The sequence below is a fragment of the Variovorax atrisoli 110B genome (assembly GCF_000382045.1).
GTDB lineage: Bacteria > Pseudomonadota > Gammaproteobacteria > Burkholderiales > Burkholderiaceae_C > Variovorax > Variovorax atrisoli.
Window position 1 is genome coordinate 792,907 of sequence record NZ_KB907450.1, and the last position, 115,343, is coordinate 908,249.

The window sequence follows — 115,343 nt, forward strand, 5'->3', positions numbered from 1 at the left end:
CGCCCCGCGATTCCAGGCAGCCAGATGATCTTGCGCAGGCCCAGCAGCAGCTTCAGCTCGGCTTCGCAGGCTTCCTTGCCCAGGCCGGGATTGCGGTTGGCATTGAGCACGCAGCTCTCGGTGATGATGGCCGTGCCTTGACCGTCGACCTCGATGCCGCCGCCCTCCAGCACGAGCCGGGTACTCAGCCGCCGTACGCCGGCTGCACTGGTCACGTAACCGGCGACTTCCGCGTCGTGTTCATGCTCCTGCTTGCGGCCCCAGCCGTTGAAATTGAAATCCACCCCGGCCCATTGGCCAGAGGCGCTGTCGCGCACGAACACGGGGCCGGTGTCGCGCATCCAGAGATCGTCGACCGGCTGCACCTCGAGCTGTACCCGGTTGCCGCACAGGCGGGCCGCGAGATCGTGCTCTTCCTCGTTCACCAGCATGCGCACCGGCTCGAAGGCCGCGATCGTCCGCGCGACGCTGGCCAGGTGCTCGCGCACCGGCTTCAGCAGCCGCCGGCCCCAGACGTCCTCGTTAGCGCCGAAGGACATCCAGGTGGCACGATGCGGATCGCCTTCGTCAGGCATGTGCCAGGACTCGGGCGCCGCCGCCATCGACGGCACGGCCAGTCCCAGGGGCGCGAGGCTCAGGCCGCCGAGCAGACGGCGACGGGTCAGTAGAGGAGGGGGCATGCGCATGTCGGTGTCCTGCTACACGGGTTCCTGTTGCGTCGTGCAGTGGATGCCGCCGCCGCCGGCGGCAACGGCGTCGATGTTCAGCTGGACGATCTGGTGACTGGGCAATTGGGCCGCGAGCGCATTGCGGGCAGCCTGGTCGGCCGCAGCATCGCCGAATTCGGGCAGGAAAAGAGCCTTGTCGGTGATCAGGAAATTCACGTACCCGGCCGCGAAGTCCTTGCGTGAGAACTCCGGCCGCACCTTGCCCGGCGTTTCCAACACGACGATCCGCAGCGCGCGGCCGCGTGCATCGGTCGCCGCGCGCAGCAACTCCAGATGAAGCCGCGTCACCCTGTGATCGAACGAGGTCTCGTCGTTCTCCAGCGCTGCGACGACCACTCCCGGCTTGATGAAGCGGGCGTAGAAGTCGGTGTGGCCATCGGTGATGTCGCGGTTGGCGATGCCGGGCAGCCAGATGATCTTTTCCAGGCCCAGCAGTCGCTTGAGTTCGACCTCGGCGTCGGCCTTGGTGACGCCCGGATTGCGGTTGGCGTTGAGCACGCAGCTCTCGGTGATGATGGCCGTGCCTTCCCCGTCGACTTCGATGCCGCCGCCTTCCATCACGAGCCGGCTGCGCAGCAGCGGTACCCCGGTCAGTTCCGCCATTCGGGCGGCCACGGTCGCGTCGCGGGTGTGCGGCTGCTTGTTGCCCCAGCCGTTGAAGTTGAAGCTCACCGCTGCGCGCTCGCCGCGGGTATTGCGCACGAAGACGCAGCCGGTGTCGCGCATCCAGAGATCGTCGATCTCGTGCTGGATCAGTTCCACGTTGGAGCCGCAGAGCTGGCGCGCGGTGGCGAAATCGTCCGCACCCACCAGCATCTTCACCGGCTCGTAGACGCTGATGGCGTTGGCGATGCGCGCCAGCGCCTGCTGTACCGGCTGGCGCATGGGCGCGGTCCAGACCGATTCGCGGGCCGCGAACGCCATCCATACGGCGCGATGCGGAGCGCTCTCATCGGGCATCCGCCAGGTTTCGGCCGGTTGCGGGGAGGGCTGGAGCGCCATCGGGGAGGGCGCGGGAGCAGGGGCCGGCACCGGAACAAGTGCCTGCGGGCCGTTGCCGCCACCGCCTCCCCCACATGCACTCAGGATTCCGCTCATCAATCCGAGGCTGCCAAAGCCCATCAGGGCACGTCGAGTTGTCATGAAAATCAAGGGTTACTACTGAGCCCCGGATTCTGTTGACGTTTATCTATTTGGAAAATTGATCTTTTCTGGACTGATCGGCCAATTTGGCTCATGACTCGGTTTTCAGGGCTTGGCGTAGCGCACCAGGCTCTCGAACACTTCGCGGACCATCGGCATGCGCGGCTCGCCCTCGGTGCGCGAGATCCACAGCGTGCCAAGCGACAGGCTCTGGTACTCGAGGAGGCGCTGAAGCTGGCCCGTGTGCAGGGCTTCGTCGGCCAACAGGCGCGACACGAGTGCCACGCCGTGGCCGCGCAAGGCCGCGTCGAGCAGGAGGCGCGGATCGTCGTAGATGGCGCGCTTGCGCAGCTTGCCGAAGTGCTCGCGGATGAACGGACCGATGCGGTCACTCGTGAGGTCGGATTCGAGGCAAAGCAACCCGGCGGCAGCCTTGTCGGCGGAGTCTGCATGCACGACTGCGACGAGTTCGTCTTCGAGCAGCTGGACCTCGAACACGCCGCGCTGCCTGAGCGGCTCGCGGGTGATGGCGATATCCACGTCCATCTCGTCGATGTAGCGCGCGGTCTCGTCGATCGAGATGATCGGACAGAGCGCTGGATGCTCGCGCAGCAGCATCTCGAGGCGCGGCTGCAGCCAGCCTTCGGCGATCGGCGCCGGACAGACCAGCGTGACCAGGCTGTCATCCAGGTAGGTTTCGATGCGGTCGAGCCCGTTGCGGATCTGATCGAGCGACTTGCCGACGCTGTCGAGCAGCAAGCGCCCGGAGACCGTCAATTCGACGCCGCGTCCTTTGCGCCGGAACAGCGGCTGGCCGACTTGCTCTTCGAGCTGGGCGATCTGGTGGCTGACGGCGGATTGGGAGATGCTCAGTTCGTCCGCAGCCCGCGAATAGCTCCCCAGGCGGGCAGCGGCTTCGAAGCCGATCAGGAATCTGAAGGAAGGCAGTCTGGTGTTGGACATGGGAACAGTCCGCGGAGGTAGATTTGCTTTCTGGATTTTCGGGGGGGATAGCCTCCCTGGAATCCATCCATATCGCACACAATGTGCATTATGTTAAATAACAGATGGCAAATAGAACCCCTCTTCGTCCGGAGCAAGGTGGTAGTTAGATGCAAGCACTGATCGAGAACATATACGCCGCAGGCATGGGCGAGCAGCCGTGGCGATGCGCCCTCGACCGGATTCGTGCACTGACGGGCACTCGACTGGTCGCCATCGTGACATTGGATGGCGCCGGCCAGACCCTTGCCAGCGATGTCGCGGCCGACGACGACGAGTTGGCCGGCAAGATCCAGCAGGGCTACAACGACGAATTTCATCGATATGACCCGTCCCGGGCCGTGGCCGCGAAATGGGACGTGGGCCGCTGGTACGACGACCGGCAATGGAATCGGGACAGACAGCGCTCGCACAGCATCTATCACCAGGAATTCCTGCGTCCCCTGGACCTGGGGTATTGGGAAGGCGCATTCGTCTCCAGGACAACCAGGTTGTCGCACTTCTTGAGCTTGCATGGCGGGACGGACGACATGGGGTCGACCTCCTCCCGAGGCAGCTTCCAGAGCATTGGCACGCATCTGGGACGAGCGTTGCGCCTGCAAGCCCAGCTTGAGAGTTCGCAACAGCAGGTGAACCACGTCGAATCGGTGTTCGATGCCCTGGGCTGCGCGATCTTCGTGCTGGACGATTCGCGGCGCTTGCTGCGCGCGAATTCGGCGGCCAGCAGGCTCATGGCGCGCGAGAAGGCGCTGCGCTTCGTGAACGGCCGTTTCGAGCCATCGCCGCCATCGCCATCGACGGCACGGGAATGGCACGAGGCGTGCCGTCAAGGCGCGATCGCCCTTCGACGACCGGCGCCCCACAGCCCTTTGGTGCTGCGCTTGACTCCGTTGTCAGCCAGCTCTGCGGTGGCCAAGGACTGGCAGAGGCCCTTGACGCTGATGGTCGCTTCCGGTGATCGATCCATGGCGGAACAACAAAGCAGCCTGCGCATCGTTTTCGGCCTCACTCAGGCCGAAAGCGAAGTCTGCACCTCGATCTGCGTTGAAGGCCTCACGCCCCAGGCCTGCGCCGAGTCCCGCGGGGTGTCGATCGGCACCATTCGCTCGCAGATCAAATCCATCCACCTGAAGACCGGCGTGACCCGGCTCGCTGAACTGGTGCGGCTGGTCACCGGGATGTAAGGCGCCGCTCCCCCTCCCCGGCTCGCGCCGCCTTCCTTATTTGTACGCTTCATTCGTGGCGTTAGTCCTGAGGGCTCTTTCCTTGTCGGCCATCAAGGCCTGCAAGTGCAGCGGATACGGCGAAGGCATGGTCCCGATGGGGGCATCCAATCCCTGGCGTCGCACTTGCGCGATCGCGTTGTTCAGGAGCTCGGCGTCCTTCGCCAATCTTTGCGGGGTGTAGGGCTGTGACTGCAGCGCGAAGCGAGCGGGCTTCAGCTTGCGGTGGATCACCGTGATGTACTGCTGACTCTTCTGGGCCGCATCCTCTCCGTAGTACGCCCGCGTCCGCATCACAAACTCGTCTTCGAGCGCGGTCGGACTGGCGCCGTAGTCGACGTCCAGGCGGCAAAGATAGGACTTGTACATGAAGTCCTTCGCCCGTGCGTCGCCGGCTTTCTCCATGGTGTCGAAGTACGCCACGAAAAGCGGTGCGCTGCGCATCTGAGGGTCACGGACACCGTACCAGCTCATGCTTTCGCATAGCATGCTATTGAGGGGCGGTGTGGTCCCCGGCACTCTCGATGCCTTGTCGAGCAGCGCCTGCGACATGTAGGGAACCGCTTCTCGGAAGTGCCCGGATTGATACAGCACCATCGCGAGCTGCGCGCTGTAGAGGGCACAAGCCCGGTGATTGCCGCTTTCGCCGTTGTAGCCTTTCATCTGCCAGAAGGACATCTTTCCCAGACCTTCGATGGGCGCGCACTCCTCGTTCAGGCGCTTTTGCAGCAGCGCGACGGCCTGTTGGGGCTGCGACTTTTGAATGGGAACAACCGAGCTCTCGATCCATTTCTCGGCTGCTCGCTCATGCTCCCACGGATGAGTCGCGCATCCTGCCAAGGAGATAAGCGCTGCGGCGAGCGCAACTGCAAGAACATGCTTGCGAACCCGCGTCATTTCTCGACCCCCCATGGATTGACGTCTGCACCATTTCCGACAGCCTGCCTGGCATCGTTCTCGATCTGCGCCGCTCGATCTTGCCGATAGAGCTTTTCCTGCTCTTCACGCTCGGATGCACGGCTCATTGCGTCCAAACCCGCTCCCACTGCGCCGATCAACTGCGTCGCGCGGCTGGCGCGCGTCACGGAAGGGTCGGGCGGCGGCTGGTAGATCGGCGAAGAAGGGGCGGCGGCCTGCGCGGGACGCACCAAGGCCGGAGCAGCACGCGCGGTAGCCTGCGGCGCCGCTGCTGCGTGCGGGGTCACGGAAGCGCCGCTTTGCTGCCCGACGCCGGTGCTGCCGGCCTTCGCTGCTCCAGCCGGCGCCCCGAAAAGCTGCTGCCGCGCCCGCTGCTCCTCTTGCTGGCTCCTGCGCAGGGCATCTGCACGCTGGGCATCGGCTTCCCGGCGCCGCCGCTCCTCCTGGGCTCGCTGTTCCTGCGGATCGACCCATGGATGACAACGAGCCTCCTCGTTGACCGCCACCACGCCCGTCTCGATGCTCTCCGTGGCGCCCGGCTTGACGATCACCGTATGCCCGTTGCCGAAGGCACGATTGGCGTCGGCCCAGGACACGGCGCACTGCTGCGCTTGTGTGCCCGTGTTCTGAACATAAAGCACGGCGTTGAACCCACCCGGCGCGCCGCTCTTCCATAGGCGGATTTCAGCGAGTGAGCTGGAATGGAAGCCTGACAGCAATGAGGCTGTGACAACCAGCGCAGCAAGCCGGCGAGGCGGTTCCGGATTCGGACTTGGAAAAGAGACATTCCTCCCGAAGGGCAGGATGAAGCGTTCGATCATCTCGAAGTCGAGTGGGCTTGATGGCGCCGAATTGTCGAACGCCTCCCCTGCTGCGGCATCTCCAATATTCAGGATGCGGACTCCGCCAGCACATGCTATCGAGACCAAAGGTCGGACCAGATCGAGCGTCCGGTCGTCCCATGTCGAATCAAGCCGCGGCTTGTCGAAGCAATCGCTTCACAGGATTCCAGGCAATTGCTTCGACGTTTGCACGCATCGGCCTGTCCGCAGCGGGGCGCTGGGGCCGGCGCGTGTCAAACCGACCGACTCATTCATCTCAGCGCGTGCCAGCCACGGCCAACGCAGCCCAGGGCATCGCGACGAATGCTTCGCTGAGGCGAAGGCGCGCCGCATCCCCTGAGGCAGATACGGCCTCCCCGGTCAGCAGGTTTCGGAACGAAGCGCCAGCGAGCCAACCCGGCAGGCGGATGGTCGTGCCGTCCCAGCTCCTCGCCTCCGGCAGTCTCGGCGCAGCGGCTTCTCCAGAAATCGACGCGAACAGGCGGCCGGCCAGAACCAGCACGGCCTGGTCGCCATGCCGCCGCGCGAACGCCACGACGTGGCGCGCCAGCGGGCCCTCGACCGCCAGCGGTTCATAGCTTCCTTCGGAAAACAGCAGCGGCTGCGACCGGCGCAAGCTCAGCAGGCGCCAGATGAACCAGAGCTTCGCGCGACCATCGTGAGGGGCCGCGGCCATCGCCGTGATCCGTGACGAAAGATCGTTCCTGCCGACCGTCTGGTCCAGCTCATCGAGCAGCTGCTGGCGCAGCGCGTAGTCCACGGGGCGACGGTTGTCCGGGTCCACGAGGCTCAGCGCGATCAGCTCGCTTCCCTGGTACAGGTCGGGCACGCCGGGCGAGGCGTATTTCAGCAAGGTGAGGGTCAGGCTGTTCCAGGCGCCCAGCGTCGCCAGCCGGTCCGACAGCTGCCGGATGTCGCGCAGGCAGGCGCCCTCCTCCCCGCTTTCGGCGGGAGCCAGGATCTCGCGCACGAAGTGCTCCAGAGCCGATTCGTACGGCTCGTCCGGCTGTGTCCAGCGCGTGCGCAGCTTGGCTTCGCGCGCGGCCTTGCGCATGTATTGGCAGATGCGATCGGCGTAGTCCGGAAGCTCTGCAGCAGCGAGCCCGCCCGGCGGCAGGGTGCCCAGCAGGGTCTGGTAGAGCAGGTATTCGTCGGCCGGGGATGGCATCTCGCCGCCGCCCGGCAGCTGCACGCGCGATCCGCGGCACTTGCCGTGCCAGCGCGCCAGGGCGTGCATCCATTCGTCCGGAATCTCCGAAAGCACGTCGATGCGGTTGCGCACGTCTTCCGAGCGCTTGTTGTCATGCGTCGAGGTTGCAAGCATGGTGTGCGGCCAGCGCAGCGCGCGGTCGGCCGAGAGCTCGTGGAACTGCTCGACCTCGATGCCGAAAAGATCGGGCTCCCCGCCCACCTCGTTGAGCGAGCTCAGAGGAAAGTAGCGGTAGAAGGCCGTGTCTTCCACGCCCTTGGCCGCCACCGGCGCGCTGAACTGCTGGAAGCGCATCGCGAAGCGTTTTACCCGCTCAGCCAGCGCGGCCGGCGCCCCATCAGCCACCTCTCCACGCAGCGCACCGCGCAGGAACTCGAACACCGACAAGTCGGCGTCACCGCTGCGCCGCGCAGCCTCGGCCACGGCTTCGTCGATGAAGTGCGCGTCCTGCGGGGACGGCCCCTCGACGATGTAGGTTCGGTAGACGCTCATGCATGCGCACACGCCCGCCAGCGCCCGCCGCAGCGCGTTGAGCGTGTAGTCGCGCGTTCCCCGGTCGGCACGGGCGATGCGGAGCAACTCGCCGGAGAGCACGTTGAGCTCCGAGGACAGCGCGTTGCGCATCACCTCGCGCCGGCCTTCGCGGCAGATCGAGGCGAAGTCTTCCGTCACGCCGCTGAAGCGCTGCCAGGCGTGCAGCACGCTGTCCTCGCCTGCGGTATCGACCAGCACGCCGTTGGCCACGTTGGCGAAACGGTAGCCGGTGGTGCCGTGCACGTGCCAGCTGTCGGGCACCTCCTCGTGCGCGGCCGCGATCTTCTCCGCCACCACATAGAGCGGCCGCGCGGGCCGGCCACCGGCGTCATGGGTCGGCAGCGCCAGGCCGGCGCGTCGTGCATAGCCTTCCTGCAGCTTGCGGAAATAGCCCGCGGGGTCGTACAGCCCGTCGGGGTGATCGATGCGCAGCCCGTCGACCGCGCCCGAAGCGGCGAGGTCCAGCGCGAAGGACTGCGTGGCCTCGAACACCTCGTCGCGCTCCATGCGCACGCCCGCGAGATCGTTGATGTCGAAGAAGCGGCGGTAGTTGATCTCGTCGGCCGCCACGCGCCAGTGCGCGAGCCGGTAGGCCTGCGTCTCGATCAGCCCGTGCAGCGCGTCGCGACCCTCAATCGAGGCCAGGTTGAACTCGGCCACCGCGGCGGCGACCGCACGGGCCACCTCGGGCTGGCCAAGGGCCAGATCCGCGAGCCGCGCCTTGAGCAGCTCCTTGTCGCGCACGCGCTCGGCCTGCTCGTGCGGCGACGTGGCATTGCGCCCCGGCAGTCGCCCGAAGGCAGTCGAAAGACTCGCGAGCCGGTCTGCATCGACGCCGCCGAGCCGCGAGAGCGCGGGCTCCAGCACTGCCGGGTAGGTTTCGGGGGCCACCGGAAAGCGGTGCTCGAAATAGCGCATGGCGAAGCTGCCGGCCGCTTCCTCGAAGCACAGCACCAGTTCGCCGCGCTCCAGCACCTCGCCGTAGTGCCCGCCCAGCACCGGCAGCAGCACCTTGCCGGCCAGCTCGGGGTTCAGCGGCTGCCAGTCGATGTCGAAGTGCTGCGCGAAGAGCGAGGCCGGGCCGTTCTCCAGCACGTCCATCCACCAGGCGTTGTCGGCGCCGAACACGCCCATGTGGTTGGGCACCATGTCCAGCAGCTGGCCCAGGCCGTTCGCCTTCAGCGCATCGACGAAGCGCGCGAAGCCCTCCGCGCCGCCGAGCTCGGGGTTGATCTCGGCATGGGCGACCACGTCGTAGCCGTGCATGCTGCCGGGCCGGGCGCGCTGTATCGGCGAACAGTAGACATGGCTCACGCCCAGCTTCGCGAGGTAGGGCAGCACGCGGATGGCGTCGTCGAAGCCGAAGTCCTTGTGGAACTGCAGCCTGTAGGTGGCGCGCGGAATGCGCGTCTGCAGGCCGGCCAGCGCTTCGTGATTCGACTGCCGCGGCCGCGCTTCGCCCAGCACCCGCGCCAGCCCGCGCATGCGATCGCCCTGCGCCAGCGCCGCCACGGGCTGCGCCAGCTTGCGGCGCCAGTTGGGGTGTTCGTCGACCGTCCCCGGCATGTTGGCCTGCTCGACGGTGCCGGCCACGTCCTCCATCTGCACCGCCATCAGCGCCGATGGCGTCCTGGCGAGGAAGGCATGCGCCGCCTCCACCAGCCGCTGCGAAGGCATCGAAAGGCCGGCAGCCTCGGCGGCCTCGTCGCGGGACAGCAGGCCTTCCTGCAGCAGCGACTGGATGAGCTCGACGCGCTCGCGCATGCGGTCCGCCAGCTGCTTGTCGAAGACGGCCGGATCGGGAAACAGGTTCAGCGCCAGCCGCTCGCGAAGATCGGCCGCCGTCCACCAGCCCGCGAAGGTCGCGAGGTCGTGCGTGCTGATCGCGACCAGCGCGGCCGGCGGATATTCGGCCGGCGCCTTGAAGCCGCCGCCGTGGCGGCGCTCGAAGTAGAGCAGGCGGTAGGAGAGCACGTCGGCTCGAGAGAGGCCCTCGCGCACCGCGTCCTCGACCGTGCCGAGATCCTCGCCCACCACCATGCAGCGCTGGCGATGGCTTTCGATCGCGACGATGGCGAGCATCTCCTCCAGCGGGTAGTAGACGTATGCGCCCTCGCCCGCCCCGCGTCCGGGTGGAATCCAGAAGAGCCGCATCAGGCCCATCGCGTGGTCGATGCGCAATGCGCCCGCTGCGCGCATGCTGGCGCGCAGCGTCTCGATGAAGAAGCGGTAGCCGTCGGCGCGCAGGCTGCCCGGCTTCAGCGGCGGCAGGCCCCAGCGCTGGCCGGCCGGGTTGAACTCGTCGGGCGGCGCGCCGATGCTGGCGCCTTCGGCAAAGCCCTGCTGGAAAGACCACGCGTCGGAGCCGCCGCGGTCGACCGACACCGCCAGGTCCGCATAGAGGCCCACGCCCATGCCCAGCGCGCGGCAGCGCGCCGCGACGTGCGAGAGCTGCCGGTCGGCCACCCACTGAAGGTACTGGTGAAAGTGCACGCGGTCCGCATGCACGCGCGCGAACGCGGCGACCTCGGCGGAATCGGGATTGCGCCATGCGTCGGGCCATGAGTGCCAGTCGCCAGAGCCTTCTTCGGTGGAGAGGACGTGCGCCCGCAGGGCCTCGAACACCGCGTGACGCCGAAGGGCCTCGCCGCGGCGATCGACGAAATCGAGGAACGCCCTGCCCGCTTCGTCAGGTACGCCCTCCGGCGGGAGGTGGCGCTCGCGGAAATGGGCGAAGAGCAGCTCCAGCACCTCGAACTTCGCCACCGCAACGCCGGCGTAGTCGACGAGCGGCGAAACGCGCAGCGTGGCCAGGCGCTGCTGGAAGTCCGGCGAGCCCACCTTTTCTTGCGCGGCAGCGCAGCTGGAAAAGCCATCGACCGCCTCGACGTCGATGTAGAGCACGTTGAGCTGCTGCCGCGACGAGGGGCTGTACGGGCTTGCATGCTCCGGCGTGCCTGCGTACAGCGCGTGCAGCGGGTTGAGCCCGATGAGGTCGGCGCCCTGCCCGGCCGTCCGCACCGCCAGTTCTTCCAGATCGCCGAAATCGCCGATGCCCCAGTTGCGCGGCGAGCGCAGCCCGTAGAGCTGCACGGCCACGCCCCACACGCGTCCGCCGTCCTGCACGGCGGACGGGCGGTAGCAGCGCCCGGGAGTGGCCAGCACCAGCGTCTCGCCGGGCAGGCCCTCCACGCGCAGCCGGTGGTAGCCGGCTTCGAGCTCGACAGGGACGTGCAGGGTGCGTTCGCCCTGCGCTGTTTGGTCCGGGGAGACGTCGCTCTCGCCTTCGAGCACGGTCCCGTACTCGTCCTGCAGCTGCCAGCGGATTCGCCCGGTCGATGGCGCCAGCCGCAGCCGCACCTGCCATCCGGCCGCAGGCGTTCGAACGACGAGCACCGGCGGCAGCGCCTGGGCCTGGCTTGCGTGTCGCGCCGCTTCCAGCGCGGGCCCGGCATCCCCCACGCGGCCGAGCCGGACGCCGAACTCGGCCAGCAGCGCCATCAGGGAGCCTGCGCTGGCCTCCCTGCGAATCCCGAAGGCATCGAAATAGCTGGTGGCGATGCCGTGGTGTTCGCACAGCCGAACCAGTTCGTCAGTGACCGCGTCATGCGGCTCGCTCATTTCATCCGACACCCGGTGGATCCTCCAGCGTCACGTACACCGCGCCGCGTTCGAGCTGCAGCGCACCTTCTTGAATGGCGGCGCCTTCACCATGAACCAGCGCGCCGGGCGGAACAGCCCGGCTCGCCGCGGGCTTTTCGCCGAGGTGCGCCAGCATGTGCAGCCGGCCGGAAGTCCCGAGGTCCCAGCTCACCTGCAGCGTGCCGTTATCGCTGCGGTAGACGCCTGCGGCCGTCATGCCGGCGAGCCGGGGCACGATCAGGCGATGCCGCACTTCGAGCAGCTGCCGCACCTCGCACAACCGCTCGAAGTGCGCGCGCGTGCCGCGCTCGCGCCAGCGCAGCTTCGAGGCGACAAAGGTGGACTCGGCGTTCGGATCGGGAATGCGTGCACGCGCGGCCTCGTCGGCGAATGCCGCGAACCCGCCGAACTCGGAGCGCCGTCCCTCGGAAACTGCGGTGGCCAGCTCGGGGCCGAAGTCGCAGAAATACAGGAACGGCGTCGAAGCCGCGAACTCGTCGCCCATGAAGAACATCGGCACGTGCGGCGACAGCAGCAGGCAGGCCATCGCAGCGCGCACCAGCACCGGGTCGCCGAGCGCGTGGATGCGCTCGCCGAAGGCGCGGTTGCCGACCTGGTCGTGCGTCTGCAGGAAAGAGACGAAAGCCTGCGGCGGCAGCCGGGTGCTCGGCTCGCCCCGTCGCTCGCCATGGCGGAAGGCCGACGGCTGCCCCTGGTAGATGAAGCCCTCCGCCAACGCGCAGGCGAAGCTGGCGACCGGGTCGGCCGCATAGTCGGTGTAGTAGCCATCGCGCTCGCCGGTGGCGAACACGTGCACCGCGTGGTGCAGGTCGTCGTTCCATTGCGCAGTGCCGGCGACGGGGATGCCGCGGCCGTCGCGCATCAGCATCGAGGCCTCGTTGGCGTCGTTCTCCAGCACCAGGTGCACGTGGCGTTCGCGGGCCGGACCCTCGTCGAGCGCCTGGCGGATCTCCTGCACGATGTGCGGCCGCGTCTCGTCGTGGATGGCGTGGATCGCGTCCATGCGCAGGCCGTCGAAGCGGAACTCCTCGATCCAGTAGCAGGCGTTGTGGATGAAGAAGTCGCGCACCGTGCGCGAGCCCGGCCCGTCGAAGTTGATGGCCGGGCCCCACGGGGTCTGGTGCTCGCCGTTGAAGAACTCGGGGCAGTAGGCGTGCAGGTAGTTGCCCTCCGGTCCGAAGTGGTTGTAGACCACATCGACCAGCACCATCAGCCCGAGCGAATGCGCCGTGTCCACCAGCGCCTTGAGCTCGTCCGGCGTGCCGTACGAGGCATCGGGCGCAAAGGGCAGCACGCCGTCGTAGCCCCAGTTGCGGCGGCCCGGAAAGTCCGCCAGCGGCATCAGCTCGACCGCGGTGATGCCGAGCTCGGCCAGCTCTTCCAGCCGCTGCCGCGCGGCCTCGAAGGTGCCTTCCTCGGTGAAGGTGCCAAGGTGCAGCTCGTAGACAACCGCCTCTTCCCAGGGGCGGCCGCGCCATGCGTCGTCAGTCCACGCGAAGCTGTGGGGATCGACCACCCGGCTCGGGCCGTGCACGTCCTCGGGGTTGTAGCGCGAGGCCGGATCGGGCACGCGGGTGCCGTCGGGCAGGCGAAAGGCATAGCTGTCGCCCTGCCCTGCCTGCGGTACCGTGAGCCGGTGCCAGCCGTGGGCATCGCGCTCCATCGGCTGCGATCCGGCGGCGCCGTGCTCCAGCAGCACGGTCTCCACCGACGGGGCCCAGAGCGCGAAATCGACCCCCTGCGCCTGCACGGTGGCGCCGAAGGGCATGGGGTGCGCGTGCGTGGTCATGGCCGTACGTCCGGCCGGCTCATCACCACGAGCGAGCGGCATTGCAGCGGATAGCTGGGCTCGCTCCACGCGGGCGCATGCGCGGCGGCGTCCTCGGTGGTCAGCGGCGGCGCGGTGCTGGCGGTGTCGACCAGCAGCCGCCATGCGCCGTGTGAAGTCGCGGGCAGCGTGAAGGCGATCTCGTCGTGGTGGGCGTTGAACAGCACGATGAAGTCGTCGTCGTGCTGCGCCTCGCCGCGCGGTCCCCGGTCGACGATGCCGCCGCCGGGCAGGTACATCGCGATGCAGCGGGCGTTGCCGTCGTTCCAGTCCTCCGGGCGCATCTCGGCGCCGTCGGGCCTGAGCCAGTGCACGTCGGTCACGGTCTCCACCTCGGCCGGCTGGCCCGCGAAGAACGACCGCCGGCGGAACGACGGATGCGCGCGCCGCAGCGCCACCATCCGCTCGACGAAGCTCACCAGCGCGAGCCGCTCGGGCGTGGGCGTCCAGTCGAGCCAGCCGAGTTCGTTGTCCTGGCAGTAGACGTTGTTGTTGCCCTGCTGGGTGTGGCCGCGCTCGTCGCCCGCCAGCAGCATGGGCACGCCCTGCGACAGCAGCAGCGTGGCCAGCAGGTTGCGCTTCTGCCGCTCGCGCAGCGCCAGCACCTCGGGGTCTTCGGTGGCGCCTTCGGCCCCGCAGTTCCAGGAGATGTTGTTGTTGCTGCCGTCGCGGTTGTCCTCGCCGTTGGCCTCGTTGTGCTTGTCGTTGTACGAGACCAGGTCATGCAGCGTGAAGCCGTCGTGCGCGGTGACGAAATTGATGCTGGAGGTGGGCCGCTTGCCCGACCAGCCGTAGAGGTCCTCCGAACCGGTGATGCGCCGGGCCAGCTCGCCCAGCAGGCCGCCGTCGCCCTTCCAGAAGCCGCGCAGCCCGTCGCGGTAGCGGTCGTTCCATTCGGCCCAGCCCAGCGGGAAGTTGCCGACCTGGTAGCCGCCGTGACCCAGGTCCCACGGCTCGGCGATGAGCTTCACTCGGTTGAGCGTCGGATCCTGGCCGATGGCGTCGAAGAAGCCGCCCAGGTTCTCCACCTTGCCCGACTCGCGCGCCAGCGCCGAGGCCAGGTCGAAGCGGAAGCCGTCGACGTGCATCTCCTCGGCCCAGTAGCGCAGCGAATCCAGCACCAGCTGCAGCGCCTGCGGATGCTCCAGGTTGACGGTGTTGCCGCAGCCGGTGAAGTCGTCGTAGTAGCGGCGGTTGTCGCCGTTGACGATGTAGTAGGAGGCGTTGTCCACGCCGCGCATCGACAGCGTCGGCCCGAGCTGGTTGCCCTCGCAGGTGTGGTTGTAGACCACGTCGAGGATCACCTCGATGCCCGCGGAGTGCAGCGTCTTCACCATGGTCTTGAACTCCTTCACCTTGCCCGAGGCGCTGTAGCGCATCTCGGGGGCGAAGAAGGCCAGCGTGTTGTAGCCCCAGTAGTTGCGAAGGCCGCGCTCCGACAGGTGACGGTCGTTGAGGAAGCCGTGCACCGGCAGCAACTCGACGGTGGTGACGCCCAGGCGCTTGAGGTAGTCGACCACGGGCGCGCAGCCCAGCGCCGCGTAGGTGCCGCGCAGTTCGGGCGGCACGTCGGGGTGGGTCATGGTGAAGCCGCGCACGTGCATCTCGCAGATCACCATGTCCTGCCACGGGATCATCGGGCGGCGGTCGTCGCCCCAGGTGAAGGCGGTTTCGAGCACCCGGCCCTTGGGCATGAGCGGTGCGCTGTCGCGGCGGTCGAAGGAAAGGTCCTCGCGCTTGCTGCCGACCGTGTAGCCGTAGAGCGCATCGCCCCAGCGCAGGTCGCCCACCAAGTCTTTCGCGTAGGGGTCGAGCAGCAGCTTGTTGGGGTTGAAGCGGTGGCCCTCCTCGGGCTTGTAGGGGCCGTGCACCCGGTAGCCGTAGGCCTGGCCCGGCCGCGCCTCGGGCAGGTAGCAGTGCCACACGCCATCGGTGCGGTCGCGCATGGGAATGCGCTGGAGTTCGTGACGGCCGCGGTCGTCGAAGAGGCACAGCTCGACCTTCTCGGCATGCTGGGAGAAGAGCGCGAAGTTGACGCCCTCCCCGTCCCAGGTGGCGCCGCGAGGGTAAGGCCGGCCGGGCCAGACGGCCGTGATCGCGGGATTGCCAGTGTTTTTTGATGTCATCCGGAAGCTGCAGGTTGGAGGAAGGGATTGGAGAGCGAGGTGCCGCGTTCAGCGCGGCGGGCGGTCGTTGTCTTGCCGGCCGTAGGGACCGACGCCGGTGACGGAAGTTGGAGGCGCGGGCTTCGGCGGTGCGGCAGGCATCGGCGGCTGGACCCTGACATCCCGGGCCTCCTTCGGCCACCAGCGTTCGATGCAGGACTTGGCCCAGTCCTTCCCGGCCAGCCCGAAGGCCAGTGCCAGCGCGAAGACGGCGCCCGCGAGGATCACCAGGAAGCTCTCGCGCACGATGTCGCCGCCCACCTTCACCTGGTCGAGCGCGATCAGGATCACGAAGGCCATCACCGCGTACTGCGCGGCCTTGGCGAAGAGTGCCGCGTCCTGCATCTTCACGCCGCGGAAATAGCTGGCCACCGCGTCACCCACGAAGCGCGCGAAATACGAACCGAAGGCCAGCACCAGCAGCGCCACGAACACGTTCGGCACGAACCAGACGATGCGCCCCAGCAGGTCGGCGATGTAGCTCAGCCCCATGCCGTTGAATGCGATGAGCAGCGACGCCAGGATCACCAGCCAGTACGCGAGCACGCCGAACAGGCTGCTCGTGTCGCCCGCCAGGCCGCCCTGGCGCAGGAAGTTGTCGAGACCCGCGCGTTCGGTCAGCACGTTGAAGTTGATGGCGCGCAGGGCCTTGGTCACCGCGAAGCGCGCCGCCTTGGCCACGAGCCAGCCGACGAGCACGACCACCAGCGCGACCAGCAGCCGGGGAATGAATGCGCCGATCTGATAGAGGATGGCGCGCAACGGCTCCAGGTGAATGCCGAAGTTTTCCATGGTGGTTCTTCCCTTGTTTCGCTAGGTTGGCTTGGGGTTCGCGGCAGTTGCCGACAGCGGTGGGGTCGGGGGCGGCATCAGCCGCGCCCCGGCCGCACCAGCGCGAGCACGCCGTGCAGCGGGACCTGGGCCCAGTCGAGGCGGTTGCCGAGTTCGTAGCGAAGCTCGTAGAGCGCCTTCTCCAGTTCGAAGAGAGCAAGAAGCTCGCCATCGAGCGCCCGGCCGTAGCCGGCCAGGAACGCATCGCGCGTGGCCTGCTCCCAGGCGATCGCGGGTCCGGCAAGGCGCTCGGCCTCCTGCGTGCTCTGTGCCACGCGGCGCAGTGCGGACCAGCGCGCGTAGTTGAAGGAGCGCAGCATGCCCGCCACGTCGCGCAGCGGCGAACCCTTCATGCGGCGCTCGTCGAAGCTGCGCGCCGGCTCGCCCTCGAAGTCGATGATGACGAAGTCGTTGTCCTTCACGAGCACCTGGCCGAGGTGGTAGTCGCCGTGGTAGCGGCTCATGACGCCGCCGCCTTCGGCCGGCTGCTTCGCCTCGATGCTCGCGCGCAGCGCCTCGCCGGCGTCCAGCAGCATGCGCGCATCGGTCTGGGCGGCGGGCGGCAGCTGCTCGAAGCGCTCGCGCAGCATTTCGAGCGTGGCTGTGGCGTCGGTGGCCGCGCGCGCCTTGAAACCGGCGACATGGGTCGCGGAGAGCGGCTCGGGGTCGAAGGCCGCGGCGCCGGTGCGCGAGGCCAGCGCCTCGTGCAGCTCGGCCGTTCGCCGGCCCAGCTTGGCCATCAGCGCGAGGAAGCCGCCGTGCACCGCGGCCACCTCCGGCGCATCGCTGTCCGACGTGGCCACGTCGCGCAGGAAGCGCTCCAGGTAGCCCAGCGTGTAGTCCCAGCCGTCGCCCTGGTTCGCCACGTAGCGCTGCACCATCGCGAGCGTCATCGTGCGGCCGTCGGCCGTCATGTATTCGAGCGCGCCGAGCACCGGCACGCAATGCGGATAGCGCGCCACCTCGGTGAGGAAGCGGCCCATCTCCAGCTCGGGGTTGATGCCCTCGCGCACGTGGCGGTAGCCCTTGAGGAAGAGCGTCTCGCCCAGCGTCACCACCGTGTTGCTGCTCACGCCGCTGGGCCGGCCGACGGGAAGCGCGTCGATGTCGGCCGCGGTTTCCGCGAAGGCGGCCGTGGGCCTGAAGACCAGCTTGCCGTTCGCGGTCGCGAGCTCGGCGCCGCTGCCGATGGTGCGCACCAGTTCACGGCAGAAGGCCTCGTCGTAGAAGGCGTCGCCCATCAGCCCGACCTGCGCCTGCTGCCGCACCTTGGCGAGCGCGGCCTGAGCAACGCCGGCCATGCGCTCCTCGTCGCGCTCTTCCCAGGCGAGCGCCAGCGGCATGAAGTAGGTGGCGCCGCCGGGCGGGCCGTCGAGCTCGAGCAGCGGCAGCAGCCAGCTCAGGCCGTTCGCCTCCCACACCGCATGGTCGGCCAGCCGCGCGCGCTGGATCGTCGTGCCCTTGGAGGCGTACCAGCGCTGGATCTCGATGTGGCGCGGCAAGGTTTCGAGCTCGAACTGGTTGCGCATGCGCTCCGACATGCCGATGCGCCAGGGCATCACGCGGTCGCGGAAGAAGCTGGTCCAGCCGTCGAACAGCACCAGGGTGGGCCATTCCTGCAGCGCCACGCCTTCCTGGTGCCAGCTCGGGGCGTCGGCCTCGGCCGTGAGCTTGAACCAGTAGAAGCCGTACGAAGCCAGCGTGAGCAGGTACGGCAGCTCGCCGATGGGCGGGAACGGCGCGCGCCCGAGCATCTCGATGGGCACGAAGCCCTTGAACTCCGACAGGTCCAGCTCCACCGGCTGCGCGGCACGCGAGAGATTGAACACCGACAGGATCACGTCGCCGTCGTACTCGCTCAGGTAGGCCAGGATCTTGCGGTTGCCCGGCTTGAGGAAGCGCCGCTTGCCGCGGCCGAAGGCGTGGCTGGTCTTGCGCACGGCCAGCATGCGCTTGGTCCAGTTCAGCAGCGAGCTGCTGTCGCGCGCCTGCGTCTCCACGTTGAGCGCCTCGTAGCCGTACAGCGGGTCCATGATCGGCTGCAGGTACAGGCGCTGCGGGTCGGCGCGCGAGAAGCCGGCGTTGCGGTCGGGGTTCCATTGCATCGGCGTGCGCACGCCGTTGCGGTCGCCCACGAACACGTTGTCGCCCATGCCGATCTCGTCGCCGTAGTAGATGATGGGCGAGCCCGGCATCGACAGCAGCATGCCGTTCATGAGCTTGACGCGGTCGAGGTCGTTCTCCATCAGCGGCGCCAGGCGCCGGCGGATGCCCAGGTTGATGCGCGCGCGCATGTCGGCCGCGTACATGGTGTACATGTAGTCGCGCTCCTTGCTGGTCACCATCTCCAGCGTGAGCTCGTCGTGGTTGCGCAGGAAGATGGCCCACTGGCAGCCCTCGGGAATGTCGGGCGTCTGGGCCATGATCTCGACGATCGGGTGGCGGTCTTCCTGCGCGATGGCCATGTACATGCGCGGCATCAGCGGGAAGTGGTAGGCCATGTGGCACTCGTCGCCGTCGCCGAAGTACTCCCGCACGTCCTCGGGCCACATGTTGGCCTCGGCCAGCAGGAAGCGGTTCTTGTACTGAGCGTCGATGGCCGCGCGCAGCCGCTTGATCACCGCGTGCGTCTCGGGCAGGTTCTCGTTGCTGGTGCCGTCGCGCTCCACCAGGTACGGAATGGCGTCGAGCCGGAAGCCGTCCACGCCCATGTCGAGCCAGAAACGCATCGTCTTGAAGATGGCCTCCAGCACCGCGGGGTTGTCGAAGTTCAGGTCGGGCTGGTGGCTGAAGAAGCGGTGCCAGTAGTACTGCTTGGCGACCGGGTCCCAGGTCCAGTTGGAGGTCTCGGTGTCGGTGAAGATGATCCGCGTGCCCTGGTAGATCTGGTCGGTGTCGCTCCACACGTAGAAGTTGCGCTCGGGCGATCCGGGCGGCGCGAGCCGCGCGGCCTTGAACCACGGGTGCTCGCTGGAGGTGTGGTTGATGACCAGCTCCGTGATCACCCGCAGGCCGCGCTTGTGGGCTTCGGCCAGCATCTCGCGGAAGTCGTCGAGCGTGCCGTACTGCGGGTGCACGTCCTCGTACTCGGAGATGTCGTAGCCGTCGTCGCGCAGCGGCGAGGGATAGAAGGGCATCAGCCAGATGGTGTTGACGCCCAGCTCCTTCACGTAGTCGAGCTTGGCTGTGACGCCCTTGAAGTCGCCCATGCCGTCGTTGTTGGAGTCGAAGAAGGCCTTGACGTTGAGCTGGTAGATCACCGCATCGCGGTACCACAGCGGATCGTCGCTGTTGTCGATCTCGACGGTCTCGAGCGCGATGTGGGAGACGGGTGCATTCATGGGCGGGCGACCTCAGAGGAAGTAGTCGAAGTCGCGCTCGTCGCCATGGCGCCTGCGGACCACGAAGATGTGGGCGGGCACGCTGCGCGGATCCAGCCGCACGTAGTGCCAGTCGCCCTGCCAGAGAAAGCGCTGCCCGCTGAGCAGGTCATGCATCTGGAAGGCGCGCGAAGGCGGGTTCACGCCCACGCTGGCGGGCTCCAGGCCCACCCAGCCTTCCTGCACGTTGTGGGGATCGAGGTTGACCACCGTCACCACCACGTTGGCGCCGTCGACCGAGCTCTTCGCATAGGCCATGAGCTGCGGGTTGTCGATGTGCAGGAAGCGCAGCGTGCGGTCCGACTGCAGGGCCGGGTTCTCGCGGCGGATGCGGTTCACCCGCGCGATGAAGGGCGCCAGGCTCGCCGGGTCGTCGTGGTTCCAGTGGCGCAGCTGGTACTTCTCGGAATCGAGGTACTCCTCGCTGCCCGGGCTGCGCGGCAGGTGCTCGCGCAGCTCGTAGGCCGGCCCGTAGATGCCGTAGTTGGCCGCGAGCGTGGCGGCCAGCACCAGCCTCGACATGAACACGGCAGTCTCCCCGCTCTGCAGCTGCTCGTGCAGGATGTCGGGCGTGTTGGGCCACACGTTGGGCCGGAAGTAGTCGATGCCCGGCTCGGTCGAGAGCTCGGTGAAGTACTCCTGCAGTTCCTCCTTCGTGTTGCGCCAGGTGAAGTAGGTGTACGACTGCGAGAAACCCAGCTTCGCGAGCCGGTGCATCACCTTCGGCCGCGTGAACGCCTCCGCCAGGAAGATCGCGTCGGGGTGCTTGCGCTTGACCTCGCCGATCACCCACTCCCAGAACGGGAAGGCCTTGGTGTGCGGGTTGTCCACGCGGAAGATGCGAACGCCCTGCCCTATCCAGTGGTCGATCACGCTCTTGAGCTCGGCCCACAGCGCGCGCCACCCCTCGCACTCGAAGTTGAAGGGGTAGATGTCCTGGTACTTCTTCGGCGGGTTCTCGGCGTACTGCACGGTGCCGTCGGGGCGCCAGCGGAACCAGTCGGGATGCGCCTTCACGTAGGGGTGGTCGGGCGCGCACTGGAAGGCGATGTCCATCGCGATCTCCAGGCCGTGCTCCGCCGCGCGCGCGAGCAGGCGGCGGAAGTCTTCCTCAGTGCCCAGCTCCGGCAGGATCGACTTGTGCCCGCCCTCCTCCGCACCGATGGCCCACGGGCTGCCCACGTCGCCGGGGCCGGCCTCCAGAGAGTTGTTGGGCCCCTTGCGCTGGATGCGGCCGATGGGGTGGATCGGCGGGAAGTACAGCACGTCGAAACCCATCTCGGCGATGGCCGGCAGCCGCGCCTCGACGTCCTTGAAGGTGCCGTGCACGCCGGGCTGGGTGCCGGCCGATCGCGGGAAGAGCTCGTACCAGGTGCTGAAGCGGGCGCGCTCGCGATCCGCCACCAGCGGAAGCTCCACCGTGTGGCGCACCGCATGGCGGCGATCGGGGTGGCGCCGCGCGAGCACGGCGTATTCGTCGTCGAGCGCCAGTGCCTTCAGGGCGGCGACGTCCGTGCCCGGGTTGGCGGCCGTGGCGTCCAGCTCGGTGGCCCAGCGCTGGAGCGTGACGCGGTCGTCGCCCTCGGCGCGAGCGCCCGCCGCGGCGATCTCCAGCGCGCCGACCTGGGCGGCGACGCGAACGTCGGCCAGGTCCACGCGGCGGCTCATCTCATGGCGCCATGACTCGAAAGGATCAACCCAGGCCACCACCGTGTACACGTAGCGGCCCGCCGAGGGCGGCGAGAAGCCGGCCTCCCACACGTCGTTGCCCAGCGGCTTCATCGGCACCTCGCGGAACTCCGACTGCTCCTGGGCGCGCCAGCACAGCTGCACGCGCAGCACGTCGTGGCCGTCGGTGAAGCAATGGGCGCGCACCGTCACGCGCTCGCCGGCCACGCATTTGACGGCGAAGCGGCCGTTGTCGATGCTGGGTAGCACCGCGTCGACGACGGCGCGGGCATCGCCCTGCCATGCCCCGAGGTCGCTTTCCGCGCCGGCGCTCGCGGCTGCGGCGGGCCTGGTCGAGAAAATGTTCTTCATGAAGGCTGGTGCTCCAGGATCAGCGTGGACAGCGGCGGCAAGGTGAGGCACACCGATTGCCTGCGTCCGTGGGAACCCACGGGCGCCGCCTCGACGCCCCCGAAATTGCCCCAGCCCGAGCCGCCGAACTCGGTCGCGTCGGTGTTGATCACCTCGCGCCAGCGGCCGCCCAGCGGCACGCCCAGCATGTAGTTGGTGCGCGGCACCGGGGTCATGTTGCTCACGGTCAGCAGCGGCGGGCTGCCGTCGTCGGCCTTGCGCAGGAAGGCGAAGACGCTCAGGTCGGCTTCGTCGGCCGCAACCCACTCGAAGCCTGCAGGAGAGAAGTCGAGCCGGTACAGCGCGGGCGATGCGCGATAGACGCGGTTGAGCTGCGTCACCAGCCGCTGCAGCCCCGCGTGGCCTTCGAGGCCGCTCACCCACCATTCGAGCTCGCCGTCGTGCGTCCATTCGCGGCGCTGGCCGAACTCGCTGCCCATGAACAGCAGCTTCTTGCCCGGGTGCGACCACATGAAGCCGTACAGCGCCCGCAGGTTGGCGAACTGCTGCCAGCTGTCGCCGGGCATCTTGCCCAGCAGCGAACGCTTGCCGTGCACCACCTCGTCGTGCGAGAACGGCAGCACGAAGTTCTCGTGGAAGGCATAGACCAGCGAGAAGGTCAGCTTGTGGTGGTGGTACTTGCGGTATACCGGCTCTTCCTTCATGTAGGCGAGCGTGTCGTGCATCCAGCCCATGTTCCACTTCTCGCCGAAGCCCAGGCCGTCCATCTCGGTGGGGCGCGAGACGCGCGGCCAGGCGGTGGATTCCTCGGCCACGGTGAGCGTGTCGGGGTGTTCGCGGTAGACGGCGCGGTTGAGCGTCTGCAGGAACTCGATGGCCTCCAGGTTCTCGCGCCCGCCATGGCGGTTGGGCACCCAGCCGCCGGGGCCGCGTGCGTAGTCGAGGTAGAGCATCGAGGCCACCGCGTCCACCCGCAGGCCGTCGATGTGGTACAGGTCGAGCCAGAAAAGGCCGGACGACACGAGGAAGCTGCGCACCTCGGGCCGGCCGTAGTTGAAGATGCTCGAGTTCCACTCGGGGTGGAAGCCCTGGCGAGGATCGGCGTGCTCGTACAGGTGCGTGCCGTCGAAGTACGCGAGGCCGTGCTCGTCGGTCGGGAAGTGCGAGGGCACCCAGTCGAGCAGCACGCCGATGCCCTGCTGGTGCAGGTGGTCGACCAGGTACATGAAGTCCTGCGGCGAACCGAAGCGCGACGTCGGCGCGAAGTAGCCGGTGGTCTGGTAGCCCCAGGAGCCGTAGAACGGGTGCTCGGTCACGGGCATCAGCTCCACGTGCGTGAAGCCCATCTCGATCGCGTAGGCGGCGAGCTGGTGCGCGATCTCGCGGTAGCCCAGGAAGCGGCCGTCCTCGCGGCGCCAGGAGCCCAGGTGCACCTCGTAGACCGACATCGGCGCATCGAGCGCGTTGCGACGGCCGCGATCGGCCATCCATTCGCCATCGCCCCACTGGTACGAAAGCTCGCAGATGCGCGAGGCGGTGGCTGGCGGCAGCTCTGCGGCGAAGGCCACCGGGTCGGCCTTGTCGACCGTGTAGCCGGCGTGGCGCGAGCGGACGCGGTACTTGTAGGTCTGGCCGACCGCGGCATTCGCGACATGGCCGCTCCAGATGCCGGTCCCGCCGGGGTCGGGCTGCAGCGGATCGGCGTCGCCCGACCAGTAGTTCCAGTCGCCGACCACCGAGACCGACTCCGCGTTGGGCGCCCACACCGCGAAATCGGCGCCGCCGCCTGCAGCGGGATGGCAGCCGAGCAGGTCGTAGAGGCGGGAATGTGTGCCCTCCCTGAAAAGGTAGGCGTCTCGCTCGCTCTGAATCGGTTGGTTGGAGGGCACCTGCGTTCCTTGGTTGATGACCGGCAGAACGGCGCATCGGGCCCAACCCCGCCTGCTTGCCCGCTCTCGCCTGACCTCATCGAATTTGCGAGCGCGCGCCTGTCCGTGGTTACGGTCTGCGCCCATTCGCCTTGTCGGAGAGCTGCCCGTATGTCCGGCACGTGCACCGGAAGCGGGCGCACATCACATGGCTTTACATCCGCCGTGGCCCACGGTTGTTAAAAAGGAGGGCCTCAAGCCAACATGGAATCCATGACCGACCTCGACGCTTCCGCACGCGCACTGATCGAAGACTGCTCAAAAGCCTCGCTCGAACTTCTGGAACGCAATCTCACTTCTCACGGCATCCTGGCGGCCGCGCGGACGGAGGCCGCCGAGGCACGGCGCTACACGCGCATCTTCGGGCGCGACGCCGCGATATGCGTGATGGCCATGTGCGGCAGCGGCGTGCCCGCACTGGAGCAAGGCGCGGTGGCCAGCCTCGAGGCACTGGTGGCGCAGCAGGCGGCCAACGGGCAGATCCCGAAGTACGTCGATCCGGAAGGCCGCGACGCGGATTTCTGGTATCTCGGCTGCATCGACGCCACGCTGTGGTGGCTGATCGCGGTGGACCACGTGCGCCGCCATGGGCAGGTCGGCCCTTCGCGTTGGCAGGAGGAAGCGGGCCGCGCCATAGGCTGGCTGCTGGCTCAGGAGCATCAGCACTTCCGCCTGCTGCAGCAGAACGAGGCCAGCGACTGGGCCGACATCATGCCGCGCTCGGGCTACGTGCTCTATACGAATGCGCTGTGGTACAAGGTCAAGCGCCGCTTCGCGCTCGACCACGCTGAGGCGACGCACTACCACTTCAATCACCTGTTCAATCCCTTCCAGCGCGATCTTCCCGAATACCACCGCGCGCGGCTGCTGCAGCACTACGCGCGCCGCGGCCGGCGCGACCCGGGGCTGTACCTGAGCTTCGTAAACCTGGCCGTGGTGGGCGACGAAGGCGATGTGTTCGGCAACGTGCTCGCCATTCAGGGCGGGCTTGCCGACACGGACATGGCGCGCCGCATCGTCGACACCATCGACCGGGCACATGCGAGCGACCCCTATCCGGTGCGCGTGGTGCTGCACCCGCTGCCGCGCCATCACGCGCTGTGGCGGGCCTACATGAGCCGCCACAGGCAGAACATCGTGCACCAGTACCACAACGGCGGCATCTGGCCCTTCGTCGGAGGCTTCTGGGTGATGGCGCTCGCCAGGCTCGGCGAGCAGGCCAAGGCCTGGAGCGAACTCGCGCGGCTGGCGCAGTCCAATGCGCTGGACGACTGGCGCTTCACCGAGTGGTTCCACGGCCGCACGCTCGCGCCCATGGGCATGGCCGGCCAGAGCTGGAACGCGGCGACCTTCCTGCTCGCGCTGCGGGCGCTCCAAGGCGGCGAGGCCGCGTGGTAGCCGCCGGCCAGCCGCGAACGACGCATATTCCTACAGCCCGACCCGCGCATCGCCGATGAAAGGCGCCGCGCATCCGCGAGAGACCCGCGTCCTGGGCTTTGAAGCGAGCGTCGGCGTTCCCCAGATGCGCCGGCAAGGAGAACAGCCATGGCCATCACGGCAAACGTCATCTCGTCGGACCGTGTCGAAGGAACGTCCGTCTACAACTCCGCCGGCGACAAGCTCGGCACCATCGATGACCTCATGATCGACAAGCTGTCGGGGCAGGTGCGCTACGCCGTGCTGGAGTTCGGCGGCTTCCTCGGCATGGGCAAGGACCGCTACCCTATTCCCTGGAACATGCTGAAGTACGACACCGCGCAGGAAGGCTACGTGGTTCCGCTGCAGAAGGAGACGCTGGAAGGCGCCCCGAAGTACGCCGACACCAGCATCCCCGACTACGACGAGAGCTACACGGCCAGCATCAACAGGTACTACGGGCTCTGAGCCCGCAGGCGCCAGCCCCGTCGTTCACCCCGCCGGCGCCTCGGCCGGCGGCATTGCCCCGTCGGCCTGCGCCGGCAGGCTGCGTTCCAGCAGCAGATAGAGCGCCAGCCCGCCCGCCAGCGGCACCAGGTAATACAGCGCCCGGTATGCCAGCACCGCCCCCATCAGTGCGCCCTGCCTCACCGTGCCCGACAGCAGGGCGAGATACACGGCTTCGAGCACACCCAGCCCGGCCGGGATCGGCGTGATCACGCCGACGATGGAGGCTGCCATCAGCACCGCCAGCGTCGTGGCATAGGGCACCTTCTGGCCCAGCAGCAGGTACATGGCGGCGCCCATCAGCGCCCAGTTGGCGCTCGACAGCACCAACTGCATCGCGGCGATGCGCCCGCCAGGCAGACGCACGTGCCGACCCCTGTTCACCCATTCGCGCCTGCGCGAGACGGCGCAGGCCACCACGTAGCCGATGGCCAGCAGGATCATCGCCACGCCGAGCGCGCGCAAGGCGCCGTCACCGATGTGCGCCTGCCGCGGCGGATGGATGGCACCCGCTGCGAAGAGCCCGCCGGCCAGCAGCCCGTAGCCAAGCCAGTTGGTCGCCAGGCTCAGCCCCACGATCTGCGCGACGGTGGCTTCGTCGAGACCCGCGCGTGCATAGAGCCGCGCGCGCATCCCGATGCCGCCGACCAGCGAGCCGAGGTTGAGGTTGAACGCATAGCTGGTGACGGCGATGGCCCAGGTACGCGGCGCCGACAGCTTGTGCCGCAGGTGCCGCCTGCCGATCAGGTCGAAGCAGCCGTAGAGCGCGTGGCTCGCGGTGGCGAGCCCGAGCACGGCCAGCAGCAGCCAGGGCGAATACTTCTGCAGCGCATGCCAGGCGCCGGCCCAGTCGATCTTGTGGATGTGCGACAGCAACAGGCCCAGGACGACGACACCCAGCGCGGGAAGGGCCCACCGCCGCCAGCGTTGCCACCGCGTGGTGGCCGCGGCTGCGCCGGGGGCTGCCGGGGAGCTCAGGACGGCGGCCATCTCAGTCGGGATCGCGCTTGCCGCCGTGCGTCGCGGCTTTCTCGGGCGTCTTGTGCTCGGCTTCGCCCTTCTCGTGCAGCTTCTTGTTGGTCACGCCCTTCATGAGCTCTTCGCCCTCGACGTCGCGGCCGTCGATGGGGACGGACTCTTCCTGCGTCACTTCCGGCTCCTCGCGCGGCGTCTGCTTGGGGTTCTGCGTCATGCTGATGGCTCCTCGGGCTGTGTGTGATCGATCTGCGGATGAGCCGAGTCTTGGCCGCGCGCGGCCTGCACGCCGCCATCCGCAGGCGACGACAGGTGCAGGACATTTGCCATAGGCCTCCACCTTGGCCTCTACCTTGCGAACGGCGGTGTCGGCATAGGCCGACATGGCTGCGCGCCGTCTGTCCTCAAGGCACGGCTGCCGCGCGATCTAGGCTCATGTGCAGACGAAGAACCGGCGCGTCGCTCTTTCTCCTCATCGCGCGCGCCACGCCGCAGGAATCCCGCCACAGTGACGACCGCCACCCTTCCCTCCAAGACAATTCCCGCCGGCGTCCCCGGCACCAGCACGCCGGTTCCCGCGACCACGCCGCACCGGTGGAGCTTCATCCGCGCAGGCGGCCTCGACCAGGTGGTGTTCCGCAGCGGCGCGGACATCGCCCACATTGCCGAACTCGACCAGAAGCTGTGGGTCGCGCTAGCCTGCCCCACCCGCGGCATCGACTTCGATCCCCGCACGCTCGACCTGATCGACACCGACGGCGACGGCCGCGTGCGCCCGCCCGAGGTCATCGCGGCCTGCCGCTGGGCCTGCGAGCGGCTGCGCAGCCCCGACGCATTGCTCGCCGGCGGCGGCACCCTGTCGCTGGACGACCTCGATGACAAGGGCGCCGCGGGTGCGGATCTCGCGAAGGAAGGCAGGCGCATCCTCGACCTGCTCGGCAAGAACGACTCGAACACGCTCACGCTCGCCGACATCTCCAACCGCAGCGAGTGGCTCGCCGCCATGCGCTTCAACGGCGACGGCGTGGTCACCCCCGACACCGCCTCCGACGACGCGCTGCGCGCCACCATCGAGGAGGCGATGCGCACCCACGGCAGCACGCCCGACCGCCACGACAGGAAACCCGGCCTCGACCGCGCCCGCGCCGAGGCCTTCATGGCAGACGCCAAGGCCATGCGCGACTGGTACGCGCGCGCCGAAGGCAGCGACAAGGCGCTGCTGCCGCTGGGAGACCGCACGATCGCGGCGACCGAGGCGCTGCGCGCGGTCGCTGCCAAGATCGACGACTTCTTCGCGCGCTGCCGCGTCGCGGCCTACGACGTGCAGGCGGTGGTGGCGCTCAATCCGTCGCCGCAGGCATACGACGCGCTGTCGGGCCACACCCTCGACGTGGGCGCGCAGCCCATTGCCGAGCTGCCGCTCGCGCCTGTCACGCCCAGCCGCTCGCTGCCCTTGCGCGGCACCAGCCTGAACCCCGCGTGGGCCGAGGCGATGGCCGTCTTCGCACGCAACGCCGTGGCGCCGCTCCTGGGCGAGCGCGATGCGCTGGAGGAGGAACAGTGGCAACAGCTGCGCCGCCGGCTCGCGCCCTGCGAGGCCTGGATCGCGTCGCGCCCGGCCAATGCGCTCGCAGGCCTGCCGCGCGAACGCATCGATGCCTTGCTCGCGACGCGCGACGCCCTCCTCGCACTCATCGCCGAGGACGAGGCCGCCGAGCAGCACAACCGGCTGCTGGTCGACCTCGAAAAGCTGCTGCGGCTGCAGCGCGACCTGCTGGTGCTGCTGCACAACTTCGTGTCGTTCAAGGCCTTCTACCAGCGCGAGGGCGCCATCTTCCAGGCCGGCACGCTCTACCTCGACGGACGCAGCTGCGAGCTCACCGTGCAGGTGCAGGACACCGCCCGGCATGCGGCGCTGGCAGGCCTTGCAAAGACCTGCCTGGCCTACTGCGACTGCACGCGGCAGGGGCAGAAGATGAGCATCGTCGCCGCCTTCACCGCGGGCGACGTCGACTTTCTCTTCGTCGGCCGCAACGGTGTCTTCTACGACCGCCAGGGCCGCGACTGGGACGCCACCATCACCAAGCTGATCGAGAACCCCACCAGCGTGGGCCAAGCCTTCTTCGCGCCCTACAAGAAGTTCGTGCGCATGATCGAGGAACAGGTGGCCAAGCGCGCCGCCGCGAGCGAGGCGGGTTCGCAGAACGCGCTCCAGTCGCTGGCCGGCCGGGTGGCCACGGCCGACCAGGCGGCGGGTGCGAATGCCGCCGCGAAACCGGCTGCCAAGCCGGGCGTGCCATCGGCCGGCAGCCGCATCGACGTGGGTACCGTCGCGGCCATCGGGGTGGCGCTGGGCAGCATCAGCGCGGTGCTGGTGGGCATCTTCGGCAAGTTCATCGACCTGGGGCAGTGGATACCGGTGGCGCTCGCCGGCATCGTGATCGCCATCTCGGGGCCGAGCATGCTGATCGCATGGCTGAAGCTGCGGCAGCGCAGCCTGGGGCCGATCCTCGATGCGAGCGGGTGGGCCATCAATGGCCGCATGAAGGTGAGCGTGCGGCTCGGCGGCATGCTCTCTCAGACCGCGCGCGTGCCGCCGGGGGCGAAGCGCATCGCGCCCGATCCGTACCGCGAACGGCATGGCCTCGCGGGTGCGGTGGCTGCCGCCTGCATCGTCGGCGCCGTCGCGCTGCTGGCCTGGCGCATGGACTGGCTGGACGACCGGCTGCCGCCACGCCTGCAGCACGATCCGGCGACCACGAGTGCCCCGGGCGCCCCGGGCGCCTGAACCGCCATGAACGCCGATGCCCGCTTCGCGAGCCTCGGCGGACGCTGTGGGCGCTGTTGGTTTAGTGCACCTGGCCTACACCTTCGCAGTAGTCCAAAGCATTCACATTCATACTGTTGCGCAAGACAATTGCAAGCAGATCGCAATTGGCGACCTGCGCCGCATCCTCTTTGAACCGCAGTTTCGGGAACACATCGCGACTCCATGGAACACCGGCTGGACTGGACCCTCGCTGCCTGCGCCCGGCTTCTTCGGCCGGTGGTCAGGCTCGCGCTCGCCATGGGGGTCAAGCATCCGCACATCGAGGAGCTGTTGCGTGACCTGCTGATCGAGGAAGCCCAGCGCAGCTGGCGCAAGCAGGGCGTTCCCAACCCGAACCTGAGCCAGCTTTCGGTCACCACCGGCCTGAACCGCAAGGCGGTGACGGCCAAGGTCAGGGCAACCACCGATCCCCTGCCCCATACGGAACTGTCGGCTGCGGCCAAGACCTTCACGTTGTGGCTGCAGATGCTTACTAAAGATGACACCTACCGCCGGCTGCCCATCACGGCCGGCCAGGACGCGCCCTCGTTCGAGGCCGTCGCGCGCCTGAGCAGCCGCGGCAACGTGCATCACCGCACCATCCTCGACGAGCTGGTGCGCCTGAACATGGTGAGCGAGGACGAGGACAAGGGCGTGGTCGAGCTCACGACCGACGGCTTCGTGCCGGTCGAAGACCTGCAATCGATGCTGGCCTTCCTGGGCGACAACGGCCGCGACCACCTGCTGGCCGCCGTCGCCAACACCCTGGGCGAACAGCCGCGGATGCTGGAACGCGCGGTGTACGCGCGCGGCCTCTCGCTGGAAGACTGCGAACGAATCCAGCGCCTGGTGCGCGAGCGCTGGACGGCGCTGCACCATGAGCTGGCCCAGGACATGTCGAAGGCGGTCGACGAGGCCCCCGCCGGCGCGAAGGCGCGCATCCGCGTGGGCATCTACACCTACTTCGAAGACGAGCCAGCCGATCGGGCGCCGGCACGGCCGCCCTCATCAGAAAGCGAGCCCAGGCCATGAGCACGATCAAGACACCTCGCAGGATCATCTTCGGCCTGCTGTCGGCCGGGATCATGGCGTTGCTGCTTTCGTGCGGCGGAGGCGGCGGGAGCGGAGGCGGCTCGATCGCAGGCCTTGGCGTGGGCACAGGCAGCACGTCGCCGCCGGCGGCCACGGGGGCCGGGGGAACTACGGGAACCGCGGGGGCAGACCCCACCGGAACCGGAACCGGAACCGGAACCGGGACGGGGACGGGGACCGGCACAGCTTCGGCGGGGTCCGGAACCGGCGGTACGGGCTCGACCGGCGCCGCAGGCGGCTCGAGCGGCACAGGTGCTACGGGAGGCACCGGCAGCGACGCCGGCGCGGGCAGCAGCACTGCAGGCAACAGCAACACCGACGGCTCCGGCGTGGGCTCAGGCGGCACCGGCGTGACGGCGGACGCAGCCGGCATCGGCGCGGCGGACGGCCTGGGCAGCGTCATCCTCAACGGGCTGCGCTACGACACCGACAGCGCCACCTTCATCATCGAGGATGCGACCGAACTGCAGATCGGCATGAGCGCGCGCATCGCGGGCAAGGTCGACGCCAACTTCACCAGCGGCATCGCCAACCAGGTGGTCTCGGCGGCCGAGTTGCGCGGTGCGGTTTCGAACATTGACCTCGCCGGCGGCACCTTCGTGGTGATGGGCATCGGTGTCAGCGTCGACTCGGCCACGGTCTGGGCCGACGCCAACGGGCTGTCCGACGTCAGGGCGGGCAACATCATCCAGGTGTGGGGCCTGCCCGGCGCGCCGGGCATGCTGAGGGCCACGCGCATCCAGGTGGCCCCTGCCCTCACCGATCCGCTGGCCACAGGCGCGGTGCAGAACCTCGACAAGGCGCACAAGACCTTCATGCTCGGCCAGCTGACCGTCGACTACGGCACGGCCGCGTTCACGGGCCTGGACGAATCGTCGCTCGCCAACGGCGTGGTCGTGCGGGCCCGCGGCACGGCGGCCCCTGTCGGCGGCGTGCTCTCGGCCACCAGGGTGCAGGGCTGGTACGCCATTCCGACGAGCAACGGCGTGGCGGTGCAGCTCGCGGGCGTCATCAACGACTTCGCTTCGCGCGGCTCCTTCAGGGTGCTTGGAACGCCGGTCGATGCGACCAATGCGCAGATCGCAGGCGGCAATGCGAACTCGCTCGGCAACGGCGTGAAGGTCGAGGTCGACGGGTTCATGTCAGGCGGGGTGCTGGTGGTGAAGAAGCTGCGCATCCGCAACGTGCCGGGCACTGGCGGACCGGCCTCCTTCACGGTGATCGGCGCGATCGGCGGGTTCACGCCGCCCGCCAGCTTCAGGGTCCGCGGCCAGCCGGTGGATGCCAGTACGGCCGTTTTCGAGAACGGCACCCAGTCCGACCTCCAGAACGGCCGCAAGGTCACGGTCGTGGGCGACCGGGTGGTCGACGGCGTACTGATCGCGCAGCACGTCACGTTCTCGCCCTGAGCGAGCAATCCTTCACGAAACAAACTCTCGACAAGGCCGGGCGGCGGGAGTACAACTAAATAACTAAAGTGAAAAAATCACATTTAAAGCGCTCACGCCAATGCTGCCCCTCGACGACCGGAGATCGTGCATCCGCGGCGTTCCGCCCGCGGTAGCGCTGCTGCGCGTCTCGAAGCGGTATCTGCGATCGGCGCTGCGATGCGGGCATCCGCCCGCAGTTCCTGCCCATTGCTCGATGTGCACCAGCCACGGTGCAGACGGGAGCATGTATGCCGCTCACCCTCCTCCTCCGGCTTCTGCACGAGAAGCTTCCGGTCACGCTCACTGCTGACCCCGACATCAGGCACGCCTCCGTACTGATGGCCACCGGCCTGGTGGAAGCCGAGTTCCATCTCGACCACTTCGGCTACCAGCGGTACGAGAGCGCGGTGGTGTTCGACATCACCGAGGAAGGCCATGCCGAGATCGCCAACCTGAACGCCGGCGCGGCCGCGGCAGCGCTCGGAGACCCGGGGTGGCCGGTGATGCCGCTGGACTACCTTCGCAAGATCGGCAACTCGGTCTTCCCGCTGCGCATCGACGACCCGGCGGAAATCAACTCCGTCGCTGTGCTGAACGCCGCGGGCATGGTCGAAGCCACGCTGCCACCGCCCTGCCGGACCCGGCAGAGCCCGCAGAAATCCAGGCAGGCGGTCGTTCTCCGCGTCACGCCGCTGGGCCGCACCGCACTGATCGAACGGCGCGCCTGAAGCCGGCCCCGCAAGCCGGACAAGGCCGCGTCGTTGCGCTGAACAGGTACCCGCAAATATCCCGCCAGCCACGAGGTGCCAGGACCGCATCCCCTCGACAGCCTCCCGAAAATCACGGCGCAACGGCATCTTTGCAACCAAATGCAACAAACGTCACAAACCGACGATCGACCTCTGGCGCCATTGTTTTTGACTACCAAAGTAGTAATGTGAAACCTTCACATACATCCCTTTCAGGTGCGAGGCATGAATTCCAGACTGACACCGTCCGGCTCCGCCTGCAGCCATGGCCCCGCGCCCTGCATCGCGTGATCCGACTCATGCCGGGAACCCCAAGCCATGCTGGCCCATACCACCGCCGCCCCCGAAGCCGATACGGGTGTCGCCGCGGATGCGCTCATGGTCGCGCGTATGCGGCTGGTGCTTTCGGTTTCGGCGCTGCTGGCGGTGGTGGTTGATGCCGGGGACCATCGCGAGCACATCCACGGCACCGTGTGGCTGGCCTTCTGCGGCTATGTGCTGCACAGCCTGCTGGTTTACGCATGCACCCGCATGGGCCGCCCGTACTTCCAGGGCAAGGTCATCCACTGGTCCGACGTGCTGTGGTTCACGCTCATCATCTTCGTGACCGACGGCGTACAGAGCCTCTTCTTCCTCTTCTATTTCTTCGCGATCCTCACCTCCGCCTTCCGCTGGGGCTTCGAGGAAGGCGCCCGCGTGACGGTGGCTTCGGTCGCGTCCTTCGCGGCCTGCGGGCTGGCCACCAGCACCGGCAACGACGCGCCCCAGCTCCTGATGCGCAGCACCTTCCTGCTGGCGCTCGGTCACATGATCGTGCACTGGGGCGGCTCCAAGCTTGGGCTGCAGCGCCGGCTCGCGCTGCTGGGCGACGTCAGCCAGCTTTCCAACCCGCGCTTCGGCGCCGGCCGCACCATCGCCCGCACGATGGAAAAGACCCTGGCCTTCTTCAGGGCCAGCCACTGCATCCTGCTGACGCGCGACACCGCCTCGGGCAACTGGGTCCTGCGCACGCTGCGCAAGAACGACGCCTGCGAGCACGTCAGCGTCGAGACCATCGGCCGCATCGCCGAGTCGCCGCTCATGGCGTTGATGGCTTTGCCGACCGGCCAGACCGTGCTCAGCAACCGCCTGCCCTGGCCGCTGAGCCGGCTGTGCGCACAGAGCCATGTCTTCGAGCCGGCTGCCGCAGCCGGCTGGCGCGCCGAGGACGAGGAAGGCGCGCAACGCTGCGAGGCGGTGGCGGCGATGCTGGAGGCGCGTGCCTTCATCAGCGCGCCGCTGCCGATGCGGCTGGGCGAAGGCCGCGTCTTCGTGTCATCGCGCGACGGCCTCTTCAACAAGCCCGATGCGCTCTTTCTCACGCACCTGATGGAGCAGATCTTCCCGATCATCGAGACCATCGAGGTGCTCGACCGCATGGCCTCCGAAGCCGCCACGGCGGAGCGCCTGAAGTTCGCGCTCGACCTGCACGACACCGCCGTGCAGCCCTACATCGGCCTGCGCATGGGCCTGTGCGCGCTGCGCAGGAAGGCGGCCGCAGACAACCCGCTGAGCGAAGACCTGGAAAAGCTCACGGACGTGGCCGACGGCGTCATCGCCGACCTGCGCCGCTATGCGGGCGAAGTCCGGCAAGGCGCCAATGGCTGCGGCGGCCTGGTGCTGCCGCAGCTGCACCGCCAGGCCGCGCGGATCAAGGGCCTCTACGGCATCGACATCGCGGTGGCCGTCGACGGCCCGCTGCACCTCGACGACCGGGTGAGCGCCGAGGTGCTGCAGCTGGTCGGCGAGGGCCTCAACAACATCTGCAAGCACACCCAGGCCCGCCGCGGCAGCGTGCGCCTGGCCTGCAGCAATGGCCGGCTGCACGTTCGCATCGAGAACGAAGCCGGCCAGGAGAGCTTCACCAGGTTCAGGCCCCACTCCATCACCGAACGCGCAGCGGCCCTCGGCGGCCGCGCACAGGTCCGCCAGTGCGAAAGCGGCGGCACCGCCGTGCTGGTGGAAATACCGATCTGAGAACCGACGAACACCGCATGCCAGCCAGCACGCGCTGCACCGACACGAGACAAGCCAAAGCCAAGTTCAAGGAGCCCACCATGCAGCCAGCCACCCACCCCATCAGCGTCCTGCTCGTGGACGACCACCAGACCATGCTCTGGGGCCTGTCGAGGTTGATAGACGGCGAGCATCCGCGCATGAAGGTGGTGGGCACGGCCTGCTGCTGCGAGGACGCGGTCGCAACCTCGCAGAGCCTCGCGCCCGACGTCATCGTGCTCGACCTGGACCTCGACGGCCACAGCGCGCTGGACATCCTGCCCCGGCTGGTGTCCAACGAGGTGTCGCGCGTCATGGTGCTCACCGGCGAGCGCGAACAGCGCACGCTCGACCTCGCGGTGCTGCAGGGCGCGCGCGGCGTGATGCGCAAGGACGCGCCGGCGCAGCAGGTGATCGACGCCATCGAGCGCGTCCACAACGGCGAGCTCTGCGTCGACGCGCAGTCCATCGGCCGCGTCTTCTACGAGCTGACCGCTGTGAAGAAGCAGCAGCCCAAGGCCGATCCGGAAGCTGCCAAACAGGCCAGCCTGACGAGCAAGGAGCGCGAGATCATCCACACGGTCGTCGAAGGCAGCGGCGCCTCGAACAAGGCCCTGGCCGCCAGGCTCTTCGTCACCGAACACACGCTGCGCAACCACCTCACCTCGATCTACCAGAAGCTCGGCGTGGGCAACCGCCTGGAGCTGTACATCTACGCGATGAAGCACCAGCTCCACGCCCCCGCGCACTGAATCCAGCAGCACGACACGCGAAGGCCAAAGCCCGAAGCCCTGCGCGCCGCAACCGGCGCGCAGGGCTTTTTTCCATCCAGGAGATGTCGGTTCGAATGAAGGGCTCAGGTCCCGTTGAGCATCGGCATGATCATCCGCACGATGCGGATCGCCGCCGGCGTCAGGATCACCAGCGAGATGCACGGGAAGATGCACAGCACCAGCGGCACCAGCATCTTGGTCGGCACCTTGGCCGCGAGCTCCTCTGCACGCACGTGGCGCTTGTGGCGCAGGTCCTCGGAGAACACCCGCAGCGATTCGCCGATGCTGGTGCCGAAGCGGTCCGCCTGGGTCAGCATGGTCGCGAAGGTGCCGATCTCGTCCACGCCGGTGCGCAGCGCCAGGTTGCGCAGCGACTTCTCGCGGGTGGAGCCGGCGCGCATCTCGAGGTTGGTCCAGTGCAGCTCCTGCGCCAGCGCCGCGCTCTTCACCTGGATTTCCTCCGTGACCTTGGCCAGCCCGGCATCGAGGCCCAGCCCGGCCTCTACGCACACGAGCATCAGGTCGGCGGCGTCTGGAAAGTTCTCGAATATCTCGCGGCGGCGCGAGCGGATCATCAGGCGCAGCACCAGGTTGGGCAGGTAGCAGCCGGCCAGCGCCACCACTGCCAGCCACAGCAGCATCACCGTGCTGTCGTCCGCCGCACCCGTCGCCCGCAGGCCGACGTAGGCCAGCGCGGCGAAGCCCAGCGGCAGCAGCGTCTTCATGCCGAAGTACATGATGTAGGCGTCCGGGTGGCGGATGCCCGCGTTCAGGAAGCGCACCCGCAGCGGCGAGAGCTCGGCATCGCTGGTGGGCGAAGAGAGCTGCGCGAACGGCCCGACGATCTTGACGGCCTTCTCGGTCCACGCCGACTTGCCTGCCGGCATGGCCACCGCCTGCAGCCGCTGCTCGGTGCGCGTCGGCGACAGCCAGGCGGCCACTCCGACGATCGCCATCGACACGGCCAGGAAGACGAGAACGGGAAACAGCATGGTCATGGTTCTTCTCCTTCAGACGCGGATCTTCACGATCTTGCGCAGCAGCACGACGCCAACGAGCATCACCAACAGCATGTACTTGATCACCGTCTGCCCGATCGGATCGGTCCACAGCGGCGACATGAATTCGGGGTTGAACACGTTCATGAGCGCCGCCAGCGCGAATGGCATCAGCCCGAGGATCCAGGCCGACAGCCGCCCTTCCGACGACAGCACCCGCACCCGCGCGAGCAGCTTGAGCCGCTCGCGGATCAACCGGCTGAGGTTGCCCAGCACCTCCGTCAGGTTGCCGCCCGAATCGCGCTGGATCAGCACCGACACCACGAAGTAGCGCAGGTCGGTCAGCGGCACACGCTCGCTGAGGTTGGTCAGGGCCTGCTGCAGCGACACGCCGAAGTTCACCTCGTCGGCGACCATGCGGAACTCGCCGGCGATGGGCTCGGCCATCTCCTCGCCGATCATCTGGATGCCGCTGGCGAACGAGTGCCCCGCGCGCAGCGCCCGCGTGACGAGGTCCAGCGCCTCGGGAAGCTGCTTTTCCAGCCGCGTCAGCCGGCGGCTGCGCTGGTTCTGCAGGTAGAGCAGCGGCAGTATCGCCAGGCAGCCTCCCACCACCAGCCCGACCAGGAGCGACTGGTGCACGATCACCATCGATGCGAAGAAGCCGAGCACGCCCAGCACGCACGACACCAGCAGGAAGCTGGAAACAGTCCATTCCAGCCCCGCCTGCAGGATGAAGCGGTCCAGCATGTGCGCGCGCGGCAGCGTCAGCAGCAGGCGCTGCATCCACGGCACCTCGCTGAGCATGCGCTCCTTGGCCAGGTGGGCCTGCGGCGTGCGGTCGACCGCGGCGGAGAACGCCTGCAGCCGCTTCTCGATCTTGCGCGCTTCGGGCCCCTTGTAGGAGCGCCACAGCATGTAGAGCCCCTCCAGCATGAGCAGCACGGTCACGAACACCAGCACGGTGACGGTGATGAGGGTGTTGCCCCCCAGGTTGTTGAGCATGATGGCCTCCTGTTGCTTGCCTGGTCAGGTCATTCGTAGTGCTTGGTCGGGTCGAACATCGCATCCGGCAGGTCCACGCCGTACGCATGCAGCCGCTCCGCGAACTTCGGCCGCACGCCGGAGGCCTGGAAATGCCCGCGCACCTGTCCGTCGGGGCCCATGCCGGTCTGGCGGAAGCTGAAGATCTCCTGCATGGTGACCACCTCCCCTTCCATGCCGGTGATCTCCTGGATGCTCGTGACCTTGCGGCGCCCGTCCACCAGGCGCAGCACCTGCACGATCACCGTGATGGCCGACGCAATCTGCTGGCGCACCGTGCGGTGCGGCAGGTTCAGGTTGGCCATGCCGATCATGTTCTCCAGCCGCGCCAGCGCGTCGCGCGGCGTGTTCGCGTGGATGGTGGTGAGCGAGCCCTCGTGGCCGGTGTTCATGGCCTGCAGCATGTCGACCGCCTCGGCGCCGCGCACCTCGCCGATCACGATGCGGTCAGGCCGCATGCGCAGCGCGTTGCGCACCAGCGCGCGCTGCGTGATCTCGCCCTTGCCCTCGATGTTCATCGGCCGCGTCTCCATGCGCGCCACGTGCGGCTGCTGCAGCTGGAGCTCGGCCGCGTCCTCGATGGTGATGATGCGTTCGCTCGGCGGAATGAAGCCCGAGAGAATGTTCAGCAGCGTCGTCTTGCCGGCACCCGTGCCGCCCGAGATCAGCATGTTGACCTTCGCCTGGGCCAGGCCCTCGAGCATCTGCGCCATCTGCGGCGTCAGCGTCTTGAGCTCGTTCACCAGGTTCTCCATGCGCAGCGGGATCTTCGCGAAACGCCGGATCGACATCATCGGCCCGTCGAGCGCCACCGGCGCGATGACCGCGTTCACGCGCGAGCCGTCGGGCAGCCGCGCGTCGACCATCGGGCTCGACTCGTCGATGCGCCGCCCCACCAGCGAGACGATCTTGTCGATGATGCGCAGCAGGTGCTTCTCGTCGGTGAAGCTGACGTTGGTCAGCTCCAGCTTGCCTCTGCGCTCCACATAGATCTTCTCGTGCGAGTTGACCAGGATGTCGGAGACCGAGGGGTCGGCCATCAGCAGCTCGATCGGCCCGAAGCCGAGCATCTCGTGCTGGATGTCGCGGATCAGCGTACGCCGCTCGATATCGTTGAGCGCCTCGGGCTCCTCCTGCAGCAGTCGCGTGGTCATGGTCGAGATTTCCTGGCGCAGCACTTCGGGCTTGAGTGTCTCGAGCGCGGAGAGGTCGAAGCGCTCCAGCAGCTTCAGGTGCATGCGCTCCTTCAGCGACTTGTAGGCGTCCGAGGCATAGGGCGAGACGGACTGCTCCACGGCACTCCCGCCTTGCCGCATCGCGCTGTCGGTATCGATGGCATTGAGCTGTTCTCTGAATGACATGGGGACCTGCCTTGCTATTGAATGGGTTGGGCGATGCGCGCTCAGGCGCGGCGGAACAGCCGCCCGATGAAGCCGGGCGCCGCCTCCTGGCGCGGGCTGAGCGAGTGGGCGATGTCGGCGAGCTTCCTGGCCAGAGCGCTGCCGCGCGACAACTCGGCCAGCGGCACGCCGCGATTGATGGACGCATCCACGTCCTTGCCGCCGTCGGGCACGATCGTGAGCGTCGCGCCCACCAGCGAGCGCCGCATGTCCGACAGGCCGATCTCGCCTCCGCCCGCGCTGCGGTTCACCAGCAGTTCGACCTTGCCGGGCTGGTAGCCCAGCGACTTGAAGACGTGCATCAGCCGCGTCACGTTGCGGATGTGCGGCAGGCTGGGCTGCAGCACCGGGAAGATGCGGTCGGCCCGGTCCAGCACGCGGATCGAGAGCGTGTCGATGCGCGGGCCCAGGTCGAAGATCACGAAGTCGTACACGCCCAGCGCGATGTGCAGGATCGCGTCGATGTGCTCGGCCTTCACGTCCATCGCGCGCGAGATGTCCTCTGGCGCCGCGAGCACGGCGAAGGTCGGCGACACGCGCACCACGCTCGCGGCCAGCAGCGAGGCGTCGAGCCGGCCGATGTCGCGGGCCACGTCCGCCATCGTCGAGGTCGGACGCAGGTCGCTCACGTACGACAGCGCATCGCCGAACTGCAGGTTCAGGTCCACCAGCAGCACCGAGCGCTCCTTCGAGAGCTGGTGCGCGATGTTGGTCGCCAGGAAGGTCGAGCCGCTGCCGCCCTTGCACGGCATGAAGGCCACCACCTGCCCTGGCACGCGTGCCTGTGCACCGGCCATCTTGTGCGCGATGCGCTCCACGGCCGCCTCCAGCGCGGCCGTGTCGGCGGGCGACGGCAGCACCTCGCGCACGCCCGCGCGCATCGCGTGGATCAGGAATTCGGGCGTCTGCATCGCGCACAGCAGCACCACCGCGATCGACGGATGCTGCAGCGTGAGCTTCTCGACCAGGTTGAGCTCCTGCGGGTCGCAGCACATGCCGTCGACCAGCAGGAGATCGGGCGAGGCCTTGTCGACGACCCACTGCATCCGGCTCTTGCCGCCTTCGAACAGCGACACGGTGTGCGAGCGCGCCTCCAGCACCTTGCGCATGTCCTGCAGGTGGTTGGCGTTGGGGGAGATGATGGCGATCTTCATGGTCTTGTCCGTTGCGTTGATGGCTAGGAACAGATGGCCGCGCTGTTCGGGTCCTTGCGCATGACCTCGCGCGGCAGGTAGGTCGAGAAGCCCGGCATCGGGATCAGAGGCGCCGTGGCGCCCGAGATGGGCGAGATCCACTGGTAGTTGAGCCCCGTGATGCTCACGGTCACGCCCTGGCATGTCGCGGCCGTGCAGCCCGAGGGCGACCACGCCACCGACACCGTGCTGATCTGCGGCAGCAGCGCCTTCATGCGCGCGAGCACCAGCGCCTGCTGGGTGGTGTCGTCGCACACCACCGCGTACCGGGCCCCTGCCCGCGTCGCTTCCTGCGCCGCGCTCCAGGTGAAGAGCATGCGCGCGAAGTCCACGATGCCCAGCGTGAACATGAGGAAGACGATCAGGCCCAGCGCGAACTCGACCGTGGTCGCGCCGCCGAGCCGGCGGTTCTGGCTGCGTCTCATGATGCGGCCCTCATGCTGGCGGTGATGTCGCTGAAGGAGATGTTGCCGCTCGCATTGGCGAAGACCACGCCGAACACCGAGGGGAACATCGAATGGAAGGTGTAGCCGGTCACTCGGATCGTGACCGTGGTGATGATCGGCGCGGCGCCTGCCGACTGCCAGGTGCAGCAGGTGCCCGCCGGCACGTTCGCCAGGCTCAGCCCGCGCGCCAGCGGCGAGCCGGTGCCTGCGGTGTTGCCGTAGACCACCAGGTTGCGCGCTTCGGTGATCTTCGTGCCCGGCGTCTGCACCGACAGGTAGCGCACCGCGTCGCGCGTCGACTTGACCACCGCGTTGTACTCGTACATCGCGCGGCCGAACTCGGTGGTGATGAAGGTCAGCAACAGCAGCATCGGAATGATCAGCGCGAGCTCGACCAGCGCAACGCCTTGCTGAGTGCGACGGGATGGCTGCTTCATGGCATGCGCCCCTTTCTTGCGTTCTCTTCGCTTCTCATCTCATCTCACCAGCACCGGCACCAGCGGCCCCGCCGTTCCGCCCGCCAGCCCGCTGGTCGTGCAGGGGCTGCCGGCGGCACCGGCGTTGCCAAGGAATTCCAGCTGCACGTCAGTCATCGGAATGCTCAACGGCTGCAGCATCAGCATGCAGAGGTAGTCGATCACGTGGTTGCCGCCGTCGATGACCGGCACCGTGACGATGCGCCGGTCCATGCCGTACTGCATGTGGCCTCCGGCGACGTTGCCCGGCGCGGCCAGCGACTGGAAGCTGTTGAGCGAGAGCCCGGTGATCGACTCGCAGCTGTTCGCGCCCTTCACCTTGGTGCCCGTGTCGGCGCACGAAGCGAAGGCAGCGCGCTTGGTCACGAAATTCTGGGCAGTCGGGCCCGCGCCGGCACCTGGGGCGCCGTTGTACGCGTTGAACTGCGCGGGCCAGTTGAGCGAGGTGTAGGCGTAGCCGGTGTAGTCGGGCCGCGCCGTGCTCGGGTCGCTCGTGTTCTTGTAGATGCCGAAGCGCTGGTTCCACACGTCGGCCACCGAGGTCTGCACACCCGGGGTGCCGACCGTGTCGCCCACCTTTGCGCCGCAGCGGCCATTGAGTTCGGCGGAGGTTTCGGAGGCGCTGTTGCTGCCGTCCAGGTTGGCCCAGCCGATCTGCCCGCCGGTGGCGGCGTTCTGCGCCATGATGAGCGTCACCCATTCGCCCACGGCGAAGCCGTAGTTGGGTGCCGTGCCGCCGGTCTTGGGCTTCGCGGCCACCGGGATGGGGCATGCGGACTGCGCGCTCGCACGGGTGGCGACCGCGCTTGCGATGACGCTGCGGGTGGCAGGGTTGCCGGCCGCGTTGCCCGTGAAGGCGCCCATGGCCTTCATGAGCCAGATGTTGATGCCGGGTTGCGTGTGCGCGCACTGGGCATAGCGCGCCAATGCCGGCGTGGTCGTCACTGCATAGGAGGCGTCGCGGAAGGTGATGTCGCTCGCAACGATCTGGCCCTTCCCGCTCCAGTTGCTCGATTGCATGTTCACGCCGTTCGCGTTGCCGGCGACCTGGCCCGCACTCGTCGCCCGGGTGATCGCCGTGCCCTGCCCGTCGAGCTCGCGCGCGGCGGACAGGGCGCAGCTGTCTACAGCTGTCTGCAGCTCGGTCTTGACCACGAACAGGTGCCCGAAGTCCAGGGCGATGCCCATGAACCCCATCAGGAACAGCAGGATCAGCGCGGCTGTGACGATCATCGCGCCGCGCTGGCGGCGAAGAGAACGGCGGACATGCATGATCGGCTCCTGTGCAACAGAGGTGGTCCGGCAGACACGGGCTCAGGTGCAGCCCGTGCCATCGAGACAGTTGGCGACGCGGGTAATGAACGAGCTGAAGCTGTTGCCCGTCGTCAGAACCTGCAGCGCGACAACCAGCGCGATGGAGACGACAGCAATGATCAGCGCGTACTCGACTATCTGCGCGCCGCTCTCGTCTTTCAGAAATGACTTCAACATGGGACTACTCCTTTTCCATGCGGGAAAGAATGCGAACGCAGCAGCTGGCGTACAGCGAGCCGGGCCTGGCCCGGCTCGCTCGCCCTGCGGCTTACGAGCAGGTGGCCGTGGTGAGGCAGTTCGTCACGCGGGTGATGAACGACGTGAAGCCGCCGTTGTTCGCCGTGAGGCCCTTCAGCGCGACGACCAGGGCGATCGAGACGACCGCGATGATCAGCGCGTATTCGACGACCTGGGCGCCCTCTTCTTCGCGCAGGAAGTTCTGGGTCGATTGGCCGATGGCCTTGAAAAGGTTTTGCATGATTCGTTCCTTTCGATGTTTGAACGGTTGGGGATCAGGTTCGAGAAAACATGGATAGGGAAGAAAGTTCGTTTCGATTCGTGTCACTCTCCTTTCCGCGTGAGTCCCGAGGAAGCGGGCCTGGCCGATGCAACATGTGCGTGCATCACTTCGAGCTCCCTGCTCCTTGTCCGCCGATCTGGCCGCCGATGTTGATGACGTTCACCGCAGGCGGCGGCGTCTTGTACGACTCGTGGTACTGGTTCATCGCCTCGCGCGCGGCGCGGCCGTCCATGCCCACGGCGGGGTCGTTGCTCTTGCCGGCGTCGGGGTTGATGGTCATCTTCCGTTTCGCGTCGCGCACCGCGTCGCCGAAGCGGGCGTCGTAGTTGGGCGTGACGTGCGAGCAGCCGGCGCCCAGGAGGCACACGAGCGCAACGGTGGTCGTTCTGGCGATGGTGAACATGACGGTGCTCCTCACTTGGGTTCGCTGTCGGGGGCGGCCGGGGCCGGGGTGGAGCTTTCGAGTGCTCCGTTGAGATAGACCTCGGCGCGGCTGGGCACCACGTGGTTGTCCGTCGGCACCCGCGGCGCTTCGGCCAGCGGTTTCACCATGCGCGGCGTGATGACGAACATCAGCTCGGTCTGCTCGTTCTGGAACTCGGTGCTGCGGAACAGCGCGCCCATCACGGGCACCTCGCCCAGTCCGGGAAAGCGCTTGATCGACTCCGTCACGTTGGCCTTGATGAGCCCGGCGATGACGAAGCTCTGCCCGTCGTTGAGCTGCACGGTGGTGTCTGCGCGCCGCACCGTGAGCGAAGGCAGCACCGCCGTGACGCCGCCGACCGTGGTGAAGGGAGACCCGGTCTGCGACAGGTCCGACACCTCGGACACCATCTTCAGGTTGACCCGGTTGCCATTGAGCACCGTGGGCGTGAACTTGACCCCGATGCCGAACTCCTTCTCCTCCAGCGTGATGTTGGTGCCACCGCCGCCGGCCGCGTTCTGCGCCACCGGAATGAAGATCTTGCCGCCCGACAGGAAGCTCGCCTGCTGGCCGCTGATGGCCATGATGTTGGGCTCCGCGAGGATGCGCACCAGGCCGTCGTCCTTCTGGCCGTCGATGGTCACCGTACCGCGGCCGATGCGCAGCGCCTGCACCAGGCCGCCGCCGCCGCTCAGGAAGTTCGAGACCAGCGAGTAGCTGTTCAATCCGCCGCCGCTGGTGCGCGAGAGATTGATGCCGCCGCCCAGCCTGTCGAGCAGCGACTTGCTCACCTCGGCGATCTTCACCTCGAGCATCACCTGCTGCGGCGTCGCCACGCGCAGCAGGTTCACCACCTTCTTGCCGTCCGCGCCGTAGGCGGAGGCCAGGCTCATCACGTCGTCGAGCTTGAGCGCGTCGCTGATCTCGCCGGTGAGCACGATCGACTTCTCCGCGCTGCGCACCTGGATGCGCCGCTCCTCGGGCATCAGCTCGGCCAGCTTGGCCTGCAGCGCCATCGGGTCGATGGTGACGACCACGTCCTTGATGTAGCAGGTGCCGTCGGCGCTTTGCAGCACCACGTTCATCGAGCCCGCCTGGCGGCCGCGAAAGAACAGGTCCGTCGGGCTCAGCAGCGTGACGTCGACGTCGGCGATGCCGTCGCCGTTGCTCGCGTTCGCTGGCGGCGCCGCGACGGGCTGCATGCCCGCGGGCACGGCCGCCATCGCCGCGGCCGGCACCGGTGCGCGGCTCGGCGGCTGCCCGCTGACCACGATGCGCACCACGCGCGTCTTCAGTGGAATGACGACCGACTTGCCCAGCACGGCCTGCGTGGGCTGGTCGTCGGGAATGATCGCGGTGCAGCGGCGGGTGCCGTTGGCGGTGCTGCCGGCGACCGCCGGTGGCACCGCGACGATGGCGGTCGCCGGCACGGCGGCCACGGTGGAAGCGGTTGCGGCGGCGGCCTCTGCAGCCGTGGCGGGAGCCGACACGGTCGCGAGGGTCGCCAGGACGCTGGCGAGTGTTGTGGAGATATGGCGCACTTGGTGTTCCTCCTGTCGGTTCGTGTCGGTCGTTTCGGAGTTGGTCGGGTGCGAGGCGATCAGAAGCAGGTCAGCGAGCGGGCTGCGTTCTGGATCACTTCGACGCAATCTGAAGCGGGTGCCGCGGGCCCTGCACGCTGGACTCGCGGACGGGCCGAAGCCGGCGCGGGTGCGGTGGCGGCGACCTGCACGATTTCCTTCGCGCCGAAGAGCTGGCCCTTGGTGATGCCGTCGGTGGCCACCGTGGTCTTGTCCATCTGGTTGCGAAGCACCAGGGACAGCGTGCCCACGCTGCGCGCCAGGTCGAGCTTCTCGGAGTCCTCGAGCGAGAGCTCCAGCGTGACGGCGCTCACCACCTTCGGCTTGGTGTCGTCGCGGTTGGCCTCCTGCGCCACTGCGAGCACCAGCACCTTCTCGAGCACGGTCTTGCTGATCTGCAGGGCCTCTTCGCCGCGGCCTTTCTCCTGCTGGGCGTTGACCATCACGTCGACGTAGTTGCCCGGCAGCGCGAAGCCCGCCACGCCCACCACATCGTTGACGCGCACCGTCATGGCCCGCTTGCCGGTGGCGATCACCGCCGAGAGCCCGCCCTGGGTACCTACCGGCGCCAGCTTGCCCTCGACGATCGCCTCGCCGCGCAGCACGCCGACCTTCACCACGCGCTCGTCGAGCGCCTTGATGTCGCTGAACGCGCCGTTGGGCACCGAGCCGCGGGGCCAGTCGACCGTGGTGAGCATCTGCGGGTTGACGCGGCTGCCCAGTTCGATGTCGACAGCCGCAACGACGACCTTGTTCGACGCGATGCCGCCCTGCTTCGAGATCCATCCCGCCGCATAGACGGCGGCCGCCAGCCCGGTCAGCAGGGCCAGAAGGATCAGCCCGATCGCCTTGATGTTCTTCATGTGAACCTCCGTCGCAGATGAATGAAGAGAGGGTGTAAAGAGAAGAAGGAGCGGCTAGACGTAGCCCAGCTGGTGCGCGAGCACCTCGATGGCCGTGCCCGCCGCGATGCAGATGCCGTAGGGCAGCTTGCCGATGGACAGGCTCGCGTCGATGCGTCCCGAAGGTCGGATGCCGGCGATGCCCGAGAACATCACGCCCTGGGCGGCGTCCTTGACGTTGGCCAGCATGTGGCCCACGCGGCGCCGGTGGATCGCGAAGGCCATGGCCGCCACGCCGCCAGCGATGAAGGTGAAGAGCACCGCCATCAGCGTCTGCTCCGGCCCGATGAAGGCCCCGGCCATGGCCATCAGCTTCACGTCGCCGGCGCCCATGATCCCGATCACGTAGAACGGCACCATCGCCGCGAAGCCGATGCCCAGACCGCCGAAGGCGCTGGCGGCTCCCACGGCCGGCGTGCGTGCGGCCAGCGTGCCGTACACCAGCGCGAAGAGCGCGCCGCCGAAGGTCAGCCAGTTGGGAATGCGGTAGGAGCGCCAGTCGCTGACCGCAGCCACGGCCAGCAGTGCGGACAGCGCGAGCATGCGAAGGTCGGAGACCAGCATCGCCAGCAGTTCGAGGACGGCGTCGAATTCATGCATGTCGGTCTCCTCGTTTTCAGGCGCCGCGCCGGATGGCCAGCAGAAGCAGCAGGAGCACGACCATCACCAACGACCCGATGAGCGCGAACTCCATGAACGACATGCCGGCGTCTTCGCGCAGCAGGTTCATGAAGGTCGTCGGCAGCAGTGCGAGCAGTTCCATTCGTGTTCCCCGGTTGTGCGGTTCCGACTGCCTGCCGCCCCGCTTGGGCTTGGGCGTCGGACCATGGGGATGACTGTAGGAATCGGCCTGCATCCGCACATGAGCGCTGCGCCCTTTTGTGGGGGAGACAAATCCCCCGTACGCGCAACCGCGCAGGCAGGACAAAGCGCCCGGGCTCGGCGTGACAACGGACAGATGGCCGAATGGCCGGGTCGACGGGCTTGCGTCAGCTTTTTCCGTGGTTCGTTCAGCCTTCGAGGTAGCGTGCGATGCAGGCGTATTTCAGACGGCCGATCCCGGAGATACCCGCAGAGCGCCCGCAGATTCGATTACCTCGGTTGCATCTGGTTGCCATGGTCCTTCATTGCCATGCCGCAGCCTTCGTCGCGATGGCGGCCATCGTGTGGCGAGCGCGTTTTTCCGCAGCGCCGCAAACGCCTTCGACCACATCTTTCGCAATAGCCTCGCAGTACCCAGCACAAGGCATTTTTCGTTGCTTCCCCGACGCAGAAACTGCACCCCGGTCGTCACGCAAGCCACTCCACACAGCGTCACGGACCGCAGCTGATGGCCGGGTGGTCCGGCAATCGGGGTTTGTTCCACATCACTCGAGGAAGCATCATGAAGAAGACTCTCATCGCCATTGCAGTCGTCCTGGTCGGCAGCGTCGCCTCGGCAACTGTCGGCAGCACCGCGGTCGCCGCGACATCCACCTCCACCGGCTCTTCCAGCGCCGCCGGATCGACGGCCGCGAGCTCCGGCACGGGCAGCGCACTGAGCTACAACTCGGCGATGTCGGGCTCTTCGGCCAACGCGAACGCCTCGGGCAGTGCGTTCGCCGTTCCGGGCTTCGCCATCGGCGGCGCGACCGCGGGCGGCTCTGCCACCACCACCGGCCGCGTGACCAGCATGGCCGTGACGACAGGCAACGGCCTGGCCGCGGGCGGCGCCAATGCGTCCGCCAATGCAACCTCGGCAGGCAACGCCAACTATTCCGCCGGCGGTGCTACGCACGTGAGCGGCAGCGCGGGCGGCTCCGCAGCCTCGGTCACCAACAACACGGCGGCGACCGCGGCCGGCCCCGGCGGCGGCATCGCACTGGTGACCCGCACCTCGACCACCACCTCCGGCTACAGCGCTTCCTCCGGCGCGATCAACGGGCCCATCAACGGCACGACCACATCGGCCAACGCAGGCTCCACCGGCGGCTCCTTCGGCGTCACCAACTTCGCATGGGGCAATGCCGGCGGCTTCACCAACGGTGGCGGCACCGGCGGCACGGCCGGCGCCAGCTCGACCGCATCGGCTCCCTGAATCGGTTCCCTGAACCTCGCACAGACCGGTTGCCGAAACTGGAAATGGGGAGAGCGGCGAGCGCCCTCTCCCCGATCCTCAAAGGAGTCGAAAAAATGAAGAAGCTGATCTTTCTCGCGCTGCTGGGCGTTTCCGCAGTGGCCTTCGCTCAACAGACCAACACCAACACCGGCGCGAACAACGGCTCGTCGAGCTCGGCCACCACGTCGGCACAGGGCAACAGCCAGTCGGTGACGTTTTCGAGTCCGGCGACCGTGAACACGACGATGACCAGCAACCAGAACGTCAACAACACCGGTGCGACGACCAACACCGTCGACTACCGCGGCAGCTACACGATCAAGAACGTGCCGTCGGTCAACGGACCCAACCTGACGACGAGCAACGACACCTGCATGGGCAGCACCAGCGCCAGCGCCAACGGTGCGGGCGTGGGCCTGAGCTTCGGCACCACCTGGACCGACGAGCACTGCAAGCGCCTGAAGATGAGCCGCGAGCTGTGGAACAAGGGCATGAAGGCCGCCTCGCTCGCGATGGACTGCATGGACCCGGCCGCGATGGCCGCGCTGGAGATGACCGGCACCAAGTGCCCGCAGTCGATGACGGCCGAGGAGCGCGTAACGGCCTACGGTCCGCAGGCCTCTGCCAGCGGCGCGCCCGCCTCGCCGGTGCGTCCGGTGGCTGCGGCGGCACCTGCACCCGCCCCTGCCCCAGCGGCTCCGCAGCCTGTGGCCGTCGTGGCTCCGCCGGCGCCTGCCCCGGTTCCGCAGCAGCAGCAGCAACAACAGCAGGCCGCTGCCGCCTCCGAAGATGCGGGCGTGGTCACCATGCCAGTCATCAGCGCCACGGTGACGCCGATCGACCCGGCCGAAGCGGCCTCCATCCGCGCCGCGTCGCGCATGCTCGACCAGCGCTCCGACGACGTCGCGGCCGCACCGCGCGCGGCGCAGGCCGCGCAATGACCGCACCGGAGCGCCACATGACCCGGTCCGTACTCATCCTCTGGCTGGCCGCGTGCTGCGCGGCCACCACGGCGGCGGCCGCGGCGGTCCAGCAGCAGCCGCTGCGCGTCGAGCGCGTGAACATGGGCAGCGGCCTGCAGAACGCGCGCGGCACCGAAAACGCGCTGCCCGTCGGCTCCCTCGGCGTGTGGCACGTGCCGCAGTACCTGCCTGGCTATCCCACGGCCGCGACCATCTGGCCGCGCGTGATCTTCCTCCAGTGCACGGGGGACCTGTGCGCGGGCTACACGATCACGCCCGAGGTGGGGCGCGGCGAATACCTTTTCTTCGTGCCGGCCGACAAGTAGCAGCGAGCACGTCGCCGGACACGTTCAGGGCGTGCCGCTCTTTCCCAGGCCATGGCGCAGCGATTGCGCCGTGGCCTCGGCCGTGTCGATGCGCCGCTGCAGCTCATCGTTGACCACACCGACCAGCGCAGCGAGCTCGGCCCTGCTGGGATAGAGCTCCTGAGCGTCATTCACCTCCTGCTGGACGATGAGCTTTTCGAGGCACGCGTAGGCGCGCTGCATGGGCCTGAGACTTTCTATGTCGTCACAAACCTCCAGCGCGAGCGATTCGATATCGCGTGGCACGGATGCGGTTGGAGCGGAAGAGATGCGCGCGGACGTGCGTGCAGAAGCAGCCATGGTTGGCCTCCAAGTGATTGCGGTTTTTGAAGTCGCAGCGATTTGCACGGGAGTCCAAGCCCGATCGCGCCGTTGTTCGACGCGACCGGCGCAGTATAGCCACGCAGACTACTTCCCCCGACAGCTCAAGGGTTGCTTTGCGCCATCGCGCCCGAATCAAACGGGCGGCGGCTCGACGGGTTGGCCTACCGGGAAACCACTTGCGTGAAACCGGCCGGGCTTGCGCCCGCCCATCGAGCCGCCAAAAACTTGAACCCCTTCAGGGAATGCTCCGCGCCACCACGCCCAGGTCGCGCCACGCCTCGGGGTGGCAGCTGAACACCAGGATCTGGTGCCGCTGCGCCGCGTCGTACAGCACCCGCTTCATCTGCCGCAGGCGCTCCTCGTCGGTGTGGACCAGCGCGTCGTCGAGGATGAGCAGCGTCGGCTTGTTCGCCTCGCGCAGCAGGTCGGCGTAGGCCAGCCGGGCGACCACGCCCATCTGCTCGCGCGCGCCCACGCTGAGTTCCTCGAACTCGCCGCTCTGGGCGCCGCGCAGGCCCTGGCGCGTGATGCGGCCGGGCGAGAGATCGTCGCCGACCTCGATCTGCGCGCCGGCAAAAAGGATCTGCAGGTAGTGGTCGAGGTGCTTCTGCAGCGGCGCGCGCAGGCGCCGCGCCAGTGCCGAGCGCTTCTCGCGCAGCAGCTTGAGCAGGTGGTCGAGCGCCCTCGCCCGCCGTTCGAGCTCGGCGCATCGGCGCGTGGCGTGTTCCAGCTCGCGCTGCTTCTCCGAAGCGGCTTCTTCCTGGCCCAGCGCGCCCTTGGTCTCCAGTTCGACTTCGAGCCGCGTGATCTCGTTGGCGCGCTGGCTGTGCGCGGCCTCGGCCTGCCTTGCGCTGCGTTCGAGCCGCTCGACGTCCTGCGCGAGCACGGGCAGGTTGACGGTCTGCAGGCGCTGCGCGAGTTCCGAGAGGCGGTCCTGCATGGACGACTGCTGCGCCAGCGCATCGGTCAGCGCGCCGCCGGCCTCGGCCTTTCTGCCGGCACGTGCGGGATCGTTCAATGTCGCCTGGACGGCGGCGAGCTCGTCTTCGGCCGCCTTCACCTGTTCGCGTGCGTTGCCGGCCGCGACCTTCGCATCGTTGAGCGCGGCCGACGCATCGGCCAGTGCTGCGCGTGCAGCGGCTTCGGCAGACTCGGCCGAAGGCACGGCGATGTCTGCTTCCGATGCGGGCGGCATGCCCTGCAGGACCTGCCGGGCTTCGGCCAAGCGCGCTTCACGCGTCGCGACGTCGGCGGCAAGGGCGCCGAGTCCTTTGGGGGCCAGTGCCGCCAGCACGGCTTCGGCGGCGCCGGCTTCGCTCTTGCGAAGCGCGTGCAGGCGCGTGCGCTCCTCGACGGCGGCCACGCTCTCCGCGCGCAGGCCCCGCAGCAGCGCGGCAAGCTCGTCGCGCGCACGGTCGCGCTCGATGGCGAGGCTTTCGAGGTCGGCACCGCCCGGCAGCACGCTGATGCGGCCCACGCCTTCGATCTCGATGTCGGTTCGGGCGATGACGGTCCGGCGCTGCGAGCCCGCCAGTTCAACGCCCGCCACGCGGACGCCGGCGCCAGGCTGCAGCTCGAACTCCAGGGCCGTGGCCACGGCGTCGAGCCTCGCCTGCGCGTTGCGAAGCGTGTCGGCGCACTGGCGCAACCGCTTGAGTTCACTGTCAGGCACCGCGAGCGACTGCGCCTCGGACTGCAGGCGGGTCACCTTTTCCTGCTCGGCCTTCGCCTTCTCGTGGTTCTGGGAGAGCGCGGAAAGTTGTTCGGCCAGGCTCTGGACGGCGTTCTCCTGCGCGATGCGCGACGCGGCCTGGCGCGCCACTCGAAGTTTCTCGCGCGCTTCGGCATCGGCCTTCGTGGCGGCGGCATGGCGTGGCTCCCACGCCTGCAGTTCGCCGAGCGCCTTGGCCAGGGCTTGCTGTGTTTTCTGCAGGTTCGCCTCGCGCTGGGCGAGCGAGCCTTCCTCGCGCTCCATCGACTGCAGCTGGGTGCGCCATGAATTCACCTGCGCGGCGATCTGCCTGAGCGCGGCCTCCTGCGCGGTCTTCTTCTCGTCCAGGCCCCGGGCTTCGTCGAGCCGCTGCTGGGCAACGGCAAGCTGTTCGCGCAATGCAGCCCAGGGCCGGGCGGCTTCGTCGCGCTGGTGATCTCGCCGCAGGTTCGTCAGGCGGTCGACACCCGACTGGTACGACTCGATGTCGGCATGCAGCCGCTGCAGATCGGCTTCGAGCTCGGCACGCAGCTTGATCGCATCGGCGTAGGCGCCGCGCGGCGTTCCGGCAGCGGGCGTCAGCAGCTCGTTGCGCTCGGCTTCCACCGCCTTGAGCACTGCGTCGCCGTTGCTCGAAGCCAGCTCGCCCAGCGATTCGCCGAGCGCGTTGCGCAGATGGTCGCTCGCAAAGCCGACCGCACTGGCGATGTCGTGCGAAGTACCCTGCCTGATCCACAGCAGCCCCGGAATGCCCATGTGCTCGGGCGTGCTGGCGCCCTTGCCCGGAAAGCGGAAACCCAGCAGCGCCGCGAGGTGGTCTTCGGCCACGGCGCCGTCCATGGCGCGGCCATCGATCACCAGCTCGCAGCGCTTCTTGCCGAGGAAGGCCTTGGTGAGCCGGTAGCGCTTGCCGTCGAGTTCGAAATCGACCTCGACCATCGGCGTGGCCGAGCTCTCGCCCCAGGGCCGCAGGTGCTCGACCGCGCTGGAGCGATGCCGCTCGAAGAACGCGGCACGGATGGCCTCGGCGACGGTCGACTTGCCCGACTCGTTGGGTGCGGCGAAGAGATTGAGCCCGTCAGTCAGGCCGTCGATTTCGAGCGGCGCGCGGAAGAGCTTGAAGTTCTCGATGCGAAGACGCTGCAGCTTCATGCGGCGGCTCCCGCCTGCGTACCGAGGATGCGCGCGAGCGTGAGCAGCGCGTCGCGCGCCAGCTCGGCATCGGCGCCGCCCTGCTGCTCGCGCAATGCCTGCAGCGCCTCGCCGACGAAGCCGTCGGCGTGCAGCGCCTGGATGTCGTCCTCGGTCGGCTCCAGTCGCAGCGCCTCGCCGTCCCACACCAGGGCGCGGGCACGGGCGCGGGCGGCATCGAGGGCGGCGTTCAGCCGGTTGTGGCCCGCAAGGTCGCAGGTGCCTTGCGCGCGCAGCTGCACCACGTCGCCGCTGCCGATCTGCTCGAGCCTGCGCACCAGCTCGTCGATGTCCGAAGACACGGCGAGGCGCGGCTCCCACTGCTGCCAGTCGAACTGGCCGGTGCGCACGGGCTCGACCGCCGGCAGCGCGCCGCGGCCGTCGATGCGCACCAGCAGCGCCTGGCCGGAGTCGTTGGCGCGGAAGCGGTCGGTCTCGGGCGTGCCGGCGTACCAGGTGCGCTCGTCGATCTGCCGCGTGCCGTGCCAGTCGCCGAGCGCGAGGTAGTCGAGCCCGGCCTGCGCGGCACGGCCGGCGGCGATGGGGTTGGTGGAGTCGATGTCTTCCGAGAGGATGCCCTGCACGCTGCCGTGCGCGAGGCCGATGCGGGGCAGGCTCCCATCCTCCGGCTCGGCAGTGAAGAACCACTCGGTGAGGTCGCCATAGGTGTGGCGCTGCGTGAGCGGCGCGGGCAGCAGCGTGAACTTGCCCGCCACGGTGTGCGGCCTGGGCTCCAGGCAGCAGAGCACGTTCGGCGCGATGGCGCCCAGCCGCTGCGCCCGGCTCCAGACCGATTCGCTCAGCGCCGAATCGTGGTTGCCCGGGATCAGCAGCCACGGCCCGGTGAAGCCCTGCATGGCGTTGAACATGCGGCGAATGGTCTTGTCCGACACGGTCTGCAGGTCGAACACGTCGCCCGCGACAAGCACCGCGTCGACCCGGCGTTCGGTGGCGATGGCGGCCAGCCGCTCGACCGCCTTGAAGCGCGCCTCGAACAGGGCCGAGGCATCGTCGGGCTCGAATTGCGAGAACACCCGGCCGATCTGCCAGTCCGCGGTGTGGAGCAAAGAAATCATGCGTCGTGGCCCTCCTCTTTGCCTACCGCGTCTGCATCGCTCTGGTCATTTCTGAACAGCGAGCATCTTAGAGGCAGAGGGCACGCGCTCCTGCTGCGTGGCGACCCCTTCCCGGGGCGCGGCGGATCAGGCCTTGGCGTCGGCAGGGTCCGCGCACTCCTGCAGGAGCGCAGCCGACTGGGTGACCTGCTCGGCGAGCTGCTCGCGCAGCGGGCGCCACTCCAGGCTGAACGGGGCAAGCAGGAACCACTGCGTGGTCACGGCCAGCACGATGCCGAGAATGATGAACACCCAGTACACGAGTTCCATTGCCGCCCCTTTTGAAAAAATCGATCAGCGCGGGAGTCTGCGTGCTTCGCGGGCGGCGCGATATCGCCAATTCGGGGGATGCCGTTCGCCAGAGGCGGTGCAAGGCCGCCGCCGCGCGAACTCGCTCACCTTGCCGGGAGGTACTGGCGCGGATCGACGGCGTTGCCGCGATAGCGGATCTCGAAGTGCAGGCGCGGGCGGCCGGCGTCGGAGCTGCCGATCTCGGCCAGCTTCTGGCCCTGCTTCACCTGCTGCCCCTGCTTGACCTGGACCGCGCGCAGGTTGGTGTAGACCGACATATATGAACCTCCGTGGTCGACCATCACCACGCTGCCGTAGCCGCGCAGCGTTTCGGTCACCGCCACCTTGCCGGCACCGATGGATGCGACGGGGTCGCCCAGGTTGCCGCCGATGTCGATGCCCTTGCTGCTGGTGCCGTTGAAGCCGGTGATGACGGCGCCCTGCGAGGGCCAGCTCCAGTCGCTGCGTCGCGACGCGGGGGGCGACACCGGCTCGGGCGCCGAGGCCCGGGGCGGCCTGGCGCGCTCCGCGCGTTCGGAGCGCTCGGGGCGATCGGGCCGTTCACGGCTCGGAGAGGGCTCCGCGGAGGCCGCGCCGCCCGGCGGAACCACGCGCAGCACCTGCCCCGCTTCGAGCTTGTCGGGGTCCTGAAGGTTGTTCCAGCGCGCGATGTCTGCCGGCGAACGGCCCGACCGGGACGCGATGCGATAGAGCGTATCGCCCGGCTGGACGACATATTCGCCCGGCCCCGCCACCGGCGTCTTGGGAGACGTGGAGCACGCCGCCACCATCAATGCCGCGGCAAGCACCACGCCCGCGCGCCAGTTCCTTCCTGTCACAACCACTATCGGATTCCTCCTGCACAACCTGGATCTCGCGCTCCCGGACCTGCGGGACCGCGCTCGAAGAATGCGCGAAGGCTAACAGCAGTCGCCGGGCGCTCCGGCGGCGACGGGGCTTTTCCGCCTCAAGACGGCACCCGACCCGGTGATGGCGGCAATGCGGATCAATTGCCTGGAAAAGCCCCGGGAAAGTTATTCGGAGCAGCCCGCCCGGATATGTGAATCACATCGGGTAATAGGATGTCGCGGAGATTTTTGCGGCCTTCTTCAAATGGGATTCACATCTCTACTGCGAGCCGCCGTAATTTTTCAATTTTCAGATTTTGTTCTGATATTTCTTATTAGGTTACAAGCCCTGCCAATTGAATACAGTTGGCTCCGGGAGGATGTTTCATTTTTCGACGTCTCTTCCGGTGCGTTTTCCGCATGGCTGGGGGTGCGCACGACGACGGCGCCGGGGTCGCCCCCAACACAGGCGCCGACCGCGCTTTCACCCGAAATCCCCTCGAATCTCCCCCTGAGTACCTCGCTTCTACCGCGCCTCGGAGCCGGTTCGGACGGGTCGGCGAACGCCCTTTTCACTCCAAACGGCGCATCAGTTACCTCGTACTGGACGGTTCGGGTAGTACGTATGCGAAATAACTTTATCCAGTTGTAACTAGGGCCTTAAGTTAACACAACGGCATCAGCAAACACCCTAGGATGAAGTCACGAAAAAGCACGGACCACCTCCTGTTCTTTCAATTGATGTCAATGGATTTTCCAATGGCACGGACGCTTTCGCGCTATTTCTTTCGGGATATTTACGTGGAAATTCAAACTGTTTCGCAGCCGGCCCAGGCAACTCCAGAGCCTTCTCTGGAAGGCCTTTTCGCGCCGCGATCCAATTCGAAAGGCCCCGTCGGCCGCCACGCCGGCGCGGCAGCCCTGCCCTCCCGTCTCGCCGGTGACTGGACGCGCCGGCATGCGGACGGCGACCAGCTTCCCGACACCCTCCTGGCAGCCGCCTGGCTGCTGCTGCAGTCGCGCTGGCTCGGCATCGCGCAGCCTGTGCTGCACGAGCCGGGTCGCGCCCCGGTCGCGGTGTCGTTCGACGCGGCCAGTTCCGCCGACGCGTGGCTGGCCGTCGTGGATGCCAGCCGCCGCAATACCACTGCGCCGGCGCAGCAAGCAGCGGCCGTCCCTTCCCTCTGGCTGCGGGAAGGATCGGAAAGCGCAGATGCCCCGGTGCGCCTGCGCTTCGACGCGGCGACCGCCACTCTTCATATGGATGCGGCCGAAAGCCTGATGGATGCAGCCGACATCGACCAGCTGCTCGCCGCCCTCGTCGACACCGCCCAAGACCTGTTCGATCGCCCCGACGCCGCCATCGGCGACATCTGCACCCAGCCGCAAGCCGACCGCGCCGACCAGCTCGACGCCTGGAACACCGCCCTCGCGCCGGTGGACGCGGCCCTGACCGTGCCGGCCGTGTTCGCGCGCCAGGTGGAGACGGCGCCCGATGCCATCGCCCTCGCGCAGGGCGACGCGACGATGAGCTACGGCGAGCTCGACCGCCGCTCCAGCGACCTCGCGCAGCGCCTGCAGAGCCTGGGCGTGCAGCCGGGCGACGGCGTGGGCATGCTGCTGGAGCGCTCGATGCCGGCCATCGTCGCGCAGCTCGGCATCCTCAAGGCCGGCGCCGCCTACGTGCCGGTGCCCACGGACTACCCGGCCGACCGCATCGCCTACATGCTTGCGGAAGCCGGCGCGCACCAGGTGCTCACCACGCAGGAGTTGCGGCATCTGGTTCCGCCCGGTCAGGCCGTTTTTCTGGTCGACGAAATTGAAGACAAGCAGAACCGTGGTTTCTTGAATCCACCGGCCATCGACGCCGAATCGGTGGCCTACGTCATGTACACCTCGGGCTCCACGGGCACTCCCAAGGGCATCGAGATCTGCCATCGCTCGATCCTGCGGCTGGTGGTGGGCGTGGACTACGTCGACCTCGCCCCGGGCCTTGCGATGCTGCACGCGGCGCCGCTGGGCTTCGACGCGGCCACGCTCGAGATCTGGGGTCCGCTGCTCAACGGCGGCTGCTGCGTCATCCACGACGAGCGCGTGCCCACCGGCGCGGGCCTGGCTCGCACCATCGAGCGCCACGGCGTGCACACCGCATGGCTCACGGCGGCGCTCTTCAACGCGGTGATCGACGACGACCCGGCGCACCTCGCCGGCCTGCGCCACCTGTTCACAGGCGGCGAGGCGCTTTCCGTGCCGCACGTGCGGCGCGCGCTTGCCGCACTGCCGCAGCTCACCCTGAGCAACGGCTACGGTCCCACCGAGTGCACCACCTTCGCGGCCACGCACCGCATCGCCGCGCCGCTGGCCGAGGGGCTGCGCTCCATTCCGCTCGGCCGGCCGATCAAGAACACCGTGCTGCGCGTGCTGAGCCCGTCGATGGCGCTGCTACCGACCGGCTTCGTGGGCGAGCTCTGCATCGGCGGCCACGGGCTGGCGCGCGGCTACCTGCGGCAACCCGGGCTCAGCGCCGAACGCTTCGTGCAGGACCCCTTCGGCGCATCCGGCGAGCGGCTCTACCGTACCGGCGACCTCGCGCGCTGGCTGCCCGACGGCACCATCGAATTCATCGGCCGCCGCGACGGCCAGGTGAAGATCCACGGCCACCGCATCGAGACGGGCGAAGTCGAGGCCGCGATCCTCGCTCACCCGGGCGTCCAGTCGTGCGCCGTGGTCGCCCGGCCCGACGGAAACGGGCAGCTGCGCCTGGTCGCCTATCTGGTTTCGCGCTCTGCGGAACAGCGGCCTTCCTGGGAGGCCCTGCGCGCCCATCTGGCAGACCGGCTGCCCGCGGCGATGGTGCCGTCGGCACAGGTGTGGCTCGCCCAGCTGCCGGTCACCTCCAACGGCAAGCTCGACCGCAGGGCGCTGCCCGAGCCGGCGGGCGAGCGCCCCGACCTCGCCCAGCCCTTCGAGGAGGCGCGCGACGCCTTCGAGCAGCGCGTGTGCGATGCGTTCGCGCGTGCGCTGCGCATTGCAAAGGTCGGGCGCAACGACAACTTCTTCGACCTCGGCGGCGACTCGCTGCTCGTGCTGCAGGTGCTGGCCGACCTGCGGCAGGACTCGGCGGCGCCGCTGTCGGCCAACCTTTTCTTCCGCAATCCCACACCAAAAGCGATGGGGGCGCGGATGCAACCGGCGGACGAACAGCCCGCCGAGGCCGCTGCGGCCGGTTTCAAGGATCGACCGACCGCAGCGGCCACCCATATGGAAGACGCCGTCGCGCTGATCGCCACGGCCGGGCGCTTTCCCGGCGCGGCCGACGTGGAGCAGTTCTGGGACAACCTCGTCGCCGGGCGCGACACCATCAGCTTCTTCGACGACGTCACGCTCGACGCCGGCATCTCCGAGGCGCTGCGCAGCGATCCGGCCTACGTGCGCGCCCGCGGCGTGATCGACGGCATCGAGGACTTCGACGCTGCCTTCTTCGGCATCAGCCCGAAGGAAGCGCAGCTCATGGACCCGCAGCAGCGCGTGTTCCTCGAGATCTGCTGGGAGGCGCTGGAGCGCGCCGGCTATGTGCCCGACGCCGCGCCGGGCCCGGTCGGCGTGTACGCCGGCATGTACAACGCGACCTACTTCCAGCGCCACGTGAGCACGCGGCCCGACCTGGTGGAGCCGGTGGGCGAGTTCCAGGTGATGCTGGCCAACGAGAAGGACTACATCACCACCCGGGTGGCGAACCGGCTCAACCTCACCGGCCCGGCCGTCAGCGTGCACACCGCCTGCTCGACCTCGCTGGTGGCGGTGGCCCATGCGTTCCATGCACTGCGCACGGGCCAGTGCTACATGGCGCTGGCCGGCGGCGCCTCGGTCACCTGCCCGCCGCGCAGCGGCTATCTCTACAACGAGGGCTCGATGCTCTCGCCCGACGGCCACACGCGCAGCTTCGACGCGCAGGCGCAGGGCACGGTCTTCAGCGACGGCGCCGCGGTGGTGCTGCTCAAGCGGCTGGCCGACGCGCAGGCCGACGGCGACACCATCTACGCCGTGCTGCGCAGCGCCTGCGTGAACAACGACGGCGGCGCCAAGGCCAGCTTCACCGCGCCCAGCGTCGACGGCCAGGCGGCCGTCATCCGCGCCGCGCTGGCGGCAGCCGACGTGGACGCGCGCAGCATCTCGTACGTGGAAGCGCACGGCACCGCCACGCCGATGGGCGACCCGGTGGAAGTCGAGGCACTGGCTTGCGCCTACGCCGAGCACACCGACGCGCTGGACTTCTGCACGCTGGGCTCGCTCAAGAGCAACGTGGGCCACATGGTCACGGCGGCGGGTGCGGCGGGCCTCATCAAGACGGCGCTGGCGCTGCACCATGAGCAGATCCCGCCGACCGTGCACTTCAGCGCGCCGAACCCGGCGATCGATTTCGCGCGCACGCCTTTCCACGTCACCGCGAGCCTGCAGCAGTGGCCGCGCACGCAGCAGCCGCGCCGCGCGGGCGTCAGCTCCTTCGGCGTGGGCGGCACCAATGCGCACGTCATCGTCGAGGAAGCGCCGCCGCGGCCCGCCTCGCCGCCGGCCTCGGGCGACCAGGTGCTGCTGCTCTCGGCCCGCTCCGAGGCGGCGCTCGACGTCGCCGCCGGCCAGCTCGCCGCACACCTGGAAAGCCATCCCGCACTTCCCCTGGCCGACGTGGCCCACACCCTCTCGGTCGGCCGCAAGGCCCACGCCTTCCGCCGCGCCGTGGTGGCCGGCGGCACTGCCGAAGCCATCGCCGCGCTGCGCAATGCCGCGTCGCCCCGCGCCGCCAGCGGACGCGCGGCCTCGCGCGCACAGCAGCTGGTGCTGATGTTCCCCGGCCAGGGCGCTCAATACGCCGGCATGGGCCGCAACCTCCATGCGAACGACCCGGTGTTCGCCGCAGCCTTCGACGACTGCATGGAAGCCTTCGCCGGCGCCACGGACTTCGACCTGCGCGAGCGCATGTTCAGCGACGACCCGCAGGCGCTGGCACCCACGGCCGCCACGCAGCCCGCGATCTTCACGCTCGAATACGCACTCGCCCGCCGACTCCTGGCACTGGGCGCCCGTCCGCATGCGCTGGTCGGCCACAGCGTGGGCGAGTTCGTCGCGGCCGTCATCGCCGGCGTGATGCGGCTCGAAGATGCCGCCCGGCTGGTCGCCCGCCGCGGCGCGCTCATGCAGGCGCAGCCCGCGGGCGCGATGCTGTCGGTGCGCATGGGCGCGGCCGATCTCGCCGGCCGGCTCGGGTCCGGTCTTTCGCTCGCCGCCGACAACGGCCCCACGGCCTGCGTGGTCGCCGGCCCCTTCGAGGACATCGCCGCGCTGCAGGCCGCGCTGGAGGTCGACGGCATTGCCTGCCGCGCGCTGCAGACCTCGCATGCCTTCCACTCGGCCATGATGGAACCGGCCGTCGCGCCCTTCGAGGCGCTGGTGGCCAAGGTGGCGCTGCGCGCGCCGCAGATCCCGATCTTCTCGACGCTCACCGGCCAGCCGCTCGAAGATGCCGATGCCACCAGCCCGGCCTACTGGGCCCGGCACCTGCGCGGCACGGTGCGTTTCTCGCCGGCCCTTCGCAGCGCGATGGCGCAGCTGCAGAACCCGCTCTTCGTCGAGGCCGGCCCGCGCAACACGCTCGCCACGCTGGCACGCCAGCACGGTGCCAAGGCGGACAGCGTCGCTGCGCTGCTGCACCTGGAGCCCGGCGCCGATGCCGACGAGGCACGCACCCTTCGACTGGCACTCGCGCGCCTGTGGGCCCGCGGTGCCGAGGTCGAGCTTTCGCGCCTGACCGCCCGTGCCGGCGCGCAGCGCGTGCGCCTGCCGACCACGCCTTTCGAGCGCAAGCGCTGCTGGGTCGACATCGCCCCGGCCCCTGTCCCTGCGCCCGCCGCCAGTCCCGCCGCTTCTCCCGTCGTTTCGTCCATTGCGGCTGCGCCCGTCGCCGCCGTCGTCGTCCCACCCATTTCCCTGGAGCCGATCGTGACCGCCGCTACGCCCTCGCCGCTTCCTCCGCCAGCCGCATCGCCCATCGACGCTCGCCTGCGCGCCCTGTTCGAAGACATCTCCGGCCTCGACATGGCCCAGGCCGAGGGACAGGCGCCCTTCGGCGAACTGGGCCTCGACTCGCTCACGCTCACGCAGGCGGCCACGCAGATCAAGAAGCACTTCAAGGTCGGCGTGAGCTTCCGCCAGCTGATGGAGAACTACCGCAGCTTCGACGCGCTCTCGGCCTTCCTGCGCGAGAGCCTGCCGCCCGAGGCGGCGCCGGCCCCCGCCGCCCCGATGGCTCCGGCGGCGAGCGCGCCAGTCGAAACCGCGGTCTCCGTCATGCAGGCGGCCGTGCAGCAGCCGATGCCGGCGCCGATGCCGGTCTACATGCCCGTGCAAGGCAGCGCCGCCATGGGCGACGCCCATCTGCCCCAGCTGATTTCGCAGCAGATGGAATTGATGCGCCAGCAGCTCGCGCTGCTGTCGGGCGCCGCTGCCGCAGCGCCGCTGGTGACGCTGCAGGCCGTGGCACCCGTGCAGGCCGCTTCCGCCCCCGTGGCGGTTGCACCGGCAGCCGCGCCCGCTCCTGTCGTTGCCGCCGCTGCCGCCGACGAGCCCGCGCAGCCCGTGCGCTACGACGTGAGCAAGGCCTTCGGCGCCATCGCCCGCATCCACACCCAGCGCACCGCCGAGCCCAGCGGCCGGCAGAAGGCGCGGCTGGCGGCCTTCATCCGCCGCTACGTGGAGCGCACGCGCAAGAGCAAGGAATTCACCGAGGCCAACCGCCCGCACATGGCCGATCCGCGCGTGGTCAACGGCTTCAGGCCGATCACGAAGGAGATCACCTACCAGATCGTCATCGAGCGCTCCAAGGGTTCGAAGATGTGGGACCTCGACGGCAACGAGTACGTCGACGCGCTCAACGGCTTCGGCATGAACATGTTCGGCTGGCAGCCCGACTTCGTGCTCGACGCCGTGCGCCGGCAGCTCGAAGCGGGCTACGAGATCGGGCCGCAGCACCCGCTGGCCGCCGAAGTGACGGCGCTGGTGTGCGAGCTGACCGGCAACGACCGCGCGGGCCTGTGCAACACCGGCTCCGAGGCGGTGATGGCGGCGCTGCGCATCGCGCGCACCGTCACCGGCCGCAGCACGGTGGTGGTGTTCACCGGCTCCTACCACGGCACCTTCGACGAGGTGCTGGTGCGCGCCGGCAAGGCCGGCAAGGGCCTGTCGGCCGCGCCGGGCGTGATGAGCGGCATGTTCGGCGACATCCGCGTGCTCGACTACGGCACGCCCGAGGCGCTGGAGTTCATCCGCGAGAACGCGGGCGACCTGGCCGCGGTGGTGGCCGAGCCGGTGCAGAGCCGCCGGCCCGACTTCCAGCCGCGCGAGTTTCTCCACGAGCTGCGCGAGATCACCGCGAAGAACGGCTGCTGCCTGATCTTCGACGAAGTCATCACCGGATTCCGCACAGCGCTGGGCGGCGCGCAGGAGTTCTTCGGCGTACGCGCCGACCTGGCCACCTACGGCAAGGTCATCGGCGGCGGCTTCCCGGTGGGCGTGATCGCGGGCAAGCGCGAGTTCATGGACGCGCTCGACGGCGGCGCCTGGCAGTACGGCGACGACTCCATTCCCGGGGTGGGCGTGACCTACTTCGCCGGCACCTTCGTGCGCCATCCGCTCGCGCTCGCGGCGGCGAAGGCCTCGCTCGATCACCTGAAGGAAGCCGGGCCCGCGCTGCAGTCGGGGCTCAACGCCAGCACCACCGCCATGGCGGCCGAACTTTCGGGCTGGTGCAGGGAGGTGGGCGCGCCCATCGAGGTCCGGCATTTCTCGTCGCTGTGGCGCGTGAGCTGGCTCGAAGACCATCCGCTGCAGGACCTGCTGTTCGCCATGATGCGCAGCCGCGGGGTCCACATCCTGGACAACTTCCCCTGCTTCCTCACGAGCGCCCACAGCGCCGAGGACATCGCCTTCATCCAGCGCGCCTTCAAGGAATCGGTCGCCGAGATGCAGGAATCCGGCTTCCTGCCGCGCCGCGCAGTGCCCCTCACCGGCTTCGACCTGCACAAGCCCGCCGAGGAAGGCTCCGTACTGGCACGCGACATCGACGGCCAGCCCTTCTGGTACGTGCCCGACGCGGCCGCCGCCAGCCAGCAACACGTCAACGGAAAGGTCGCAGCATGAACGCCGTTCTCAAGCCCGCCGCGAGCGGCGGTGCCGTGGAGTGCATCATCCCGACCACGGAATCGCAGCGCGAAGTCTGGCTCGGCGCGACGCTGAGCCCCGAGGCCTCGATGGCCTACAACGAGTCGGTGGTGCTGCGCCTGCGCGGCGAACTCGACCACGACGCGCTGGCGCGCTCCATGGCCCGGCTGCTGGAACGCCACCAGGCCCTGCGCTCCACCATCTCGCCCGACGGCACCTGCATGCTGGTGAGCCACCCGGGCGGCAACCCGATGGCAGAGCACGACCTGGCCGGCCTCGCGCCCGATGCCCGTGCGCTGGCGCTGCGCGATGCGCACGACGAGGCCGTGTGCACGCCGTTCTCGCTGGAGCACGGTCCGCTCTTCCGCGCCGCGCTCTACCGCCTCGGCGAAACCGAGCACGAACTGGTGATGTCGGCGCACCACGTGGTGTGCGACGGCTGGTCTTGGGCGGTCATCACCGAGCAGCTGGGCCATCTGTATGCCGAGGAGACCGGCACGGGCCTGAAGCTCAAGGCCGCGCCGCTCTTCTCCGACTTCGCCGCCGAGGAAGCCGCTGCCGCCGCGCACCCCGACATGCAGGCGCACATCGACTACTGGCTGGGCCGCTTCCCCGGCAGCCCGCTGCCGGTGCTCGACCTGCCGCTGGACCGCCCGCGCCCGGCCGCGCGCACCTTCAATTCGCGCCGTGCCGAGCGGCTGCTCGACAAGCGGCTGGTCGCCGCGGTGCGATCGGCCAGCACCAAGGCCGGAATCAGCCTCTTCACCGGCCTGCTCAGCGGCTTCGTGGCGACGCTGCACCGTCTTTCCGGCCAGGACGACATCGTGGTCGGCATCCCGGCTTCGGGCCAGCTCGCGCACGACATGCCGGGCCTGGTCGGGCACTGCGTGAACCTGCTGCCGCTGCGCATCGCCGCGCACGCCGGCATGCGCTTCGACGCGCTGATGGACGAGTGCAACACCGCCGTGCTCGACGCCTTCGACCACCAGGCGCTGACCTATGGCGCGCTGCTGGGCCAGCTCTCGCTGGAGCGCGACCCGAGCCGGCTGCCGCTGGTGAGCGTGGCCTTCAACGTCGACCCCGACGTGGCCAGCAGCGCGCAGGCCTTCACAACGCTGGACGTGGTGCAGGACACCATCGCCCGCCGCTACGAGAACTTCGAGCTCTTCGCCAACCTGCGCCCGCACGAAGGCGGCCTGATGGTCGAGGTCCAGTACAACACCGACCTGTTCGACGAGGTGAGCGTTCTGCGCTGGCTCGACATGTTCGAGTGCGTGCTGCTGTCGGCCTCGCACAAGCCCGACGAGACCGTCGGCCGGCTGGAGGTGCTTTCGGCCGATGCCGCGCGCGACCTGATCGCGCTGCAGCCGGCGCGCGTTCCGCTGGTCGGCGCGCCGCTGGCGCATGCGGGCTTCCTCGCGCGCGTGCCGATGCAGCCCGACAGCCCCGCGGTGCGCGACGGCGCCAGGACCTGCAGCTACGGCGAGCTCGACGCGCTTTCCAACCGCCTCGCACGCGCCCTGCGCGCACGCGGCGTGGGCCGCGGCCAGCGCGTGGGGCTTTGCGTGGAGCGCAGCCTGGAGATGGTGATCGCGATGCTGGGCGTGCTCAAGGCAGGCGCCTCCTACGTGCCGCTGGACACCGCCTTCCCGCAGGCCCGGCTCGACCACTACGCCACCGACGCGGGCCTCAGCCTGATGCTGACCTCGTCGGACATCGCGGTCGCGCCGCGCGACTGGCGCGCCGACGCGGGCGCGCGCATCTTCGAGATCGACCGCGAGAACTGGCGCCAGCTCTCCGGCGAGCCGCTGCCGCCGAGCGCGGACGACCCTGGCCCCGAGGACGCCTCATACATCATCTACACCTCGGGCTCGACGGGCCTGCCCAAGGGCGTCATCGCCCATCACCGGGGCGTGGCGCACCTGCTGCAGTGGATGCAGCGCGAATCCAACGTCGGGCCGCATGACCGCATCGCGGCCGTCACCACCCTGTCCTTCGACATGGCGGTGCCCGACCTGCTGCTGCCGCTGGCGGCGGGCGCCGAGCTGGTGATCGTCAAGCGCGAGGTCGCGATGGACGGCACCCGCCTGTCGCGCGCGCTCGACGAGGAGCAGATCACCCTGCTGCAGGCCACGCCCGGCATGTGGCAGCTGCTGCTCGATGCCCAGTGGGCCGGCGGTGCGCCGGGCTTCCGTGGCTGGACCGGCGGCGAGGCGCTGCGCCCGAGCATGGCGCTGGCGCTGTGCGAACGCATGGAAGGCCTGTGGAACGGCTACGGCCCGACCGAGACCACGGTGTATTCCACCGCCTGGCATGTGCGCCCGGAAGAGATCGCCTCGCGCGGTGTCGCCATCGGCAGGCCGGTGGACAACACCGAGATCTGGATCCTCGACGCCGACCTGCAGCCCTGCCCCATCGGCGTGCCGGGCGAGATCTGCATCGCGGGCGAAGGCGTGTCGCTGGGATACATCGACCGCCCCGAGCTGACGGCCGAGCGCTTCGTCACGGTGCGCATCTTCGGCACGCCCAAGAAGATATACCGCTCAGGCGACCGCGGCCGCTGGCGCAACGACGGCCTGCTCGACCACCTCGGGCGGCTGGACTTCCAGGTGAAGGTGCGCGGCTACCGCATCGAGCCCGGCGAGATCGAGGTGCGCTGCTGCGAGGTCGAGGGCGTCTCGCGCGCGGTGGTGATCGCCCGCGAGGACAACCCCGGCGACGTGCGCCTGGTGGCCTACCTCGCGCTCAAGCAGGGCGCGGGCTTCGACCTCGAGACGCTGATGGTGCACCTGCGCAAGCACCTGCCGGCCTTCATGCTGCCGCAGCACGTGGTGACGATGGACGTGCTGCCCAAGCTGGCCAACGGCAAGATCGACCGCGTCGCGCTTCCGCCTCCGCAGGCACTGGCGCGCGACGAGGTGCGCCGCGGCGCGGCCCCGCGCAACGAGCACGAGCGCAAGGTGCTCGCGCTGATGGAGAAGGTGCTGAGCCTGCCCGGGCTGGACATGCACGACGACTTCTTCACCATGGGCGGCCATTCGCTGCTGGCGGCGCGCCTGACCACGCTGCTGAGCCGCGAGTTCCAGGTGACGGTGCCGCTGCGCACTCTCTTCGAGTCGCCCACGGCCGAGAAGCTGGCAGCCTCCATCCAGGCGCTGCAGGGCTCGGGCGTCGGCCTGCAGGCGCCGATCGGCCGCAGCATCGGGCGCACCACCGCGCCGCTGACCATGGCTCAAGAGCGCATCCGCTTCATGGAGCAGCTGCATCCGGGCCGCTCGGTCTACAACGCACCCTCGGCGCAGCGGCTCACCGGGCAGCTCGATGCGGCGCGCTTCGAGGCGGTGTGGCGCGAGATCATCCGCCGCCAGCCCTCGCTGCGCAGCCACATCGGCATCGACGCCGAAAGCGGCAAGCCGGTGCAGGTGATTTCGCAGTCAGCGGAATTCGCCCTGCCGCTGGTCGACCTGCGCAGCCTGCCCGCCGACCAGCGCGAGGCCGAGCTGGCCGAGCGCATGCAGGAGTTGGCGGACCGGCCCATCGACATTCACAGCGCGCCGATGATGCACGCGGCGCTGTTCCGGCTCGACGAGGACGAGCATGTGTTCCTCTTCGTTCCGCACCATCTGATCTGGGACGGCTGGTCCTTCGACCTGATGCAGCGCGAGATGGCGGCGCTGTACGACGCCGCAGAGCGCGGCCGCCCGCACAACCTGCCCGCGCTCTTCACCACGCAGGGCGACTACGCCGAGTGGCTGGAGAAATGGCTCGACGGTCCGGCCTGCGAGGAGCAGCTCGCCTTCTGGCGCGGCCGCCTCGAAGGCGCCAGGGCCGTGCGCCCGCCGGTGACCGACATGCCCCGGCGCGCCGGCAAGAGCGGCCAGGGCGGCGCGCACTGGATCCACATCGACCTGCAGAGCACGCAGCGGCTGCGTGAGATCGCTCGCGACATGGACGTGACGCTGAGCATGCTGACCTTCGGCGTCTACGCGCTGACCATGGCGCAGGTGACCGGCAACGACGCCATCGTCATCGCCAACCCGGTGCGCGGACGCCAGCAGGCGGAGACGGAAGACGTCATGGGCTTCTTCAACAACGTGCTGCCGGTCTCGCTCGCCATCGACCGCTCGCTCACGCTACCGGCCTTCATGCGCTACGTGAAGCAGGAGTTGCTGTCGATGATGAACAACCAGCAGGTGCCCTTCGAGCGCCTGATGCAGGAGCCGGGCTACGCGGGGCAGATCAAGACCTCCGGGCCCTACCAGTCGATGTTCTCGTTCCAGGACGCGCGTGAGCGCTCGCGCTGCGTCGGCAGCCTGCAGACCCGCCAGGTCCACGTGATGCAGCACGGTGCCACCGACGACATCGGCGTGTGGCTGATGGACAAGCCGCACGGCCTGGAAGGCGCGCTGATCTACAACGCCGACGTCTACCTGCGCGAGACCGGCGCCCAGCTGCGCGAGCGCTATCTCGAAGTGCTGCGCCGCGTGGCGGAAGAACCCGGCGCCACGCTGGAGCGGATCACCGACCCCGAGACCTCGACCAGCGCCGCCTACCTGCGCAAGATGGCCGCCGCCGACCCCGCCAAGGCGGCCGCGACCGGCGCAGCGATCGACGGCAACGGCGGGGCGGCAAGAGCGAAGCAGAGCCAGCTCGAACCGGAGCAGGCGCAGCTCGCCAGCATCTGGGCCGAGGTGATCGGCATCGACGTGGCCGACATCCGCGCGGGCGACAACTTCTTCGACCTGGGTGGCGACTCGCTGCTGGTGCTGCGCGCGGTGCAGCAGGCACAGCAGGCGCTGGGCCATCGCGTGGAGCCGCGCCGCTACCTGTTCGAGAACCTCGGGCAGATCGCCGCCTCGCCGCGAGGCGCTGCCGAGGGCGTGCCCTCCGAACTCGCCGAACTCGCCGCCGGCACGGCCGCGCAGCAGCACCGCGGCGGGCTGCTGGGCGCGCTCGGCGGCTGGCTGCGCAAGGGGTGATGGACATGACTGGCAGCACCCCCCAGCCGATCTCCATCGACGTGCCGCTGTGCCTGTACGTCGACCTGGACAGGTTCGCCGGCCTTCCGTCGGAGCAGGTTCTCTCGGCCGAGGAGCGCGAGCGCGCCGAAGCCATCCGCTCGCCGCTGGACCGCCAGCGCTACGTGGCCTCGCACCTCGCGCTGCGGCAGGCGTTGAGCGAGTACACCGGCCTGCAGCATGCGGAGCTGCACCTGTCCAAGGGCTCCTTCGGCAAGCCGTCGCTCACCGGCCATGCGCGCACGCAGTTCTCGCTGAGCCACAGCCAGGGCCTGGCGCTGATCGCCATCGGCGGCCGCGGCCCGCTGGGCGCCGACATCGAGCTGCTGCGCCCGGTGCCCGACGCGGCGGTGCTCGCGGCCGAGCATTTCACCCACCGCGAGCAGGAGGCGCTGGCCGCCCTGCCCGCGCACGAGCGCGACCGCGCCTTCCTGACCTGCTGGACGCGCAAGGAGGCCTGCCTCAAGGCCATCGGCGTGGGGCTGCTGCTGTCGTCGCAGAGCTTCGAGGTGGGCCTGGAGCCGGACTGCCGCAGCGTCGAGCTCTCGGTGGCCGGCCGCATCCTGTGGCTGGTGCTGGGACCGGCGCCCGAGCGGATGGACTGTGTGGGCTCCATCGCCGAATGGCGGCAGACGGAAGCGCGCGCCGGCCGGGCCAGCCACTCCGGCCGGCTGCTGGAGGCGCACGCATGAGCCGAATGACGCCGATCATGTTCGGGCCGGCCTCGCGGCAGCTCTTCGGCGTGTTCCATCCCGCCGAGGCGAGCGAGAGTGCAGCGGGAGGCACCGCCGTGCTGCTGTGCCCGCCGTTCGGGCAGGAGGGGCTGCGCACGCACCGCTTCTTCAAGGTGCTGGCCGAGCGGCTCTCGCGCTCGGGCATCGCCACGCTGCGCTTCGACTTCTACGGCTCGGGCGATTCGCCGGGCGAGGAAGCCGAGGGCGAGCTCGACGGCTGGCGCCGCGACCTGTGCTCGGCGCACGAAGAGCTGCGCCGGCGCGCGCCCGGCGCCTCCATCGTGTGGATCGGTGCGCGGCTCGGCGCCACGGTGGCCGTGCTTGCGGCGCGCGGCGGGCGCTGCGACCCGGTGCGGCTGGTGTTGTGGGAGCCGGTGATCGACGGGCGCGGCTACGCCCGGCTGCTGCGCGAGCAGCACGTGGCGGCCATCGACACCACCTTCTGCATTCCCGACCTGGCCTGGCGCCGCAGCCTGCTGCAGGAGCCCGAGGCGATGCCCGCCGAAGCGCTGGGCACCGTGCTCTCGCCCGCGCTGCGCGCCCAGCTGGCCGCGCTGGTGCCCGAATCGCTGCCGCTCACCGCGCTGCACGACACGCTGGTGCTGGCCGAGCCCGACGACGAGCGCACCGCCCAGTGGGCCGCCGACCAGCAGTCGCGCCACATGCCGGTGCGCCTCGCGTACTTCAGCCACCAGCTCGACTGGACCTCGGACCCCTACCCCAACAGCGCCATGGTCCCGGCCGACGCGCTCAACCGCCTGCAGGGTGCCCTTCATGAATGACCCGACCACGACGCTCCCCTTCGCCATCACCCAGGCCCCGCTGCTGTTCGGCCCCGGCGACGCGCTGATGGGCATGCTCACCCTCCCCGCGCGGCCGGCGCGCAGCGGCACCGCCTGCCTCATGTTCAACATGGGGGCCAACCACCGGGTGGGGCCGCGGCGCATCAACGTGAAGCTGGCGCATGTGCTGGCCGCGCGCGGCGTGAGCAGCCTGCGCTTCGACCTGGGCGGGATCGGCGACAGCGAGGCTCTGGCCACCTCGCCCGACCTGCAGATGCGCGCGGTGCACAGCCTGAAGGCGGCGATGGACGCGGCCGAGCGCACGCTGGGTGCGCGGCAGTTCGTGATCGTGGGCATGTGCTCGGGCGTGGAGCAGGCCATGTCGGCCGCGCTGGTCGACAGGCGCGTGGTCGCGCTGTCGCTCTTCGACGGCTTCGCCTTTCCGGAACTGCGTGCGCGGCTGGAGCGCAACCTGCGCCGCGCACTGGCCGCGCCGGCCCACCCCTCGTTCCCGGGCAAGGCCAGGCGCTGGCTGCAGCGCCGCTTCTCGCGCAGCCATTCGACCACGCCCATGCCGGGCTTCTTCGCAGAGAGGCGCGCACCCGAGGCCAACGCAATCTGGTTCGGCGCCGCGCTGCAGCGGCTCGCCGAACGCAATGTGGCGATGCAGCTGCTGTATTCGGGCTCTCTGCACGTGTGCGACCGCGGCCGCGACCAGCTCGGCGCCTTCGCCCGCAAGCCCTTCGCGCAGGGGCTGCAGTACGAGTTCCTCGGCGAGGTCGACCACACCGTGTGCACCGAAAGAGGCCAGCAGCTCTTCCTGCGCAGCGTGGGCGACTGGGTCGCCGAGCGCTGCCTGGCCGGCGGCATCGAGCGTCGCAGCCAGGCCAGCAGCCCCGCGCCGGCGGCGCCGGAACCGGCGATGACCACCTGGGCCGCGCTCTGAAAAAGGCCCGCCTTCCTCCCCTTTCGCACCTTGCACCACCGTCACAACCAGCCGTCAAGGAGACCACCATGCAACGCCACGATCCAGCGACACAGCCGCGCGCAATCCCATCGTTCGCGGCCCTGGCCCGGACGCAAGCGCAGGCCCGCCTGCGATGGCTGGGCCTGGCCATGCTGGTGTCCATCGGGCTGGTGACGCTGGCGGGCTGCGCGCCGGGCTTCGGCACGGTGGCGCCGCTGGGCTTCACCAGCACCACGGGCGACAGCACGGCTTCGGCCGACAGCGGAAAGATCATCCCGATCACGCCCGACCTGATCCGCTCGCAGATCGCGCAGCGGCCGACGGGCGTGCCCGACAACATCAAGCGGCTCTTCACCGCGGCGCCGGTCTACACCATCGGGCCGGGCGACGTGGTCGGCATCATCGTTTACGACCACCCCGAGCTGCTGCCGAACGCCGGGGCGGTGATCGCCCAGCAGTCGGACCCGACCGGCGTGACCGTGGCGCCAGGCTTCATCGTCGATGCCAAGGGCGAGATCTTCTTTCCCTACATCGGCCGCACCAAGGTGCAGGGCCTGACCGAGAGCGGCGCCTCGGAGCTGATCGCGGACCGCATCAAGGCCTTCATCAAGGACCCGCAGGTGACGGTGCGCATCCAGTCCTTCCGCAGCCAGCGCGCCTACGTGCAGGGCGAGGTGCGCACGCCGGGGCTGCAGATCTTCACCGACGTGCCGATGACGCTGTCGGAGGCCATCAGCCGCGCCGGCAGCTTCACCCAGGCCGGCGACCGCGCGCACGTCACGCTCACGCGCGGCGGCGTCTCGACGGTGATCAACCTGCCGATGCTGCAGGCGCTGGGCGCCGACGCCAACAACATTCCGCTGCGCAACGGCGACATCGTCAACGTCGGAACGCGCGAGGACAGCCGCGTCTACGTGATGGGCGAAGTGCGCGCACCGTCGGCGCTGCAGATGCGCAACAACGGCCGCCTGACGCTGAACGAGGCGCTGGGCGACGCGGGCGGGCCCGACCTGACCACCTCCGACCCGGGGCAGATCTACGTGGTGCGCAACGCGCCGGACAACCTCGACGTGCAGCAGGTCTTCAACCTGAACGCGAAGAACCCGGTAGCGCTCGCGCTGGCCGACCGCTTCGAGCTGCAGCCGCGCGACGTGGTGTACGTCGACCGCGTGCCGCTGGTGAGCTGGAGCCGCGTGTTCAGCCTGATCCTCCCGGCCGCCCAGGTCATCAACCTCGCCCGCGACACCGCCCGCCGCTAGGCGCGCCCGTCCGGACACCGAAGCCGCAGCCCACAAGAAGGTGACTTCATGAACGCGCACTGGCAGCCGACCCTTCCCGCGCCCGCGGGCGCCTCCCCGATGGTGCTCGAGACCACGGCGTGGCCCCGGGAATCCCGGTTCCACGAGTACCTCGACATCCTCATCGACAACCGCTGGCTGATCGCCGGCATCACGGCGCTGGCGCTGTTGGTGGGCGTGGGCTACGCACTCTTCGGCACCCGCGTGTACGAGGCCAACATCCTGATCCAGGTGGAGGACCCGGACCGCTCAGGCGGCAACTTCCCCGGCGACGCCAACGGGGGCGGCAGCATCAACGTGAAGACGCCCACGGCGGGCGAGACCGAGATCCTGCGCTCGCGCATGGTGCTGGGCCAGGCGATGGAGAACACCCGGCTCTACATCGACGCGAAGCCGCGCTACATCCCGGTGGTGGGCGAGTTCCTGGCGCGGCATTCGAGCCGGCTTTCCACGCCCGGCGTGTTCGGCTGGGGCAACTATGTCTCGGGCACCGAGCACATCGCGGTGGCGCAGATGGACGTGCCGCCGGCCCTCGAAGGCAAGAAGTTCACGCTGGTCGCCGGCAGCGAGGGCAACTACACGCTGAGCAGCCCCGAACTCGAGTCGCCGCTGCGAGGCACCGTCGGCGTGCCGCTGGACGCCACGGTGCCTGGCGGCAACCTGCACCTGCTCGTGGGTTCCTTCGAAGCCCGCCCCGGCGCCGCCTTCGAGCTGGTGCGCCATTCCAAGCAGCTCACGCTGCTGGGCCTGCAGCGCGACCTGCGCGTGGTCGAGAAGGGCAAGCAGTCGGGCGTGATGGACGTCAGCCTGCAGGCCGAGAACCGCAATCAGCTCGCCGGCGTGCTCAACGAGATCGCCAACCTGTACGTGCGCCAGAACATCGAGCAGAAGACGGTTCAGGCCGAGCGCGCCCTGAGCTTCCTGGGCACCGAGCTGCCGAAGCTCAAGCAGCAGCTGGAGCAGTCCGAGGACGCCTACAACCGCTACCGCAACCAGAACGGCACCATCAACCTCGACGACGAGGCTCGCAATGCCCTGTCGCAGAACGCAGACCTGCAGACCAAGCTGCTCGACGCCAACCAGAAGCGGCTGGAGCTGGTGGGCCGCTTCACCGCCGAGCACCCGATGGTGCGCACGCTGGACGCGCAGATCGCCTCGCTCAAGAGGGAACTGGGCGCCATCGACGGCCGCATCCGCCGCATGCCCATGCTGCAGCAGAACACGGTGCGCATGCAGCGCGACATCAAGGTCAACACCGAGCTCTACGCCACGCTGCTCAACAGCTCGCTGCAGATGCGGCTGGCCAAGGAAGGCAAGGTGGCCAACGTGCGCGTGCTCGACCAGGCGCTGGTCGCCGAGAAGCCGGTGCGGCCCAAGTCGATCATCGTGGTCGCGCTGGCGCTGGCCGGCGGCCTTTTCGCCGGGGGCGCGGCGGCGCTCGCGCGCAAGAACCTCAAGCGCTCCATCGAAAGCCCGGACCACATCGAGGCGATCACCGGGCTGAACGTCTACAGCAGCATTCCGCTGAGCACGCAGCAGCGCGTGCTCGACCGCGCGGTGCGCAAGGGCAAGCCCGGCATCAAGGTGCTGGCGGCGCTGCACGTGGAGGACCCGGCCCTCGAAGGCCTGCGGCGGCTGCGCACCGCGCTCAAGTTCGTGATGGTGGGCGCACCCAACAACCGCATCCTGATCTCCAGCGCCACGGCCGGCGCGGGCAAGACCTTCGTGTCGTCGAACTTCGCGACGCTGCTGGCGGTGTCGGGCAAGCGCGTGCTGCTGATCGACGGCGACCTGCGCCGCGGAACCCTGACGGAAGACTTCGGCCTGCAGCGCCGCGACGGCCTGGCCGACGTGATCACCGGCGAGGTGGCGCTGGAGCAGGCCATCCACCACCAGGTGCTGCCCTACCTCGACGTGATGTCCGCCGGCACGCCCCACGCCGACCCGGCCGTCCTCATGACCAGCGACACCTTCGCGCATGCGCTGGCGCTGCTGTCGGCGCGCTACGACGTGGTGGTGATCGACGCGCCCCCCACCCTGCTCGCCTCCGAGACCGCCGCGATGGCACCCAGCATGGGCACCGTGCTGCTTGTGGCCCGCGCCGACAACAGCGAGATGGGCGAGCTGCTCGAGAGCAGCAAGCGCCTCGCGCACGTGGGCGCGGCCTTCCACGGCGTGGTGTTCAACGCCGTCGACACCTCGCAGCGGCGCCATCGCACCTACGGCTACGGCTACTACGGCTATTCGCCCACCGCCGGCTCCGCCGCGCCGCGGCGCGATCCCTCCTACCAGCTGGACACGGCCGACACCGTGATGCCCAGGCGCATCGAACCGGAGCATGCCGAATCATGAGCACGCTGAGATCCACCCATTCCTCGGACCGCGGCCGCGGCAGCCCCGGCGTCGGCACGGCCGCCAACACCGCGCCCTACATGCCCCTGGGCGGCAAGCCCTGGCAGCGCCGCGCCAAGCGCGCAGCCGACATCCTGATGGCCGGTTCGTTCTTCCTCTTCTTCGGATGGGCCTACGCGCTCATCTGGCTCGGCGTGCTCTACACGTCGGGCGGCCCCGCCATCTACATGCAGCCGCGCTACGGCAAGGGCGGCCGCGTGTTCAAGTTCTACAAGTTCCGCTCGATGGTGGCCAATGCCGACGCGGTGCTCGCGCGCCACCTGCGCGAGAACGAGGCCGCGCGGCGCGAATGGGCCGTCTACCAGAAGCTGCAGCACGACCCGCGCATCACCCGCTTCGGCGCCTTCCTGCGCAAGTACAGCATCGACGAGTTCCCGCAGTTCTGGAACGTGCTCAAGGGCGACATGAGCATGGTCGGCCCGCGCCCCTGCATGTTCGCGCAGAAGGACCTGTACGGCGACTACTGGGCCCACTACTGCGCCGTGCGCCCGGGTATCACCGGCCTGTGGCAGATCAGCGGCCGCAACGAGATCAGCTACCGCCGCCGCGCCGCGATGGACGCGGAATACGTCGCCCACCTATCGCTGTGGCGCGACTTCGTGATCCTGCTGAAGACCTTCGGCGTGGTGACGGGGGCGCGGGGGTCACGGTAGCAGACGACGGCATCCGACCCCGAACACCGGACTCGCCTTTTCCATTCAACCACTTCACGAAAGCTCATATGCGAATCTTTGTTGCAGGTCATCGCGGCATGGTGGGTCAGGCGACGGCACGGCGCCTGCGCGAACTGGGCCACGAGGTGGTGACGCGAACCCACTCCGAACTCGACCTCCTCGACCAGGCGGCCGTGGCCCGCTTCTTCGCCACGGAACACATCGACCAGGTGTACCTGGCGGCCGCACGGGTCGGCGGCATCCACGCCAACATGACCTATCCGGCCCAGTTCATCTACGAGAACCTGGCCATCGCCACCAACGTGACGCACCAGGCCTTCGTGTCGGGCGTGAAGCGGCTGCTGTTCCTGGGCTCCAGCTGCATCTACCCGCGGATGGCCGAGCAGCCGATCCGCGAGGAATACCTGCTGAACGGCAGGCTCGAGCCCACCAACGAGCCTTACGCCATCGCCAAGATCGCGGGACTCAAGCTCTGCGAGAGCTACAACAGGCAGTACGGCGCCACGCACGGCATCGACTACCGCAGCGTGATGCCGACCAACCTCTACGGCCCCGGCGACAACTACCACATCGAGAACAGCCACGTGGTGCCCGCGCTGATCCAGCGCTTCCACCTGGCCAAGATCGGCAACTCGCCCAGCGTGCTGATCTGGGGCAGCGGCCGCGCGCGGCGCGAGTTCCTGTACGTCGACGACATGGTCGAAGGCTGCCTGGCGGTGATGAACCTCTCACGCGCCGAGTACGACCAGCAGACCGACGCGATGCGCGGCCACATCAACCTCGGCACCGGCGAGGACGTTTCCATCGCCGAACTCACCGAGCTGATCCGCGACGTGGTGGGCTACACCGGCACCATCCGCTACGACCTCGCGCAGCCCGACGGCGCCCCCCGCAAGCTGCTGGACGTGTCGCGCGCCCACAGCCTCGGCTGGCACGCGACGGTACCGCTGGCCGAAGGGCTTCGCCGCACCTACGCCGACTACCAGAAGGCGATCCGGCCGGTCGAGGAAATCGGCACGAGCCGGGCACAGGCCTTGACCGAGGTGCAGGCCCCCGCCTGAACCGCCGAGCGGATCCATCCACCCAAGGCCCCGCCATGCGCCCCCTCGCCTTCTGGTCCGGCATCGTCTGCGCCACCCTCTGCGGGCTGGTCGATCCGGCTTGGGGATACGCCGCGGTGGCCGTGCTGGCGCTGGTTCAGCTCGCGATGCTGGGGCGAGCCGGCGGCAGCGTGTTCCTGCTGATCCACTACACGACGATCCTGACCTACTTCTCGATCGCGCCGGCAATGCAGATCGCGCACGACGTGGATTTCTGGGACGCGGGCCTGATGCGCACGGAATCGCACACGCAGGCGCTGATGCTGCTGGTGCTCTACATGGCGGGCGTGGAGGCGGCGCGGCTGGGGGAGCGCGATGCGCCGGCCGACGCGATGGTGCGGCGCGACGGCCGCCTGGTCGAGCTCGCCAATGCGCAGTTGCTGCTGCTGGGCTGCGCAGTGTTCGCCTTCGGGGCGCTGCTGGTGAAGCCGGAGCTCAACTTCGTGGCGCGCGGCGTCGTGGGCCTGAGCGGCGAGGACAACAACCTCGCCATCGACTTCATCTTCTATTCAACGCTGCCCAAGCTGGTGGTATTGCTGTGCTTCGTGGCGCTTGCCATCCATGCGATGCGCCGCCGCACGCTGTGGTCCTGGGGCGCGGCGTGCATCGCGTTCGGGCTATCGGCGATCGCGGCCAACCCGGTGAACACGGCGCGGCAGATCCTGCTGATCGGGCTGCTGCCGCTGCTCATCCATCTGCTGTCGCGCAGCCGGCGCTGGCTGCTCGCGGGCCTGGTCTTCGGTTCGATCGCCGGGCTGGGGCCGGTGCTGAACCTGATCTCGCGCGGCAGCATCTGGGGCGAGGAGCTGCGGACCTTTCCATTCAGCCAGGACTTCGACGCGATGTTCGTGGTGGCCGGCATCCTGGAGCGCGCACCGATCCCCGACCTGGGCTGGGGCCGCTACCTGCTGTCGGCCTTCTCCTTCTTCCTGCCGCGCAGCCTGAAGATGTTCCCGGACTTCGACCCGCTGGGCTGGAGCGCGATCCTGGGCAACTTCTCGCAGAGCAACCTCTCGTTGCCGCCCTTCACCACGGCGTATTTCGATTTCGGCATGGCAGGGCCGGCGCTCTTCGGCTTCGCGATCTCGGCCATGTTCCGCGCGGTGGATCGGGCGGTGCAGGCCGATCGTCCGGTCTCGGCCGCGTACCTCTCGGCGCTGGTGCTGCTGGCCGCCTATGTGCCTTTCATGCGCGGGCCCATCCTGGGCTGGGGCCCGTTCGCTGCATCGGGCCTGATCGCCGCCTTCATCGCGGGCTCGCTGAGCTCGCGCAGCCGCCGCGCGTCGACGCGCGTGGTGCGGCGCCACCTGCCGAGCGCATGAAGCAGGAAGAACAAGAAAGAGAAGACGCAGCCATGGCCACCTACCTCTACTACGACACCGTGCGCCTCAACAAGGCGGCCGGCGGCGTGCTCAACGTGTCGGAGGTGCTGCTGCGCCACATGCGGCTCGCACCCGACGATCGCGTGGTGCCTGTGAGCGAGCGGCATCCGCGCCTGTTCGCACTGGCACAGCGGCTGAAGATCAGCCGCTTCGTGCTCGACACGCTGCTCTACAACTTCCACCGGCTGCGCACGCTGCTCACCGGCGAGCAGCTGTTCTCGGTGTTCCCGAACTACTACCTGCCGCTCACGCTGCTGGGGCGGCATCGCGACTCGGTGGTCATCGTGCACGACCTGCAGTACAAGGCCTATCCGCAGTACTTCGGGCGCGGCAAGCGGCTCTTCCTCGACTGGAACCTCTGGCGCGCGGCGCACAGCGCGGCGGACGTGGTCTTCATCAGCCGCAGCAGCCAGCGCGACTTCGAGCGCCACTTCGGACGCTGCGCCCATTCGAGCGTCATCTTCAACCCGGTGGACGCGCACCGCGTCGCGCCCGCGGCCGTGGCGGTGCCCGGCGAGCGCTACCTGATCGCGGCCTACCACTACTACCCGCACAAGAACTTCGCCGGCATCCTCGTGCTCTTCGCGCGCATGAAGACTGCCGGACTGGTCGACTGCCTCGACATCACCGGCAATGGCGCGGCGGAAGTGCAGCGCATGGTGTCGCAGATGCCGCCCGAGGTGCGCGACTGCGTGCGGCATCGCGGGCTGGTGCCGCGCGACGAGCTGCTGCGGCTCTACCAGGGAGCCACCGCCTTCATCTCGCTGTCCACCTTCGAGGGCTTCAACCTCTCGGCGGCCGAGGCGGCGACTCTGGGCGTGCCGCTGCTGCTGTCGGACATCCCGGTGCACCGCGAGCTGTTCGCGGACTACGCCTTCTTCGTGGGCAGCGAGGCCAGCGATGACGACGAGCCGGCGCGACTCGCTCAGTACCTCGCGCACCACGGGCACACGCGCCCGGCATGGGTGCATGCCGGCACCTGCGCGCCGGCCAACGTGGCGCGGCGCTACCTGATGCTCAAGCGCGGCACGCTGTCGCTCGCGGGAGCCTTGCCATGACCGGGAGCCTGATTCGCTTCGTGCGGCTGCTCGCGACGCTGCTGCTGGCCGCGGCGCTGCCGCTCGCGGCCCGTGCGCAGCCAACCCCGCAGCCCGGCTTCGGCGTGATGGTGCACTACCTGCCCGACAAGCAGTCGATCGGCGAGATCAAGCGCTTCGACGTGGAGACCTTCGCCTCGACGCTGGCGGAGATGCGCGTCTCGCACCTGATCCTGACGCTCGGGCAGAACAGCGGCCAGTACATCGCGCCCAACGCCGCGCTCGAAGTGCTCTGCCCGTCCAGCGTGGCCAACCGCCCGCCGCGCGACCTGCCGCTGGAGATCGGCCGCGCGCTGCGCAGCCGGGGCATCGCGCTGATCCTGTACCTGCCGTTCCGCGCGCCGCAGGGCGACCGGGCGATGATGGAATGCCTGGGCGACGTGTCTGAGCAGGAGCCCCCGCCGGCTCGATTCGTCGCGGCCTGGTCCAGCGTGATCCGCGACTGGTCGGAGCGCTATGGCGCGCTGGCCAGCGGATGGTGGTTCGACGGCACCTACAACACCAAGGGCATCACGCCCGCGGGCTGGGAGATGCTGTGCAGCGCCGCGCGCGCCGGCGCCACCAACCGCTGGCTGGCCTTCAACGCGGGCGAAGGTGCGGAGCGCTTCAGCGCCAAGTCGGCCCCGTGCCAGAACCTGATGGCCGGCGAATACATGCAGCCGCCTTCGCACCTGACCGGCCCGCCCTCGGAACTGGTGCTGCACGTGCTCACGCCTCTGACCGCCTCGTGGGGCCGCGACGCGCCTGCGCGCTTCACCGCCGCGCAGCTTCGCACCTGGATCGCCGACGCGGCCACCGCGCGGGGCCTCTTCACGCTGGACATGCCCATCGACGCGGCCGGCCGCTTCGTTCCCGCGCACGTGGCGCTCATCAAGAGCGTGACGGCCCGGCCCTGAATCCCTTCGCTGTCACCCCCATCAACCCCAACCCGAGCATCATGAATCCGCCCCTGCCCTTCATCGTCGTGGAAGACCGACAGAACAAGACCCTGGCGCTTTGCCGCGAATCGGCGGAACTGGCCGGCGAGCCTCTGCTCGTGCTCTCGGAGACCGACGCCGGTCCGGCCTATGAGCGCTTCTGCCGCTCTTACGTGCATCTGTCGAGCAACTCGCCGGAGTTCGAGAAGATCTGCTTCAGGCGCTACTTTCTCCTGGCGCGGTTTCTGGAATCCCACCCCGAGGTGCGCGACTTCGTGCTGATCGACAGCGACGTGCTGCTCTTCGAGGGCGCGGGCGAACACATCAGGCGGCTGGTGGGCAAGGCCGACTTCTCGGGCTCCAGCATGCAGTCGGCCGACGGCTGGAACCCCTGCCAGATCTCGCCGCACGTGAGCTACTGGACGTCCAACGGCCTGCGCCGCTTCGTGGCCTGCGTGCTCGATACCTATGCGACCCCGTCGGGCCGCAGGAAGCTGCGCGAGATCTCGCAGCGCTTCGCCGCGCGCGGCGTGCGCGGGGGTGTGTCGGACATGACGCTGCTCTACCTCTGGGCGCACGCCACCGGCAACGACGACCCCATCAACCGCGTGTTCGAAGGCATGGTGGTCGACCACAACATCAACGGCACGCACAACCTGCATCGCGGGGAGTTCAAGGTACTCGGCGGTGCCAAGCGCATCGCCCGAAGCGAGGGAAAGGCCTGGCTGACCAGCTCTTCGGGCGAGCCGGTCCGCGTGGTGGCGCTGCACTTCCAGGGCAGCGCGAAGATGGCGATGCCCCATGCGCTGCGCGGCCGCACGCTCACCGTGGCCGCCGTGACCTACGCGCTGCAGATGGCGCGCCGCGCGAAGAACAACGCCTTCCGCACCGGCGCCTTCGCGCGCAGGCTCTTCGACACCCGCCGGGTGCACCGCGTGCCGGCCGGCAAATGAGCATCGAGCGAGCCCGCGCCATGAAGCACCCCAGCCTGCCGCTTCCGCTGCCCGGTGCGCGCCCGGCATGGCTGTCGGGGCTGGGCGCGCTCGCCTCGCGGCTGTATGTATACCTTTCGGGCTTCCTTGCCATCTTCCTGATGGCAGCGAGCGTTCCGCCTGCGCGCTTCGGCGAGTACTCGGTCTACCAGTCGGTGCTGGAAGTGGCGCTGGTGGTGGCCACGCTGGGCAGCTCGCTGCTGTTCTCGCGCAATGCGGCCTCGGTGCCGCCGGGCGTGACGCGCGGCGACGTGGTGCGCACGCTGGCCATCGGCATGCCGATGGCGACGGTGCTGGCGATCGTGATCCTCACGCTGCAGCGCCTGCCGGTGGGCGATGCGCCCTTCGCCATCCTGGTGGCCACGCTGGTGGTGTTCGCCTTCAACAGCCTGCGCCTGTCCTTCAGCCGCGGCCTCGGCCGCGCGGGGCTGCTGAACCTGGAGGCCGGCATCCGCTCGACCGTACTGGTCGCGGGCGTGGGCATCTGCGCCGCAGTGCATTTCGACCTGGGCGTGGCGCACCTGCTGCTCATCAACCTGATCGCGGTCGTGGTGGTGTGCCTGGCGGTCGGCCTGCCGGCCAACGGCGCGGCGCCGCCGGCGGGCCGCGCGGCACTCGAACTGGCCTCGCAGGCCGGCGCGACGGTGTATTCGCTGCTGATGTTCCTGCTGCGCAAGTCGGACCTGCTCATCGTGGCGTACTTCATGCCGCTGAGCTACGTGGGTGCCTTCAAGATCGCCTTTCTGCTGGCCGAGGCGCCTTCGCAGTTCGTGCAGGCCTTCCTGGTCACGCGGACGCCCGCGATGCTGGAGACCGACGCGGGCAACTTCACGGCCGCCAGGCTGCGGCTCGCACGGCATTGCTTCCTGCTGGGCTGCGCGCTCTTCGCGGGGCTGGCCGTGCTCATCTCGGTCGCGGCGCCGCTTTTGAAGCTGGGCAACGAGGCTCGCACCATCTTCCTGTGCATCGCGCCGTACTTCCTGCTGCGCACGTACACGATCCACCACGAGACGATGCTCTCGCTGAAGACCTCGATGGGCTCGCTCGGCCGCTGGGCGCTGCTGGAGGTGGCGCTGCGGCTGGCCTCCTACGCGGCGGTGGTGGCGCTCTTTCCGGAGCGGCCGCACTACGTGTTCTTCATCGCCTGCCTGAGCGACTTCGCGCTGTACGAGACGCGCATGCGCCTGCACTTCGGCTTCTTCCCCATCGTGCGCCTGCTGGCGCGGAGGCCGGCGCCGTGAAGGTTCTCCTCTACTCGATGAACTTCGCGCCCGAGCTGGCCGGCATCGGCAAGTACTCGGGCGAGATGGCCGAGTGGCTGCAGGCGCGCGGGCACGAGGTGCGGGTGATCGCGTCGCCGCCCTTCTTTCCGCAGTGGTCGGTGTTCGAGGGCCATTCGGCCTGGATGTACCGCAAGTCGGTCTGGAACGGCGTGACGGTCTGGCGTGCGCCCACATGGGTGCCCAAGCAGCCGCGGGCGCTGGGGCGCATCGGGCACCTGCTGTCGTTCACGCTGTCGAGCGTGCCGCTGCTGCTGGCGCAGATCTTCTGGCGGCCGGAGGTCGTGATCGTTGTGGAGCCGCCCGTGTCCTGCGCGCCGGCCGCGCTGTGCCTGGCCAAGCTGCTGCGCGCCCGGTCCTGGCTGCACATCCAGGACTACGAGGTGGACGCCGCCTTCGGCCTGGGCTGGCTGCGTGGCGACCGGGTGAAGCGATTCGCGCTGGCGGCCGAGCGCTGGCTGATGCGCAGGTTCGACCGGGTGTCGACCATCTCCACCACGATGCGCGCCAGGGCGCTGGAAAAAGGCGTCGACGAATCGAGGCTGGTGCTGTTCCCGAACTGGGTCGACGTGGAGGCGATCCGGCCCGTCGAGCGGCCGCCGCTGGCTGCGGATGCCTCGCCGCAGGGCTATCGCGCGGAGCTGGGCATTCCGGCGGACGCGGTGGTGGTGCTATATGCCGGCAGCCTCGGCAGCAAGCAGGGCATCGAGTTGCTGGCCGAGGCGGCGCGGCTGCTGGTGTGCTCGCACGACATCCACTTCGTCTTCTGCGGCAACGGGCCGAGCCGCCCGTCGCTCACGAGCGCCTGCGCGCAGCTGGCCAACGTGCACTTCCTCGACCTGCAACCCAACGAGCGCTTCAACGAACTGCTGGGCATGGCCGACATCCACGTACTGCCCCAGCGCGCGGACGCGGCCGACCTGGTCATGCCCTCGAAGCTGGGCGGCATGTTCGCCAGCGGCCGCGCGGTGATCGTGACGGCGCATGCCGGCACCGCGCTCAGCGAGGCGGTGTGGGGCCGCGGCGTGGTGGTGCAGCCCGGCGACGCCGCCGCGCTGGCCGATGCCATCGAGCAGCTGTCGATGTCGCCCGCCACGCGCGAGCTGATGGGCTCGATCGGCCGGCGCTTCGCCGAGGCCGAACTCGACCGCAACGTGATCCTGCAGCGCCTCGAAGAGGAACTGCAGCGCTGCGCGACCGCCTGACGCGACGGCCGCCGCCACCAGGAACACGACCATGCCAGCACCCAGGATCCTCGTGACAGGCGGCGCAGGCTTCATCGGCAGCCACACCTGCGTGGCGCTGATCGAGGCGGGCTACCAGCCGGTGGTGCTCGACACGCTGGTCAACAGCGATGCGCGCTCGCTCAAGCGGGTGGCGTGCATCACCGGCGTCGAGCCCGTGCTGGTGCGCGCCGACGTGCGCGATGCAGCCGCACTGGACCGCGCCTTCGCGGCACACGAGGTGCGCGCCGTGGTGCACCTGGCGGGGCTGAAGGCGGTCGGCGAATCGGTGGCCGATCCGCTGGGCTACTACGACGTCAACCTGGCCGGCAGCCTCGCGCTGGCGCGAGCCATGGACCGTGCGGGGGTGCGCACGCTGGTGTTCTCGTCCTCCGCCACGGTGTACGGCGACTCGCATCCCTCGCCCATCGCCGAGGCCGCGCCGCACGGCCCCGTCAACCCCTACGGCCGTACCAAGTCGATGGTGGAGAGCATGCTGGCCGACCTCTCGCGAGCCGACCCGCGCTGGGGCATTGCCTGCCTGCGCTACTTCAACCCCGTGGGCGCGCACGAGAGCGGCCTGCTCGGCGAGCTGCCCAACGGCCCGCCGAACAACCTGATGCCCTACATCTCGCAGGTCGCGGCCGGCGAGCGCGAGTACCTGGTGGTGCACGGCGCCGACTACGACACCGCCGACGGCACCGGCGTGCGCGACTACGTGCACGTGATGGACGTGGCCGAGGGGCATGTGGCGGCCCTGCATCGCGCGGCGCGCCGGCCGGGCATCCTCATGGCCAACCTGGGCACCGGCCACGGCGCATCGGTGCTGGAAGTGGTCTCGGCCTTCGAGCGCGCGAGCGGCCGGCGCATCGCGCTGCGCATCGGGCCGCGCCGCCCTGGCGATGCCCCCGCCTACTGGGCCGATGCGCGCAGCGCGTGGCGCACGCTCGGCTGGCGGGCGCGCCGCGACCTCGACCAGATGTGCGCCGACAGCTGGCGCTGGCAGTGCGCCAACCCGCACGGTTTCGACGACCCGGTGCCCGCCCTGGTGCCCGGGGCCGCGCTTTTCCAGAACAACGACAGAGGCATCAACATCCACTCCAACCGGGGGCACACCCATGTCTGAACAAGCTACAACCCCAGCCATCGAGCTGGGCGCCGGCCAGTCGGGCTATCCGCCAGGGGTCTGCGCACCGGCCACGCCGCTGTGGCCGGGGTTCCTGACCGGGCAGGAAGACGCGCCGGTGCGCGTGCTGCTCGTGGACGACGACGAGTTCATGCGCCGCGTGATCGCGCAGGAGCTGCTGTCCGACCTGCGCATACAGCTCGAGGGCCAGGCCGGCAGCCTGCGCGAGGGCCGGCGGCTGGTGGCCACGCACGAGTTCGACGTGCTGATGGTCGACCTGCGGCTGGGCGACGGCTCCGGCTTCGACCTGATCCAGGAAGCGCGCGAGCACCGCCGCTCGGCCGAGATCATCGTCATCACCGTGCTGGAGGACGAGGCGCACGTGCTGCACGCGCTGGAACTGGGCGCCACCGGCTACCTGCTGAAGGACGCATGGCTGCAGAGCTTCGCCCAGGCGGTGCTGCAGGTGGTCAACGGCGGTGCCGCCATCACGCCGCGGCTGGCACGCCGGCTGCTCTCGCGGCTGAGCCACCGGCCGGTGGGCGCGCTGCCGCCGGTGGCGCAACCCGTGCCGCGCGCGACGACGCTGACGGCGCGCGAGTGCGAGGTCCTGCGCTTCGTCGCGCGCGGGCATGTGACCGAGGAAATCGGAAACAGGCTGGGCATCTCGGGGCAGACCGTCAACGCCCACATCAAGAACATCTACAAGAAGCTGCACGTCCACTCGCGCGCGCAGGCCGTGAGCTACGCCGCGTATTCCGGGCTGATCTGAACCGGACGGCCCTCCATCCACCCCACCCACCACCTCCTTCACGCTGGCGACCGATCATGAACACCGCTCTTCCCATCCATCCCGTGGTCCTGTGCGGCGGCAGCGGCACGCGGCTGTGGCCGCTGTCGCGCAAGGCCCTGCCCAAGCAGTTCGCGCCGCTGGTCGGCGGCAAGAGCCTGCTGCAGCTCACGCTGGAACGGCTGGCGCTGCTGAATGCCGACATCACCTGCGTGACCTCGGAAGACCACCGCTTCCTGGTGAAGGAAACGGTGGACAACGCCCGGGTCACGGGCCGGCAGATCCTGGAGCCGGTGGCGCGCAACACCGCGGCCGCGATGGCGTCGGCGGCGCTGCTGGCTGCACCCGACGACCTGCTGCTGTTCGCGCCCTCGGACCACCACATTCCCGACATCGCCCTGTTCGAGCGCACCGTGCGCACCGGCATCGATGCCGCGCTGGCCGGCAACATCGTCACCTTCGGCGTGGTGCCGAGCTTCCCGAGCACGGCCTACGGCTACATCGAGGCCGGCGAGGCGCTGGCCGACGGCCATAGCCACGCGGTGGCGCGCTTCGTCGAGAAGCCGAGCGCAGCGGTGGCCGAGATGCTGATCCTGCAGGGCGGCTACAGCTGGAACGCGGGCATCTTCCTCGTGCAGGCACGCACGCTGGTCGCCGCGCTTCGCGAGCACGCGGTCGACATCCTCCAAGCCTGCGAGAACGCGACGGCCAAGGCGAGCCGCGACGGCAGCTTCCTGCGCCTGGACCGCGTCGCCTTCGAGCAGTGCCGCGCCGACAGCATCGACTACGCGGTGCTCGAGAAGCACCGGCAGATCGCCGTCGTCAAGTTCGAGGGCCTGTGGAGCGACGTGGGCAGCTGGAACGCAGTCGCCAGCCTGCATCCGGCCGACGATGCCGGCAACCGGCTCAGCGGCAAGGCCAGCGCACTGAACTCGCGCAACACCTTCGTGCACGCGCCGCACCGGCCGGTGGTGGCCCTGGGCACGCAGGACCTCATCATCGTGGACACGCCCGACGCGGTGCTCGTGGCCGGCGCGGGCTGCGCCGAGCAGGTGGCGGAGGTGGTGCGCAAGCTCTCGCTGGAAGGCTGCACCGAGGCCACCGAGCACCGCCGCGTGGTGCGCCCATGGGGCGCCTACGACAGCATCGACCTGGGCGAGCGCTTCCAGGTCAAGCGCCTGACGGTGAAGCCCGGCGCCCGGCTCTCTCTGCAGATGCACCACCACCGCTCCGAGCACTGGGTGGTCGTGAAGGGCACGGCACGCGCCACCTGCGACGGCACGGTGAGGCTGGTGCACGAGAACGAATCGATCTACCTGCCCTCCGGCGCGATCCACCGGCTGGAAAACCCGGGCAAGACAGTGCTCGAGGTGATCGAGGTGCAGACCGGCGGCTATCTCGGCGAAGACGACATCGTGCGCTTCGACGACACCTACGGACGCTGCGCACCGCAGCCGGAGGCCGCAGCAACGGCTACGAGTGCGGCCACGTTGCCGGCGGACCTCATCGCGGCAGATACGGCGTGATGTTCTTCAGCGCGTTGGCGACGTAGGCGTCCTTCTCGCCCACCGGCGCCACGTAGTGCAGCGCGTCGGCAGCCGCCTCGACGCCCTCGGCGCGCGCGATGATCCAGCCGGCCAGGTAGGGCGACGCGAAGCAGCCCCCCGCGGTGGCGACGTTGCCGCGCGCGAAGAAGGGCTGGTTCAGCACTTCCACGCCGGCTTCCTGCACCCAGGGCTTGGTCGTCAGGTCGGTGCAGGCCGGCACGCCCTCGACGAGGCCGAGCCTGGCCAGCACGAGCGTGCCCGAGCACTGCGCCGCGATCAGCTGCCGCTGCGGATCGAGCGACAGGCGCCCCATCAGCTCCGGGCTGGCGACCACCTCGCGCGTCTTCACCCCGCTGCCGACCACCACCGCATCCGCGCGGCGCGCATCTTCGAGCAGCGACTGCGCGCGGATGGTGACGCCGTTCATCGACGTGACTTCCGCCGTCGGGCAGCAGATGCTCACGCGCCAGCCAGGCTTCTTGATGCGGTTGAGCACGCCCAGCGCAATGAGCGAGTCGAGTTCGTTGAAGCCGTCGAAGGTGAGGATGGCGATGTGCATGATCGTTGGCAGGTGGAGCGGGAGCCGGAATGGCGCCATCCTAGGAGAGCCGATCAATACAATCAAAGAATTGTCATGGATACATCGAACCGACGATGGCCGAAGCCCGCTACAAGCAACTGGTCGATGAACTCGCCGCGCAGATCCGCGCCGGCCGGCTGCCGCCCGGCACCCGCCTGCCCACGCACCGCAAGCTGGCGGAGCGCCACGGGCTTGCGCTGGTCACCGCATCGCGCGTCTATGCCGAACTGGAGGCCATGGGCCTGGTCAGCGGCGAGGTCGGCCGCGGCACCTTCGTGCGCGAGGCCTCGCTGCGCGTGGGCCCCGGCGCCGACCAGCGCGCCCTGCCGGCGGACCTGGTCGACCTGAACTTCAACTACCCCGCGCTGCCCGGGCAGGCCGAACTGCTGCGCAGCGCGCTGCGGCAGCTCGCAGCCGGCGGCGAGCTCGACGCGATGCTGCGCTACGCACCGCACGGCGGGCGGATGCACGAACGCGCCTGCTTCGCCCGGCACCTCGCCTCGCGAGGGCTCGCGGCGGAGCCGTCGAACGTGCTGATCGTCGACGGTGCCCAGCACGGCCTCGCCGTGACTGCAATGGCGTTGCTGCAGCCCGGCGATGTGGTCGCAGTGGACGCCCTCACCTACCCCGGCTTCAAGGTGCTGGCCGAGGCGCACCGGCTGGAACTCGCGCCCCTGCCCGCCGCCGGCCAGGGCCCCGATCTCGACGCGCTGGAGCGCCTGTGCGCACGGCGCCGCGTGCGTGCCGTCTACGCCATGCCGACCATGCACAACCCGCTGGGCTGGGTGATGAGCGCGAGCCGCCGCAAGCGCCTCGTGGCCATCGCGCGGCGGCACGGGCTGCTCGTCATCGAGGATGCGGCCTACGCCTTCCTGGCCGATGAGCCACCTCCGCCGCTTGCCGTGCTGGCGCCCGAGACGACGGTGTATGTCTCGGGCCTCTCCAAGAACGTCGCGACCGGCCTGCGCGTCGGCTTCGTCGCCGCGCCCGATGCGTGGGTGCCGAAGCTGGAGCGCGCGATCCGCACCACGACGTGGTGCACGCCGGGCGTGACCACCGCCATCGCATGCACCTGGCTGGAGGACGGCACGGTCGAGCGGCTCGAATCGGAGAAGCGGCAGGACGCGTCGGCTCGGCAGGCCATCGTCGGCGAAGTGCTCGCTAGGATGGGGTGCGTGCGGCATCCGTTCTCGTACTTCGCCTGGCTGCCGCTGCCGGAGGAGACGCGGGCCGATCTGGTTGCCGCGGCGCTGATGCGTGAAGGCGTTTCGGTTTCCACGGCCGAACCTTTTGCTACGTCGAAGCATGTGCCGCACGCGTTGCGGCTGGCGTTGGGGTCGGTCGGGTTGGATGGTTTGCGCAGCGCCTTGCGGACTGTGCGGCGGGTGGTCGAGGAGCAGTCTTTCTGAGATCCTGCGCGACGGCTGCCGGCTCGACGGAACCATGCTGATGGAGCATTCGGGCCGCCACCTCAGATCGACGTCGATAGTTCGTATCAGCGCGCTGAGGTCCGTGCGAATCGGGTGCTCGAATCTGCGGACCTCACCAGCCGTGAAAACGCCCCCAGGCGCGCAGCGAGCCATCGTCCGACAACGCGTGATATTCCGGGAACTGCGCCCCCGTCGCACAAGCATGGTTCGGCAGGATGCGCAGCCTCGTCCCCACGGGAAAGCGCGCCGCAATGTCCGCATCCGCCTCGCCTTCCCGCGAAAGAATGCCGTGTTCCTGGTTTGCACCACTGAGCACATAGCCGTCGAGTACCCGCCCCTGCGCATCGCAGATCTGCCCGTACCCGAAGTCCCACTTCTGCTTCTGCGTCCCCCGGTCGCGGCTCATCGCCATCCAGCCTGCGTCGACGATGGCCCAGCCTTTGTCGGCCTGGTGGCCGATCACGGTGGTCAGCACGCTCAGGGCGATGTCGTCTTCCGTGCACACGCCGATGTTGCGCATGACGAGGTCGAAGAAGACGTACACGCCGGCCCGCACTTCGGTCACACCGTCCAGCGCATCCGCAGCCAACGCGGTGGGCGTGGAACCCACGCTGACCACTGGGCACGGCAGCCCTGCCCCTCCCAGCCGCTGCGCCGCGCGCACGCAGGCTGAGCGTTCCTGCTCGGCCATCGCCTTGAGGGCCTCGGGCGTATCGAGTTCGTAGCTGGAGCCCGCGTGGGTCAGCACACCGCCGAGGCGCATGCCGCCCTCGTGCAGCACGCGGCCGACTTCGATCAGCGCGTCTTCTTCGGGCTTGATGCCGCTGCGGTGCCCGTCGGTGTCGACTTCGATCAGCACGTCGAAGGCCTCGCCGCTCGCGCGGCCGAACTCGACGATCGCGCGCGCCGAAGCCACGCTGTCGGTGAGGATGCCCAGCGCGCAGCCGCGGCGGCGCAGCTCCAGCGCATGCGGCAGCCGGTGCGGCGCCATGCCGACGGCGTAGAGGATGTCGGTGAAGCCTTCGGCGAAGAACTGCTCGACCTCCTTCAGCGTGGAGACGGTGATGCCCAGAGCGCCCGCGTCTCGCTGCGCCTTCGCGACTTCGATGCACTTGCTGGTCTTCACATGCGGGCGGAAGCGCACGCCGAGCTCGTTCATGTGCCTTTGCATGCGTTGGATGTTGCGCTGCATGCGCGTGCTCTCGATGAGGGCCGCGGGCGTGTCGATGGTGGCGAGGGTTTCTGTCATGGGTGGGCCTATTTCATTCAGTCATTCGGCGAAGGATTGGAGCCAGGGCAGCGCGGCGTCGAGCGTGGGTGCCTGCAGCTCGGGCGGTGGCGCACCCTGGGGCAGCGAGAGGCCGACGCGGTTGTGCCAGTACGTGCGCAAGCCGACTGCCGACGTGCCGAACATGTCGTAGCCGGAGCCCGCGACGAAGGCCGCGTCCTGCGCCCGCACGCCCAGCTGGTCGAGCGCCATGCGGTACGGGCGCGGATCGGGCTTGTAGAAGCCGGCCTCCTCGGAAGTGACGACCACATTCCAGTCGATGCCCAGCCGTGCCGCGGCACGATGGCCCAGGCGCTTCGAGCAGTTGGTGACCACGGCAAGGCGGCAGTGCGGCTTGAGCGCCAGCAGCAGCTCGCGCGCGCCGCCCCATGCGGGCAGCGTGTCCCATTGCGCTTCGAGCGCATCGGGGGCCGAGCCGGCCATGCCGGTGTTGCGGGCAGCCTCCTGCACGAGCTGCTCGTAAGGCACGTAGGCGCCGCAGCCGTAGGTCAGGCGCAGGTACTCGGCGCGCCAGGCGCGGCCTTTCGCTTCGGAGCCGGCGGCGGCGTTCCATACGGTCCAGGAGTCGAGCAGCGCGGTAAGCAGGTCGAACAGCACGGCGCGCGGATAGGCGTTGGAGGATTGCATGGGCAACGACTGTACGTTCCGAAGCCATGCTTGTGCTTCAATGCACAGTCATCAATCGTTAAGCACAAGTTAATGACGACGATCCAGATCGAGGACATGCAGCTTGCCGCCGCCCTGCTGCGCGAGCCATCGCTGAGCGCGGCGGCGCGGGCGCTCGACGTCACGCCGCCGGCGCTGTCGATGCGGCTGCGCAAGCTGGAGGCGTCGCTCGGCCTGTCGCTGGCCACCCGCACCGCGCGCAAGCTGAGCCTCACGCCCGAGGGCGAGCGCTTCGCGCGCGAGGCGGCCGCGCTGCTCGGGCAGATCGAGGGGCTGCGCGAATCGATGCAGCGCGACGACCGGCGCCTCACCGGCACGCTGCGCATTGCCGCGCCCTTCGGATACGGTCGCCAGTACATCGCGCCGATGCTCGCGCGCTTCGCCAGGCTGCACCCGGGGCTGGGCGTGCAGCTCGACCTGCGCGAGACCCCGTGGCCCGACCGGCACGACGCCGATGCGGTGATCCACATCGGCACGGTTCGCGATTCGTCATGGGTGGCGCGCACGCTCAGCGCCAACGAGCGCTGGTTGTGCGCCAGCCCTGATTACCTGCGCCAGCGCGGCACCCCTCGCATGCCGCGCGACGTGTTGCAGCACGACTGCATCTGCATCCGCGAGAACGACGAGGACGTGACGCTGTGGCACCTGCGCCCGGCCGGCCGCGCAGCCGCCGCCAAGGCCCGCCGGGAAACCCTTCGCATCTCGCCTGCCTACGTCACCAACGACGGCGGCGTGGCCCGGCAGTGGGCCGAACAGGGCCTGGGCCTGGTACTTCGCTCCGAGTGGGACGCGGCCGATGCGGTGGCACGCGGCACGCTGGTACGCGTGCTGGCCGACTGGCAGTTCGACACCGCGCCGGTCACGCTGCTGGTACCGACGCGCAAGGGCCGTACGGCGCGGGTGCAGGCCGTCGTCGAGTTCCTCGCCGAGAGCTTCGGCAACAGGGGCGTCAAGGGAAAGTAGCTGCGCGCATATCCATAGCCGCATTCCTTCGTTGGCCGCGCCGGCTTGGTGCGCCAACACTCGCAGCTTCGTATTTTCCGGAGGAGAAGCCTGCGATGACCTTTGCTCTCGATCATTTGCCGCCCTCGCGCCGCAGCGTGCTGCAGGCCGGCGCGGCCGCGGCCGTGGTGGGTTCCGGCGGCCTGCTCGCCACCATCGCGAATTCGCAGCCGCGCAAGCTCACCTTCGCATGGAGCCAGGCTGGCTTCTGCCTCGCGCCGGTGCCCGTGGCGCTGGAGCGCGGCTTCTTCGAGAAGAACGGGCTCGACGTCGAGCTGCTCAACTGGGCAGGCTCGTCCGACCAGATGCTGGAGGCGCTGGCCACCGGCAAGGCCGATCTGGGCGTGGGCCTGATCCATCGCTGGGTGAAGCCGCTGGAAGCGGGCTTCGATGTGAAGGTGGTGGGCAGCGTGCACGGCGGCTGCCTGCGGCTGGTGGGTGCCAAGGCAGCGGGCGTGACGACCGACCTGGCGAGCCTGAAGGGCAAGACCATCGGAGTGTCGGACCAGAACAGCCCGGCGCGGCAGTTCTACGCCATCCACCTCGCCAAGAAGGGCATCGACATCGAGAAGGACGTGGACTGGCGCGTCTACCCGGCCGACCTGCTCGACGTAGCGGTGAAGAAAGGCGAGATCCAGGTGATCGCAGATGGCGACCCGAACGTGTTCCTGATCGAGAAGCGCAACCCCGGCGTCTTCACCGAGATCGCCAACAGCGCCAAGGGCGAATACGCCGAGCGGCTGTGCTGCATCGTCGGCGCGCGCGGCGAGCTGGCGCGCAACGACAAGCCGCGCGCGGCGGCCGTGGTGCGCGCCCTTGCGCAGGCCTCCGACTACGTTTCCGAAAACCCGAACGAGGCCGCGCGCATCTACTCGAAGTACGCGCCCAAGGTGCCGCTCGAAGACCTGCAGAAGCTGCTGGCCGAGCTCACCTACAAGCACCACCCGGCCGGCAAGGCGCTGCGCAACGAGGTCGAGGCCTTCGCCACCGACTTCCGCAATGCGGGCATCCTGAAGAAGAGCACCGACGTGGTCCGCTTCGCCAACCACGTGTCGCTGGACGTCCTGGCATGAGCACGGCCGAACAGATCCTCGACGCTCCGCTCGGATTGCAGGGCGGCGCGCACGCGCCGGCCTCCGCCGCGCCCCGTGCGGCCAGGGCCACGGCCACAGCGCAGTCGGCAACGCTGCGTCCCGCCGCCCCCGCGGGCATCTGGCCCACGGGCCTGCTCGCCTCGGCCGCATGGGTCGCGCTGGGCCTGCTCACCCTGCTGTGGCCGAACAAGGAGGTCGGCTTCAGCGACTGGGCCTTCACCCGCGAGTTCGGCATCGCCACGCTGGTGGTTGCCGCGCTGCTCCTCGCCATCTCGCTGCTGGGCAGCCGCGCCGGCAGGCTGGTGCGCACCCTGCGCCCGGCCGGGCAATGGCTCGTCGCACTGGCCGTGGGCCTGGCGCTGTGGGAGGTCTCCACCGCCAAGCTCGGTGTGCTGCCCTCCCCGTTCTTTGCGCCGCCGCAGAGCCTGATCGACGTGGTGCACGAAGACTGGCAGCGCCTGGGTCTGTCGACCGTGCATTCGCTGCGCCTGCTGGCCAACGGCTTCGTGCTGGGCGCGCTGGTGGGCTTCATCACCGGCGTCGCCATCGGCTGGTCGCGCATCGCGGGGTACTGGGTGCATCCGCTGCTGCGTTTCCTGGGGCCGGTGCCCGCGTCGGCACTGCTGCCGCTGGCCTTCTTCTTCGCGCCTTCGAGCTATTCGGCCGCCGTGTTCCTCGTGGGGCTGGCCACCTTCTTTCCGGTCGCGGTGCTCACCTGGTCGGGCGTGGCCTCGGTGCACAAGAGCTACTACGACGTGGCGCGCACGCTGGGCGCGTCGGAACGCTTCCTGGTGTTCCGCGTGGCGATTCCGGCTGCGCTGCCGCAGGTGTTCGTAGGCCTCTTCATGGGCCTGGGCGCATCGTTCTCGGTGCTGATCACCGCCGAGATGATGGGCGTGAAGGCCGGGTTGGGCTGGTATCTGCAGTGGGCCCAGGGCTGGGCGGCCTACGCCAACATGTATGCGGCGCTGCTCGTGATGGCGGCGCTGTGCTCCGGGCTCATCACCCTGCTTTTCAAGGTGCGCGACCGCGTGCTGTCCTGGCAGAAGGGAACCGTGAAATGGTGACGAACGCCGTGCTTCCTCCCGCGCCCGCGCCGACCGGCCAGGCAGATGCCGCTGGCGCGCAGATCGACATCCGCGGCGTCAGCCACTGGTTCGAGGTGTCCGGCGGTGTGCTGCAGGTGCTCGACGGTGTAGACCTGCAGGTGCGGCCCGGCGAGTTCGTCGCGCTGCTGGGGCCCAGCGGCTGCGGCAAGTCGACCCTGCTGCGGCTGGTGGCCGGGCTCGAGCCCGCGACCACCGGCACCATCACCCAGAACGGCGAAACCATCACCCGGCCCGATCCGTCGCGCATCGTCGTCTTCCAGGACCCGACGCTCTATCCATGGCGCAGCGTGTGGGACAACGTGGCGCTGGGCCTGCAGGCGCGCGGCGTGCTGAAGGAACAGCGTGCCCGCGTCGACGAGGCGCTCAGGCTCGTGGGCCTCACCGAGTTCGCGAAAGCCTTTCCGCACCATCTTTCCGGCGGCATGGCGCAGCGCGTGGCGCTGGCACGCGCGCTGGTCAACGATCCGCAACTGCTGGTGCTCGACGAGCCGCTGGGCAAGCTCGACTCGCTCACGCGAATCGCGATGCAGAGCGAGCTGGTCAACCTCTGGCAGCGCGCGGGCTTCTCGGCGCTGCTGGTGACGCACGACGTGGAAGAGGCACTCTTCCTCGCCAACCGCGTGATCGTGCTGAGCGACCGGCCGGCGCGCATCGCGGCGGAACTGGTGGTCGACCTGCCCTACCCGCGCCACCGCGGCGACCCGAAGCTGGCCGAGCTGCGGCACGAGGCGCTCAGGCACCTGGGACTCGACGCCACGTGGTGAACTGAAGAGATGAGTGGTCCGCCCGAGGCCGGCTGGCTCAACCTGCTGATCGGCCTGCTGCAAGGGGCGCAGCTGTGGCTTCTGCGCGTTCTCGACGTGCTGGGGCTGGCCGGGCAATCGCACGGGCAGCCCGCCTGGCCGTGGGCACTGCGGCTTTCGGGCGAGAACCTGCTGATCGACCTCGGCCAGGCCCGGCGGCTCGGGCTCACGCTCGTCGTGCTTGCCGTGGCGCTGCTGATCCTGCTGCTTGCGCTGCCCTGGCGCCGGCGCCGTGTGTGGCTGGCCGCAGCGGCTGTGCTGCTGGCGGCATTGGCGCCTTGGCCCGAGGCCAACGTGGTGCTGGTGCCGGCGTATCCGACCACCTTCCATGCATCGCCCACAGGCTTCACTGCCGAGAGCATCGAACGCGGCCGCACCCTGTATGCAGCGCAGTGCGCCGCCTGCCACGGTACCGACGGCAGGGGTCACGGGCCGCTGGCCTCGGCCCAGGCCGTGTGGCCGCCCGACCTTGGCGGTCCGTTGCTGTGGCGCCGCGCCGATGGCGACGTGCTGTGGCATGTGATGAACGGCATGCGCGACCGCCGCGGAACCCCGACCATGCCCGGCTTCGGCTCCACGCTCAGCGACGCCGACGCCTGGGCGCTGATCGATTTCATGAAGGCCCAGAGCGCCGGGGAAAGCCTGCGCGCTGCCGGACTGTGGGCGCAGCCCATCGCGCCGCCCGATGTGATGGTGCAATGCGGCAACAAGCCGCCGCGCAGCCTTTCCAGCTGGCGCGGCCAGCGCCTGCGCATCGTCGCGTCGAACCTCGGGGCCGGCGCATCGACGCCGGCCGACGACCCACGCCTCGTCACCGTGCTGATCGCCCCGCAAACGACGGAAGTCGCCGCATCGCAGTCCGACGACTGCATCGCCGCATCGCCCGCCGCGTGGACCGCCTTCTCGCTCGTCGGCGCGACCACGCAGCTCGCGGGCACCCAGTTCATCGTGGACCGCGACGGCTGGCTGCGCGCACGCGGCGAGCCCGGCAAGGCCGCGTGGAGCGACGACGACCTGCTGTGCCGCACGGAGCAGCAGCCCTCGTCGAAGCCCGGCGTCCGGCCATTGCCGCCCGACGGTCTCGGCGCCCTCATCGCGCGCATGGACGCCGAGCCGGTGCGCTTCGTCAAGGGCGGGTACGTCCACTGACACGTACCAGCGCAACGGGACTACGATGTTTTTCCAGCGCTGCCAGCCCAATCGTTTTTTCAATCGAACCAGAAGGAGTCAGAGACCATGTCCAACCACGTCTACAAAACCCTGGAACTCACCGGCTCGTCGCCAACCGGCATCGAGGATGCGGTGAAAAGCGCCATCGCCAAGGCGCACGAGACGGTGCGCAACATCCAGTGGTTCAACGTCACCGAGACGCGCGGGCACGTGGTCGACGGCAAGGTCGCGCACTGGCAGGTGACCTTGAAGATCGGGTTCACGCTGGAGTGAGCCCTTCGGCCCGGCGCGATCGCTGCAACTAGCGCAGGTAGCCCAGGTCGCGCACGTCCGAGCGCACCGCCGAGCGGTCCACCCCCTGCATCGGCAGGCTCACCAGCAGCTCCAGCCGGCGCCGCAGCGAGAACAGCGTCTGTACCGCGTCGTGCGCGACCCTCTCGGGATCGCGGCCGTCGAGCAGGTCGGGGTAGGCCCACAGGGCCGCGTCGGGCTGGCCGGGCCACAGGGGCTGGCGCGGGCCCGTCGTTTCATCGAGCGTGATGACGAAGTCCGCAGGATGCGCACTCGCTCGCGCCAGCTCGTCCCAGCCGCGCGGCAGCCTGTTGGGCAAGGGGATGCCCGCGCTCTTCAACGCGGCGACTGCGGCAGGATGGAATTCGCGGGCGACCTGTCCGGGCTGCCCGCAGGAAGAGGCCGAGAACCGCTTCGGGTCCAGGTGTGCGATGCACGCTTCGGCCAGGATGCTGCGCAATGAGTTCCGTCGCGAGACGAAGATCACTCCGATACGTTTTTGCATGGAAACCCGAATATAGCCAAGCCCTCTGAACCCGTCCTGACCTCGGCTCTCGGGTGCGGCCACGATGCACAGCAGCGTCCGAACGGTGCAGACTCGGGGGCATGGACAAGCATTTCCTGACACCGCTTTTCGCGCCCGCCTCCATCGTCGCCTTCGTCGGCAACGCGGACGGCCCGGGTGGGCAGACGCCGGCCGGCCGCACGCTTCGCGAGGCGTTCCGCGCGCAGCGCTTCGACGGCACGCTGCGCTTCCTGGACGTGCGCACCAAGGGCACGCTCGAAGAGCTCGCGCAGACCCACGCCGACCTCGCGCTGATCGCGCTGGCGCCGGGCGACGTGGCGGCTGCGCTGGAGATCGCGGGGCGCATCGGCTGCAAGGCGGCCGTCGTCCTTTCGAGCGGCATCGGCGCCGAGCAGGCGGCGCAGTGGCGCAAGATCGCGCGCCGCGAGGGCGTGCACCTGCTGGGCCCCAACTCGCTGGGCTTCCAGCGCCCGCTGCTGCATCTCAATGCCAGCGTGGCCGGTCCGCTGGCGGGCAGCGGGCCCCTCGCACTGGTGGCGCAGTCGGGCGCGCTCACGGCCTCGATGCTCGACTGGGCGCGGCAGAACGGCGTGGGCTTTTCCAGCGTGGTCTCGCTGGGCCCGCACACCTCGGTCGACATTCCGCAGGTGCTCGACTTCCTGGCCAACGACCAGGCCACGCACAGCATCATCATCTACCTCGAAGGCATTGCCGATGCGCGCCGCTTCATGAGCGCGCTGCGCTCGGCCTCGCACGCCAAGCCGGTGGTGGTGCTCAAGGCCGGTCGCAAGCCTGCCGGCAACGAAGCCGCACAGACGCACAGCGCCGCCATCGTGGGCAGCGACGACGTGTTCGACGCCGCGCTGCGCCGGGCCGGCGCGGTGCGCGTGCGCTCCTTCGTCGAACTCTTCTCCGCCGCCAAGTGCCTTGCCTCGCGCTACAGGCCCGTCGGCAAGCGCCTGGCGGTGGTCACCAACGGCGGCGGCCCCGGCGTGCTGGCGGCCGACTGGATCAACGAGATCGGTCTCGACCTCGGCAAGCTCTCCGCCCCCGCGCAGAAGGTGCTGCTGCCCGCCCTGCCCCCACTCGCATCGCTGGCCGACCTGATCGACCTGTCGGAAGAGGCGCAGCCCGCCCACTACCGCGCCGCCATCGACGCGGCCTCGGCCGACAGCCAGGTCGACGGCGTGCTCGCCATCTTCTCGCCCAAGCCTGGCATCGACGCGGGAGCCACCGCGAAGGCGCTGGCCGACATCCCGCGGCCGATGAACAAGCCGCTGCTGGCCTGCTGGATGGGCGACTCGTCGGTGGGCAAGGCGCGCTCGGTGCTGGCCGACGCGACCATCCCGAGCTTCCGCACGCCAGAGGCGGCCGTGGGCGCCTTCGGCAACATCGCGGCCTTCTACCAGAACCAGCAACTGCTGCAGCAGACGCCGCCGCCGCTGTCGGCGCTGGCCAAGCCCGACATCGAAGGCGCGCGCCTCCTCATCGAGAGCGTGCTGGCCGAACGGCGCAACGTGCTGACGGAGATGGAATCGAAGTCGCTGCTGTCGTCCTTCCACATCCCGATCACGCGCACACTGCTCGCGCGCAGCCCCAGCGAGGCGATGATGATCGCGACGCAGCTGGGCTTTCCGGTGGCGCTGAAGATCGATTCGCCCGACATCCCTCACAAGTCCGACGTGGAAGGCGTGGCGCTCAACGTGCTCAACGGCACCGCCGCGCGCGACACCTACGTCGAGATGATGGAGCGCGTCGCCCGCCTCGCGCCCGAGGCGCGCATCAACGGGGTGACGGTGCAGAAGATGGCGCGCGCCCGGCGCGGCCGCGAGATCTACGTGGGCATGGTCACCGACGAGCCATTCGGCCCGGTCATCGTGTTCGGCGCGGGCGGCACCATGATCGAGCTGCTGAACGACCGTGCGATGGAGCTGCCGCCGCTCAACCAGTTTCTCGCGCGCCGGCTCATCGAACGCTCGCGCGTGGCCGAGACGCTGGGCGAATGGCGCGGCGCCCATGCCGTGGACATGGAGGCGCTCGAAGACCTGCTGCTGCGCGTGTCGGAAATGGTGTGCGAGCTGCCCGAGCTGCGCGAGATGGACATCAACCCGATCATCGTGGACGAGAACGGCGCCATCTCGGTCGATGCACGCATCGTGGTGGGCAGCAGCTCGCAGGCGGTAGCGGCCCACGTGGGCAACGCGGTCAACGGCTACCAGCACCTGGCGATCATGCCGTACCCCGCGCGCTACCGGCGCGAATGGCCGCTGGCCGGCACGGGCGGCGGCACCTACATCGTGCGGCCGGTCCACCCCAACGACGCGCAGATGCTGCAGGCGCTGGTGCAGGGGCTGTCGCCCGAGAGCCGCTGGTTCCGTTTCGTCTCGCGCTTCCACGAGCTGCCGCCGTCGATGCTCTCGCGCTTCACGCTGATCGACTACGACCGCGAGATGGCGCTGGTAGCGGTGGTGATGGAGCGCAGCGTGTCGCCCGACGGTACCGTGCTCGAGAGCGAGCGCATCGTGGGCGTCTCGCGCTACGTCACCAACCCCGACCAGACCAGCTGCGAGTTCTCCCTCGTGGTGGCCGACGAGTTCAGCGGCAGGGGCATCGGCTCGCGGCTGATGGAAAGCATCATCGACGTGGCCCGCGACAAAGGCCTCGCCGAGATGGACGGGCTGGTGCTTGCCAACAACCCCGACATGCTGAAGCTGGTGCGCCGGCTCGGGTTCACGGTGAAGTCGTTCCCGGAGGACCCGGACTTCAAGCTCGTGACCTACCTGCTCTGAGGCGCCCTCAGGCCTTCGGCATCCCGTCGCTGCCGCTGCCGCAAAGCACCACGGCGATCTTCTCGTCGTCGCGCCGCTCGAAGCAGCGGTGGCTCACGGCCGCCAGCGCGGTGGCCGCGCCGAGCTCGATGGCCAGGCCGGCGTGCTGCCAGGCCGAACGCGCCGAGTCCTCGATGACTTCCTCGTCGACCAGCACGATCTCATCGACGTACTTCTCGATCAACTCGAAGTTCAGCGGCTCGGTCGAACGCGCGGCCAGGATGGGCACGCGCGTCTTCACGTTCTCCAGCTTCACGATGCGGCCTTCCTTGCGGCAGGTGTAGAGCGTCGGACAGCCCGCTGCCTCGACCCCGATCACGCGGATCGAAGGCTTGAGCAGCTTGGCCGCCTGCGCGATGCCGGCGAGCAGCCCGCCGCCGCCGATGGAAACGACCAGCGTCTCGACCTCGGGCCACTCGTCGATGATCTCCAGCGCAGTCGTGCCCTGCCCGATCACCACGTCGCGGTCGGCATACGGATGCAGCAGCGCACCGCCATGCTCGGCCACGTTGGCACCGGCGGCGTCCCAGCTCTGGTCCCAGAAATCGCCATGCACCGTGAGCTTCGCGCCGTGGCTCTCGATGCGGGCGCGGGTGATCGGCGTGCTGGTGTTCATCACGAACACGTTGGCCGGCAGACCCAGCGTCTTGCCGACATAGGCGACGGCCGCGCCGAAGTTGCCGCCCGACGCGGTGGCCAGCCCCTGGCGGCGCACCTCCTCGGGAAGGTTCAGCACGCGGTTGAATGCGCCGCGCGCCTTGAAGGAGCCTGTCACCTGCTGGCACTCGGCCTTGAAGCGCACCTGCGCCGCGCCACCGGGCACCCAGGGATGGGCATCGACCAGCGGCGTGCGGCGGATGTAGGGCTTCACGCGCTCGTGCGCCGCGCGGTAGTCGGCCAGGGCGATCGGTTGCATCGCGTCTTTGTCGGTCATGCCTCGTCCTCGACCAGCACGCACAGGTTGTTGCCCTGCTTCACCGCGCCGAAGGTGCGCTGCGAATACACCGTGCCGCCCTTGGCGAAGCGCACTTCGCGGGGCTCCTGCGCGGGCTCGTGCAGCAGGTGCAGGTAGCCGGCGAGCTCGCCGGCCTCCACCGTGTCGCCCAGTTCGTGCAGCGGCTCGAAGTAGCCGTCGCCCGGCGACAGCAGGTTGCCGCCGTTGGGCACGATGCGCACGCGGCGGCTCGGCGGCGGCGCCTCGGGCAGCGCGCCCGGCACCACGCCCAGCCGCGCCAGCACGCGCGACAGGCATTCGCGGGTGCGCTTGACGCCCTTGGGCGAGACGCTGCCGTTCTCGCCCATCTCCGCCGCGATGGCGGCCAGGCCCAGGTGTGCGGCCGCGCCGCAGCTGGTGCGCGGGTCGCCCATGTTGTCGGTGATGACGGTGAACCTGGCGCCGAACCAGCGCGCCATGTCTTCCGCGCGCTCGCGCACTTCGGGTGCCAGCGTGGGCGTGACGACGACCTGCGCGCTCTCCTCGATGAAGAGCGAACTGCCGCCCGCGTGCAGGTCGACGTAGGCATCGCACTTGGGAAACAGCACATCGTGGATGAAGGCTGCGATCTGCTCCGTCGGCGTGCCGTAGGGGTTGCCGGGGAATACACGTGCGAGGTTCTTGCCGTCCAGCGGGCTCACGCGCGAGGCCGCGCGCATCGCGGGGGCGTTGGCGGAAGGCATCAGGATCAGGCAGCCCTTCACCTGCGAGGCGTCGAGCCTGCGGATCAACTCGTTGATGACGATCGGTCCTTCGTATTCGTCGCCGTGGATGGCGCCGGTGACCAGCACCGTCGGGCCGTCGCCGTTGCCGATGACTGCCAGGGGCAGCGCCACCGCGCCCCAGGCATCGTCATGTCCCGAATACGGAAGCCACGCGTGGCCGACCTGCTTGCCGGGCCTGGCCCAGTCGATGTCCGTGAAAACGGTGGAGGGACGCGGCTGGCTCACTTCACTTCTTTCTGCTCGTCCTTGAACCACTTCAGGCGCAGCGCCGCGAGGCTGCCGTCGGCGGTCTTGGCGTCGATGATCCTGTTCATCTCGGCCAGCAGCGCGGTCTCGCCGGGCTGCACGGCCATGTAGGCGGGGCTGATGCGGATCAGCGACTTCATCTCGATGCCCTTGGCCGGGTTCTCGTCGGCCACCTTCTGCGCGATGAAGTTGTTCTCGGCGAAAAGCGGCGCCTGGCCCGACAGGAAGGCCGAGATGGTGGAAGCCGTGTCTTCCAGGCGGATCAGCTTGGCGCCCGGCGCCAGCTCGCTCAGCGACAGGTCGGGCGTGGAGCCCTTGGGCACTGCCACGGTCTGACCCGCGAGGTCGGCCACCTTGGCGAACTTGGGCGTGCCCTTGCCGCCGTACACGCCGAGGTACACGGCCGCGTAGGGCTTGGAGAAGGCGACCTGCTTGGCACGTTCGGGCGAACTGCCCAGCGCGGCGATCACCACGTCGACCTTGTTCGACAGCAGGTACGGAATGCGGTTGGCGCCGGTCACCTGCTGCAGCTCGAGCTTCACGCCCATGGCCTTGGCCACGTTCTCGGCCAGTTCCACGTCGAGGCCGGTGGGCTTGCCTGCCGAGTCGGTGAAGCCCCACGGCGCGGCGTCGATGGTTGTGGCGATGCGGATCGCGCCCTTGGCCTTGATGTCGGCGAGCTTGTCGGCATGCGCGAGCAAGGGAGCGGCGCAGACCAGCGCGGCGGCGAACAGGGTTTTCAGTTTGAACATGGAAGCTCCTTGGAAGACAGGAAAGACAAGAACGACGAAAACGAAGGCGTGGGAATCAGACGACGGACTGCACGAACTGCTGGAACTCGGGGGTCTGCGGGCTGCCGAACATCCGCTCGGGCGTGCCGCGCTCCCAGATGCGGCCCTGGTTCATGAAGAGCACCTCGGAGGCCACGCGGCGCGCGAAGGCCATCTCGTGCGTGACGACCATCATGGTCATGCCGTCGCGCGCCAGGTCCTCCATCACGCGCAGCACTTCGCCGACCAGCTCGGGGTCGAGCGCGGATGTGGCCTCGTCGAACAGCATGAGCTGCGGCGACATCGCCAGCGCCCGCGCGATGGCCACGCGCTGCTGCTGGCCGCCCGAGAGCTGCGACGGCATGGCGTCGAGCTTGTGGCCCAGCCCCACGCGCTCCAGCATGCGCTGGGCCAGGTCGCGGGCCTCGTCCTTGGCGATCTTCTTCGTGAGCACCGGAGCCAGCGTCACATTGGCCGCGGCCGACAGGTGCGGGAACAGGTTGAAGCTCTGGAACACCATGCCCACGCGGCGGCGCAGCAGGGCCAGGTCGGTGTCGGGCGACTGCACATCGACGCCGTCGACCACGATACGGCCGGCGCTGATCGTCTCTAGGCCGTTCACGCAGCGCAGCAGCGTGCTCTTGCCAGAGCCGCTGCGCCCGACGAGCGCCACGATGTCGCCCCTGGCGACCTCGGTGGATACGCCGCGCAGCACATGGTTGTCGCCGAAGTGCTTTTCGACCGAATCAATGAGCACGAGCGGCATTCATGCGTCCTTCAAGAGAGAGTGCCAGGCGAGCCAGCGGATAGCAGATGGCGAAGTAGCACAGGGCCACGCCGCAGAAGACTGGCAGGTGTGCCAGCGTCGACCCCGCCACGATCTGGCCCGAACGCGTGAGTTCGACCAAGCCGACGAGCGCGGCGAGCGAGGTGTTCTTGATGAGCTGCACCAGGTAGCTCACCGTCGGGCCGAGCGCCACTCGGAAGGCCTGCGGCCACACCACGTGCCGCATGACGTGCCAGCGGCGCAGACCCACGCAGGAGGCGGCCTCCCATTGCCCCTTGGGCACGGACTCGATCGCGCCGCGCCAGATCTCGCCGAGAAAGGCGCCGGCCGAAAGCGAGAACGCTGCGGCGGCGGCCGTGAAGGCCTTGATCTCGATGCCCAGCAGCATCGGCACGCCGAAGTACAGGAGAAAGAGCACCCCGAGCAGCGGCGTACCCTGCACAAGCTCGACGTAGACGCGCGCCAGCACGCGCAGCCAGGTCAGCCGCGAAGTGCGCGCCACCGCCACGCCGAGGCCGATGACGGCGCCGATGGCGAAGGAGGTCAGGGCAAGCGCGGCGGTCCAGCGGATGGCACCGAGGATCAGCCAGAGATCGGCAATGGAAAGTCCGCGCATCTCAGCGGCCCTCCCTGCCGAAAAGCCGGCGCTGCACGAAGCCCAGCAGCACGCGCAGCGCCTGCACCGTGACGAAGTACATCGCGCAGATCACCACGTACACCTCGAAGCTGCGGAAAGTGCGCGAGTCGATGAAGCTGCCTGCGTGGAAGATGTCCTCCACGCCGATCTGCGAGATGAGGCTGGTGCCGATCAGCGTGAGCACCATCTGGCTGGCCAGCGAGGGAAACACGTTGCGCAGCGCAGGCACGAACAGCACGTGCACCAGCACCTGGCGCGGCCGCAGCCCGAGCGCGGCACCGGCTTCGGAGAGGCCGCGGGGTACCGACATCAGCCCCGATCGGAACACCTCGACCATGTACGCGCCGCAGTACAGCGCCAGAGAGATCACGCCGGCCACGGGCGCCTCCAGCCGGATGCCCAGGTTGGGCAGGCCGAAGTAGATGAGAAAGAGCTGCACCAGCGCCGGCGTGTTGCGGAAGAACTCCACGTACACACGCGTCACGCCGCGCAGCGGCTTGCTGCCGTAGATCAGCGCCAGCGAGCCCGCCACGCCGATCGCCATGCCCAGCACGATGCTCGACGCGGCATAGCCCAGCGTGTGCAGCAGGCCTTCGGCCAGTTGCCCTGCATAGGGCGCGAGCGCCTCGAACTGGAACTGGTAGGCCATCGTCAGTCCACTTCGAGGATGGCTTCGACCTCGACGGTCTGGTGCCCCGGCAGCGAGCCCGCGCCGATGGCGGAACGCGCGCCCCGCCCCACCTCGTCGCCGAACACCTCGACGAACAGGTCGGAGCAGCCGTTGATGACCTTCGGATGGAAGGCGAAGCCCGGCGCCGCATTCACGAAGGCCAGCAGCTTCACCACACTGCGCACGCGCCCGAGTTCGCCGAGCGCGGCCTTGGCGACAGCCAGCAGGTTCAGGCCGGTCAACCGGGCATGCGCGTAGGCAGCCTCGACGCTCACTTCCTCGCCGACACGGCCCACGTGCAGGCGGCCGTCTGCTTCGAGCGGGCCCTGGCCCGAGAGATACAGCATCTGGCCGCTGCGGCGCCATGCGACGAAGTTGGCGACGGGCGCCGGAGGCGGCGGAAGCTTCAGTCCGAGGGCGGCGAGGCGCTCCTCGGGGCTGCGCGCGCTGCCGTGGCTCGCGGCCGCCGGCGCCGTGTTGGAATCCAGGGTCATTGGGAACACATCACCGTTGCGGCGCGAGGGGCGGCGCAAACGGTCAACCTTTCGACGAAAATCAACGGATTCGGAAGGATTGGTCAACCAATCCAGAGCCATGCAGCGCAGTCTTATGTGACTGCGTAATGAATTCATTCTAAGAACATTAATTGCGATTGGTCAACCATTTTGGCGAACTCTTCAACCATGAATGCAAAGCCCGTGCCGCAGCCGCTCCAGCCGCTGATCGAGGTCACGGATCTCTCGGGCCGCATCGCCGCGCAGGACAAGGCGACCGCCTCGAAGGTCTACCGCGCCATACTCCAGTCGATCCGAGACGGCGCGCTCAAGCCGGGCGACAAGCTGCCCAACGAGCGTGACCTGTCGGAGCAGTTCAAGACCTCGCGCAGCACCGTGCGCCATGCGCTGGCCATGATGAGCGCGCAGGGCCTGCTGGAGCGCAAGGTCGGCAGCGGCACCTTCCTGGCCGAGGGGCTGATGCAGCTGCTGAGCGAGTCCGACCTGCCCGTGGCCGCGCACCACCGCGACGTGCCGACCTACACCGAGATCCTCGAAGGCCGGCTGCTGTTCGAGCCGGCCATGATGGCGCTGTCCGCCCAGCGCGCCGACGCCGAAGACTTCGCGCTGATGCGCCACCACCTCGCCGTGGTGCGCGACGCCGACCAGTGGCTGCAGTTCAAGGAGGGCATCTACGGCGTGCACCAGGCGATCTTCCGCGCCACGCGCAACCGCTTCCTGATGCAGGTGTTCGACGCCGTGGTGGCCGACCGCCGCGCGGTGCAGTACGACGGCCGCTCGAATCTCAACGGCCCCGTGGGCGCCGTGGTGCGCGAACAGACGCTGCGCGAGCTCACCGCCATCGTCGATGCGCTGGAGGCACGCGACGCCAAGGCCGCGACGAGCCTCGCGGATGCGTACTTCACGCGCATCCTGGCCTCTCTGAGCGTCTACGGCTAGAAGCGCGACGCCTGCAATGATCCGCACGATCCTGCACTTCCTGGGCCGCTTTGCGCTGACGCTTGCGGTGCTGCTGAGTTCTTCGTGGGCCTGCCTTGCGCTCTGGTACCACTTCCCCGGCCCGGCCGCCATGAAGATCGGCGCGGGCGTGCTGTGGGTCGCCTTCGGCCTCGCGGCGGTCGTGCTGACGTGGCGCAGTCGGGCCGCGCGCGCCCTGCTCTCCTACGCGGTCGGATTCGCGCTGCTGCTGGGCTGGTGGAGCACCATCCTGCCCTCGCAGAACCGCGTGTGGGCCGACGACGTCTCGCGGCAGCTGCACTCGCGCGTCGACGGCAGCATCGTCACGCTGGACAACGTGCGCAACTTCGAGTGGCGCAGCGACACCGACTACACCCAGCGCTGGGAGACGAGGCAGTACGACCTCGACCGCCTGCGCACGGTCGACGTGTCTCTCTCGTACTGGACCGGGCCTGCCATCGCGCACACGCTGGTGTCCTTCGGCTTCGACGACGGCCGGTTCCTCACCTTCTCCATCGAGATCCGCAAGGAGCGCGGCGAGAGCTTCTCGTCGGTGGGCGGCTTCTTCAAGCAGTTCGAGACCAGCCTGATCGCGGCCGACGAGCACGACATCCTGCGCGTGCGCACCAACGTGCGCGGCGAAGACGTCTACATGTACCGCGTGAGCCTGCCGCGGCCCGAGATCCGCTCGCTCTTCCTCGCCTACCTCGGCGAAGGCGCGGCGCTGGTGCGCGAGCCCAGCTTCTACAACACGCTCACCGCCAACTGCACCACCATCGTGTATGCGCTGGCCAAGCGCATCGTGCCGGGCCTGCCGATGGACTGGCGGCTGCTCGCTTCGGGCTACCTGCCCGACTATCTCTTCGACGTGGGCGGTCTTGCGCCCGGCTACAGCATGGAAGCGCTGCGCGCGGCTGGCCGCATCACCGAGCGGGCGATCGCGACGGACAAGACGCCGGGCGTCGATTTCTCACGGGCGATCCGGCAGGGCCTGCCGGGCGTCGCGGCTGCTGGCACCGGAGCGGCGCAATGAAACGCGCGCTGCGCTTCTTCGCTTCGCTGCCCGTGCTCGCCTGCGCGGCCGCACTGCTGGCAGGTTGCGCGGGCGTGACCGTCGGTTCGATCTCGCCGGCCGAATACCTCGCTCAGCGCCGCGGCGATGTGCTCACCACCGGCCGCCTGAGCACCTCCGCGCAGGAAGTGCTGCGCGTGATCGGCTCCGACGCCGACCTGTGCCGCAAGGACGGCCAGGCCTGCCGCAACGCGCTGGCGGACTCGCCGGGCCTGAGCGACGAGCAGCGTCTCTCGGCGCTCTCCGAAGTCTGGCTGCAGGTGGCGCTCGCGTCCGAAAAGCACGGCGGCGCGACCGATGCCGCCGCCATCGAGGCCTGGTTCGAGACCGCGCGCCACGCCTACGCCTACCTGTTCTTCACCGCCCGCAAGCCGCGCGACCGCGCCTTCGAGGACCGGCAGACCCAGGTGCGCGACTATTACAACTACGCGGTGCAGCAGGCCATCACCGGCCTGTACGACGGAGTCCGCCGCAACGGTTCGCGCGCGGTGGCGCAGCCCGCGATGCCGAAGGTGGGCGACTGGCGCATCGAGACCGACGTGTCGAACCTGCGCCTTCCTTCCGACACGCCCCTGCCCGACGAGCTGATTCCCGCCGCCTCGCTGACCTTCTCCGGCCTGCGCAACACTTACCGGCGCGACGGCTTCGGCGCGGAACTGGTGGCGGCGAGCGACAGGCGCACCGACGACGAGCCGCCGGCGCCGCGAGCCGACCTTGCAGACGGGCAGCAGCCTCGCCCGCCCTATCGCGAGATGCCCTTCCCGGCGGTCACCGCGCTGCTGCTGTTCGACGGCGCCAACCTCGGCGATGTGCTTCGCACCCGCACGCTGCGCATCGCGGCCTACGACCCGTATCGCACCGCCAACGTGCAGCTCGCCGGCCAGGAAGTACCGCTGGCCGCCAACTTCACTTCGGGCTACGGCCTGTGGCTCGCGCGCTCCGACTTCGCGCTGCAGGCGCTGCGCAGCCTCTTCGGCGGCCGCGAGGGCCTCACGCAGCCGCGCATCTACCTGATGCAGCCCTACGATCCGAACCGCCGCACTGTCATCATGCTGCACGGCCTGGCGAGCAGCCCCGAGGCGTGGATCAACGTGGCCAACGAGGTGCTGGGCGACGAGACACTGCGCCGCCGCTACCAGATCTGGCAGGTCTACTACCCGACCAACGCACCGCTGCCGCTCAACAACTTCGCGATCCGCGAAGCCGTGACCCAGACGCTCGCGCACTTCGACCCCTCGGGCAAGGCACCGGCCTCGAACGACATCACGCTGATCGGCCACAGCATGGGCGGGGTGCTGTCCCGGCTGATGGTCTCGTCCTCGGAAGACAAGCTCTGGGACGCCCTGCTCGCCAGCTACCCGATGCAGGGCGCGCAGCAGCGGCGCATGGAAGAGAAGCTCGCGCCCTACCTGCGCTTCGAGCCGCTGCCGCAGGTGAGCGACGCCATCTTCATCGCCTCGCCGCACCGCGGCACCGATTTCGCCAACAACCGCATCTCGCGCTGGGTGGCCAACCTCATCACGCTGCCCGTGGCGATGCTCGGGCAGCTGGGCGACATCTCGCGCGAGCTGATCCGCATCGCGCCCGCGCGGCAGGACCAGGGCACGCTGCGCATCCCCAACAGCATCGACAACCTCAGCGACCGCGATCCGTTCGTGCGGCTGTCGTCGGGCCTGCCGATGAATCCGCGCGTGCGCTTCCATTCGATCATCGGCAACGACACGCCCGGCGTGGCGCAGGCGCTGTCGAGCGACGGCATCGTGCCCTATGCCAGCGCGCACCTCGACGGCGCGGCCTCCGAACTGGTGATCCCGTCGGCGCACAGCGTGCAGGAGAACCCGCTGGCGATCCTGGAGATCCGCCGCATCCTCAGGGAGCAGCTGCGGCCCGAGGCTGCGCGCTGAGCGGCGTCGCTCCTACTTGCTCCCCGAGCGCTGCTGCGCCCGCACCCGCTCCAGGAATTCGTCGAAGAGCGCCTTCTTGCCCGGAAAGCGCTCCCTGCCCTCCTTGAAGATCGACTCCGCGGCGGCGAGCTGGCCGAGCCGCATGAGGCATTCGCCCTTCGAGAAGAACGCGGCCTCGCCGTCGGGATTCACCTGCAGCGACTGCTCGAAGTCCTCGAGCGCGCCCTGGAAGTCGCCGAGTTCCATGCGCGTGAAGGCGCGGTTGTCGATGGCCTCGAAGAAGAGCGGAAAGAGCTCCACGGCCGCGTCGTACTCGGCGATGCCTTCCTGTTTGCGGCCCTGCTCGCAGAGTTCGTTGCCGCGCAGATAGTGCGCATTGGCCTCGCGCACGATCTCGTGGCCGTCCTGGCCCATCAGCTCCAGATACCTCGGGAAGTCGGTGAGCCTCAGGTATTCGGCGAAGCCGATCAGGTCGTCCTCGGTGGGCTGCCTGTTGCCGATGAGTTCGCTGCCCCGGCTCACGCCGTCGGCATCGATGGGCGAATGCCATATCAGCACCTCGGCGTGCTTCAGCGATTCGACGGTGGGCTTCTGGTCCAGCGGCTGATAGCTCAGGCAGTGCGCCACCGCTGTTCCATCGGGCCACGGATCGACTTCGAGAACCCAGACGGCGCGCCAGGCCTCGTCGCTGCGGTAGGCGAGCACGTCGCCCTTCTTCAATGCCGGCGTCTTTGCGCCGCCGGTCGCAGGCGTTTCGGGTGGCGGCGTCGAGCCGGCGAAGCGTGCGGCAAGCCGCTTGAGGAATCTGGGCAGCATGGTGTCGGGTATCCGTTTGGAGATTGGACGTGCGAGACGATGGCGGGCAGCAGCGTGCCACTTTAGCCGCTCCCGCCAGTCGGTCGTGCGCATTGACCTTCGCGCTCGACGTGGCCTAACATCGCCGCCGCGGTGCAAGCCGCGCCCGGGCCCGCGGGAAGGGTTGAACCCACTTGCCTCTATATGCCGATCCATTCGCCTTTTGTGCAGCCGGATTTGCGGGCCGACGGCGTCTGATGCACGGAGGTACACATGAAGCGCATGCCCGCCCGGCCCGACCTGGGCCATCTGAAGAAGCAAGCCAAGGAACTGCTTGCGCTCTACCGAAGCAACAATCCCGCCGCCACCGCGCGCTTTCGCGAAGCTCTTCCGGCTGCTGCCAGCAAGAGCGATTCGGCGATTGCCGCGCTCGGCCTTCGCCTGCACGACGCGCAGTCGTGCATCGCGCGCGAATACGGATTTCCGTCCTGGGCCGACCTGCAGGGCTTCGTCCTCGCACGCCGCGCGCATGGGGACGATCCAGCGAAGGCCGTGCTGCAATGGCTGCGCCTCGTCTACGCCGGCGACATCGCCGGGGGCACGAACCGCGCGCGGCCTGCGCTGGCCCTGCGCCTGCTCGAAGAGAGCCCGGGCCTGCCGGGCGATGACCCGATCCTCGCCTGCGCGGTAGGCAACGAAGCCTTGATCCGCCAGGCCATCGAGCGCGACCCCGGCTGGGTGAACCGCGCAGGCGGCCCGCTCGCGCTGCCGCCGCTCGTGGCGCTCACACATTCGGGCCTGCTGCAGTTGCCGGACCACAAGGAGCGCCTGCGCCACTGCGCCAAGCTGCTGCTCGACGCAGGCGCGGACCCGAATCAATCGGTGGGCAGCCGCTGGCCGCCCGCGTCGCTCGCCCAGCCCGACGAGACCGAGCGGCTGTCCGCTCTCTACGGCGCTGCCGGCCAGCACCGCGATGCCGCGCTCACCCGGCTGCTGCTGGATGCGGGCGCCGATCCCGACGACGGCGAATCGCTCTACCACTCGCTCGAAACCCCGGCCTGCACGCGCCTGCTGCTCGAGGCCGGAGCCCGCATCGCGGGAACGAACGCGCTCTATCGCGTGCTCGACCTCGACGACGTCGACACGCTGCGCCTGCTGCTCGCGCATGGCGGCGATGCCAACGAACCGCCCATCGGCCCGCCCACCAGCGACTGGGGCTCCCTGCTGCTGTGGGCCATACGCCGGCGCCGCTCGCCCGCGCACATCGAGGCACTGCTCGCGGCAGGAGCCGATCCCAAGGCGACAACGCGCGACGGAACGAGCGCCTACGTCGCCGCGCTGCGCTTCGGCCTCCCCGAAGTCGCCAGCCTCCTGGAGCAAGCGGGAGGCGGCGTCGCACTGCCGGTGGACGAGGCCTTCATCGCCGCCTGCGCAAAAGGCGACGAGGCCGCGGCCCGCGCCGTCCAGGCTGCACACCCGGACATCGTCGGTTCGCTCTCGCAAGCACAGCTGCGCCTGCTGCCCGAACTCGCCGCACAAGGCTGCGCCGACGCAGTGAAGCTGATGGTCAGGCTCGGCTGGCCCATCGCCACGCGCGGTGGCGACTGGGATGCCTCGGCGCTGAACAAGGCCGTATTCCGCGGCGACGCCGGCCTCGTGCGCTTCCTGCTGGAACACGGCGCCAGCTGGCAGGAGCGGCACGGCTTCGACGACAACGCCTGCGGCGGCCTTTCCTGGGCCTCGTGCAACGAGCCGGAGGGCGAAGGCGACTGGCTCGGCTGCGCCGAAGCGCTGGTGGCCCACGGCATGCCCGCCGCGCAGCCCGATCCGGAGAGCCCGGACGGCGTGCTCATAGGCGGGCAGCGCTATGTGTTCTCGGACGAGGTCACCGATTTCCTGCTCGGCGCATCCGCGCTGCGAGGCTGACGAAAAAAAGCGGGCCCGAGGGCCCGCCCAAAGCCGTCCGTCGAATCGCGAAGAACGCAACCCGACTCCGACTCACCTCGAACTCAACTCCTGTCGCTGCTCCTGCTTCCCCCGTTTCTCCTCCTGCAATTCAAGCCGCGCGCCAACCCAGTTCCGGCGCGATGCGGCGGGAGAGGTCGGTCAATATCTGCTCGTAGTCTTCGCTGCCGAAGTTGTAGGGCAGCTCCACCCGCAACTCGCTCACCAGCGGCAGCACCGGGTCGCGGCGCAGGCGTTCGAGGATCTCGTCGGAACTGCCGACGAGGTCGTTCGCGAACAGCGTGCGGCGTTCGCCCTGCGGCGCCAGCGTGCGCTCGATGCGGCCGGCAGCGAACTCGCGATAGCGCTTGCGGGTGACGGTGTCCGCACCGTCGAGCGGCACGATCACGCGCCCCAGCGCCACCCTGCCCCTGCCCGCGTCGCTGTCAGCCTCGCTGGCCTTGTAGCGCTCGACCAGGCCCACCTGCGCCTGCAGGAAGTCGTCGGTGTTCTCGCCCGTGAGCACGTTGCCCAGCAGTAGGTTGAAGCCATTGCGCCCGGCCCATTCGGCCGAGCGCAGGGAGCCGCCGCCATACCAGAGCCGCCCCGTGAGACCCGGCGCGTACGGCTGCACGCGCGGGCGCACGCGTCCGCCGGCCGATTCCACGAAAGTCTGGTCGTCGCCGAGCAGCACGTCCTCGAGATTGGCCTTCAGCCGCCCCACGCGCTTGTGGCTGTAGTCGACGGTGTTGGGCGCTGCATCGTGGAAGCGGTTGCCCAGCAGGGCGCCGTGCAGCGGCGCGCCGGCGCTCAGGCCCACCTGCAGCCTGCCGCGCGAGAGCACGTCGACCGTCGCCAGGTCTTCGGCAAGGCGGAACGGGTTCTCGTAGCCCATCTGGATCACCGCCGCGCCCAGTTCGATGCGGCGCGTGCGCTGCGTGGCGGCGGCCAGGAAGGTGGCGGCCGACGAGACGCCACGCTCCAGGTGGCGCTGCCGCACCCACGCGCTGTCGAAACCGTGCTTCTCGCCGAACTCGAAGAGCTTCAAGGCGGCCTCCAGTCCGGCGAACGGATCGGCCTCGGCGTAGTTGCCCGGCGTGAGGAAGGCGAGATGGCGGATGCTGCTGCTCACGGCGCGAACTTCGGCAGGCCGGGCGGGTTGGTTTCGGACTTCGGCAAGGCCTCTTCCGTCAGGCTCCAGCGCGCGAGCGCCCGGCCGTAGGTGCCGTTGCGGATCAGGTTGTTGGTGGCGGTGGTCAGCGCCGCGGCGAGGCCGCTGCCCTTGCGCGTGGCGATGGCCACGTCCGACTTCAGCGGCCAGCCCGCGTTGACGGTGCCGACCAGCCTGATCTGCCCGTTCTTCGCGGCCTCGTAGGCCTGCGGCGCATTGGGATTGAAATTGGCGTCCACGCGCTTGGTGACCACCGCCAGCGTGCGCGTCACATCGTCGTCGTAGTACTGGATCTCGACCGGTTTCAGCCCCGCCGCCACGTTCTGCCGGTTCCACTCGAGCAGGATGCGCTCCTGGTTGGTGCCGGCGCCGGTCGTCAGCTTGAGGCCCGCAACGTCCTTCGGCTCCCTGATCGACTTGATGGCGCTGTCGGTCTTCACGTAGAAGCCATGCAGGCCGAGGCGATAGGTCGAGAAGTCGAACTTCTCCTTGCGCTGCTCGGTCACGCCCACGTTGGAGATCACGGCGTCGTACTTGCCCGAACTCAGGCCCAGCGGCCAGTCGGCCCAGGCGATGGGCTGCAGTTCGAGCTTGAGGCCCAGCGCATCGGCGACGAGCAGCGCGAAGTCGGGGTCGAAGCCGACGACGGTCTTCGCGTCCGACGCGTAGGTCGAGATCGGCGGCGCGAACGGCGCGATGGCGATGGTCAGCACGCCCTCCTTCACGAACTTGAAGCTGGGCGGAATCGCGTTGACCGCCTCGGCGTCCTTCTGGCCGCGCAGGCGGCCCTTCTGCTCGGGGCTGAAGTCGAACTTGTCGGCGGCATGGGCCGCGCCCGCCACGAGCATGAGCGCGACGAGGCCGCGGGCGATCCAGGTTTTCTTGAAGAGATTCATGGCCATCGCCTCAGTTCTTCGGCAGGCCGGGCGGATTGGTGCGCGAGACCGCGATGGCCTCCGAATCCAGGTTCCAGCGCGACAGCGCCTTGGCATAGTTGCCGTTCTTGATCTGCGTGTTCAAAGCCAGCGTCACGGCTTCGGCGATGCCCGAGCCCTTGCGCGAGGTGACGGCGATCTCTGCGTTCAGCGGCCAGCCGCCCGAGAACAGGCCCGCGAGCCTGGTCTTGCCGTCGCGCGCCTCGTAGGCGGCGATGGCGTTCGGCCCCAGGTAGGCGTCGGCACGGCCCGACTGCAGCGCCAGGCGCTGCACCACATCGTCGTCGTAATACTGGATCTCGACCGGCTTCAGGCCGGCGGCCACGTTCTGCTTGTTCCAGCGCAGCAGGATCTGCTCCTGGTTGGTGCTGGCGGACACGATCACCTTCAGCCCCGCGATGTCCTTCGGCTCCTTGATGGCGCCGAGCTTGCTGTCGGACTTCACGTAGATGCCGAGCTGGTCGTTGCGATAGGTCGAGAAGTCGAACTTCTCCTTGCGCTCCTCTGTCACGGTCACGTTCGAGACCACCAGGTCGAACTTGCCCGACTGCAGGCCCAGCGGCCAGTCGGCCCAGGCGGTGGAGACCAGCTCCAGCTTGCGCCCGAGGCTGTCGGCCACCAGCTGTGCGATGTCGGGCGCGTTGCCCACGGGTGTCTTGGTGTCGGTGGCGTAGGCCGCGAACGGCAGGCGGCCGGTGGTGGTGCCGACGACGAGCACGCCTTCCTTCTGGAACCTGAAGTCCTTCGCGAGCCGGACGGCCTCGTCGATCTTCTGCGCGCGCGGGCGGCCCGGCTGCTCGGGGCTCAGGTCCGGAGCGGGCTGGGCCGATGCGGCCAGCGGTGCCAGCAGCGCGGCAAGGACAACGGACAGGATGTTTCGTCGATAGATCATGAAGGTCGATGAAATGAAGTCGGGAAGGAAGAAGGTCAGAGAACCTTGGCGAGGAACTCGGCCGTGCGCGGATGCTCCGGCGCGTTGAACACCTTGTCGGGCGAGCCGGTCTCCAGGATGCGGCCGCGCTCCATGAAGACGATGTTGTCGGCCACCTCGCGTGCGAAGCCGATCTCGTGCGTGACGATGAGCAGCGTGGTGCCCGAGCGCGCCAGCTCCTTGATGACGGCCAGCACCTCGCCCACCAGCTCGGGGTCGAGCGCCGAGGTGGGCTCGTCGAACAGCAGCACCTTGGGCTTGAGTGCCAGCGCGCGGGCGATGGCCACGCGCTGCTGCTGGCCGCCGGAGAGCTGTCGCGGATACGCATGCGTCTTGTCGCCCAGGCCCACGCGCACCAGCAGCTCGGAAGCGAGCGCCTCGGCTTCGGGCCGCGAGAGGCCGCGCACGGAGATCGGCGCCTCGACGATGTTCTCCAGCACAGTCAGATGCGGGAACAGGTTGAAGTTCTGGAACACCATGCCCACGTCGACGCGGCGCTTCAGGATGTCGCGCTCGCGCAGTTCGTAGAGTGTGTCAGCGTCGCGCCGGTAGCCGATGAGTTCGCCGTCGATGGAGATGAAACCGTCGTCCACGCGCTCCAGGTGGTTGATGGCGCGCAGCAGCGTCGACTTGCCCGAGCCCGACTGGCCGAGGATCACAGTCACGCTGCCCCGCCCCACCGTCAGCGTGACATCGTCGAGCACCTTGAGCGCGCCGAAGCTCTTCGACACGCCGTGGATCCTGACCTCGCCGCCCTGCGTGAGCGGGTCGGTCCAGCGCGGGACCTGCGCGGGCACGACGGCGGCGGGCTCTGCCACGGGCGCCGGCTTCGAGCGCCACAGCCTGCTGGCCACGCGGCCGAGCCGCGAACTCGGCGGGTTGCGCAGCGCACCGCGCGAGAAATGCCGCTCCACGTAGTGCTGCACCACCGACAGCACCGTGAGGATGATGAGGTACCACACGGTCGCCACCATCAGCAGCGGAATCACTTCCAGGTTGCGCCTGTAGATGATCTGGATCGTGTAGAACAGCTCCGGCAGCGCCAGGATGTAGAGGTTCGAGGTGCCCTTGGCGAGCCCGATGATGTCGTTGAAGGCCGTGGGCAGAATGGTGCGCATCGCCTGCGGCAGCACGATGCGGAACGACTGCCGCCCGCGCGACAGGCCCAGCGCCGCAGCCGCCTCCAGCTGCCCCTGCTCCACCGAAAGAATGCCGCCGCGCACGATCTCCGAGGCGAAGGCCGCCTGGTTCAGCGTGAGTCCCAGCAGCGCCGCCACGAAGGGGCTGATGAGCTGCGTGGTCGGGTACGAGAAGAAGGTGACATCGGTGCCGGGGATGCCCAGCGTCACCGTCTCGTAGAGGTAGCCCAGGTTGTTGATGATCAGCAGCAGCACGATCACCGGCACCGAGCGGAAGAGCCAGGTGAACACCCACGCGAGCCGCGCCAGCAGAGGCGAACGCGACACCCGCGCCAGCGCCAGCGCGGTGCCGAAGAAGAAGCCCAGCAGCGCACCCAGCGCCGTCAGCA

At 68.9% G+C, this 115,343-nt stretch carries 91 protein-coding genes (2 of these 91 only partly in view); 42 read left to right on the forward strand and 49 right to left on the reverse strand.

The features are described 5' to 3' along the window. The 3 genes from G369_RS0103780 to G369_RS0103790 all read right to left on the reverse strand — a co-directional run. A protein-coding gene (locus tag G369_RS0103780) for an agmatine deiminase family protein (protein ID WP_019652644.1) crosses the window boundary here: on the reverse strand, positions 1 to 602 show its 5' portion. 418 nt of this gene lie to the left of the window's left edge; the window shows 602 of its 1,020 coding nt (coding positions 1–602); it begins with the start codon at positions 600 to 602; its stop codon lies off the left edge, out of view. Positions 603 to 698: 96 nt separating this feature from the next. Then, the gene (locus G369_RS0103785; RefSeq protein WP_051127527.1) at positions 699 to 1,730 is read right to left on the reverse strand and encodes an agmatine deiminase family protein; all 1,032 of its coding nucleotides are present in this window, start codon (positions 1,728 to 1,730) and stop codon (positions 699 to 701) included. 246 nt (positions 1,731 to 1,976) lie between these two features. Next, the gene (locus G369_RS0103790) at positions 1,977 to 2,834 is read right to left on the reverse strand and encodes a LysR family transcriptional regulator (RefSeq protein ID WP_019652646.1); all 858 of its coding nucleotides are present in this window, start codon (positions 2,832 to 2,834) and stop codon (positions 1,977 to 1,979) included. A 149-nt stretch (positions 2,835 to 2,983) separates the two neighbouring features. On the opposite strand from G369_RS0103790, the gene G369_RS0103795 reads away from it, so the two are divergent. After that, entirely contained in the window at positions 2,984 to 4,057 is a 1,074-nt protein-coding gene (locus G369_RS0103795) for a helix-turn-helix transcriptional regulator (RefSeq protein ID WP_019652647.1), read from the forward strand. A gap of 36 nt (positions 4,058 to 4,093) precedes the next feature. Here G369_RS0103795 and G369_RS35375 read toward each other — a convergent pair whose 3' ends face one another. The 9 genes from G369_RS35375 to glgB all read right to left on the reverse strand — a co-directional run bounded on the left by G369_RS35375 (position 4,094) and on the right by glgB (position 23,396). After that, positions 4,094 to 4,993 (reverse strand): hypothetical protein, encoded by a 900-nt coding sequence (locus tag G369_RS35375; protein ID WP_019652648.1) that lies wholly within the window; start codon positions 4,991 to 4,993, stop codon positions 4,094 to 4,096. After that, complete coding sequence (locus tag G369_RS0103805) at positions 4,990 to 5,835, reverse strand: hypothetical protein (RefSeq protein WP_157773629.1); 846 nt, start codon at positions 5,833 to 5,835, stop codon at positions 4,990 to 4,992. Before G369_RS0103805 ends, G369_RS35375 begins: the two co-directional genes overlap by 4 nt. Positions 5,836 to 6,112: 277 nt before the next feature. Then, positions 6,113 to 11,221, reverse strand: a complete 5,109-nt coding sequence (locus G369_RS0103810; protein WP_019652649.1) for a malto-oligosyltrehalose synthase — start codon at positions 11,219 to 11,221, stop codon at positions 6,113 to 6,115. A 1-nt stretch (position 11,222) separates the two neighbouring features. Next, complete coding sequence (treZ, locus tag G369_RS0103815; protein WP_019652650.1) at positions 11,223 to 13,052, reverse strand: malto-oligosyltrehalose trehalohydrolase; 1,830 nt, start codon at positions 13,050 to 13,052, stop codon at positions 11,223 to 11,225. Continuing rightward, the gene (glgX, locus tag G369_RS0103820; RefSeq protein ID WP_019652651.1) at positions 13,049 to 15,217 is read right to left on the reverse strand and encodes a glycogen debranching protein GlgX; all 2,169 of its coding nucleotides are present in this window, start codon (positions 15,215 to 15,217) and stop codon (positions 13,049 to 13,051) included. The genes treZ and glgX overlap by 4 nt, the downstream gene beginning before the upstream one ends. A 48-nt stretch (positions 15,218 to 15,265) precedes the next feature. After that, positions 15,266 to 16,048: a mechanosensitive ion channel family protein gene (locus G369_RS0103825; RefSeq protein WP_019652652.1), complete on the reverse strand. Its 783-nt coding sequence runs from the start codon at positions 16,046 to 16,048 to the stop codon at positions 15,266 to 15,268. 77 nt (positions 16,049 to 16,125) lie between these two features. Next, positions 16,126 to 19,428, reverse strand: a complete 3,303-nt coding sequence (gene treS / locus G369_RS0103830; protein ID WP_019652653.1) for a maltose alpha-D-glucosyltransferase — start codon at positions 19,426 to 19,428, stop codon at positions 16,126 to 16,128. A gap of 12 nt (positions 19,429 to 19,440) precedes the next feature. After that, the gene (locus tag G369_RS0103835; protein ID WP_019652654.1) at positions 19,441 to 21,507 is read right to left on the reverse strand and encodes an alpha-1,4-glucan--maltose-1-phosphate maltosyltransferase; all 2,067 of its coding nucleotides are present in this window, start codon (positions 21,505 to 21,507) and stop codon (positions 19,441 to 19,443) included. Next, the gene (gene glgB / locus G369_RS0103840) at positions 21,504 to 23,396 is read right to left on the reverse strand and encodes a 1,4-alpha-glucan branching protein GlgB (protein ID WP_019652655.1); all 1,893 of its coding nucleotides are present in this window, start codon (positions 23,394 to 23,396) and stop codon (positions 21,504 to 21,506) included. Before glgB ends, G369_RS0103835 begins: the two co-directional genes overlap by 4 nt. A gap of 252 nt (positions 23,397 to 23,648) precedes the next feature. Here glgB and G369_RS0103845 point away from each other — a divergent pair, with 252 nt between their 5' ends. Beyond that, positions 23,649 to 24,833 carry a glycoside hydrolase 100 family protein gene (locus tag G369_RS0103845; RefSeq protein WP_019652656.1) on the forward strand — a complete coding sequence of 395 codons (1,185 nt, stop codon included), beginning with the start codon at positions 23,649 to 23,651 and terminating at the stop codon, positions 24,831 to 24,833. A 147-nt stretch (positions 24,834 to 24,980) separates the two neighbouring features. Further along, on the forward strand, positions 24,981 to 25,319 hold the full coding sequence (locus tag G369_RS0103850) for a PRC-barrel domain-containing protein (protein WP_019652657.1): 339 nt from the start codon (positions 24,981 to 24,983) through the stop codon (positions 25,317 to 25,319). A 24-nt stretch (positions 25,320 to 25,343) separates the two neighbouring features. Here the strand turns inward: G369_RS0103850 and G369_RS0103855 are convergent, their stop codons facing one another. After that, the gene (locus G369_RS0103855; RefSeq protein ID WP_019652658.1) at positions 25,344 to 26,348 is read right to left on the reverse strand and encodes a lysylphosphatidylglycerol synthase domain-containing protein; all 1,005 of its coding nucleotides are present in this window, start codon (positions 26,346 to 26,348) and stop codon (positions 25,344 to 25,346) included. Between the two features lies 1 nt (position 26,349). After that, the gene (locus tag G369_RS0103860) at positions 26,350 to 26,550 is read right to left on the reverse strand and encodes a hypothetical protein (protein ID WP_019652659.1); all 201 of its coding nucleotides are present in this window, start codon (positions 26,548 to 26,550) and stop codon (positions 26,350 to 26,352) included. Between the two features lie 291 nt (positions 26,551 to 26,841). Between G369_RS0103860 and G369_RS0103865 the strand changes: the two genes are divergently transcribed. The 6 genes from G369_RS0103865 to G369_RS0103890 all read left to right on the forward strand — a co-directional run bounded on the left by G369_RS0103865 (position 26,842) and on the right by G369_RS0103890 (position 35,199). Beyond that, the gene (locus G369_RS0103865) at positions 26,842 to 29,121 is read left to right on the forward strand and encodes a hypothetical protein (RefSeq protein WP_019652660.1); all 2,280 of its coding nucleotides are present in this window, start codon (positions 26,842 to 26,844) and stop codon (positions 29,119 to 29,121) included. A gap of 204 nt (positions 29,122 to 29,325) precedes the next feature. Next, positions 29,326 to 30,174, forward strand: a complete 849-nt coding sequence (locus G369_RS0103870) for a DUF6502 family protein (RefSeq protein ID WP_019652661.1) — start codon at positions 29,326 to 29,328, stop codon at positions 30,172 to 30,174. Beyond that, complete coding sequence (locus tag G369_RS0103875) at positions 30,171 to 31,643, forward strand: DUF5666 domain-containing protein (protein ID WP_019652662.1); 1,473 nt, start codon at positions 30,171 to 30,173, stop codon at positions 31,641 to 31,643. The genes G369_RS0103870 and G369_RS0103875 overlap by 4 nt, the downstream gene beginning before the upstream one ends. Positions 31,644 to 31,912: 269 nt before the next feature. Beyond that, positions 31,913 to 32,392 (forward strand): hypothetical protein, encoded by a 480-nt coding sequence (locus G369_RS0103880; RefSeq protein WP_019652663.1) that lies wholly within the window; start codon positions 31,913 to 31,915, stop codon positions 32,390 to 32,392. A 339-nt stretch (positions 32,393 to 32,731) separates the two neighbouring features. Further along, positions 32,732 to 34,429 carry a sensor histidine kinase gene (locus G369_RS0103885; protein WP_019652664.1) on the forward strand — a complete coding sequence of 566 codons (1,698 nt, stop codon included), beginning with the start codon at positions 32,732 to 32,734 and terminating at the stop codon, positions 34,427 to 34,429. An 80-nt stretch (positions 34,430 to 34,509) separates the two neighbouring features. Continuing rightward, a complete protein-coding gene (locus G369_RS0103890; RefSeq protein WP_026346192.1) occupies positions 34,510 to 35,199 on the forward strand; it encodes a response regulator in 690 nt (229 codons plus the stop codon). A 104-nt stretch (positions 35,200 to 35,303) separates the two neighbouring features. Here the strand turns inward: G369_RS0103890 and G369_RS0103895 are convergent, their stop codons facing one another. The 14 genes from G369_RS0103895 to G369_RS39035 form a co-directional block, all read right to left on the reverse strand. Further along, entirely contained in the window at positions 35,304 to 36,218 is a 915-nt protein-coding gene (locus tag G369_RS0103895) for a type II secretion system F family protein (protein WP_019652666.1), read from the reverse strand. 12 nt (positions 36,219 to 36,230) lie between these two features. Then, positions 36,231 to 37,223 carry a type II secretion system F family protein gene (locus G369_RS0103900; protein ID WP_019652667.1) on the reverse strand — a complete coding sequence of 331 codons (993 nt, stop codon included), beginning with the start codon at positions 37,221 to 37,223 and terminating at the stop codon, positions 36,231 to 36,233. 29 nt (positions 37,224 to 37,252) lie between these two features. Continuing rightward, positions 37,253 to 38,623, reverse strand: coding sequence for a TadA family conjugal transfer-associated ATPase (locus G369_RS0103905; RefSeq protein WP_019652668.1), 1,371 nt, complete (start codon positions 38,621 to 38,623; stop codon positions 37,253 to 37,255). A gap of 41 nt (positions 38,624 to 38,664) precedes the next feature. Beyond that, positions 38,665 to 39,816 (reverse strand): CpaE/TadZ family protein, encoded by a 1,152-nt coding sequence (locus G369_RS0103910; RefSeq protein WP_019652669.1) that lies wholly within the window; start codon positions 39,814 to 39,816, stop codon positions 38,665 to 38,667. 23 nt (positions 39,817 to 39,839) lie between these two features. Continuing rightward, a complete protein-coding gene (locus G369_RS0103915; RefSeq protein WP_019652670.1) occupies positions 39,840 to 40,280 on the reverse strand; it encodes a TadE/TadG family type IV pilus assembly protein in 441 nt (146 codons plus the stop codon). Then, a complete protein-coding gene (locus G369_RS0103920; protein WP_019652671.1) occupies positions 40,277 to 40,738 on the reverse strand; it encodes a TadE/TadG family type IV pilus assembly protein in 462 nt (153 codons plus the stop codon). Before G369_RS0103920 ends, G369_RS0103915 begins: the two co-directional genes overlap by 4 nt. A 39-nt stretch (positions 40,739 to 40,777) precedes the next feature. Beyond that, a complete protein-coding gene (locus tag G369_RS0103925; protein WP_019652672.1) occupies positions 40,778 to 42,049 on the reverse strand; it encodes a pilus assembly protein TadG-related protein in 1,272 nt (423 codons plus the stop codon). A gap of 42 nt (positions 42,050 to 42,091) precedes the next feature. Next, on the reverse strand, positions 42,092 to 42,268 hold the full coding sequence (locus G369_RS0103930) for a Flp family type IVb pilin (protein WP_019652673.1): 177 nt from the start codon (positions 42,266 to 42,268) through the stop codon (positions 42,092 to 42,094). A gap of 91 nt (positions 42,269 to 42,359) precedes the next feature. Further along, positions 42,360 to 42,569 carry a Flp family type IVb pilin gene (locus G369_RS0103935; protein ID WP_019652674.1) on the reverse strand — a complete coding sequence of 70 codons (210 nt, stop codon included), beginning with the start codon at positions 42,567 to 42,569 and terminating at the stop codon, positions 42,360 to 42,362. Between the two features lie 145 nt (positions 42,570 to 42,714). Beyond that, positions 42,715 to 43,014, reverse strand: a complete 300-nt coding sequence (locus G369_RS0103940; protein ID WP_019652675.1) for a hypothetical protein — start codon at positions 43,012 to 43,014, stop codon at positions 42,715 to 42,717. Positions 43,015 to 43,025: 11 nt separating this feature from the next. Next, positions 43,026 to 44,576 carry a type II and III secretion system protein family protein gene (locus G369_RS0103945; RefSeq protein ID WP_020722946.1) on the reverse strand — a complete coding sequence of 517 codons (1,551 nt, stop codon included), beginning with the start codon at positions 44,574 to 44,576 and terminating at the stop codon, positions 43,026 to 43,028. Between the two features lie 59 nt (positions 44,577 to 44,635). Further along, the gene (gene cpaB / locus G369_RS0103950; RefSeq protein ID WP_019652677.1) at positions 44,636 to 45,478 is read right to left on the reverse strand and encodes a Flp pilus assembly protein CpaB; all 843 of its coding nucleotides are present in this window, start codon (positions 45,476 to 45,478) and stop codon (positions 44,636 to 44,638) included. A gap of 54 nt (positions 45,479 to 45,532) precedes the next feature. Beyond that, positions 45,533 to 46,117, reverse strand: coding sequence for an A24 family peptidase (locus G369_RS0103955; RefSeq protein ID WP_019652678.1), 585 nt, complete (start codon positions 46,115 to 46,117; stop codon positions 45,533 to 45,535). Between the two features lie 16 nt (positions 46,118 to 46,133). Then, complete coding sequence (locus G369_RS39035) at positions 46,134 to 46,280, reverse strand: hypothetical protein (RefSeq protein WP_019652679.1); 147 nt, start codon at positions 46,278 to 46,280, stop codon at positions 46,134 to 46,136. A gap of 621 nt (positions 46,281 to 46,901) precedes the next feature. Here G369_RS39035 and G369_RS0103965 point away from each other — a divergent pair. The 3 genes from G369_RS0103965 to G369_RS0103975 all read left to right on the forward strand — a co-directional run bounded on the left by G369_RS0103965 (position 46,902) and on the right by G369_RS0103975 (position 48,903). Next, positions 46,902 to 47,594 carry a hypothetical protein gene (locus G369_RS0103965; protein WP_019652680.1) on the forward strand — a complete coding sequence of 231 codons (693 nt, stop codon included), beginning with the start codon at positions 46,902 to 46,904 and terminating at the stop codon, positions 47,592 to 47,594. A gap of 95 nt (positions 47,595 to 47,689) precedes the next feature. Then, positions 47,690 to 48,556, forward strand: a complete 867-nt coding sequence (locus G369_RS39205; RefSeq protein ID WP_019652681.1) for a hypothetical protein — start codon at positions 47,690 to 47,692, stop codon at positions 48,554 to 48,556. 17 nt (positions 48,557 to 48,573) lie between these two features. Further along, positions 48,574 to 48,903: a hypothetical protein gene (locus G369_RS0103975; RefSeq protein ID WP_019652682.1), complete on the forward strand. Its 330-nt coding sequence runs from the start codon at positions 48,574 to 48,576 to the stop codon at positions 48,901 to 48,903. 24 nt (positions 48,904 to 48,927) lie between these two features. On the opposite strand, the gene G369_RS39335 is transcribed toward G369_RS0103975, so the two are convergent. From G369_RS39335 to G369_RS0104000, 5 genes are all read right to left on the reverse strand, one after another. Beyond that, positions 48,928 to 49,242, reverse strand: coding sequence for a hypothetical protein (locus tag G369_RS39335; protein ID WP_026346193.1), 315 nt, complete (start codon positions 49,240 to 49,242; stop codon positions 48,928 to 48,930). 259 nt (positions 49,243 to 49,501) lie between these two features. Beyond that, positions 49,502 to 52,129, reverse strand: coding sequence for an AAA family ATPase (locus tag G369_RS0103985; protein WP_019652684.1), 2,628 nt, complete (start codon positions 52,127 to 52,129; stop codon positions 49,502 to 49,504). Beyond that, complete coding sequence (locus tag G369_RS0103990; RefSeq protein WP_020722947.1) at positions 52,126 to 53,244, reverse strand: metallophosphoesterase family protein; 1,119 nt, start codon at positions 53,242 to 53,244, stop codon at positions 52,126 to 52,128. The genes G369_RS0103985 and G369_RS0103990 overlap by 4 nt, the downstream gene beginning before the upstream one ends. Positions 53,245 to 53,370: 126 nt before the next feature. After that, positions 53,371 to 53,553: a hypothetical protein gene (locus G369_RS0103995; protein WP_019652686.1), complete on the reverse strand. Its 183-nt coding sequence runs from the start codon at positions 53,551 to 53,553 to the stop codon at positions 53,371 to 53,373. Positions 53,554 to 53,678: 125 nt separating this feature from the next. Continuing rightward, positions 53,679 to 54,419, reverse strand: a complete 741-nt coding sequence (locus G369_RS0104000) for a peptidoglycan DD-metalloendopeptidase family protein (protein ID WP_026346194.1) — start codon at positions 54,417 to 54,419, stop codon at positions 53,679 to 53,681. A 762-nt stretch (positions 54,420 to 55,181) separates the two neighbouring features. On the opposite strand from G369_RS0104000, the gene G369_RS0104005 reads away from it, so the two are divergent. From G369_RS0104005 to G369_RS35390, 18 genes are all read left to right on the forward strand, one after another. After that, positions 55,182 to 62,615 (forward strand): type I polyketide synthase, encoded by a 7,434-nt coding sequence (locus tag G369_RS0104005; RefSeq protein ID WP_020722948.1) that lies wholly within the window; start codon positions 55,182 to 55,184, stop codon positions 62,613 to 62,615. Beyond that, positions 62,612 to 67,615, forward strand: a complete 5,004-nt coding sequence (locus tag G369_RS0104010) for a non-ribosomal peptide synthetase (protein ID WP_019652689.1) — start codon at positions 62,612 to 62,614, stop codon at positions 67,613 to 67,615. The genes G369_RS0104005 and G369_RS0104010 overlap by 4 nt, the downstream gene beginning before the upstream one ends. Positions 67,616 to 67,620: 5 nt before the next feature. After that, positions 67,621 to 68,346: a 4'-phosphopantetheinyl transferase family protein gene (locus G369_RS0104015; RefSeq protein ID WP_038114027.1), complete on the forward strand. Its 726-nt coding sequence runs from the start codon at positions 67,621 to 67,623 to the stop codon at positions 68,344 to 68,346. After that, positions 68,343 to 69,170: a serine aminopeptidase domain-containing protein gene (locus tag G369_RS0104020; protein WP_157773630.1), complete on the forward strand. Its 828-nt coding sequence runs from the start codon at positions 68,343 to 68,345 to the stop codon at positions 69,168 to 69,170. Before G369_RS0104015 ends, G369_RS0104020 begins: the two co-directional genes overlap by 4 nt. Further along, on the forward strand, positions 69,163 to 70,116 hold the full coding sequence (locus G369_RS0104025) for an alpha/beta hydrolase family protein (protein ID WP_019652692.1): 954 nt from the start codon (positions 69,163 to 69,165) through the stop codon (positions 70,114 to 70,116). Before G369_RS0104020 ends, G369_RS0104025 begins: the two co-directional genes overlap by 8 nt. Positions 70,117 to 70,184: 68 nt before the next feature. Then, complete coding sequence (locus G369_RS0104030) at positions 70,185 to 71,396, forward strand: polysaccharide biosynthesis/export family protein (protein ID WP_020722949.1); 1,212 nt, start codon at positions 70,185 to 70,187, stop codon at positions 71,394 to 71,396. 48 nt (positions 71,397 to 71,444) lie between these two features. After that, entirely contained in the window at positions 71,445 to 73,787 is a 2,343-nt protein-coding gene (locus G369_RS0104035) for a polysaccharide biosynthesis tyrosine autokinase (RefSeq protein ID WP_019652694.1), read from the forward strand. Further along, positions 73,784 to 74,500 (forward strand): sugar transferase, encoded by a 717-nt coding sequence (locus G369_RS0104040; RefSeq protein ID WP_019652695.1) that lies wholly within the window; start codon positions 73,784 to 73,786, stop codon positions 74,498 to 74,500. Before G369_RS0104035 ends, G369_RS0104040 begins: the two co-directional genes overlap by 4 nt. Before the next feature lie 68 nt (positions 74,501 to 74,568). Continuing rightward, complete coding sequence (locus G369_RS35385) at positions 74,569 to 75,582, forward strand: GDP-L-fucose synthase family protein (RefSeq protein ID WP_051127528.1); 1,014 nt, start codon at positions 74,569 to 74,571, stop codon at positions 75,580 to 75,582. 35 nt (positions 75,583 to 75,617) lie between these two features. Then, positions 75,618 to 76,943, forward strand: a complete 1,326-nt coding sequence (locus G369_RS0104050) for a hypothetical protein (RefSeq protein WP_019652697.1) — start codon at positions 75,618 to 75,620, stop codon at positions 76,941 to 76,943. A 32-nt stretch (positions 76,944 to 76,975) separates the two neighbouring features. Beyond that, complete coding sequence (locus G369_RS0104055; RefSeq protein ID WP_020722950.1) at positions 76,976 to 78,061, forward strand: glycosyltransferase; 1,086 nt, start codon at positions 76,976 to 76,978, stop codon at positions 78,059 to 78,061. After that, positions 78,058 to 78,996 (forward strand): hypothetical protein, encoded by a 939-nt coding sequence (locus G369_RS0104060; protein WP_019652699.1) that lies wholly within the window; start codon positions 78,058 to 78,060, stop codon positions 78,994 to 78,996. The genes G369_RS0104055 and G369_RS0104060 overlap by 4 nt, the downstream gene beginning before the upstream one ends. A 41-nt stretch (positions 78,997 to 79,037) precedes the next feature. Further along, on the forward strand, positions 79,038 to 79,970 hold the full coding sequence (locus G369_RS0104065; RefSeq protein ID WP_019652700.1) for a hypothetical protein: 933 nt from the start codon (positions 79,038 to 79,040) through the stop codon (positions 79,968 to 79,970). Positions 79,971 to 79,990: 20 nt separating this feature from the next. Next, on the forward strand, positions 79,991 to 81,250 hold the full coding sequence (locus G369_RS0104070; protein WP_019652701.1) for an MATE family efflux transporter: 1,260 nt from the start codon (positions 79,991 to 79,993) through the stop codon (positions 81,248 to 81,250). Further along, complete coding sequence (locus G369_RS0104075; protein WP_019652702.1) at positions 81,247 to 82,494, forward strand: glycosyltransferase WbuB; 1,248 nt, start codon at positions 81,247 to 81,249, stop codon at positions 82,492 to 82,494. Before G369_RS0104070 ends, G369_RS0104075 begins: the two co-directional genes overlap by 4 nt. A gap of 31 nt (positions 82,495 to 82,525) precedes the next feature. Further along, positions 82,526 to 83,638, forward strand: a complete 1,113-nt coding sequence (gene galE / locus G369_RS0104080) for a UDP-glucose 4-epimerase GalE (RefSeq protein WP_019652703.1) — start codon at positions 82,526 to 82,528, stop codon at positions 83,636 to 83,638. Continuing rightward, positions 83,631 to 84,410 (forward strand): LuxR C-terminal-related transcriptional regulator, encoded by a 780-nt coding sequence (locus G369_RS0104085; RefSeq protein ID WP_019652704.1) that lies wholly within the window; start codon positions 83,631 to 83,633, stop codon positions 84,408 to 84,410. The genes galE and G369_RS0104085 overlap by 8 nt, the downstream gene beginning before the upstream one ends. Positions 84,411 to 84,466: 56 nt before the next feature. Beyond that, positions 84,467 to 85,954, forward strand: a complete 1,488-nt coding sequence (locus G369_RS35390; RefSeq protein WP_019652705.1) for a mannose-1-phosphate guanylyltransferase/mannose-6-phosphate isomerase — start codon at positions 84,467 to 84,469, stop codon at positions 85,952 to 85,954. Here G369_RS35390 and G369_RS0104095 read toward each other — a convergent pair. Then, entirely contained in the window at positions 85,932 to 86,534 is a 603-nt protein-coding gene (locus G369_RS0104095; RefSeq protein WP_019652706.1) for a DJ-1/PfpI family protein, read from the reverse strand. The two genes, G369_RS35390 and G369_RS0104095, sit on opposite strands and share 23 nt — an antisense overlap. Before the next feature lie 95 nt (positions 86,535 to 86,629). Here G369_RS0104095 and G369_RS0104100 point away from each other — a divergent pair, with 95 nt between their 5' ends. Continuing rightward, positions 86,630 to 87,964: an aminotransferase-like domain-containing protein gene (locus G369_RS0104100; RefSeq protein WP_019652707.1), complete on the forward strand. Its 1,335-nt coding sequence runs from the start codon at positions 86,630 to 86,632 to the stop codon at positions 87,962 to 87,964. A gap of 133 nt (positions 87,965 to 88,097) precedes the next feature. Here the strand turns inward: G369_RS0104100 and G369_RS0104105 are convergent, their stop codons facing one another. Further along, positions 88,098 to 89,234, reverse strand: a complete 1,137-nt coding sequence (locus tag G369_RS0104105; protein WP_019652708.1) for a DSD1 family PLP-dependent enzyme — start codon at positions 89,232 to 89,234, stop codon at positions 88,098 to 88,100. A 21-nt stretch (positions 89,235 to 89,255) separates the two neighbouring features. Then, positions 89,256 to 89,900, reverse strand: a complete 645-nt coding sequence (locus tag G369_RS0104110; protein WP_019652709.1) for an HAD-IA family hydrolase — start codon at positions 89,898 to 89,900, stop codon at positions 89,256 to 89,258. 72 nt (positions 89,901 to 89,972) lie between these two features. Between G369_RS0104110 and G369_RS0104115 the strand changes: the two genes are divergently transcribed. The 6 genes from G369_RS0104115 to G369_RS0104140 all read left to right on the forward strand — a co-directional run bounded on the left by G369_RS0104115 (position 89,973) and on the right by G369_RS0104140 (position 95,390). Then, the gene (locus G369_RS0104115; protein ID WP_019652710.1) at positions 89,973 to 90,902 is read left to right on the forward strand and encodes a LysR family transcriptional regulator; all 930 of its coding nucleotides are present in this window, start codon (positions 89,973 to 89,975) and stop codon (positions 90,900 to 90,902) included. A 95-nt stretch (positions 90,903 to 90,997) separates the two neighbouring features. Then, complete coding sequence (locus tag G369_RS0104120; RefSeq protein WP_019652711.1) at positions 90,998 to 92,014, forward strand: ABC transporter substrate-binding protein; 1,017 nt, start codon at positions 90,998 to 91,000, stop codon at positions 92,012 to 92,014. Continuing rightward, positions 92,011 to 93,102, forward strand: coding sequence for an ABC transporter permease (locus G369_RS0104125; RefSeq protein WP_019652712.1), 1,092 nt, complete (start codon positions 92,011 to 92,013; stop codon positions 93,100 to 93,102). Before G369_RS0104120 ends, G369_RS0104125 begins: the two co-directional genes overlap by 4 nt. Further along, a complete protein-coding gene (locus G369_RS0104130) occupies positions 93,096 to 93,908 on the forward strand; it encodes an ABC transporter ATP-binding protein (protein ID WP_019652713.1) in 813 nt (270 codons plus the stop codon). Before G369_RS0104125 ends, G369_RS0104130 begins: the two co-directional genes overlap by 7 nt. A gap of 9 nt (positions 93,909 to 93,917) precedes the next feature. Further along, positions 93,918 to 95,096 (forward strand): c-type cytochrome, encoded by a 1,179-nt coding sequence (locus G369_RS0104135; protein ID WP_019652714.1) that lies wholly within the window; start codon positions 93,918 to 93,920, stop codon positions 95,094 to 95,096. Positions 95,097 to 95,183: 87 nt separating this feature from the next. Continuing rightward, positions 95,184 to 95,390, forward strand: coding sequence for a dodecin (locus G369_RS0104140; RefSeq protein WP_019652715.1), 207 nt, complete (start codon positions 95,184 to 95,186; stop codon positions 95,388 to 95,390). 28 nt (positions 95,391 to 95,418) lie between these two features. Here the strand turns inward: G369_RS0104140 and G369_RS0104145 are convergent, their stop codons facing one another. After that, entirely contained in the window at positions 95,419 to 95,913 is a 495-nt protein-coding gene (locus tag G369_RS0104145) for an arsenate reductase/protein-tyrosine-phosphatase family protein (RefSeq protein WP_026346196.1), read from the reverse strand. A 101-nt stretch (positions 95,914 to 96,014) separates the two neighbouring features. On the opposite strand from G369_RS0104145, the gene G369_RS0104150 reads away from it, so the two are divergent. Beyond that, positions 96,015 to 98,723, forward strand: coding sequence for a bifunctional acetate--CoA ligase family protein/GNAT family N-acetyltransferase (locus G369_RS0104150; RefSeq protein WP_019652717.1), 2,709 nt, complete (start codon positions 96,015 to 96,017; stop codon positions 98,721 to 98,723). A gap of 7 nt (positions 98,724 to 98,730) precedes the next feature. On the opposite strand, the gene G369_RS0104155 is transcribed toward G369_RS0104150, so the two are convergent. The 7 genes from G369_RS0104155 to G369_RS0104185 are packed head-to-tail and all read right to left on the reverse strand — an operon-like array spanning position 98,731 to position 104,085. After that, positions 98,731 to 99,696: a threonine ammonia-lyase gene (locus G369_RS0104155; protein WP_019652718.1), complete on the reverse strand. Its 966-nt coding sequence runs from the start codon at positions 99,694 to 99,696 to the stop codon at positions 98,731 to 98,733. Then, the gene (locus tag G369_RS0104160; RefSeq protein ID WP_019652719.1) at positions 99,693 to 100,706 is read right to left on the reverse strand and encodes a succinylglutamate desuccinylase/aspartoacylase family protein; all 1,014 of its coding nucleotides are present in this window, start codon (positions 100,704 to 100,706) and stop codon (positions 99,693 to 99,695) included. Before G369_RS0104160 ends, G369_RS0104155 begins: the two co-directional genes overlap by 4 nt. Continuing rightward, positions 100,703 to 101,479 carry a transporter substrate-binding domain-containing protein gene (locus tag G369_RS0104165; RefSeq protein ID WP_019652720.1) on the reverse strand — a complete coding sequence of 259 codons (777 nt, stop codon included), beginning with the start codon at positions 101,477 to 101,479 and terminating at the stop codon, positions 100,703 to 100,705. The genes G369_RS0104160 and G369_RS0104165 overlap by 4 nt, the downstream gene beginning before the upstream one ends. A 55-nt stretch (positions 101,480 to 101,534) precedes the next feature. After that, a complete protein-coding gene (locus G369_RS0104170) occupies positions 101,535 to 102,263 on the reverse strand; it encodes an amino acid ABC transporter ATP-binding protein (RefSeq protein ID WP_019652721.1) in 729 nt (242 codons plus the stop codon). Then, entirely contained in the window at positions 102,244 to 102,900 is a 657-nt protein-coding gene (locus G369_RS0104175) for an amino acid ABC transporter permease (protein ID WP_019652722.1), read from the reverse strand. Before G369_RS0104175 ends, G369_RS0104170 begins: the two co-directional genes overlap by 20 nt. Position 102,901: 1 nt before the next feature. Next, positions 102,902 to 103,570 (reverse strand): amino acid ABC transporter permease, encoded by a 669-nt coding sequence (locus tag G369_RS0104180; protein WP_019652723.1) that lies wholly within the window; start codon positions 103,568 to 103,570, stop codon positions 102,902 to 102,904. Positions 103,571 to 103,572: 2 nt separating this feature from the next. Next, entirely contained in the window at positions 103,573 to 104,085 is a 513-nt protein-coding gene (locus G369_RS0104185) for a RidA family protein (RefSeq protein ID WP_019652724.1), read from the reverse strand. Positions 104,086 to 104,274: 189 nt separating this feature from the next. Between G369_RS0104185 and G369_RS0104190 the strand changes: the two genes are divergently transcribed. Genes G369_RS0104190 through G369_RS0104200 form a run of 3 tightly spaced genes read left to right on the forward strand, consistent with a single transcriptional unit; the run spans position 104,275 to position 108,039 of the window. Then, on the forward strand, positions 104,275 to 105,045 hold the full coding sequence (locus tag G369_RS0104190) for a FadR/GntR family transcriptional regulator (RefSeq protein WP_019652725.1): 771 nt from the start codon (positions 104,275 to 104,277) through the stop codon (positions 105,043 to 105,045). A gap of 16 nt (positions 105,046 to 105,061) precedes the next feature. Then, positions 105,062 to 106,096: a lipoprotein N-acyltransferase Lnb domain-containing protein gene (locus tag G369_RS35395; protein WP_019652726.1), complete on the forward strand. Its 1,035-nt coding sequence runs from the start codon at positions 105,062 to 105,064 to the stop codon at positions 106,094 to 106,096. Next, complete coding sequence (locus tag G369_RS0104200; protein WP_019652727.1) at positions 106,093 to 108,039, forward strand: esterase/lipase family protein; 1,947 nt, start codon at positions 106,093 to 106,095, stop codon at positions 108,037 to 108,039. The genes G369_RS35395 and G369_RS0104200 overlap by 4 nt, the downstream gene beginning before the upstream one ends. A gap of 12 nt (positions 108,040 to 108,051) precedes the next feature. Here the strand turns inward: G369_RS0104200 and G369_RS0104205 are convergent, their stop codons facing one another. Then, entirely contained in the window at positions 108,052 to 108,855 is an 804-nt protein-coding gene (locus G369_RS0104205; protein ID WP_019652728.1) for a tetratricopeptide repeat protein, read from the reverse strand. Positions 108,856 to 109,107: 252 nt separating this feature from the next. Here G369_RS0104205 and G369_RS0104210 point away from each other — a divergent pair, with 252 nt between their 5' ends. Continuing rightward, complete coding sequence (locus tag G369_RS0104210) at positions 109,108 to 110,760, forward strand: ankyrin repeat domain-containing protein (RefSeq protein ID WP_019652729.1); 1,653 nt, start codon at positions 109,108 to 109,110, stop codon at positions 110,758 to 110,760. A 130-nt stretch (positions 110,761 to 110,890) separates the two neighbouring features. Here the strand turns inward: G369_RS0104210 and G369_RS0104215 are convergent, their stop codons facing one another. The 4 genes in view from G369_RS0104215 to G369_RS39695 are tightly spaced (at most 35 nt apart) and all read right to left on the reverse strand, a layout consistent with a single transcriptional unit that may run on beyond the window. Beyond that, positions 110,891 to 111,910 (reverse strand): LLM class flavin-dependent oxidoreductase, encoded by a 1,020-nt coding sequence (locus G369_RS0104215; protein WP_019652730.1) that lies wholly within the window; start codon positions 111,908 to 111,910, stop codon positions 110,891 to 110,893. After that, entirely contained in the window at positions 111,907 to 112,845 is a 939-nt protein-coding gene (locus G369_RS0104220; protein ID WP_132750972.1) for an ABC transporter substrate-binding protein, read from the reverse strand. Before G369_RS0104220 ends, G369_RS0104215 begins: the two co-directional genes overlap by 4 nt. 10 nt (positions 112,846 to 112,855) lie before the next feature. Further along, positions 112,856 to 113,776 (reverse strand): ABC transporter substrate-binding protein, encoded by a 921-nt coding sequence (locus G369_RS0104225; RefSeq protein ID WP_019652732.1) that lies wholly within the window; start codon positions 113,774 to 113,776, stop codon positions 112,856 to 112,858. Positions 113,777 to 113,811: 35 nt separating this feature from the next. Next, positions 113,812 to 115,343, reverse strand: partial view of an amino acid ABC transporter permease/ATP-binding protein gene (locus G369_RS39695; RefSeq protein ID WP_080647791.1) — the 3' portion only. The gene runs 292 nt beyond the window's last position; the window shows 1,532 of its 1,824 coding nt (coding positions 293–1,824); the start codon falls outside the window, past its right edge; it ends in the stop codon at positions 113,812 to 113,814.

Coding starts and splice junctions, on each gene's coding strand:
- G369_RS0103995 (WP_019652686.1), bottom strand. CDS start 53,553: ATGGAACTCGTGTACTGGGTGTTCATCATTCTCGGCATCGTGCTGGCC.
- G369_RS0104135 (WP_019652714.1), top strand. CDS start 93,918: ATGAGTGGTCCGCCCGAGGCCGGCTGGCTCAACCTGCTGATCGGCCTG.
- G369_RS0104145 (WP_026346196.1), bottom strand. CDS start 95,913: ATGCAAAAACGTATCGGAGTGATCTTCGTCTCGCGACGGAACTCATTG.
- G369_RS0104005 (WP_020722948.1), top strand. CDS start 55,182: ATGGCACGGACGCTTTCGCGCTATTTCTTTCGGGATATTTACGTGGAA.
- treZ (WP_019652650.1), bottom strand. CDS start 13,052: ATGACCACGCACGCGCACCCCATGCCCTTCGGCGCCACCGTGCAGGCG.
- G369_RS0103905 (WP_019652668.1), bottom strand. CDS start 38,623: ATGTCATTCAGAGAACAGCTCAATGCCATCGATACCGACAGCGCGATG.
- G369_RS0103810 (WP_019652649.1), bottom strand. CDS start 11,221: ATGAGCGAGCCGCATGACGCGGTCACTGACGAACTGGTTCGGCTGTGC.
- G369_RS0104085 (WP_019652704.1), top strand. CDS start 83,631: ATGTCTGAACAAGCTACAACCCCAGCCATCGAGCTGGGCGCCGGCCAG.
- G369_RS0103785 (WP_051127527.1), bottom strand. CDS start 1,730: ATGGCGCTCCAGCCCTCCCCGCAACCGGCCGAAACCTGGCGGATGCCC.
- G369_RS0104105 (WP_019652708.1), bottom strand. CDS start 89,234: ATGACAGAAACCCTCGCCACCATCGACACGCCCGCGGCCCTCATCGAG.
- G369_RS0104025 (WP_019652692.1), top strand. CDS start 69,163: ATGAATGACCCGACCACGACGCTCCCCTTCGCCATCACCCAGGCCCCG.
- G369_RS0103805 (WP_157773629.1), bottom strand. CDS start 5,835: ATGATCGAACGCTTCATCCTGCCCTTCGGGAGGAATGTCTCTTTTCCA.
- G369_RS0103880 (WP_019652663.1), top strand. CDS start 31,913: ATGCCGCTCACCCTCCTCCTCCGGCTTCTGCACGAGAAGCTTCCGGTC.
- G369_RS35390 (WP_019652705.1), top strand. CDS start 84,467: ATGAACACCGCTCTTCCCATCCATCCCGTGGTCCTGTGCGGCGGCAGC.
- G369_RS0104225 (WP_019652732.1), bottom strand. CDS start 113,776: ATGATCTATCGACGAAACATCCTGTCCGTTGTCCTTGCCGCGCTGCTG.
- G369_RS0104100 (WP_019652707.1), top strand. CDS start 86,630: ATGGCCGAAGCCCGCTACAAGCAACTGGTCGATGAACTCGCCGCGCAG.
- G369_RS0103860 (WP_019652659.1), bottom strand. CDS start 26,550: ATGACGCAGAACCCCAAGCAGACGCCGCGCGAGGAGCCGGAAGTGACG.
- G369_RS0103890 (WP_026346192.1), top strand. CDS start 34,510: ATGCAGCCAGCCACCCACCCCATCAGCGTCCTGCTCGTGGACGACCAC.
- G369_RS0104150 (WP_019652717.1), top strand. CDS start 96,015: ATGGACAAGCATTTCCTGACACCGCTTTTCGCGCCCGCCTCCATCGTC.
- G369_RS0103930 (WP_019652673.1), bottom strand. CDS start 42,268: ATGTTGAAGTCATTTCTGAAAGACGAGAGCGGCGCGCAGATAGTCGAG.
- G369_RS0104040 (WP_019652695.1), top strand. CDS start 73,784: ATGAGCACGCTGAGATCCACCCATTCCTCGGACCGCGGCCGCGGCAGC.
- G369_RS0104185 (WP_019652724.1), bottom strand. CDS start 104,085: ATGACCCTGGATTCCAACACGGCGCCGGCGGCCGCGAGCCACGGCAGC.
- G369_RS0103845 (WP_019652656.1), top strand. CDS start 23,649: ATGACCGACCTCGACGCTTCCGCACGCGCACTGATCGAAGACTGCTCA.
- G369_RS0104010 (WP_019652689.1), top strand. CDS start 62,612: ATGAACGCCGTTCTCAAGCCCGCCGCGAGCGGCGGTGCCGTGGAGTGC.
- G369_RS0104035 (WP_019652694.1), top strand. CDS start 71,445: ATGAACGCGCACTGGCAGCCGACCCTTCCCGCGCCCGCGGGCGCCTCC.
- G369_RS0103850 (WP_019652657.1), top strand. CDS start 24,981: ATGGCCATCACGGCAAACGTCATCTCGTCGGACCGTGTCGAAGGAACG.
- G369_RS35395 (WP_019652726.1), top strand. CDS start 105,062: ATGATCCGCACGATCCTGCACTTCCTGGGCCGCTTTGCGCTGACGCTT.
- G369_RS0104015 (WP_038114027.1), top strand. CDS start 67,621: ATGACTGGCAGCACCCCCCAGCCGATCTCCATCGACGTGCCGCTGTGC.
- G369_RS0104175 (WP_019652722.1), bottom strand. CDS start 102,900: ATGCGCGGACTTTCCATTGCCGATCTCTGGCTGATCCTCGGTGCCATC.
- G369_RS0103875 (WP_019652662.1), top strand. CDS start 30,171: ATGAGCACGATCAAGACACCTCGCAGGATCATCTTCGGCCTGCTGTCG.
- G369_RS0104070 (WP_019652701.1), top strand. CDS start 79,991: ATGAAGCACCCCAGCCTGCCGCTTCCGCTGCCCGGTGCGCGCCCGGCA.
- G369_RS35385 (WP_051127528.1), top strand. CDS start 74,569: ATGCGAATCTTTGTTGCAGGTCATCGCGGCATGGTGGGTCAGGCGACG.
- G369_RS0104205 (WP_019652728.1), bottom strand. CDS start 108,855: ATGCTGCCCAGATTCCTCAAGCGGCTTGCCGCACGCTTCGCCGGCTCG.
- G369_RS0104055 (WP_020722950.1), top strand. CDS start 76,976: ATGGCCACCTACCTCTACTACGACACCGTGCGCCTCAACAAGGCGGCC.
- G369_RS0104200 (WP_019652727.1), top strand. CDS start 106,093: ATGAAACGCGCGCTGCGCTTCTTCGCTTCGCTGCCCGTGCTCGCCTGC.
- G369_RS0103910 (WP_019652669.1), bottom strand. CDS start 39,816: ATGAAGATCGCCATCATCTCCCCCAACGCCAACCACCTGCAGGACATG.
- G369_RS0104170 (WP_019652721.1), bottom strand. CDS start 102,263: ATGCCGCTCGTGCTCATTGATTCGGTCGAAAAGCACTTCGGCGACAAC.
- G369_RS0104165 (WP_019652720.1), bottom strand. CDS start 101,479: ATGTTCAAACTGAAAACCCTGTTCGCCGCCGCGCTGGTCTGCGCCGCT.
- G369_RS0104115 (WP_019652710.1), top strand. CDS start 89,973: ATGACGACGATCCAGATCGAGGACATGCAGCTTGCCGCCGCCCTGCTG.
- treS (WP_019652653.1), bottom strand. CDS start 19,428: ATGAATGCACCCGTCTCCCACATCGCGCTCGAGACCGTCGAGATCGAC.
- G369_RS0104125 (WP_019652712.1), top strand. CDS start 92,011: ATGAGCACGGCCGAACAGATCCTCGACGCTCCGCTCGGATTGCAGGGC.
- G369_RS0103795 (WP_019652647.1), top strand. CDS start 2,984: ATGCAAGCACTGATCGAGAACATATACGCCGCAGGCATGGGCGAGCAG.
- G369_RS0104190 (WP_019652725.1), top strand. CDS start 104,275: ATGAATGCAAAGCCCGTGCCGCAGCCGCTCCAGCCGCTGATCGAGGTC.
- G369_RS0103900 (WP_019652667.1), bottom strand. CDS start 37,223: ATGCTCAACAACCTGGGGGGCAACACCCTCATCACCGTCACCGTGCTG.
- G369_RS0103870 (WP_019652661.1), top strand. CDS start 29,326: ATGGAACACCGGCTGGACTGGACCCTCGCTGCCTGCGCCCGGCTTCTT.
- G369_RS0103985 (WP_019652684.1), bottom strand. CDS start 52,129: ATGAAGCTGCAGCGTCTTCGCATCGAGAACTTCAAGCTCTTCCGCGCG.
- G369_RS0104155 (WP_019652718.1), bottom strand. CDS start 99,696: ATGACCGACAAAGACGCGATGCAACCGATCGCCCTGGCCGACTACCGC.
- G369_RS0104220 (WP_132750972.1), bottom strand. CDS start 112,845: ATGAATCTCTTCAAGAAAACCTGGATCGCCCGCGGCCTCGTCGCGCTC.
- cpaB (WP_019652677.1), bottom strand. CDS start 45,478: ATGAAGAACATCAAGGCGATCGGGCTGATCCTTCTGGCCCTGCTGACC.
- G369_RS0104210 (WP_019652729.1), top strand. CDS start 109,108: ATGAAGCGCATGCCCGCCCGGCCCGACCTGGGCCATCTGAAGAAGCAA.
- galE (WP_019652703.1), top strand. CDS start 82,526: ATGCCAGCACCCAGGATCCTCGTGACAGGCGGCGCAGGCTTCATCGGC.
- G369_RS0104140 (WP_019652715.1), top strand. CDS start 95,184: ATGTCCAACCACGTCTACAAAACCCTGGAACTCACCGGCTCGTCGCCA.
- G369_RS0104180 (WP_019652723.1), bottom strand. CDS start 103,570: ATGGCCTACCAGTTCCAGTTCGAGGCGCTCGCGCCCTATGCAGGGCAA.
- glgX (WP_019652651.1), bottom strand. CDS start 15,217: ATGACATCAAAAAACACTGGCAATCCCGCGATCACGGCCGTCTGGCCC.
- G369_RS39035 (WP_019652679.1), bottom strand. CDS start 46,280: ATGGAACTGCTCGCACTGCTGCCGACGACCTTCATGAACCTGCTGCGC.
- G369_RS0103825 (WP_019652652.1), bottom strand. CDS start 16,048: ATGGAAAACTTCGGCATTCACCTGGAGCCGTTGCGCGCCATCCTCTAT.
- G369_RS0104065 (WP_019652700.1), top strand. CDS start 79,038: ATGAATCCGCCCCTGCCCTTCATCGTCGTGGAAGACCGACAGAACAAG.
- G369_RS0104050 (WP_019652697.1), top strand. CDS start 75,618: ATGCGCCCCCTCGCCTTCTGGTCCGGCATCGTCTGCGCCACCCTCTGC.
- G369_RS0103965 (WP_019652680.1), top strand. CDS start 46,902: ATGAAGAAGACTCTCATCGCCATTGCAGTCGTCCTGGTCGGCAGCGTC.
- G369_RS0103835 (WP_019652654.1), bottom strand. CDS start 21,507: ATGAAGAACATTTTCTCGACCAGGCCCGCCGCAGCCGCGAGCGCCGGC.
- G369_RS0103955 (WP_019652678.1), bottom strand. CDS start 46,117: ATGCATGAATTCGACGCCGTCCTCGAACTGCTGGCGATGCTGGTCTCC.
- G369_RS0103940 (WP_019652675.1), bottom strand. CDS start 43,014: ATGTTCACCATCGCCAGAACGACCACCGTTGCGCTCGTGTGCCTCCTG.
- G369_RS0103990 (WP_020722947.1), bottom strand. CDS start 53,244: ATGATTTCTTTGCTCCACACCGCGGACTGGCAGATCGGCCGGGTGTTC.
- G369_RS0104120 (WP_019652711.1), top strand. CDS start 90,998: ATGACCTTTGCTCTCGATCATTTGCCGCCCTCGCGCCGCAGCGTGCTG.
- G369_RS0104060 (WP_019652699.1), top strand. CDS start 78,058: ATGACCGGGAGCCTGATTCGCTTCGTGCGGCTGCTCGCGACGCTGCTG.
- G369_RS0103920 (WP_019652671.1), bottom strand. CDS start 40,738: ATGAAGCAGCCATCCCGTCGCACTCAGCAAGGCGTTGCGCTGGTCGAG.
- G369_RS39335 (WP_026346193.1), bottom strand. CDS start 49,242: ATGGCTGCTTCTGCACGCACGTCCGCGCGCATCTCTTCCGCTCCAACC.
- G369_RS0103790 (WP_019652646.1), bottom strand. CDS start 2,834: ATGTCCAACACCAGACTGCCTTCCTTCAGATTCCTGATCGGCTTCGAA.
- G369_RS0104110 (WP_019652709.1), bottom strand. CDS start 89,900: ATGCAATCCTCCAACGCCTATCCGCGCGCCGTGCTGTTCGACCTGCTT.
- G369_RS0103925 (WP_019652672.1), bottom strand. CDS start 42,049: ATGCATGTCCGCCGTTCTCTTCGCCGCCAGCGCGGCGCGATGATCGTC.
- G369_RS0103935 (WP_019652674.1), bottom strand. CDS start 42,569: ATGCAAAACCTTTTCAAGGCCATCGGCCAATCGACCCAGAACTTCCTG.
- G369_RS0104030 (WP_020722949.1), top strand. CDS start 70,185: ATGCAACGCCACGATCCAGCGACACAGCCGCGCGCAATCCCATCGTTC.
- G369_RS0104095 (WP_019652706.1), bottom strand. CDS start 86,534: ATGCACATCGCCATCCTCACCTTCGACGGCTTCAACGAACTCGACTCG.
- G369_RS0103885 (WP_019652664.1), top strand. CDS start 32,732: ATGCTGGCCCATACCACCGCCGCCCCCGAAGCCGATACGGGTGTCGCC.
- G369_RS35375 (WP_019652648.1), bottom strand. CDS start 4,993: ATGACGCGGGTTCGCAAGCATGTTCTTGCAGTTGCGCTCGCCGCAGCG.
- G369_RS0104130 (WP_019652713.1), top strand. CDS start 93,096: ATGGTGACGAACGCCGTGCTTCCTCCCGCGCCCGCGCCGACCGGCCAG.
- G369_RS0103895 (WP_019652666.1), bottom strand. CDS start 36,218: ATGACCATGCTGTTTCCCGTTCTCGTCTTCCTGGCCGTGTCGATGGCG.
- G369_RS0103855 (WP_019652658.1), bottom strand. CDS start 26,348: ATGGCCGCCGTCCTGAGCTCCCCGGCAGCCCCCGGCGCAGCCGCGGCC.
- G369_RS0103915 (WP_019652670.1), bottom strand. CDS start 40,280: ATGAGACGCAGCCAGAACCGCCGGCTCGGCGGCGCGACCACGGTCGAG.
- G369_RS0103975 (WP_019652682.1), top strand. CDS start 48,574: ATGACCCGGTCCGTACTCATCCTCTGGCTGGCCGCGTGCTGCGCGGCC.
- G369_RS0104020 (WP_157773630.1), top strand. CDS start 68,343: ATGAGCCGAATGACGCCGATCATGTTCGGGCCGGCCTCGCGGCAGCTC.
- G369_RS39205 (WP_019652681.1), top strand. CDS start 47,690: ATGAAGAAGCTGATCTTTCTCGCGCTGCTGGGCGTTTCCGCAGTGGCC.